Origin of the sequence: Cloacibacterium sp. TD35 (genome assembly GCF_028864635.1) — a bacterium.
Taxonomy (GTDB): domain Bacteria; phylum Bacteroidota; class Bacteroidia; order Flavobacteriales; family Weeksellaceae; genus Cloacibacterium.
Map to the genome: position 1 here is coordinate 2227819 of NZ_CP104850.1, position 115343 is coordinate 2343161.

The 115343-nt window shown below is 33.3% G+C and carries 94 protein-coding genes and 4 tRNA genes (1 of these 98 running past the window's edge); 54 read left to right on the forward strand and 44 right to left on the reverse strand.

Annotated elements, in window-relative coordinates; genetic code table 11:
* Window positions 1-40: 40 nt before the first annotated feature.
* The 4 genes from N7277_RS10360 to N7277_RS10375 form a co-directional block, all read right to left on the reverse strand.
* The gene (locus N7277_RS10360; RefSeq protein ID WP_274779472.1) at window positions 41-1237 is read right to left on the reverse strand and encodes an ABC transporter permease; all 1197 of its coding nucleotides are present in this window, start codon (window positions 1235-1237) and stop codon (window positions 41-43) included.
* 23 nt (window positions 1238-1260) lie between these two features.
* Window positions 1261-2220: an HlyD family secretion protein gene (locus N7277_RS10365; protein WP_274779473.1), complete on the reverse strand. Its 960-nt coding sequence runs from the start codon at window positions 2218-2220 to the stop codon at window positions 1261-1263.
* Between the two features lie 36 nt (window positions 2221-2256).
* Window positions 2257-3663: a TolC family protein gene (locus N7277_RS10370; protein WP_274779474.1), complete on the reverse strand. Its 1407-nt coding sequence runs from the start codon at window positions 3661-3663 to the stop codon at window positions 2257-2259.
* A gap of 124 nt (window positions 3664-3787) precedes the next feature.
* The gene (locus tag N7277_RS10375) at window positions 3788-9673 is read right to left on the reverse strand and encodes an alpha-2-macroglobulin family protein (RefSeq protein ID WP_274779475.1); all 5886 of its coding nucleotides are present in this window, start codon (window positions 9671-9673) and stop codon (window positions 3788-3790) included.
* 57 nt (window positions 9674-9730) lie between these two features.
* Between N7277_RS10375 and N7277_RS10380 the strand changes: the two genes are divergently transcribed.
* From N7277_RS10380 to N7277_RS10390, 3 genes are read left to right on the forward strand one after another with little or no spacing between them, the layout of a single operon-like run.
* Window positions 9731-10471, forward strand: a complete 741-nt coding sequence (locus N7277_RS10380; protein ID WP_274779476.1) for a hypothetical protein — start codon at window positions 9731-9733, stop codon at window positions 10469-10471.
* A 9-nt stretch (window positions 10472-10480) separates the two neighbouring features.
* Window positions 10481-11560, forward strand: coding sequence for a DNA replication/repair protein RecF (recF, locus tag N7277_RS10385; protein ID WP_274779477.1), 1080 nt, complete (start codon window positions 10481-10483; stop codon window positions 11558-11560).
* 14 nt (window positions 11561-11574) lie between these two features.
* The gene (locus N7277_RS10390) at window positions 11575-11865 is read left to right on the forward strand and encodes a hypothetical protein (RefSeq protein WP_274779478.1); all 291 of its coding nucleotides are present in this window, start codon (window positions 11575-11577) and stop codon (window positions 11863-11865) included.
* Here the strand turns inward: N7277_RS10390 and N7277_RS10395 are convergent.
* Genes N7277_RS10395 through N7277_RS10405 form a run of 3 tightly spaced genes read right to left on the reverse strand, consistent with a single transcriptional unit; the run spans window position 11843 to window position 15620 of the window.
* A complete protein-coding gene (locus N7277_RS10395) occupies window positions 11843-13870 on the reverse strand; it encodes a recombinase (RefSeq protein ID WP_274779479.1) in 2028 nt (675 codons plus the stop codon). The genes N7277_RS10390 and N7277_RS10395 overlap by 23 nt on opposite strands.
* A 13-nt stretch (window positions 13871-13883) precedes the next feature.
* Window positions 13884-14528 (reverse strand): monofunctional biosynthetic peptidoglycan transglycosylase, encoded by a 645-nt coding sequence (gene mtgA, locus N7277_RS10400; protein WP_274779480.1) that lies wholly within the window; start codon window positions 14526-14528, stop codon window positions 13884-13886.
* 45 nt (window positions 14529-14573) lie between these two features.
* The gene (locus N7277_RS10405; RefSeq protein ID WP_274779481.1) at window positions 14574-15620 is read right to left on the reverse strand and encodes an ABC transporter substrate-binding protein; all 1047 of its coding nucleotides are present in this window, start codon (window positions 15618-15620) and stop codon (window positions 14574-14576) included.
* A 45-nt stretch (window positions 15621-15665) separates the two neighbouring features.
* Here N7277_RS10405 and N7277_RS10410 point away from each other — a divergent pair.
* Both N7277_RS10410 and N7277_RS10415 read left to right on the forward strand, forming a co-directional pair.
* A tRNA-Arg gene (locus tag N7277_RS10410) sits at window positions 15666-15739 on the forward strand.
* Window positions 15740-15886: 147 nt separating this feature from the next.
* Entirely contained in the window at window positions 15887-16597 is a 711-nt protein-coding gene (locus N7277_RS10415; protein WP_274779482.1) for an ABC transporter ATP-binding protein, read from the forward strand.
* Here N7277_RS10415 and N7277_RS10420 read toward each other — a convergent pair.
* The 8 genes from N7277_RS10420 to dnaE form a co-directional block, all read right to left on the reverse strand.
* The gene (locus N7277_RS10420; protein WP_274779483.1) at window positions 16594-17106 is read right to left on the reverse strand and encodes a threonine/serine exporter family protein; all 513 of its coding nucleotides are present in this window, start codon (window positions 17104-17106) and stop codon (window positions 16594-16596) included. The two genes, N7277_RS10415 and N7277_RS10420, sit on opposite strands and share 4 nt — an antisense overlap.
* Before the next feature lies 1 nt (window position 17107).
* A complete protein-coding gene (locus N7277_RS10425; RefSeq protein ID WP_274779484.1) occupies window positions 17108-17902 on the reverse strand; it encodes a threonine/serine ThrE exporter family protein in 795 nt (264 codons plus the stop codon).
* 159 nt (window positions 17903-18061) lie between these two features.
* Complete coding sequence (locus N7277_RS10430) at window positions 18062-18940, reverse strand: hypothetical protein (protein ID WP_274779485.1); 879 nt, start codon at window positions 18938-18940, stop codon at window positions 18062-18064.
* A gap of 156 nt (window positions 18941-19096) precedes the next feature.
* The gene (locus N7277_RS10435; RefSeq protein ID WP_274779486.1) at window positions 19097-22582 is read right to left on the reverse strand and encodes an efflux RND transporter permease subunit; all 3486 of its coding nucleotides are present in this window, start codon (window positions 22580-22582) and stop codon (window positions 19097-19099) included.
* Between the two features lie 73 nt (window positions 22583-22655).
* Window positions 22656-23897 carry an efflux RND transporter periplasmic adaptor subunit gene (locus N7277_RS10440; RefSeq protein WP_274779487.1) on the reverse strand — a complete coding sequence of 414 codons (1242 nt, stop codon included), beginning with the start codon at window positions 23895-23897 and terminating at the stop codon, window positions 22656-22658.
* Window positions 23898-23939: 42 nt separating this feature from the next.
* Complete coding sequence (locus tag N7277_RS10445) at window positions 23940-25241, reverse strand: TolC family protein (protein ID WP_274779488.1); 1302 nt, start codon at window positions 25239-25241, stop codon at window positions 23940-23942.
* Window positions 25225-25839 (reverse strand): TetR/AcrR family transcriptional regulator, encoded by a 615-nt coding sequence (locus tag N7277_RS10450; protein WP_274779489.1) that lies wholly within the window; start codon window positions 25837-25839, stop codon window positions 25225-25227. Before N7277_RS10450 ends, N7277_RS10445 begins: the two co-directional genes overlap by 17 nt.
* A 122-nt stretch (window positions 25840-25961) precedes the next feature.
* Window positions 25962-30560, reverse strand: a complete 4599-nt coding sequence (dnaE, locus tag N7277_RS10455; RefSeq protein WP_274779490.1) for a DNA polymerase III subunit alpha — start codon at window positions 30558-30560, stop codon at window positions 25962-25964.
* Between the two features lie 103 nt (window positions 30561-30663).
* Here dnaE and N7277_RS10460 point away from each other — a divergent pair, with 103 nt between their 5' ends.
* Together N7277_RS10460 and N7277_RS10465 are read left to right on the forward strand one after the other, a co-directional pair.
* Window positions 30664-32742, forward strand: a complete 2079-nt coding sequence (locus tag N7277_RS10460) for an alpha-ketoacid dehydrogenase subunit alpha/beta (protein WP_274779491.1) — start codon at window positions 30664-30666, stop codon at window positions 32740-32742.
* A gap of 4 nt (window positions 32743-32746) precedes the next feature.
* Complete coding sequence (locus N7277_RS10465) at window positions 32747-33322, forward strand: Crp/Fnr family transcriptional regulator (protein WP_274779492.1); 576 nt, start codon at window positions 32747-32749, stop codon at window positions 33320-33322.
* A 119-nt stretch (window positions 33323-33441) separates the two neighbouring features.
* On the opposite strand, the gene N7277_RS10470 is transcribed toward N7277_RS10465, so the two are convergent.
* Window positions 33442-34782 carry an ammonium transporter gene (locus N7277_RS10470; protein WP_274780831.1) on the reverse strand — a complete coding sequence of 447 codons (1341 nt, stop codon included), beginning with the start codon at window positions 34780-34782 and terminating at the stop codon, window positions 33442-33444.
* A 708-nt stretch (window positions 34783-35490) separates the two neighbouring features.
* Complete coding sequence (locus N7277_RS10475) at window positions 35491-35673, reverse strand: hypothetical protein (protein WP_124878694.1); 183 nt, start codon at window positions 35671-35673, stop codon at window positions 35491-35493.
* A gap of 1239 nt (window positions 35674-36912) precedes the next feature.
* Between N7277_RS10475 and N7277_RS10480 the strand changes: the two genes are divergently transcribed.
* A complete protein-coding gene (locus tag N7277_RS10480; RefSeq protein ID WP_069796752.1) occupies window positions 36913-37662 on the forward strand; it encodes a hypothetical protein in 750 nt (249 codons plus the stop codon).
* A 635-nt stretch (window positions 37663-38297) separates the two neighbouring features.
* Here the strand turns inward: N7277_RS10480 and N7277_RS10485 are convergent.
* Window positions 38298-41087: a type ISP restriction/modification enzyme gene (locus tag N7277_RS10485; protein WP_274779493.1), complete on the reverse strand. Its 2790-nt coding sequence runs from the start codon at window positions 41085-41087 to the stop codon at window positions 38298-38300.
* A gap of 198 nt (window positions 41088-41285) precedes the next feature.
* Window positions 41286-42068, reverse strand: coding sequence for a T9SS type A sorting domain-containing protein (locus N7277_RS10490; RefSeq protein ID WP_274779494.1), 783 nt, complete (start codon window positions 42066-42068; stop codon window positions 41286-41288).
* A 587-nt stretch (window positions 42069-42655) separates the two neighbouring features.
* Between N7277_RS10490 and ligA the strand changes: the two genes are divergently transcribed.
* Window positions 42656-44662 (forward strand): NAD-dependent DNA ligase LigA, encoded by a 2007-nt coding sequence (ligA, locus tag N7277_RS10495; RefSeq protein WP_274779495.1) that lies wholly within the window; start codon window positions 42656-42658, stop codon window positions 44660-44662.
* A gap of 55 nt (window positions 44663-44717) precedes the next feature.
* Window positions 44718-45164, forward strand: a complete 447-nt coding sequence (locus N7277_RS10500; protein ID WP_274779496.1) for a hypothetical protein — start codon at window positions 44718-44720, stop codon at window positions 45162-45164.
* 56 nt (window positions 45165-45220) lie between these two features.
* Here N7277_RS10500 and N7277_RS10505 read toward each other — a convergent pair whose 3' ends face one another.
* On the reverse strand, window positions 45221-45649 hold the full coding sequence (locus N7277_RS10505) for a hypothetical protein (RefSeq protein WP_274779497.1): 429 nt from the start codon (window positions 45647-45649) through the stop codon (window positions 45221-45223).
* Between the two features lie 231 nt (window positions 45650-45880).
* On the opposite strand from N7277_RS10505, the gene N7277_RS10510 reads away from it, so the two are divergent.
* Window positions 45881-47446, forward strand: coding sequence for a SulP family inorganic anion transporter (locus tag N7277_RS10510; RefSeq protein WP_274779498.1), 1566 nt, complete (start codon window positions 45881-45883; stop codon window positions 47444-47446).
* Window positions 47447-47521: 75 nt separating this feature from the next.
* Here the strand turns inward: N7277_RS10510 and N7277_RS10515 are convergent, their stop codons facing one another.
* Window positions 47522-47998 (reverse strand): hypothetical protein, encoded by a 477-nt coding sequence (locus N7277_RS10515; RefSeq protein WP_274779499.1) that lies wholly within the window; start codon window positions 47996-47998, stop codon window positions 47522-47524.
* 145 nt (window positions 47999-48143) lie between these two features.
* Between N7277_RS10515 and N7277_RS10520 the strand changes: the two genes are divergently transcribed.
* Window positions 48144-50282, forward strand: a complete 2139-nt coding sequence (locus tag N7277_RS10520; RefSeq protein ID WP_274779500.1) for a S46 family peptidase — start codon at window positions 48144-48146, stop codon at window positions 50280-50282.
* A 206-nt stretch (window positions 50283-50488) separates the two neighbouring features.
* On the opposite strand, the gene N7277_RS10525 is transcribed toward N7277_RS10520, so the two are convergent.
* Together N7277_RS10525 and N7277_RS10530 are read right to left on the reverse strand one after the other, a co-directional pair.
* The gene (locus tag N7277_RS10525) at window positions 50489-53359 is read right to left on the reverse strand and encodes a M16 family metallopeptidase (RefSeq protein ID WP_274779501.1); all 2871 of its coding nucleotides are present in this window, start codon (window positions 53357-53359) and stop codon (window positions 50489-50491) included.
* Between the two features lie 17 nt (window positions 53360-53376).
* Window positions 53377-54378, reverse strand: a complete 1002-nt coding sequence (locus N7277_RS10530; protein ID WP_274779502.1) for an N-acetylmuramoyl-L-alanine amidase — start codon at window positions 54376-54378, stop codon at window positions 53377-53379.
* Between the two features lie 133 nt (window positions 54379-54511).
* On the opposite strand from N7277_RS10530, the gene N7277_RS10535 reads away from it, so the two are divergent.
* From N7277_RS10535 to N7277_RS10600, 14 genes are all read left to right on the forward strand, one after another.
* Window positions 54512-54596 (forward strand) — tRNA-Ser (locus N7277_RS10535).
* Window positions 54597-54609: 13 nt separating this feature from the next.
* Window positions 54610-54684: transfer RNA gene (locus N7277_RS10540), tRNA-Pro, on the forward strand.
* 30 nt (window positions 54685-54714) lie between these two features.
* Window positions 54715-54788, forward strand: a tRNA-Arg gene (locus N7277_RS10545).
* 53 nt (window positions 54789-54841) lie between these two features.
* Window positions 54842-56056, forward strand: a complete 1215-nt coding sequence (locus N7277_RS10550) for a glycosyltransferase (RefSeq protein WP_274779503.1) — start codon at window positions 54842-54844, stop codon at window positions 56054-56056.
* Window positions 56057-56097: 41 nt separating this feature from the next.
* Window positions 56098-57444, forward strand: a complete 1347-nt coding sequence (locus tag N7277_RS10555; protein ID WP_274779504.1) for an AAA family ATPase — start codon at window positions 56098-56100, stop codon at window positions 57442-57444.
* A gap of 1 nt (window position 57445) precedes the next feature.
* Window positions 57446-58606, forward strand: coding sequence for a THUMP domain-containing class I SAM-dependent RNA methyltransferase (locus N7277_RS10560; protein WP_274779505.1), 1161 nt, complete (start codon window positions 57446-57448; stop codon window positions 58604-58606).
* Between the two features lie 78 nt (window positions 58607-58684).
* Window positions 58685-59230, forward strand: a complete 546-nt coding sequence (locus tag N7277_RS10565; protein WP_274779506.1) for a DUF1599 domain-containing protein — start codon at window positions 58685-58687, stop codon at window positions 59228-59230.
* Between the two features lie 16 nt (window positions 59231-59246).
* The gene (locus N7277_RS10570; protein ID WP_274779507.1) at window positions 59247-60341 is read left to right on the forward strand and encodes a BT_3928 family protein; all 1095 of its coding nucleotides are present in this window, start codon (window positions 59247-59249) and stop codon (window positions 60339-60341) included.
* A 67-nt stretch (window positions 60342-60408) separates the two neighbouring features.
* Entirely contained in the window at window positions 60409-60756 is a 348-nt protein-coding gene (locus tag N7277_RS10575) for a TerB family tellurite resistance protein (RefSeq protein WP_274779508.1), read from the forward strand.
* A gap of 114 nt (window positions 60757-60870) precedes the next feature.
* Window positions 60871-61629, forward strand: coding sequence for a triose-phosphate isomerase (gene tpiA / locus N7277_RS10580; protein ID WP_274779509.1), 759 nt, complete (start codon window positions 60871-60873; stop codon window positions 61627-61629).
* Between the two features lie 153 nt (window positions 61630-61782).
* On the forward strand, window positions 61783-62610 hold the full coding sequence (gene prmA / locus N7277_RS10585) for a 50S ribosomal protein L11 methyltransferase (protein ID WP_274779510.1): 828 nt from the start codon (window positions 61783-61785) through the stop codon (window positions 62608-62610).
* Window positions 62611-62623: 13 nt separating this feature from the next.
* Entirely contained in the window at window positions 62624-63010 is a 387-nt protein-coding gene (locus N7277_RS10590; protein WP_274779511.1) for an RDD family protein, read from the forward strand.
* Window positions 63011-63107: 97 nt separating this feature from the next.
* The gene (gene alaS, locus N7277_RS10595) at window positions 63108-65765 is read left to right on the forward strand and encodes an alanine--tRNA ligase (RefSeq protein ID WP_274779512.1); all 2658 of its coding nucleotides are present in this window, start codon (window positions 63108-63110) and stop codon (window positions 65763-65765) included.
* Between the two features lie 129 nt (window positions 65766-65894).
* Window positions 65895-68348: a DUF5686 family protein gene (locus tag N7277_RS10600; protein WP_274779513.1), complete on the forward strand. Its 2454-nt coding sequence runs from the start codon at window positions 65895-65897 to the stop codon at window positions 68346-68348.
* 14 nt (window positions 68349-68362) lie between these two features.
* Here the strand turns inward: N7277_RS10600 and N7277_RS10605 are convergent, their stop codons facing one another.
* Entirely contained in the window at window positions 68363-68833 is a 471-nt protein-coding gene (locus N7277_RS10605) for a thermonuclease family protein (protein WP_274779514.1), read from the reverse strand.
* A gap of 86 nt (window positions 68834-68919) precedes the next feature.
* On the opposite strand from N7277_RS10605, the gene prfB reads away from it, so the two are divergent.
* A complete protein-coding gene (prfB, locus tag N7277_RS10610) occupies window positions 68920-70032 on the forward strand; it encodes a peptide chain release factor 2 (protein ID WP_274779515.1) in 1113 nt (370 codons plus the stop codon).
* 26 nt (window positions 70033-70058) lie between these two features.
* Here the strand turns inward: prfB and N7277_RS10615 are convergent, their stop codons facing one another.
* Together N7277_RS10615 and N7277_RS10620 are read right to left on the reverse strand one after the other, a co-directional pair.
* Window positions 70059-70718, reverse strand: coding sequence for a DedA family protein (locus tag N7277_RS10615; protein ID WP_274779516.1), 660 nt, complete (start codon window positions 70716-70718; stop codon window positions 70059-70061).
* Complete coding sequence (locus tag N7277_RS10620) at window positions 70719-71354, reverse strand: VTT domain-containing protein (protein WP_274779517.1); 636 nt, start codon at window positions 71352-71354, stop codon at window positions 70719-70721. It lies immediately after the preceding gene.
* 119 nt (window positions 71355-71473) lie between these two features.
* On the opposite strand from N7277_RS10620, the gene dnaG reads away from it, so the two are divergent.
* The 4 genes from dnaG (at window position 71474) to N7277_RS10640 (ending at window position 76121) form a co-directional block, all read left to right on the forward strand.
* Window positions 71474-73390, forward strand: a complete 1917-nt coding sequence (gene dnaG / locus N7277_RS10625) for a DNA primase (protein ID WP_274779518.1) — start codon at window positions 71474-71476, stop codon at window positions 73388-73390.
* 71 nt (window positions 73391-73461) lie between these two features.
* Window positions 73462-74139 carry an ATP-dependent Clp endopeptidase proteolytic subunit ClpP gene (gene clpP, locus N7277_RS10630; protein WP_274779519.1) on the forward strand — a complete coding sequence of 226 codons (678 nt, stop codon included), beginning with the start codon at window positions 73462-73464 and terminating at the stop codon, window positions 74137-74139.
* A gap of 263 nt (window positions 74140-74402) precedes the next feature.
* Entirely contained in the window at window positions 74403-74639 is a 237-nt protein-coding gene (locus N7277_RS10635; RefSeq protein ID WP_274779520.1) for a hypothetical protein, read from the forward strand.
* 18 nt (window positions 74640-74657) lie between these two features.
* Window positions 74658-76121, forward strand: a complete 1464-nt coding sequence (locus N7277_RS10640; RefSeq protein ID WP_274779521.1) for a M28 family metallopeptidase — start codon at window positions 74658-74660, stop codon at window positions 76119-76121.
* Window positions 76122-76151: 30 nt separating this feature from the next.
* Here N7277_RS10640 and folP read toward each other — a convergent pair whose 3' ends face one another.
* Window positions 76152-77000 carry a dihydropteroate synthase gene (gene folP / locus N7277_RS10645; protein ID WP_446715107.1) on the reverse strand — a complete coding sequence of 283 codons (849 nt, stop codon included), beginning with the start codon at window positions 76998-77000 and terminating at the stop codon, window positions 76152-76154.
* 68 nt (window positions 77001-77068) lie between these two features.
* Here folP and N7277_RS10650 point away from each other — a divergent pair, with 68 nt between their 5' ends.
* The 3 genes from N7277_RS10650 to N7277_RS10660 are packed head-to-tail and all read left to right on the forward strand — an operon-like array spanning window position 77069 to window position 79617.
* A complete protein-coding gene (locus N7277_RS10650; RefSeq protein WP_274779522.1) occupies window positions 77069-78073 on the forward strand; it encodes a glycosyltransferase in 1005 nt (334 codons plus the stop codon).
* 55 nt (window positions 78074-78128) lie between these two features.
* Window positions 78129-78878, forward strand: a complete 750-nt coding sequence (locus N7277_RS10655) for a class I SAM-dependent DNA methyltransferase (protein ID WP_274779523.1) — start codon at window positions 78129-78131, stop codon at window positions 78876-78878.
* Window positions 78879-78924: 46 nt separating this feature from the next.
* Window positions 78925-79617, forward strand: a complete 693-nt coding sequence (locus N7277_RS10660) for a ZIP family metal transporter (RefSeq protein WP_274779524.1) — start codon at window positions 78925-78927, stop codon at window positions 79615-79617.
* A gap of 75 nt (window positions 79618-79692) precedes the next feature.
* On the opposite strand, the gene N7277_RS10665 is transcribed toward N7277_RS10660, so the two are convergent.
* Window positions 79693-81084 (reverse strand): OmpP1/FadL family transporter, encoded by a 1392-nt coding sequence (locus N7277_RS10665; protein WP_274779525.1) that lies wholly within the window; start codon window positions 81082-81084, stop codon window positions 79693-79695.
* Between the two features lie 28 nt (window positions 81085-81112).
* Window positions 81113-82066 carry a prolyl-tRNA synthetase gene (locus tag N7277_RS10670; protein WP_274779526.1) on the reverse strand — a complete coding sequence of 318 codons (954 nt, stop codon included), beginning with the start codon at window positions 82064-82066 and terminating at the stop codon, window positions 81113-81115.
* A 142-nt stretch (window positions 82067-82208) separates the two neighbouring features.
* On the opposite strand from N7277_RS10670, the gene proS reads away from it, so the two are divergent.
* The 10 genes from proS to N7277_RS10720 all read left to right on the forward strand — a co-directional run bounded on the left by proS (window position 82209) and on the right by N7277_RS10720 (window position 92980).
* Window positions 82209-83684, forward strand: coding sequence for a proline--tRNA ligase (gene proS / locus N7277_RS10675; protein ID WP_274779527.1), 1476 nt, complete (start codon window positions 82209-82211; stop codon window positions 83682-83684).
* A gap of 103 nt (window positions 83685-83787) precedes the next feature.
* The gene (locus N7277_RS10680; RefSeq protein WP_274779528.1) at window positions 83788-85020 is read left to right on the forward strand and encodes an OmpA family protein; all 1233 of its coding nucleotides are present in this window, start codon (window positions 83788-83790) and stop codon (window positions 85018-85020) included.
* 116 nt (window positions 85021-85136) lie between these two features.
* Window positions 85137-86459: an Nramp family divalent metal transporter gene (locus N7277_RS10685; protein WP_274779529.1), complete on the forward strand. Its 1323-nt coding sequence runs from the start codon at window positions 85137-85139 to the stop codon at window positions 86457-86459.
* 211 nt (window positions 86460-86670) lie between these two features.
* A complete protein-coding gene (locus N7277_RS10690) occupies window positions 86671-87210 on the forward strand; it encodes a nucleotide exchange factor GrpE (RefSeq protein WP_274779530.1) in 540 nt (179 codons plus the stop codon).
* A 97-nt stretch (window positions 87211-87307) separates the two neighbouring features.
* Entirely contained in the window at window positions 87308-88435 is a 1128-nt protein-coding gene (gene dnaJ, locus N7277_RS10695) for a molecular chaperone DnaJ (protein ID WP_274779531.1), read from the forward strand.
* Window positions 88436-88522: 87 nt separating this feature from the next.
* Window positions 88523-89125 (forward strand): hypothetical protein, encoded by a 603-nt coding sequence (locus N7277_RS10700; RefSeq protein ID WP_274779532.1) that lies wholly within the window; start codon window positions 88523-88525, stop codon window positions 89123-89125.
* Between the two features lie 54 nt (window positions 89126-89179).
* Window positions 89180-90178, forward strand: a complete 999-nt coding sequence (locus N7277_RS10705) for an isoaspartyl peptidase/L-asparaginase family protein (protein ID WP_274779533.1) — start codon at window positions 89180-89182, stop codon at window positions 90176-90178.
* Window positions 90179-90273: 95 nt separating this feature from the next.
* The gene (locus tag N7277_RS10710; RefSeq protein WP_274779534.1) at window positions 90274-91191 is read left to right on the forward strand and encodes an ABC transporter ATP-binding protein; all 918 of its coding nucleotides are present in this window, start codon (window positions 90274-90276) and stop codon (window positions 91189-91191) included.
* A 22-nt stretch (window positions 91192-91213) separates the two neighbouring features.
* Entirely contained in the window at window positions 91214-92530 is a 1317-nt protein-coding gene (locus N7277_RS10715) for an ABC transporter permease (protein WP_274779535.1), read from the forward strand.
* A gap of 84 nt (window positions 92531-92614) precedes the next feature.
* Complete coding sequence (locus N7277_RS10720) at window positions 92615-92980, forward strand: DUF1304 domain-containing protein (protein ID WP_274779536.1); 366 nt, start codon at window positions 92615-92617, stop codon at window positions 92978-92980.
* A gap of 54 nt (window positions 92981-93034) precedes the next feature.
* Here N7277_RS10720 and N7277_RS10725 read toward each other — a convergent pair whose 3' ends face one another.
* The 8 genes from N7277_RS10725 to N7277_RS10760 all read right to left on the reverse strand — a co-directional run bounded on the left by N7277_RS10725 (window position 93035) and on the right by N7277_RS10760 (window position 100740).
* Complete coding sequence (locus tag N7277_RS10725) at window positions 93035-93679, reverse strand: porin family protein (protein WP_274779537.1); 645 nt, start codon at window positions 93677-93679, stop codon at window positions 93035-93037.
* A 77-nt stretch (window positions 93680-93756) separates the two neighbouring features.
* Window positions 93757-94629, reverse strand: coding sequence for a succinate--CoA ligase subunit alpha (sucD, locus tag N7277_RS10730; protein ID WP_069798080.1), 873 nt, complete (start codon window positions 94627-94629; stop codon window positions 93757-93759).
* Between the two features lie 59 nt (window positions 94630-94688).
* Window positions 94689-95591, reverse strand: coding sequence for a UDP-3-O-(3-hydroxymyristoyl)glucosamine N-acyltransferase (locus N7277_RS10735; protein ID WP_274779538.1), 903 nt, complete (start codon window positions 95589-95591; stop codon window positions 94689-94691).
* 73 nt (window positions 95592-95664) lie between these two features.
* Window positions 95665-96228: an elongation factor P gene (efp, locus tag N7277_RS10740; protein WP_274779539.1), complete on the reverse strand. Its 564-nt coding sequence runs from the start codon at window positions 96226-96228 to the stop codon at window positions 95665-95667.
* A 26-nt stretch (window positions 96229-96254) separates the two neighbouring features.
* Window positions 96255-97043, reverse strand: a complete 789-nt coding sequence (gene lpxA / locus N7277_RS10745; RefSeq protein ID WP_069798086.1) for an acyl-ACP--UDP-N-acetylglucosamine O-acyltransferase — start codon at window positions 97041-97043, stop codon at window positions 96255-96257.
* Window positions 97040-98440 (reverse strand): bifunctional UDP-3-O-[3-hydroxymyristoyl] N-acetylglucosamine deacetylase/3-hydroxyacyl-ACP dehydratase, encoded by a 1401-nt coding sequence (locus N7277_RS10750; protein ID WP_274779540.1) that lies wholly within the window; start codon window positions 98438-98440, stop codon window positions 97040-97042. Before N7277_RS10750 ends, lpxA begins: the two co-directional genes overlap by 4 nt.
* A complete protein-coding gene (gene lpxD, locus N7277_RS10755; RefSeq protein WP_274779541.1) occupies window positions 98433-99467 on the reverse strand; it encodes a UDP-3-O-(3-hydroxymyristoyl)glucosamine N-acyltransferase in 1035 nt (344 codons plus the stop codon). Before lpxD ends, N7277_RS10750 begins: the two co-directional genes overlap by 8 nt.
* Before the next feature lie 58 nt (window positions 99468-99525).
* The gene (locus N7277_RS10760) at window positions 99526-100740 is read right to left on the reverse strand and encodes an HD domain-containing protein (protein WP_274779542.1); all 1215 of its coding nucleotides are present in this window, start codon (window positions 100738-100740) and stop codon (window positions 99526-99528) included.
* 186 nt (window positions 100741-100926) lie between these two features.
* Here N7277_RS10760 and porX point away from each other — a divergent pair, with 186 nt between their 5' ends.
* The 8 genes from porX to N7277_RS10800 all read left to right on the forward strand — a co-directional run bounded on the left by porX (window position 100927) and on the right by N7277_RS10800 (window position 107827).
* Window positions 100927-102468, forward strand: a complete 1542-nt coding sequence (gene porX / locus N7277_RS10765) for a T9SS response regulator signal transducer PorX (RefSeq protein ID WP_274779543.1) — start codon at window positions 100927-100929, stop codon at window positions 102466-102468.
* 95 nt (window positions 102469-102563) lie between these two features.
* On the forward strand, window positions 102564-103694 hold the full coding sequence (locus N7277_RS10770) for a hypothetical protein (RefSeq protein WP_274779544.1): 1131 nt from the start codon (window positions 102564-102566) through the stop codon (window positions 103692-103694).
* Window positions 103695-103806: 112 nt separating this feature from the next.
* Entirely contained in the window at window positions 103807-104220 is a 414-nt protein-coding gene (gene tsaE, locus N7277_RS10775; RefSeq protein ID WP_274779545.1) for a tRNA (adenosine(37)-N6)-threonylcarbamoyltransferase complex ATPase subunit type 1 TsaE, read from the forward strand.
* An 83-nt stretch (window positions 104221-104303) separates the two neighbouring features.
* On the forward strand, window positions 104304-105494 hold the full coding sequence (locus tag N7277_RS10780; protein WP_274779546.1) for an alanine dehydrogenase: 1191 nt from the start codon (window positions 104304-104306) through the stop codon (window positions 105492-105494).
* 30 nt (window positions 105495-105524) lie between these two features.
* A complete protein-coding gene (locus N7277_RS10785; RefSeq protein WP_274779547.1) occupies window positions 105525-105896 on the forward strand; it encodes a hypothetical protein in 372 nt (123 codons plus the stop codon).
* Window positions 105897-105902: 6 nt separating this feature from the next.
* Window positions 105903-106139 (forward strand): hypothetical protein, encoded by a 237-nt coding sequence (locus N7277_RS10790; protein ID WP_274779548.1) that lies wholly within the window; start codon window positions 105903-105905, stop codon window positions 106137-106139.
* Between the two features lie 14 nt (window positions 106140-106153).
* The gene (locus tag N7277_RS10795) at window positions 106154-106996 is read left to right on the forward strand and encodes a prephenate dehydrogenase (RefSeq protein WP_274779549.1); all 843 of its coding nucleotides are present in this window, start codon (window positions 106154-106156) and stop codon (window positions 106994-106996) included.
* 6 nt (window positions 106997-107002) lie between these two features.
* Window positions 107003-107827: an alpha/beta hydrolase gene (locus tag N7277_RS10800; protein WP_274779550.1), complete on the forward strand. Its 825-nt coding sequence runs from the start codon at window positions 107003-107005 to the stop codon at window positions 107825-107827.
* 144 nt (window positions 107828-107971) lie between these two features.
* On the opposite strand, the gene purE is transcribed toward N7277_RS10800, so the two are convergent.
* A complete protein-coding gene (gene purE / locus N7277_RS10805; protein ID WP_213189599.1) occupies window positions 107972-108472 on the reverse strand; it encodes a 5-(carboxyamino)imidazole ribonucleotide mutase in 501 nt (166 codons plus the stop codon).
* A 90-nt stretch (window positions 108473-108562) separates the two neighbouring features.
* Here purE and N7277_RS10810 point away from each other — a divergent pair, with 90 nt between their 5' ends.
* A complete protein-coding gene (locus N7277_RS10810) occupies window positions 108563-109468 on the forward strand; it encodes a DMT family transporter (RefSeq protein WP_274779551.1) in 906 nt (301 codons plus the stop codon).
* 8 nt (window positions 109469-109476) lie between these two features.
* Here N7277_RS10810 and N7277_RS10815 read toward each other — a convergent pair whose 3' ends face one another.
* The 6 genes from N7277_RS10815 to N7277_RS10840 form a co-directional block, all read right to left on the reverse strand.
* Window positions 109477-110583: a 5-(carboxyamino)imidazole ribonucleotide synthase gene (locus N7277_RS10815; protein WP_274779552.1), complete on the reverse strand. Its 1107-nt coding sequence runs from the start codon at window positions 110581-110583 to the stop codon at window positions 109477-109479.
* A 92-nt stretch (window positions 110584-110675) separates the two neighbouring features.
* Window positions 110676-111110: a nuclear transport factor 2 family protein gene (locus N7277_RS10820; protein WP_274779553.1), complete on the reverse strand. Its 435-nt coding sequence runs from the start codon at window positions 111108-111110 to the stop codon at window positions 110676-110678.
* 39 nt (window positions 111111-111149) lie between these two features.
* On the reverse strand, window positions 111150-111527 hold the full coding sequence (gene gloA2 / locus N7277_RS10825) for an SMU1112c/YaeR family gloxylase I-like metalloprotein (RefSeq protein WP_274779554.1): 378 nt from the start codon (window positions 111525-111527) through the stop codon (window positions 111150-111152).
* 7 nt (window positions 111528-111534) lie between these two features.
* Window positions 111535-112563 (reverse strand): LLM class flavin-dependent oxidoreductase, encoded by a 1029-nt coding sequence (locus N7277_RS10830; RefSeq protein WP_274779555.1) that lies wholly within the window; start codon window positions 112561-112563, stop codon window positions 111535-111537.
* A 144-nt stretch (window positions 112564-112707) separates the two neighbouring features.
* Window positions 112708-113754 (reverse strand): diphosphomevalonate/mevalonate 3,5-bisphosphate decarboxylase family protein, encoded by a 1047-nt coding sequence (locus N7277_RS10835; protein ID WP_274779556.1) that lies wholly within the window; start codon window positions 113752-113754, stop codon window positions 112708-112710.
* 88 nt (window positions 113755-113842) lie between these two features.
* Window positions 113843-114847: an NAD-dependent epimerase/dehydratase family protein gene (locus N7277_RS10840; RefSeq protein WP_274779557.1), complete on the reverse strand. Its 1005-nt coding sequence runs from the start codon at window positions 114845-114847 to the stop codon at window positions 113843-113845.
* Between the two features lie 85 nt (window positions 114848-114932).
* Between N7277_RS10840 and N7277_RS10845 the strand changes: the two genes are divergently transcribed.
* Window positions 114933-115343, forward strand: the 5' end (the start) of a protein-coding gene (locus tag N7277_RS10845) for an ArnT family glycosyltransferase (RefSeq protein ID WP_274779558.1). The gene runs 1260 nt beyond the window's last position; only the first 411 of its 1671 coding nucleotides appear in the window; it begins with the start codon at window positions 114933-114935; its stop codon lies beyond the right edge, outside the window.

Consider the following 115343-nt stretch of genomic DNA (forward strand, 5'->3'; position numbering starts at 1 on the left):
AAAACGCCTTCGAATAAACATTAATAAAAAACTATATGGATTAAACGAACCTCTGGTCGTCATAATCTTCAGAGAGATGATAGGCTTTAAATAGCATTTTGATTTTGATTTTCAATGCAATCCAGCCTAAAAGGAAATAAACCCAACCTAGAATAAATAAGTGCCAGAAATATTTTTTGGTTAAAAAATCTGAACCTTTTTCTACCACCATAATTTTCAATGCTTCTAAATATGGGGTTAAAGGAATAATTTTAGTGAAATAAGTAATGAAATCTGGCATGGCATAACTTGGCCAAGTAAATCCACTGATAATAAACGCTGGAGACGCAATCACCATTAAAATCTGAGTCGCTTTGAGCGCATCTGGAACCAAAATACTCACCAAAACTCCTAAATTGGTTGCCGCTACTACAAAAATTGCTGTTATCAAGAAGAAATTCATGGCGTTTTCTGGAAGTGGAATTTTAAAATACAAACTGCATAAGTAAAAAACCAAAATATTTAAATTGGAGAAAATCCAAACGGGTAAACATTTAATCGCCATTACCAAAATCGCATATTTGTGTTTCCCTGCAAAGTCTTTTATGAAAGAATCTCTTTTAAATTCCTCGGAAAAAGTAACTGCCATTGCCAAAAGAATGACTTGCTGTAAAACCACCGCCATCATTGCTGGCCACATGAAAATTAAGTAATTACTCGTGGTGTTAAAAAGCGTAATGTAATTGGCTTTGTAAGGTTCTATATTGGCTTTTGCTTGGTCTGCATTCATTCCTTTTTTCTGCAAAGCTTTCATTTCGGCACCTGCTGAAAAAGTACCCAAGGTTAATTGAATCGCTTTTGAAGCAAAATTAGCGGTCAACACATTCGAAGTATTGAGATAAACGTTAATTTCTGGATATTTCTTTTGCAGCATATTCGCCTCGAAACGTTCAGGAATAATCACTACTGCTCCTGCTTCTGTTTTGATGACCTCATCTTTCAAAATCGCTGGTTCTTCTACATAATTCAGTACTTTAAGCGTTTGATTATCATCTAACATGTCAACAATTTGGTTAGACAAAGGAGTTTGATCATGATTAATTACAATTACTGGAATGTCTGTCACTTTTCCCTTTTCGTAGGTAAAACCTAATAAAAGCGCATAAAAAATGGGTGCGATAAAAAATACAGAAAGCATGGTTTTATTCGTGAAGAACAAATGAAACTCTCTCTTTAAAAGGTATCTTAACTGTTTCATTTTTGTAAATTTTTGAGTTAAGATTATTTTAAAGTTACGCTAGAATTCACCAAAATATTATTCACTTTTGCTCTATCTGCAGGAATTACTTTAATTTCGTAAACCGCATCTTCTGGTTGATAATCGGGGAAAGCAGTGGTAATATCTGCGTATTTTGTCAATTGCTTGATTGAAACTATTTTCCCTGAAAACTCTTGATTTCCGTAAGTAGATTTCATATTCACGGTCATTCCTTTTTGATATTTAGAAATTTTACTTTCTGGAATGGTAAAACGGAAATAAGTAGAGTTCGGAATGTAGCCGTTAAATAACGCATAACCTGCAGTTGCCAATTCGCCTACATTTAGAGAAATGGTTTCAATTTCCATATCATTGGTTGCGATAATATATCTTTCAGAATAGGCTACATTAGCTTCCTGGAGAACACCTCTCGCTTGATTTTCTTGACCAATTGCCATTTCTATTTTTTCTAATCTTGTACCGATTTCTACATCGTGCAACTCTGCATTTACTGCGTCATATTGAGCTTTTGCGCCTTGTAATTTTGCGAAAGCCTCATCATAATTTTGTGGAGAAAGCAAACTGTCTTTGTACATGTTTTGTGCTCTTTTAAAAGATTTTTGAGCATATTCATATTGTTCTGCTAAACCTTTTTGTTTGGCTTTTAACTGACGAAGTTGGTCTGCAGTTGCGCCGTTTTTCGCCAATTGTGCTTGTGCAGTTGCTGCAGCAGTTGCTCCTTTTGCTTGAGCAATTTTCGCTGAAACTTCTGGAACGTCTAACATTGCGAGGGTATCTCCTGCTTTTACGGTTTGTCCTTCTTCTACATAAATTTTTAAAATTCTACCTGTAACTTTTGGTGCGAAAGAAACAATTTCTTTTTTGGTTTTTCCTTCAGTTAATTGTTGTGGAGTTTCATTTTTACAAGCTCCGAGAGAAAGTAAGGTTACTAAAAATAAAGATTTTACAATATAGTTTTTCATTGGATTAAAATATTTAATTGATTAATGTTTATCGTTTTATAGTTTTTCTAAGTTTAAATTTTGAGTAGATTTCATAAGTTCTACCGCTGCTCTTCTTTGATTGAAAATAGCAGTTTGATATTCTAATTCTGCGTTTTCTAAATCGTTTTCTGCTTCTATCAATTGAGTAGATTTAATCAACCCATATCTGAATTCTTTTTCGGCTTGTGTCATTGCATTTTTAGCAATTTGTTTCGCTTTTGCTTTTAAATCTACTTGAGCATTTGCAATGTTGTAATTGGTTTGATTATTGGCTAAATTGAGTTGTAATTTTCTTTCTGCATCAGATTTTTTACTTTCTAAAATCTCTCTTTCTATTTTTGCTTTTTCTACTTCGTGTTTTCCTTCATTTCCATCAAAAACATCCCATTTAAAACCAATTCCCGCTTGAAAAATCGGCAATAAATTAAGATTGGTTAAATCGTAATCTAACTTTGCGCCAGTTCCCGGCATTAATTCTTTAGATGAAGAAAGATTGGTATTATAAAATCCCATGTATGAAAGTGAAGTCATGGCTTGCACTTTCGGAATCCACCAGGTTTTTTCGGCTTTTATTTTGGCATCAATGGCTTTAATCCCGAAATCCAAAGCTTTTAATTCTGCTCTATTTTCGATGGTTTTATCGGTTACCAAATAATCTATTTTTTCTAAATCAGGATTGATGAGAGCAATTCTCTCTTTGTCAATTCCCGTTAAAACATTTAATTGCGTAATCAGCAACTCTTTTTTGCCTTCGTATTCTACCATTTTAGAATCCAAAGTAGCTTGTGCCAATTCTATTTTTTTGTAATCATAAGGAGTAATCAAACCATAACCTAAGGCTTTTTCTGCTGTTTTTTTATTGGCATCGAGACGTTTTTTACTTTCATCTAAAACTTTTTTAGATTCTATCACGAGCGCAAATTGATCATAAGCTTTAGAAATTTGAGTAATGACTTCATCTTGATTTTTGACTTGCAAAGCTTGAGTGGCATTATTTTTCTCGGTCAAAGCCTGTTTCAGATATTTTACTTTTCCGCCAGAATAAAGAAGCGCTTTTGCTTCAACTTTTGCGGCTGCATCAAAACCCGACAAAGTAAAATTATTGTCAAAAGTTCCTTCTGGAAAAACAGCCCCCGGAAAAATAGGCTTAATCGCAGGAATGGCAATTTCTGGTGAAAGGAATTTAGCCGTAGCATTTAAATATTCACCTTTTCCTGAAATTTCAATTTTGGGTAAGAAAATGTCTTTTAATTTTTGTTGGTCTAATCCATTTGCTTTAGACTCTAAGTTTTGTTGTTCTATGGTAGCATCTTTACTCATCGCTGCCTCTACCAATTCCTTGAATGAAGGAACAGTTTGCGCAGAGAAGGACAAAGGAAAGCCTATCATTGCTGTAAAAATTAATGTTTTATAGTTTTTCATTTTTAATGTTTGTTTACGTTGCAAAGTTGCGACGATTGAAAAACTATTCCTTTGACATTTGTCAAAAAGTAAAATCGCCCACAAAAAATTTGTGGGCGATTTCATTTTCAATTTCAACTTTCAATTATTCTTGAATCGAAACTTTCGTTCCTTGTGTATGGGCGTTCATTTGCGGAGCATAATAGTTCTGCATCGTAGTAATTCCGTTGCTGAATGTTCCTGCTGCATTACAAATATAATCATACTCAAAAACGTATTTTCCTTTCGGCATGTATTCTATGTAGAAATTGGTAGAAGCATCTTTGGTAACCTGATAATAACCCAAATTATTCTTCCACTGATACCCAGAAAGTACATCTACTGGTTCAAAACCTGCTGCTCTCATATCTTTCAGATGAATGAATTCCATTTTTCTATCAGTGTTCAGAATCATTCTTACCGTTACTTTATCCCCGATTTTAAGAGGAGTATTTTCTGTAATTTTCTGCAATTCTTCACCATTTACCGTTTTCACTTTTTTGTACAATTCTTTGGTAATAGAAATATAACTTTCAGAAGATTTAATTTTGTCTAAATCCTCATAATACTGCCAGAATAAACCACCTTGTACAATTCCAGCACCCGATTTTGTAATGGTTACACTTGCTAAATTTTTATCTATTTTATCTGATTTCACCGCTGATTTTACGTAACCAGTTGCTTTTGTATCAGGATTGGTAAGTTCTTTTCCTGCCCAAATTATATTAGCTTTATCGCTTTCGGCTGAAGTCCAAGATTTTCCAGAATTTAAAATCGTGTAAATCACATCGGCAGTACTTCTGGAAGTATCCCAATTGGAAACTTCTTTCTGCGTAATCAACCAAATTTTCATTTCTTCCACAAAATTTACATCGCTTGTCAATTTATTGAAAGCTTCTAAAGCTCCAGCGTGATTTACCGTTTTAGAAGAATACCAACCCCAATCGTTGAGATTTTGTTTCCAATAAACGCCTTGCGTTTCACTTTGCACAGAAGTTTCTTTAAGATAAGTCATTAATTTTTTAGAAACGTCTTTTAAATTATACGCATCAAAAAGCAATGCGGCTCTGTGTAATCCAAAGAAAGTAAAGTCTGTAATCTCTGCTTTTTTCGCTTTTGCAATGACCAAATCTTTCATTTTCTTGCCTTCGCCTTTTAGCGGATATTCTTTCTCCCAATAATGACGAGAGTCTAAATAATCTAATACATAATTGCTCCAAACATTTTCTTTCTTCACCTCGAAATATCTGTTCACTTCATTGTCCAAATATTTCACCAAATTCGTCACCATTTCTTTTTGTTCCGAAGATTGATAATCTTCCAAATTTCCTTTCAACCATTCATTAATTCTGCCTAAATTTTTCAAAATATACAATGAATTGTAGTAAGAACTTGGGTAACCTGCGTACCAAGAGAAACCGCCATCAGGATTTTGCAATTTTTTCAGTTCGCTCCAATCTTGCTGAATCGAATTACGCATATTATTTGTATCAAATAAAAGCGAAAGTTTCGCCATTTGTTCAGTTTCATTTTTAGAATCTAAAATCCAAGGTGTTTCTTCCAATAACAATTGTTTCAATTCTTGATTTTTCTCAAGATTAGAGTTGAGTAAACCTTTAGATTGATATTCATCAAAAACAGTTTTCAGTTTCGGATTGGCTTTGAAAATTTCAGACGCCAAAACATCTGCAAACCATTTATTGAAAACCACATCCGCAGAAAGATTATTGTCATTTTTAAGACTTGGTAAAGCAAAAATCACTTCCCAAATCGGGTTGGTGGTCAATTCTAAAGTATTAGAAACATTAGTTGCCGTTTTAGAAGTATTATTTTTAAGATTTTCTAAAACAAAAGTCTTGGTTTGACCTTCTTTTACAAAAACCGGAACGGCATCGGTAACCAACATTCTATTTGGAAGAACCGCAATTGCTTTTTGTTCACCATCAGAAAGTTGACCTGCTTTTGCTACGTTTTTAATGATGATAGAAGAAACGCCATTCGGAACTTTTACATTCCATTGAATGGTTGTACTTCCGTTTGCATCTAAATTGAAAGATTTTTGAATATCGTTCAAATTAAATTTTGAAGAAATATCTTCATTTGTAAAAGCGTCTAAAATTTGTAATTGTGCTGTACCATTTAAATTTTTAGATGACAAATTTGCCAATTTTGATTTGAAAACCAATTCATCACCTTCTCTCAAAAATCTAGGATAATTAGGTGTTACCGAAAATTCTTTTTGTGTAACTACCGTTTTTTCTAAAGTTGCTGCTTGCGCATCTTTGGTATGTGCTAAAAACATCAGCTTCCATTGAGTAAGAGCTTCTGGAGAAGTAAATTCAAAAGATACATTTCCGTTTTTATCCGTCATGAGATTAGGATAGAAAAATGCCGTTTCGTTAAGATTCTGGCGAACTTTTATATTTTCTAAATCATTTTTAACAACTTTTTTACCATACCCAACCACAACAACTTGGTCAATTTCCTTAGATTGTGCAGCTTCTGCTTTCATTGAAGCCATCCCTCTAATTTTTATTTCTTTATTTACGGAAGAAACCTGAAGTCCAGGAGTTCTCCCTTGCAATTTATCAGTTATTGAACCATCAAACCAATCAAAATCAGGTCTATTAACACCGAAATTATTAAAATATTTCAGTCTTTTACTGTAATATTTTTGGTCTAAATTTTCATTAATTCCGTATTGAGAAATCCAATACGGTTTTTGATAAAGACTATGCCAAGAATAAGCATTTACAGCAAATTGGTCTAAAGATTTATCGTACATATTCGCCAAAACTTCAGCAGTTACTTTTTCTTTGGCATCACCAGAAATTTTCACACTCCATTTTTCGTTGTAATTCGGTTGTAATTTATCTCTAAACGTCACCAATTCTATTTTCAAAGGTTTTTTATCCGAAGAAATTTTCACATCTTGCGAAACAGTTTGCACATCATTGAAAGCAATCATTTGAAACTGAACATTCAGATTTTCTATGCTAATATCTTTCGGAAGTGAAACTTCGTAAACTAAAATTCTGTTTTTAATCGGCAATTGCTCAAATTGAGTTTTTCCATCGCCATTTTGAACATATATATTGACCAAAGCATCTGGAATTGCTGAATAAATATAGAATTTTGCTTTTTCGCTTCTGTTGTATTCAGTTTTTTCAGGAATTACTTTTAAAAACGGCTTTTGATGTTCAGAAAGTTTAGCTTTATCAAAAACTTCAAAAATTTTCTCCGTTTTGATGGTATCTTTTCCTTCGATGTTAAAGAGTTCGAATTTGTATTTTCCTGCTGATAAAGAGCCAAGAACCAAGATACTAGAGTCAAGATTTTTTGATTCTGATGCATCAGTTTTCGGTTCTTGATTTTTTTCAAAAATTACTTTCTCTACTCTATTTTCTTTCTCCGATTTATCAAAATAATCATGAGGAAATTTCTGTACAAAAACTTCTTTGCTAAAGAAAGGCGCATTCTGAATTTCACTCTCAAAATTGGTTCTAAAAACTCTTTCTTGAGGCACTAATTTTGACAGTTTTGCGGTGTAACTTTTCTTTAAAATTTGGTCATTGTAATTTTTGGTTTCTACTTTTACATTAATATTTTCATCCGTAAAATAATTTTCTTTCGCATCTGAAAGTGAGATGTAATGCGAAACAGAAGCTACTTTTAGATTGGTTTGGTCAGATTGCGTTTCTCCGTTAATATCGGTAACCGAAGCATTGATTTGATAATTATCAATCTGTATTCCTTCTAAAGTTTCATCTTTTTTAAGGTCAATTTTTATGGTGAATTCACCTTTTTCATTGGTTTTTACTTCGCCAAGAATTGAGTTTTCATTGTCATTTCCACGAGGATACCACCAGAAATATCTCCAACGGATATTCTGTTTTTTGATTTCGTAATTCACAGTGGCATTACTGAGCGGAACACCAGAAAACATCATGGCTTTTCCTTGCAGTTCTATGGTTTGTCCGTACTGATATTCTTGTTTTACCGGTTCAAAACTTACTTCAAATTTCGGACGTTTATATTCCTCTACTCGGAAACTTTTATAACCATCAATTACATAATCCGTCACATTATCGTCGTCATTATCTACTTGTATTGTAAATTGTCCGTTTAGTTTTCCTTGCGGAAGCGTAAAACTTCCATTCACAGAACCGAATTCATTGGTCGTTAAAGTTTGCGTAGAAATTTCTTCGCCATTTGTATCTTTCAAAGTGATATTCAGCTTCACTTTTGGCGTTACTTTTTCTTTATTGGTTTCACTGCTAAAAGCGGTACCAATTACTTTAAAATAAACAGTCTGTCCAGGTCTGTAAATCGCTCTGTCTAAGAAAATTTGCGCTTGTTCTACTTCATTTCTAGTGTTAAAAGAGGTATCGTACTGATTACCATAGACTTGCAAAAGATTCACATCATTGGTAGATGGTTGACGCACCAAAACATAGCGATAATATTGTTTTTTATCGTTTTCTGGAATTTTAAAACCAGCCTTGGCATCAGTAATTCCTGTTGATTTTTCTAGATTTTTATTAGAAACATATTCATAAAATTCTAAGTTTTCTTTTAGCAAAATTTTCCCGTTATTTCTGAACACCAATTGCAATTCGTTTTCGAAAATTTGTTGGTCTGATTTATTCTTAAAAATAATTCTAGAATTGGTGGAAATAAAGTAAAAATGGTCTTGAACATTGCCATCTACAAAATATTCTCCCACATAAATTCCCGAAGGAAGTGGCGCAATTTCCAGCGAAGTTTTATGAGAAGTGTAATCTTTGAAATTTTTCAAATGAAAAGTTTCTTTTTTTATCAAAGTTTTCTTGAGTTGAGAAAAATTATCTTTATCCCAAGAATTATAAATATATTTCAAAAAGCCTTGATAATCAGATTTCACTTCATAAATATTGAGCGAAAACTGTGAAGTATTTTTGTATTCTGCAACCAAATGAATCGGTTGGTTTGGCAAAATAGAAGTTTCAAATTTTATATTAACAAAAGGCTGTTTGATTTGATTATCCTGGTTTTTGATATTTTCTAAAAATTTAGATTTATGATAGGCTCTTTTCACCTTTTCAATCCAAGAAAGCGCTTCTTCAAATTTTTGTTTGCCTTGAAGATTGGAAATGATTTCTTGAGCAATTAAAACCTTATAATCGCCTTCATTAGCTGAATTATAAATAGAAATTAATTGTTCTTGTTTGTTTTTACAATTGGTAAAAGCACATTCATCATTCAGTTTTTGATGTTTGAAATAAAATTGCGCATTTTCTGAATTTTTAGCAATTAACGCATCATAAATTCCTAAAATTTTAGGCTGATTATCTTTCAGTTCATTTTTGGTGAAATAATTACTATCTTGAAGATAATCAATATATTGCATTGATTTATAATCAAAAAAACTAGGAAAATAAGCGATATCTTCTACTCCATCAAAAATCTCTACATATTTTGAAATTGCAATTTTTTGTAACGCTGCATCTTGCTTAGAAATTTCAGAAAAATGTTGGGCAAAATAATTTTTAAAATCCAATTTGCTCCAAGTTTCGATTTGAGAAAAATCTTGCTTTTCGCCAGTATTTACATTCGTTCTTTGGTTAATTTTCCATTGATTTTCATCATAATAATCTTGAAAAAAGTCTCCCAATAAAACTTTAAAGACTAATTTTTGTTCGCCTTTTAATTTTTGGTCAAAAGATTCTAATTTTTTAAAAAATTGAGAAGCGATATCATTTTGAGTATCATCTTCTGTAAGGTGAATCACGCTTAATTCTGCTTTCAAGGATTTAACCAATTGAATCGCATTATCTTCTGAAATCGCACGTTTTTGAATGTCTAGAATAATTGGAAGGTTAGATTTATATGTTCCTTTTTTATAATTTTCAGAAATTTTCTTCCATTGTTGGTCATAGTATTTTTGAGCTTTCATAGGAGTGATATTCCAAATAAGGAATAGCAAAATGAAGATTTTGGTTATGTTTTTCATACTTTTGGTTTTTAAACAAAGGGCATTTTCCAAAAAATGAAAAATGCTCCTCATATAATGAACGTTATAAATTTACTAAAAAATATTCTACTCAAGTCACAGGTATATGTTTCTCTGTGCGCAACGCTATTAGGCGTTTTCATCTTACAAGAGCAAGAATCTTACCAAAACCAATTGGCATTTCTTCTTTTCCTCACGTTTTGGAACGGATATTTTTTCACGGTCTATCACAAAAGAAAATTTGCAAAAATTTGGAATATTTTAGGATTTGTTCTTATCAGTTCAATTCTTTTGAAATATTTTGATCTCAATTTTTACTTGAAATGGCTTATCGTTTTGGTTCTTGGTTTTATTTACAATGCAGATTTTTTGAGCATTAATCTTAGAAAATTTTCTTTGGTCAAAACCTTTTACGTAGGATTTATTTGGGCGCTGAGTTTGGTTTGGTTTCCTTTAAAAGAGATGAATTGGGCGTGGTTTTTTATTATTTTCTTTTATACTTCAGCCATTACTTTTCCGTTTGAAATTAGAGATTTAAAACGAGATGATTTCACAACTTTGCCTATGAAAATTGGAATTCAAAACACCAAATATTTAAGTTATCTCTTTCTTTTTATCAGTTCAGCTCTGGCAATAAATTTTTTAAAATTTAATTATGCTTTAGCATTTTCTATCAATACAATCTTGGCTGCTATTTTGGTTTATTTATCACATCAAAAACGTGCAGATTGGTATTATTCTTTTTTAATGGAAAGCTTGAGCTTAATGCCGTTTTTAATTCTCATTTTATTGAAGTAATTTTGCTACATGATCATCAAAAATCTGAAAATATTCAATTTCAAAAATCATAGTGAAAAATCATTCGATTTTTCGCCAGAAATCAATTGTTTCGTGGGAAATAACGGCGCAGGAAAAACCAATATTCTGGATGCGCTTCATTATCTTTCGATGGCAAAAAGTTTTCTAGGAAATCTTGATGCTCAAAACATCTTATATGACAGTGATTTTTTTGCGTTAGAAGCAGAAATTCAAGGAGAAGAAAAAAATGACATCATCAAAGTGCAATTGCCCAAAGAAGGTAAAAAAATCATTAAAAAAAATGAAAAAACCTACGAAAGAATTGCAGACCACATTGGTTTTTTGCCAAGTGTTATGATTTCTCCATATGATGCGAATCTCATTTCTGATGGCAGCGAAAGCAGAAGAAAGTTTCTAGATGCCATGATTTCTCAGACCGATTCTGATTATCTTTTTGCCCTTATTCAGTACCAAAAAACGCTTCAGCAAAGAAATGCACTGCTCAAATATTTTGCTAAAAACAGAACTTTCGACCTCGATTCTCTAGAAATATACAATGACCCTTTAACCAAATTTGGAACTCAAATTTTTGAAAAAAGACAACGATTTGTAGCGTCTATTTTGCCAACAATCCAGCATTTCTATGAGATTATTTCAAAAGGAAACGAGAAAGTTACCGTGATTTACGAAAGTAATTTGAATGAACAAAATTTCGAAGAAATTTTAAGCGAAAACCTTGAAAAAGACAGAGTTCTCACTTATACTTCACGAGGAATTCATAAAGATGATTTGCGCTTCGAAATGAACGGAAATTTGATAAAAAAATTCGGAAGTCAAGGTCAACAAAAATCTTTTCTCATTGCTTTGAAATTGGCTCAAATAAAAAGGATTAAAGATATCACGAATAAAAATCCTATTCTTCTTTTGGATGATATTTTTGATAAATTAGATGACAATAGAGTTTCTCAGTTGATAGAATTGGTAAACCAACAGAATTTCGGACAGATTTTCATTACAGATACACACAGAGAACGTACAGAATCTGTGGTGAAAAGGATTAATGAAGAAAGTAAGATTTTTCAGATTTAAGAAGTAACTCAAACATGAAAAAGAAAAGAGAATATCAAAGTTCTGAATTGGTGAAAAGTTTTGCCAAGTTGTATGGTTTTGAAGATAAATTGATGGCTTTACAAGTCAAGGATTTTTTGAAAAGTTATTTAGACGAAGCCTTTTTCAAAGAAATAGAAAGTGTAAATCTGAATGAAAAAATTCTAGAAATCAGGATAAAATCTCCACTTTTCAGAAATGATTTTAGAATGAAAAAATCATTTTTCTTAAAGAAATTTCAAGAAGAATTTGGCGCAGACCAATTTATGGATGTGTATGTTTTGTAGTATCCAAAATTAATTTTTTGGCTCTTTCGTCTAACACAGAACGAATTGGGAAAAAGAAAATCAGCGGATTTTTGAAGAAATATTTAATGATGCTTCGGTTAAGGTTTCTTACCTCACCAAAGTTCACTTTTCTAGAACGGAATGCTAGAAACATTGACAATCCAAAACTTACAATAAAGTTTAAGAACCCAATTACAAATACCGTTACAAAAGCAATAATAAACGTTTGGGTATCAATTGAAAATTCTTTTCCATATAATCCTAAGGCAAAATTTCCGGCCGCGAAGGTAATGTGACGAATATCTAAATCCAGTCCAAAAAACTTACCGATAGTAGCTGTAGAACCTAAGAAAATCCCTAACCAAAGGTTAGACATTATTCCCGCCCAGTTTTTAGAATAATACTGTGAAAGACTTTCAGCAAAATTTCTTCCGAAAAGGTAATGGATATAAGGATTTTTGGCAATTCTCTCTGGTATTTTATAAAAAACAGAGGTGTTGCCTACATTTCCTGCAATAATTCCCGAAATGAATAGATAAAATCCCGCTAAAGCTGCATGGAATAAAGCTTTAGAGTGAAATGGGTCTAAATCTTTGAGCAATGTGGAAGATTTTTCGATGGCAAAATTCTGTCCGAAAAGAATTTCTAAACCATAAATAATGGCCAAAGCAATCGGGAAACTCAGCAATACATTTCCTACAAACGCAATGAACTGACTCCTGAATAATTTGGAAACCAAATGAGCAAAATCTAGATAATTTTTAGAAGTATTTTTACCGTCAGAAAGCACTTTTGCCATCGTTGCAGCAGTCATGGCTGGTTGTTTTGTAGCAAGTGTGAAATTCATTAAGTAAATCATAATGAAACCCATCGCATAATTAAAAGAGTATAAAAATGCATGGTAAAATTCACTACCTGGAACATAAGCATATAGCATTTTTATGACACAAAGCGCACCTACAATAATTCCACCACCACTTGCTTTTTTGAACATTTTAAGATATTCTTTTGGTGAAGTCGTGATATAACCAGTTCCTGTTTCTGCAGTGTGTGTAGTAATGAGATGCGAAAGCAATGTGGTACTGTCATTAAATAAATCTCGGATGTTATTACGGTGAGATTTATAATCTAAAATATTGATAACCAAATTTTTAGACTTTTTTATCACATCTTTTTCATCATCAATGACTAGAAGCTCTAAAATTTCTGAAATACGCTGTAATTGTTGACGAATTTTGAGTAATGACTGGTTGGTTTTACCAGAAATACCGTATTTAGAAGCATTTTTGAACGCTTTATTCGTGAAAGCAAAACACTGCTGAAGATAAATTTTAATTTGCTTATAATGGCTGTCTTTAGAAGTAAGAACGATGGCTTGATTCTTTTTGAAATCGCTGATAAGAATATCTAGCTCATCTTGTAATGCTAAAAATGGATTATCGAAATTTTTATATTCTGGAGCCATTTTCAGCACATCTACATCTAAAGCGTTACCTATAACTCGCCAAGCCAAAATATTCATAGAAAAAAGAAGTTCTTTTTTCACTTTTGGCTGTAAAATCATGCGCTCAATTTCTAAAATTCTGAAAAGTTCATCAGATTCTTGCCTAGAAATCTTTTTGATGAATTTAAAATCAGCTTTATCTCTGAAAAAAACGTTTGAAATAACGTTAGATATATTATTATCATCTTCTACTGGGGGTAGAAACTTTGACAAAATTCTTTTTCTTAGTTCAGGAAAAAAAGCATCTTCTGACAAAATATTTGCCTCTGTGAGAGAAAGATTAAAAGCTCTTCCCATAAAGACGGTATTGATGTAATACACCAAATTTTGTCTTATTTCTTCGTGCTCTTTAAGAAAAGTTAAAAATTCAGAGAAATTTTCTTTTTGTAAAGAATGAAAAAGCTCTGAAAGAGGTTTTAAATCACGCGTTTCGTTCTTGATAGAAAAATATTTATCAAGAATCTCTGCTGAACTTTGCGATGTATTGAATTTAAACCTCATTAATAATCTTTATTTACTCCAAACTTACATAATTCATTTGTCTCATCACCCAAGCATGTTTTCTAGAAAGGTAAACGCTCGGATTTTTTGGATCATATTTCTTAGGATTTGGAAGGCACACGGCAATCCAAGCTGCTTCTGATTTGGTTAAATCTGCTGAAGATTTCCCAAAATAATAGTGACTTGCTGCTTCTACACCGAATACGCCTTGTCCCATCTCAATGGAGTTAAGATAACGTTCCAAGATGATATCTTTGCTCCAAACTTTTTCTATGATAAAGGTAAAAATAGCTTCTAGACCTTTTCTCACATAACTTCTACCGTTCCAAAGGAAGACATTTTTAGCGGTCTGTTGAGAAATTGTACTACCTCCTTTCAGTTTTTTTCCTTTTTGATTATCTGAAAATGCTTTTTGGATGGCTTGAAAATCAAAACCATTGTGTCTGTAAAAATTCTGGTCTTCGCTAGCAATAACCGCTTTTTTTACGTTTCTACCCATTTCATCAAAACTAATGTAATCTCTATCTAGTTTTTGGTATTTTACCAGACCTTCTATTTGGGTAATGGTAATGATAGGATTAAAGAATCTTCCCCAAATAATAGAAAAAATGCTGATGATGACAATGGTATAAAATAGTTTCTTAATAAATTTCCACATAAAAATGTAATCTATAATAGTTTATTTAAGTTGCAAAAATAACGACTAATTCAGTTTTTTCATATATTTTAATGAATCTTTTGGAAAAATCTCTGGATGAAAAATTTTAATATAGTCTTTCAGCACCCAATCTGCTCTCACTACTCCACTTTCGAAATAATCATTAGCAGAACCTTTTTCTCTACCAGAAATCGTGTAAATATAGCCTTTTTGATAGACTTTCATCTTCTCGTAATTCGGATTGATATTGAGTAGATCTTTCTTGTTTTTATGATTTCCTACATTCACCCAAAATTCTGCATTTTCGGCTTTAGAAAATACTTCTTCAAAGCTTTTCGGGGTAGATTTAGCCTCTGAATTATCCCCAAAAATATAATGGGCATTTGCATCTTTTATAAAATGTGCGATTTGAGAGTTTCCACCTGCTACATACCACTGACTTCCGTAAATTTCATTGGTCAAAACCTGCGGTTTTTGATTAGAATTTGTAGCTGAATTTTTATACGAATTATAATTTTTTTCAATTTCTGAATATTTTTCTATAGCTTCCTTTTCTTTACCGAGAAGTTTACCAAAAACCTCTATTATTTTTGCTTTTTCGAGGGGTTTCTCTTCTAAATATTCATCAATAAAGATAATTTCTATTCCGTTTTTCTTTAGAATTTCATAGGTATTCTCAAAACTGGCAACGTAATTGGTGAAAATAGCATCTGGTTGATACGCAATGATTTTTTCTACGTTGTATTTCTGTTCGTTTCCAATGTTTTGAATTTTATTTTCTTGGATTCTTTTCTGTATTTTTTCTGAAAAAATGTATTCTGGACTAGAAACCCCAATGATTTTTTCTTCTGCACCTAATTCTGTAATATATCCTACCAAACTTGCGTTGAGCAACATAATTTTTTGGTACGGCAATTTAGAATGCGGAATTTTATATTGATGTTTTCCTGATTTTAAGAGTAAAAACTCGCCATTTTCTTTGAACTGAATGCTTTTAGAAATAACAATCCAATCTGTGGTTGATTGATAAGTTTCTTTTTTACAAGAAATTACCATTAATAACGCTAAAAAAGCAAAAAAATACGATTTCATTCTTCAAAGAAAGCAAAAAAGCATTATATTTGCAAACCGAATTTCGGCCTCGTGGCGCAACTGAATAGCGCATCTGATTACGGCTCAGAAGGTTACAGGTTTGAATCCTGTCGAGGTCACAAAAATCCCAAGAAATTTCTTGGGATTTTCTTTTTGGAATAAATTCCAATTTTATAAAACCAATCGTTCCTAAGGAACGCTTTATTTTCAAAATATTATCTCTATTTTTGCGTTAACAAATTACTATTTCTTATTACGGATTACTTATGTCTTTAGAAATCAAAAATCTTACAAAAAAATTTGGCGAACAAACAGCGCTTCACAACATCAATTTAGAAATTGACAAAAATGAAATCATAGGATTGCTTGGACCGAATGGTGCTGGAAAATCTACCTTGATGAAATCTATTGTTGGTGCTCTAAAAATAGAAGAGGGAGAAATTATTTTTGATGGAAAAAACATTACCGAAAACGAAACAGAAGTAAAGAAAAACATCGGTTTTTTGCCAGAAAATAATCCACTTTATTTGGAAATGTATGTGAAAGAATATTTGCAATTCGTGGCAGATATTCATCAGATTTCTAAAGAAAAAGTAGATGAAATCATAGATTTAGTAGGAATTTCTCCTGAAAAATCAAAGAAAATTTCTCAGTTATCAAAAGGTTACAAACAACGTGTTGGCTTGGCTCAAGCCATTCTTCACGCTCCAGATTTATTAATTCTAGATGAACCAACGAATGGTCTTGACCCTAATCAAATTCTAGAGATTAGAAATGTCATTAAAGAAATTGGCAAGGAAAAAACCGTAATCCTCTCTACTCACATTATGCAAGAAGTAGAAGCACTCTGTACTAGAGTGATTTTGATTCACCAAGGAAACATCGTACAAGATGCTGATATTGCAGATTTCAAAGGGAAATTCAATAATTTAGAAGAAGCTTTTGCTCATTATACCAGCGTAAAAATAGAAGACTAATCGTTTTCTATTTTTCTTTTGTGGGCGAATTTCAGCATTTTCACACTCGATTGTCTGAAAAGCAATACACTGATGGAAATTCCTACTGCCAAACAAAACAATAAAGAAGCGGTAAGAACCAAATTATGAAAAGTATTGTCTAAATCTTGAGGGTTTCTGGCTAATCCGCTTTCGTCTGTCAATCGAATAAAGCCCAACATGGTTTTATAGGCGTACATTCCGGGAATCATGGTAATACAAGCTGGCATGGTGAAAACAATAGGCGGAGTGTGAACTCTATGCGCCAAAATAATTCCCAATAAACCAATAAGCACTGTTCCTGAAAGTGTAGAAGTAATTAATCCCAAACCGACTCCTTCGTACAAAGTAAAACGCAAAGCGTGACCTAAACCACCAAGCAACCCTGCGATTAATAGAACTCTGTTTGGAGTGTTAAATAAACTTCCAAAACCTACTGCAACACAAAATGCGAAGCTAAAATCCTTTATGATTAATAGAAAAAAATCCATTTTAGTAAAAATTATTAATTCCAAAAATAAGAATACTCAAAGCCATTCCCGCAGCAATACACAATAAAAGAAATCCCGAGTAAAAACCTCTTGCGATAGCTGTTGCTACATATCCTTCGATTAAATCTATGACGGCATTCACCAATTGAACACCTGGAACCAAATACAGAACTGATGTAGCCAAGGCTTTTTCGGGGAGTGCACCTATTCCATAAAAAACATTAATAGAAGCAATAAAACTAGTGACAAATGCTCCACCACTAATCGCCAACATCACATTAAATTTTCGTTTTGAAATTTCTTGTCTAGCAAGTAATCCCAGCATAGAAGCAAAAAACGCAAAAGTGGCATCTATGAAATCTCCTTTGGCTAAGATACAAAGAGATGCACACGCAACCCCTACCCCTAGCACAATTTGAATTCGCTTATGATGAGAAAGTTTTTTAATTTTATCAAACTCTCTTTTAACATGTTGATAGCTTAAATTATCACTCACTACCTTCCATGAGAGTAAACTTATTTCATTAAGAATCCCGAAATGTACACCATGACTTGGTAATCTTTTATAATGAGTGGCGGTTTCTGAAGGGTTATTTCTCATTTTAGTAGTGAGAATAATACCATTGAAAGAGTAAAAAATTTCTATATCAACCCCAAAAACATCTGCAATGCGTTTTATATTTCTATCTATTCTACCGCAATGCGCTCCTGCAACCATCAATGTAGAGCCTATATCTAAGAGTAAATCATTATAAATTTCGATTAGAGGCTTATCTTGTTGCAATTCAGATTTCATCTTTACATTTTTATTTTACAAAGTTAGGGATTACAAAAATGCTATGATTAATAATTATAACTATTTTATATCATAAAAAAACAGTTGCAATTTTCATTGCAACTATTTTGCTAAATCAATAGCGTATTCAAAGAGTTGTTTTTTTATTATAATTATAAGTTATAATGTAATATTTACTACACCATAATCTATGGTGAGAACAGGCTCATAAAAGAATATTGGAGAGTTATCACCACTACCTAAATAGAGAACAATTCCATTGTTAATAATTTCTTGTGTAACTACTATTGGAGAAAGTACCAATTCATCTCTTACATACGGGAAACTACTTGTTTTGGTTTGTCTAAACATTAAATCTTTAATTTTTCTACCACCTACATAAGTACCATTAGTAGTGTTAACTACTGCATTACCAGTATATGCAACAAAACGAGAAGCATTAGCATTAGAGGTTACTTCAGGATATTTTAATGCAATATTAATTGTAATGGAATATCCCAATAATTGCTGTGGCACATTAATTTTTTTGTTGACATTATCCCATATCACAAAATTATTAGGTGCACCTGCAAGAGGATTATTGATAATAATATCATCTCCTGGAGCATTATAGTCACAGTCAAAAAGTTTTAATCCTGGTGAAGCTGGAGCAATTAAAGGAATTGGAACAGGGGCAAATGGATAGGTATCAGAGTCATTTAATACCGCATTTAGCGGTTTAATAACGCTGTTGTAAATATTGGTAAAATTTACTTGTCCTAATCCAGACCATTTGGTTCCATCCCAATAATAAATTCCTTTTCCTGTAGTTGTATTGGTATTATAGGCTAATAATCCTTCAGCAATAGTGGATGTAACAACTGGTAGCTTAGAATTTAAATCAGAAATACTAAAATAAGGTAAAAGAAAACCTTTATTACTAGAATTTAAGTGTAACACGGCAGATTCTTGAGGTTCAGCAGTATTAATTCCTACTTGGGAGAATGTTAAAATAATGGAAAACACTCCCATTATAAACATGTAGAGTTTTGTTTTCATTTCTGTGTTTTTTGTTCCCTAAAGTTACCCACATTAACTAACAATTCAAATACTACATTTTACGTATTTTTAAAAAAAAATTCCCACCAAGTGAATTGGTGGGAACTTTCAAAATAAACTATTAAAACAAAACTATGAATAGTGTAATTAAAGCAACTAGGCGTTACTAAAATTTTCTTTAAATTTCAATTTTTCTAATTTTTTAGCTCTTCTTCTTATTTTTAGCTTACTCACCAAGTAGAACATTACTGGCACCATAAGCAATGTTAAAAACGTTGCAAAAGTTAGACCAAAAATAATCGTCCAAGCGAGTGGTCCCCAGAATGCTACGTTATCACCACCGATAGAAAGGTGAGGATTAAGCGTAGTAAGGAAACTCCAAATATCAAAATTAAGTCCTACTGCTAGTGGAATAAGTCCTAATACTGCTGTAGTTGCGGTTAATAATACTGGTCTTAATCTCGCTTTACCAGATTCTATAATCACTTCTTTTACCTCGTCTATAGATAAGTCATCATGTGTTTCTACACCTTTTTCAGCAATTTTTTCGTCTAATCTCAGCACAAAGAAATCCATCAATACAATACCATTCTTCACTACTACACCTGCAAGAGAGATAATTCCCATCATGGTCATTAAGATAACAAAATCCATCTTGAAGATTGTTAATCCTAAGAACACCCCACTAAAACTCAATAAAATAGTCGTCATAATAATGAACGTTTTAGATAATGAGTTAAACTGGAATACAATAATACCGGTTACCAAACTCATCGCCAAGAAAAGTGCTAAGAATAAGAAACTTTGGTTCTTGCCTTGTTCTTCTTGCTCTCCAGCAAATTTGAAGGTTACCCCTTCTGGTAATTGGTAATTCTTCATATCTTTTTTCAACTTTTGCACAATTTCATTGGCATTAGCATCTTTAATGATATTAGAATAGACCATAATGGTTCTGGTATTATCTTTTCTTTTGATTTTACTGAAGGTTTTTTCTTCATTAAATCTTGCAAAAGTAGAGATTGGGATTTGCAACAACTGTCCTTTATTATTTTGGAAAGTAATCGGTTGGTTAAATAACGCACTCTGATTTTTACGTTGATCTTCCTGTAATCTTACTGCGATTTGATAATCATCTTTAATATCTTTAAAAGTAGAAATCTCTTGACCAAACATGGCTCTTCTCAGCGTAATACCTGTATAAGCAGTAGATACACCCATATTACCAGCAACTTCTCTATCAATGTCAATAATAAGCTCTGGAGAGTCTTTATTTACATCTGCTTGAAGTTTTTCAATTCCTGAAATGTTTTTAGAATTAATGAAGGCAATTAATCTTTGAGATTCATCAATTAATTGGTTATAATCATCTCCTTTTAATTCGATGGAAATAGGATAACCTACCGGCGGTCCAGATGCTTGTTTTTCTACTGTAATATTAGCACCTGCAATCTGAGGAATGGTTGTTCTAATTTCTTCTAAAACCTCTTTGGTATCTACACCTCTTCTGTCAGCAAATTCCACAAAATTGATGGTAATTTTAGATTTATGAGGGGTTTCTGCTTGTGAGCCAGCTTCTACCTGCGGATTTACAGCACCTTTCCCTACTTGAGTTACCATACTTTCTACCAAGAAATTTTCTCCAGTTTTTTTATCTTTAAACTTAGAAAGCGTATTTAAGATACTTTTTTCAATCACTTTGGTAGCTTGATTGGTTTTGCCGATGTCTGTTCCTTGTGGGAAATCCATATAAACATACATTTGCTTAGGCATAGAATCTGGGAAGAATAGTACTTTTGTCCATTTCGTAGCAAAAGAAACTCCCATAATAACAAATGACGCTACCAGTAAACCGACTACATACATTAACGCTTTTTTTGGTTTACCATCTAAAAGTTTTCTTAAGAAATCTTGATATTTCACTTCTAGTTGAGGGAAGAATGTCTCTTGGAAATGAACAATTTTTCCAAAGAAATAGTTTTTGTACAACCAAATTGCCGCAATGGCAAATACTGAAAGTGTAGCCAAAGCAAAATAAGCTTTTCCTACAAAAATTCCTAAAATAAGTCCTAATAAACCTATTCCTCCGAAAATTATTGTGAGTTTTTTATTGGTTTCTGTGGTTAAATTTTCGTCTTTAAGCGTCATACTTCCACCAGTCATCGATGCGTTAATAATCATCGCTACAAATAATGATGCTGATAAGGTTACAGAAATCGTAATTGGGAAATATTTCATAAAATTACCCATAATTCCTGGCCAGAATAACATCGGGAAGAATGCTGCTAATGTAGTAAGTGTAGAAGAAATTACTGGGAAAGCAATTTCACCAATACCATATTTAGATGCTAAACTTCTGGAAAGTCCTTTCTCCATATTGGCATAAACATTATCTACCACCACAATTCCGTCATCTACCAACATTCCTAATCCCATTACCATTGCAAAAAGCACCATGGTATTCAAAGTAATTCCCATAGCATGAAGAATCGCAAACGCAATCAACATAGAAAGTGGAATTGCAGTTCCTACGAAAAGTGAATTCTTCATTCCCATCGAGAAACTTAAAACTCCCATTACCAAAAGAATACCGATAATAATGTGATTGGCTAATTCATTTACCTGATGCTCTACTTGTGTAGATTGGTCTGAAGTAGTGGTGATTTTTACATCTTTCGGAATATAGGTTTCTTTCGCTTTTTCTATTTTTTCGTTGGCTTGCTCGATGGCATCAATCATGTTAGAACCCGAACGTTTTTTCAGGTTAATCATCACTACATCTTGCCCCATTTCTCTGGCGTAAGTCGTCTTTTCTTTTTCTTTAAAAGAAACCTTAGCAATGTCTGAAATTTTCACGCCTTCTTTCACCACAAAATCATTGATTTCACTTGGCGAAACAACTTGACCTTTAATCCTAACATTATTTCTATAACCATCTGTAGTAAGGTTTCCTCCAGAAATGGTAATATTTTCGTTTTTAATCGCTCCGATAACATTGTCAAAACTTACTTGGGCAGCATTCATTTTATATAAATCAAGTGCTACTTCTACTTCGTTTTCGTCTACTCCTAAAATAACAGCATCTTTGATTTCTGGAATATCTTCCATGTCATCTTCTAACTGTTCTGCGTATTTTTTGAGCGTTTGTTTCGGGTAATTTCCTTTTACATTAATATTTAGAATAGGAAATTCTTCTGCAATATTTAAGTCAAAAACGGAAGGCTCTACCTTAGAACCACTGTCTAGATTTGGCCAGTCTTGACTTCCTTTGGTTTCGTCTACCTTATCTTTTATTCTAATTTTCGCTTCTTGAATTGGTGTTTTATCGTCAAATTCTACGATAATTAAACAGTAATCCTGAAATGAATTAGAAGTTACCTTAATTACGCCAGAAACGTTCTTAAATTTATCTTCTAATTTTTTGGTAATCAGTTTCTCTACATCTTCAGCCGAGTTCCCTGGATAAACAGATGAAATGTAAACTTTATTTTCTACTACTTCTGGAAAAGATTCTCTTGGCATAGAAAAATAAGCTACTATACCTAGAACTACGATGATAAATGTAAGCAAATAAACGGTTACTCTATTATCTACAGCCCAGCTTGAGAAGAAAAATTCTTTTTTATGATTATTATTTGAACTCATATATTTATTTGTTTCAAGTTTTCAGAATTCAAGTTTTACACTTGATTCTTTTTACTTTTTACTTGGCTCTTTATTACTGAATTTTAATTTTTTGTCCGTCTACTAAAGTTTTAGAACCATCGGTAATTAAGATATCACCTTTATTTAATCCGCTCTTAATTTCTATAGAGTTTTCAGATTTTTCACCTTTGGTTATGAATACTTTTTTAGCCACTCCTTGGTTTCCGTTTACATTTTTCGCTACGAAAACGAAAGCTTTATAAGCAGCATCTTCATAAATATACTGAGACGGTACTACAATCGCATTTGGATTAAAATAATCTTCAATTTTTACTTTAGCCAAAAGGTTTGGTTTAATGATTCCACCTTGGTTAGCAATCGGAACTTGAATGGTAAAAGTTCTATTCGCTGGGTTAATAAAATTAGAAGTTAATCTTACTCTAGAATTTATCGTTTTCTTCAACATTGGGAAATCTACAATTACAGAAGTTCCCGCTTTTACGTTTGAAAGGTAAGTTTCTGGAACTTTGGCTTCTACTCTCATCGCAGTAAGGTTAATCAACTTCACAATTGGCATTCCTGGAGAAACCACCTGTCCTGTTTGTTGCATTACTTCGTCTATCACACCAGAAAATGGTGCTCTAATTGCTGTTTTGCTGAGTGTAGCTGCTACTGCGTCTGCTGCTTTTTGAGTGGCTGCCACTTGGCTTTGTACTGCCGAAACTTGTTTTACGCTTGATTCATAATTAGTTTTAGCTTGTAAAAACTGAATTTCTGAACCGATTTTTTGTTTCCAAAGAGAAGCTTGTTTTTCGTAAGTGATTTTTGCCAATTCAGAAGCAGATTTTACTTGTTGTAATTGAGCATTAACTGCAGAAACTTGAATTTGTGCTTGTTTTAATTGGTCTGCTAAACCACCATCTGCTACTCTACCAATCACTTGACCAGCACCTACATATTGACCTTGACGAACATAAAGTGTTAAAGTTCCTGGCATTTGTGGCTGAACTGCTACATCTTGGTCTGTAGTAACATTTCCTTGAAGTTCTATATAGTGAGCAAAATTAGTTAATTCTAATGGCAAGATAGAAACAAAACCCTGAGTTTGGTTTACGCCAAAAGTTGACAAATTCTGGTCTACATTTTCAATTAAAGCATTAATGCTATCTACTCTTTTTTGCTGTTGATCACGGTAAGCTTGCAAACCTTTTACGTCTTTTTTAGCGATAAGATCAGCTAAAGTGTCATCTGTATTTTCTTTTTTACAAGAAATTACTGCTAAAGATAATAAGATGGGTAAAAATATTTTTTTCATAATAGTAGTTTTCAAATTTTTTGAAAAATAATTTAATAAAGATTATAGAATTCCTTTTGCTTTGTCTAGTTGAACTTTTGCTTGAATTAATTCTATCGCGGCTTGATAATATTTAGTTTGAGCCTCATACAATTGGTTTTCTGCTTGCGAAAGCTCGAAACTTGTACCCAGACCTTCTTTAAATTTCACATTTTGTTTTCTATAGATTTCAGAAGAAAGTTTTACCAAATCTTCTGCTGTATTATAAGAAGCTAGAGCATTTTCGTAGTCTGTTGCTTTTTGATAATATTCGCTTTGTAGCTGTTTTTCGGTATCTTCTTCATCTAGTTTTGCTTTTACTAAATTTAGTTTTGCCTGTTCTGTTCTCCAATGTCTTTGTAAACCACTGAAAATAGGAACATCTAACTGAACACCCCAAAGTGTAGGATAATTCCATCTTAAATCATCTAAACTACTTCCTAATGCGTTGGCATTTGTAGAAAAGAAGGTTGACAAACTTGGTAAAGCTTTAGATTTTTCTAATTTTAATAACAATTGATTTACTCTTACTTGATTTTGTTTTAGTTTTAAGTCAATGTGATTGCTAAAATCAAAATTATCTCTTCCTATCAATTGCTTATTTCTGTCTAAAATCTCATCAAATGTAGAAGTAAGTTCTAATTTTTCTTCTAAAGGAAATCCAATCAAATATTTTAAACCATTGTTCAGTTTATTTTTAGTTCTTTTAAGATTTTCAATTACTGTAGAAAGGTTTTTATAAGAATATTCTAACTGCTCTACACTTTGTAGTTCTGTAAGACCCGTTTTATAAACTTGTCTTGTATCATTAAGATTTTTCTCTAGAACTCTTTTATTTTCTTCTAAAGTCTTAATATTTTCTTCAGTCGCTAAAACTCCAGCATAAGTCATCATCACTGCTTCTTTGATAGAAATTTCTGTTTTTTCTTCAATTAAAGAAGCGGTTTCCTTATACGTTTTGGCACTTTCTAACCCTACGATGTAAGAACCATTGAAAAGTAGCTGAGAAACTGTAATTCCTGTATTAATATTTTGTTTTTGAGCCATAGGAAACTCGGTAACCTCAGTGCTACCAGGAAAGGTAACAAACATTACAGGAATTTTTATGTAATTGGTATATTTTGCCTGTCCACTTACTTGAGGAAGACCAATACCTACCGTTTCTTTTACTTTTTGCTGAGCAATGGTTTGATCAATTTTTGCTTTTTTTACGTTTACATTATTTTCTAGCGCATAAGAAACTGCCTCGTCTATGGTGAGGTTTTTCTGAGCATACATTTGCGTAGAAAATGCTGTGAGCGCGAAGATTTTAATCCAATTCTTCATACTTTGTTTTTAATTCTTTTAGTCGTTGTTGTCCTTTTTCTGTTACGATGGCGTTTAAATAAAAAAACTTAATTCCTGTGGAAATGTATTTTTTATCATGAATATCTTCAAATAAAGGCGAAACATCTACAGAAAATAATAATGTGGTCAAAAATTTAATAAATAAATCAGTAGGAATATCTGTTCTATAATATCCTAATTCTACTCCTCTTTTGAAATTTTGTTTTAAAATTTCTTCAATTTTGATTGATATCGATTTCTGATGCTGATGAAACACCTCTGGATAATATTTTATCAATTGTAATACAAACGCATTTTTCTCCTGACTTGTTGCATCGTCTATTCTAGTTCCCGAAACAAACATGATTTCTATAGGGCACTGATATTGTTTTCTTACAATTTCTACTTCATCAATCGCCTTGTTAGAAAAATGTTCTAGAACTTCAGTCAGTAATTCTTCTTTGTTTCTATACTTTTGATAAAGGGTTTTCTTTGAAATACAAAACTCTCTTGCAATATCATCCATTGTAAGTGTTTTCGCACCGTGAATGCGAAACATATCAAACAATTTGTCTAATGTAGATCTTGTATCTTTCATAATTTGAGGATGCAAATATACAAACCCGGAAACTAAAAAACAAAAAAAGTTTCCAAGTTTTTATCTATATCGTTTTAGATAAAATCAATCATAAAAAAACCGAGACTAAATCTCGGTTTATATTAATTTAAATAAATTTCAAATTTTCCAAATTCATGAATTTTTTCAAGCAATTGATTATTAATATTAATACTCTGTTGCATCGCTCTAGCTTCTACAAACGTATTGTCTAATGGATTCTGAAGAAAAACATTCAATTTATGTTCTCCTTTTTCAGCCAACAATTGCGTTTTGAAAAATTCTATATCTGTTTTATTTAGTTCATTTACAGGAATAATCAGTGACAGCGATTTTGCATACTTTTCGAAAGCGTCTTTCAAATCCATAATATCTGTAACATTGGTAAAAACTCTTCCTTCGCTTCCTTGTGTGAACTTCATTTTTACAATCACAAATCGGTCTTTTGCAATTTTTTCTCGCAGTTTCATATAATCTCTATCGCCTAATCTGAAACTGTAACTTCCTGTATAATCTTCTAAAGTCAAGAAACAAATCTTTTCTCCAGAATTTTTTCCATCTCGCAAAATCATTTCGGTAATCAAGCCAGAAACCGTGTATTCTCTAGCATTTTCGAACTGTTTTTGTCTTTCTTTCCAATCTTTTGCTGGTTCAAATAGACTTCCTGCAGGAAATAATTGCTCTTTGAACGCATCAATTTCGTCTAAATTCAAGAAATTGAAATTTCCTTTTGGTTCAGCTTTTTTCGCAGAAGATTCTTCTACTAATTCTTCATCTTCTGAAACTTCTAAACTTAAATCCATCACTTCATCTGTCTCTTCATCTAAAATCTTGGCAGACAAATCATTAGGAGCAATTTCTTCTTTTTTATTATCTTCTAAAACGAAATTTTTAGAAAACTCTCCGTTGATAAACTTGTACTGGAACCTATATTCATCTAAAGGATGCGCCGAAAGATAGAACCCGATGATTTCCTTCTCACGATTGAGTTTATGCATATTTTGCCATTCTGCACAAGGCAAAAGTTTTGGTCTTTCTATCTGAACTTCATCTGCAAAATCTGCAAAAAGTGAATTTTCCACTGAGTTTTTATTATCTTGGAAAGATTGTCCGTAACGCAAAAGCTTTTCTATATTGGTTCTTCCTGCATTGTCCACATCGAAATATTGCGCTCTGTGATAAGAATCTAATTCGTCAAAAGCTCCCGCAATCACCAAACTTTCTACCACTCTTTTATTGACTTGCGATGAAGGCATTCTTTCAAAAAAATCATAAATATCTTTGAATCTACCGTTTTGTCTTTCCATATAAATCGCTTCAGAAGGCGCTTCTCCCATTCCTTTAATCGCTCCCAAACCAAATCTGATTTGACCTTTTTCGTTCACCGCAAACTGAAACTGAGATTCATTAACATCTGGCCCTAAAACATCTACCCCAATCGTTCTACAATCTTCCATAAAAAGGGTAATCTGCTTGGTGTTGTTAATGTTATTACTCATCACACTCGCCATATATTCCGCAGGATAATTGGCTTTTAGATAAGCAGTGTGGTACGCAATTAAGGCATAACAAGTGGAGTGAGATTTATTAAAAGCATATTCTGCAAACGCTTCCCAGTCTTTCCAGATTTTATTGAGTTTTACCTCATCCAGATTATTTTTCTTACCGCCTTCTATAAATTTTGGGTACATTTTATCAAGAACATCTTTCTGTTTTTTCCCCATTGCTTTTCTCAACGTATCGGCTTCACCTTTGGTGAAATTCGCCAATTTCTGAGAAAGCAACATTACCTGCTCCTGATAAACCGTAATTCCGTAGGTTTCTTTTAAGTATTCTTCGGTTTCTGGTAAGTCATAAACAATTTCTTCTAATCCGTGTTTTCTGTTGATGAAATTTGGGATGTATTTTATTGGTCCCGGTCTGTACAAAGCGTTCATGGCAATTAAATCTGCAAAAACCGTTGGTTTCAGTTCGCGCATGTATTTTTGCATTCCCGCACTTTCATACTGGAAAATCCCAATGGTTCTTCCTTCTTTAAAAAGTTCGTATGTTTTTTTATCATCTAACGGAATTTCATCAGTATTGATTTCAATTCCGTGACGTTGTTTGATGAGCTTTATCGCATCTTTAATGATGGTTAAAGTTCTTAAACCCAAAAAGTCCATTTTCAACAAACCTGCACTTTCTGCAACAGAGTTATCAAACTGAGAAACCAAAATTCCTGCATCTTTTGCAGCGATAGAAATCGGAACTAAATTCGAAATATCTTCTGGTGTAATAATCACTCCACAAGCGTGAATTCCTGTATTTCTGATACAACCTTCCATTTTTTGCGCCGAAGCCAAAACTTGATGTCTAGAATCATTAGGATTGGCCAAAATAGCCTTCATTTCTTCAGCTAAAGGTTTATCTTCTGGTTTTAACTTTTCTGGTTTGTTTAATGCTTTTGCAATGTTCATTCCCGGAGTTTCAGGAATCAATTTGGCAATCGCATTGGTATCAGGAATCGAAACATCCAGAACTCTTCCTGCATCTTTAATCGCAGATTTTCCTCCCAAAACGGAATAAGTAATAATCTGCGCTACGTTCATTTGTCCATATTTTTCGATCACCCATTTGATAATCGCATCTCTACCTTCATCATCAAAATCGATATCAATATCGGGCATCGAAACACGCTCTGGATTCAAGAAACGCTCAAAGAGCAAATCGTATTTTATGGGGTCTACATTGGTAATTCCGATACAATATGCAACGGCAGATCCTGCCGCAGAACCACGACCAGGCCCAACTGAAACGCCCATTTTACGGGCTTCGTTACAGAAATCCTGAACAATCAAGAAATAACCTGGATAACCTGTATTGGCAATTACTTCTAGCTCAAAATCTAAACGTTCAGCAATTTCTGGCGTGATTTCATCATATTTTTTCTTTGCACCTTCGTAAGTCAGATGTCTTAAATAGGCATTTTCGCCACGTTTTCCGCCGTCTTTTTCGTCTTCTTCACTTTGAAATTCTTCTGGAATATCAAATTTCGGAAGCAAAACATCACGCTTTAAAGTATAAGGTTCAAATTTTTGTAAAAAGTCTGTGTATGCTTCGAAAGCATCAGGAAACTGACGAAAAGTTTGTTTCAATTCTTCTGCATTTTGCACAAAATAATGGTCATTAGCTAAACCTTTTCGTTTCCCAAAACCTTTACCAATTGGCGTAGAAACTCTTTCTCCGTCTTTGATACAGGTAATAATATCTTGAATTTTAGCATCTTCTTTTTTGGTATAAAAAGTTTCATTCTGTGCTAAAATTTTCACATCATGTTTATCGGCTAGTTCTAATAAAACTTCGTTTAAGTGCTCTTCTTCTTCAATGTCATGATTCTGAATTTGCACATAGAAATCGTCTCCAAACTGCTCTTTCCACCAAAGAAAAACTTCCTCTCCTTTTTGTTCCCCGAAATTTAAAATCGCATTTGGAACATCTCCGTAAATACCTGCTGTAACAGCAATAAGATTTTCTTTATATTCGGCAATTTGTTTCTTAGAAATCCTTGGTACACCAGCATAATAACCGTTGGTATAACCTAAACTCGATAGTTTTGCGAGATTTTTATATCCTTGAAAATTTTTCGCCAAAAGAACCATGTTTGTTCTTCTATCTGGATCATCTTTGGTAAATTGTTTTTGCTCTGGTCTTTCTGAAAGATAAAATTCACATCCCAAAACTGGAACCAAAGGTGTTTTAGTAAACTCTTCGCCTTTTTCTTCAGCTTCGGCTTTTTTCTTCTTAATATCTCCATTGTATTTTTCAACTTCGGAAACAAACTTGAAAGCGCCCATCAAATTCCCTAAATCTACCATTCCGACTGCCTTAAAATCGTTTTCGACAGCTACTTTTATCAATTCATTAAAATGAGAAGTAGCGGCAAGTGTAGAATAGATGGTATGATTATGAAAATGGAAATAATCGCCAATTTCTACTTCTTTGGTATCGCCAAAATCTACGGTAGATTTCTTTTTCTTAGAATCTGCAACTTGCCTTCTGATGACAATATCAAAAGGTTTAATCGGCTCACTCCAAATTTTCTGAAAATTTTGGAATTGCTCATCACTCCAAAGCATTTTTTCTGCCGGAATGATGCGCTGTCTCGCCATTTCGAAGAAAATCTGAGCCGTTGCATTTACGTCCGCCGCTGCATTGTGCGCTTCATCAAATTGGTAACCGTATAATTTTTCAAAAAGCTCGCCTAGTTTTGGAGATTTAAATCTTCCTCCTCTTCCTCCTGGCAAAGCACAGAAATCAGTTCCCAACTCCATGGTATCAGCTTTGGGAATTTCTTGAAGATTATTTTCGATTTCTTTTCTAAAAAATTCTGCACCTACAATTTTATAATCAAAATCAATGTTGTGACCAACACCAACTTTTGTTTTCTCTAATGCTTTTTTAAATTCTTCTAAAACCCATGCCAAATCCTTTCCTTCTTCTTTGGCCATTTTGGTAGAAATGCCGTGAATTCTGGTCGCGTTAAAAGGAATATCATAGCCTTCAGGCTTAATGATATAATCCTGATTTTCAATTAATTTTCCTTCGTCATCATGCAATTGCCACGCAATCTGCACCATTCTAGGCCAATTATCTGAATCTGAGATGGGTGCGTTAAAATTTTGGGGTAAACCAGTAGTTTCCGTATCAAAAATCAAGTACATTCTTTAGAAAATTTGCTCAAATTTAATCGAAAAAAAATAAAAATCTATTGAATTTTTTAGAATAATTTCTAGACCAAAGAGAGAATGCTTATATTTGTTTTCTATGGAATCTGACTTTACAACAAAAGAAATTATTTCAAAAGAGATTTTGCTCAAAGCTTATAATCAAATGATGCTGGCAAAATCAATGGCCGATATTTACGAAGAAAACAGAAATATTTGTAAATATGTACATAGTACTTCTAGAGGCCACGAAGCCATACAATTGGCTACTGCTTATCAATTATCCAAAGTAGATTGGGTATCTCCTTATTACAGAGACGAATCTTTATTATTAGGGATAGGCTTCACTCCTTATCAATTAATGCTTCAGTTATTAGCAAAAGCTGAAGACCCTTTTTCAGGAGGTCGTTCTTATTATTCGCATCCATCTAGTAAATTAGAAGGACTTCCAAAAATCATTCACCAGAGTTCTGCTACAGGAATGCAAGCTATTCCAACCACTGGTGTTGCTCAAGGAATCAAATATATTGAAGATTTCAAACTTCAAAATTTTGAAAAAAACCCTGTTGTCATTTGTAGTTTAGGCGATAATTCTGTTACAGAAGGAGAAGTAGCAGAAGCTTTTCAATTTGCAGCACTCCATCAACTCCCCATTATCTTTTTAGTTCAAGATAATGAATGGGGAATCAGCGTAACCAAGGAAGAAGCCAGAACTTCTGATGCTTATGATTATGCAGCTGGATTCGTAGGGCTGAATAGAATGAGAATAGATGGAACTGATTTTGTAGAAAGTTTCATTCAGATGCAAAAAGCGGTAAATTTTGTAAGAGAAGAAAGAAAACCTGTTCTTGTTTGTGCAAAAACGGTATTGATTGGGCATCACACTTCTGGCGTTAGAAGAGAATTTTATCGAGACGAAGCAGATTTAGCCAAACATAGAGCAAAAGACCCAGGAATTATTCTCAAAAAATATTTAAGGGAAGAAGGTTTTAGTGAAGACACCTTATCTCAAATAGAAATTGAGGCCAGAAAACAAATAGAAAAAGACTTTAACAAAGCGATTCTGGCTCCAGATCCAAAACCAGAAACCGTAAAAGAGCATGTATACGCTCCTACTCCTATCACTGAGGAAAAAGGAACCAGAGTTCCTGAAAATGGAGAAAAAATCCCAATGGTAGATGCAGGAATTCATGCTATACAAGAATTGATGCACAAACATCCTGAGGCATTACTTTATGGTCAAGATGTAGGCGGAAGAATCGGGGGTGTTTTCAGGGAAGCGGTAACGCTTCAACAAAAATTTGGGAACAAAAGAGTTTTCAACACAGCAATTCAAGAGGCATACATCATTGGTTCTACTGTAGGAATGAGTGCGGTAGGTCTCAAACCTATTGTAGAAGTACAATTTGCAGATTATATTTATCCGGGAATCAATCAATTGGTAACAGAAGTCTCTAAATCTTGTTACCTTAGTAACGGAAAATACCCTGTTTCTAACATCATTAGAGTCCCTATTGGAGCTTATGGTGGTGGCGGTCCTTATCACAGCGGAAGCGTAGAAACCATGTTGGCTCAAATCAAAGGAATTAAAATCGCTTATCCAAGCAATGCTGCGGATTTCAAAGGTTTGTTTAAAGCTGCTTTTTATGACCCAAATCCTGTCATTTTTTTGGAACACAAAGGTCTTTACTGGAGTAAAGTTCCGGGAACAGAAGACGCTAAAACCGTAGAACCTGCAGAAGATTACATTTTACCTTTCGGGAAAGCCAATATTTTAAAAAATGCCAATGAAGAAGAAATACATAAAGGTAGAACTCTAGTAGTTGTTACTTACGGAATGGGTGTTTATTGGGCTAAAGAAGCCGCTAAAAATTTTGAGGGAAGAGTAGAAATCATAGATTTGAGAACCATTAAACCTATAGATGAAGAATTGGTTTTCGAAAGGGTAAAACTTCACGGGAAATGTATTCTTTTAACAGAAGAAGCATTAAATAATTCAATGATGGAAGCCTTCGGTGCAAGAATTTCTAAAAATTGCTTTAAATATCTTGACGCAGCGGTAGAAATTATGGGTTCGCTAGATTTATCAGCGGTTCCAATCAATTTGATTTTAGAGAAAGAAATGCTTCCAAATGCAGAAAAATTAAGCAATAAAATTAATGAACTTCTCCAAAACTAGTATTATGGATGTACCTGATAATTTTTTAATCGATTTTTTTAAAGACATTCCTAAAACAGACCTTATCAGTCTTTTCGGATTGGTCAATAGAAAGAAAATAAAAAAGAATGAAGTATTTATAGAACAAGGCACATTTTATAATAAGTTTTTCTTTATAAAAAAAGGCTTAGTAAGAGGCTACTACATTAATGATGACGGAGAAGAAAAGACCATTTTCTTTCGTTGGGAAAAAGAATTTGGTGCAGACCCCGAAAGTTTCTTTAATCATAAACCTTCTAAACTAATTTGGTGTGCCACAGAAGAAACAGAAATTTTCGAAATAAATTTTGAAAAATTTGAAGAATTAAGCAAAAGAAACGTTGGCCTATTGAAACTCAGAATAATGGCCAACAAAAGATTACTCAACAGAATGTATGATAGATTAGAAAGCTTCATTTTATACACTCCAGAAGAAAGATTTCAACATTTATTGGAAACCCATCCTGATTTATGCGAAAGAATTCCTGATAAACATTTAGCATCATTTTTGGGGATTACCCCAGTTTCTCTTAGCAGAATTAAAAAAAGATTAGAAAATTAACAAATGTTAATTTTTATTTTAAAATAAAGATATAATTTTGCAGAAAGGAGAAACACAAATGACTGAAAAAACAATCCTTTACAAGAAAGCCTTCTGTTATAGCAGAAGGCTTTCTTATTTTATATAGATTCATTGTGTTGAGAAATATCCAAGCCTAATTCTTCCGATTTTTCATCTACTCGAAGCGGAATAATATAATCTGTGATTTTATAAATAACCAAGGCTCCAAAAAAGGTAAAAGCAGAAACCAAAAGCAATGCCGCCATATGATGAGCAAAAACACCTATTCCACCATGTAACAAGCTAGCGCTTTCTCCGTGAGCAAAAACTGCAGTAAGTATCATCCCCATAATTCCACCAATACCATGACATGCAAAAACATCTAAAGTGTCATCTACGCTTTTCAGCTTTTTCCAATTCACAAAAACATTAGAAACAATTGCAGAAATGAAACCGATAAATACACTTTCTGCAATACTTACATAACCACAACCTGGCGTAATCGCTACCAATCCTACCACCGCTCCAATACAAGCTCCCAATGCTGAAATCTTTCTTCCATTTATTCTATCGAAAAATATCCAAGTCATCATCGCTGAAGCAGAAGCAATAGTTGTAGTTCCAAAAGCCATCGCTGCAGTTGCATTGGCAGCTAAAGCTGAACCCGAATTAAACCCGAACCAACCAAACCATAACATTCCTGTTCCTAAAATAACATACGTAATATTGGAAGGTTCATGGTGGTCATTTTTTCTTTTCCCAATCATCAAAGCACCTGCTAAAGCTGCAAAACCAGCACTCATATGTACAACAGTACCACCTGCAAAATCTTTAATCCCGAAGAATTTCACTAGAAAACCGTCTCCGCTCCATACCATATGAGCTAAAGGTGCATAAATGAACAGTGAAAACAGTACGATAAATAAAAGGTAACTTACAAATCTTACTCTCTCTGCAAAACTTCCTGTGATAATGGCAGGAGTAATCACTGCAAATTTCATTTGGAACAATGCAAAAAGGATAAAAGGAACTGTAGGAGCCATTTTAGAATGTGGCAAAACACCTACTTGGTTAAAAAAAGTATAACTAAAAGGATTGCCTATGATTCCGTAATGTTCTTTGCCAATATAAAATCCGAGAGAATCTCCGAAAGAGAGCGAAAAACCAACCACTACCCAAACCAAACTAATAACTCCCAGTGCAATAAAACTCTGCAACATGGTAGAAATTACATTTTTTTTGCCCACCATTCCGCCATAGAAGAAAGATAAACCCGGCGTCATGAGAAGTACTAAACCCGATGAAGCCAATAACCATGCAATATCTGCTCCTACTAAATTATTTTCTTCTAAAAAAACTCCCGAACTAGCATCTGGCAACTGAGTTGGCCAGAATAAACTTACCATTGCTACTATCGCTGTAATGATAAAAGCAATAACCCAACGTTTTTCTACTTTCAATAACATATTTTTCTGTTTTAACCCCTACAAATGTAAACATTTTATTTAAAAAAAATATGTTTTTTGAATAACAACCCCTATATTTTTATATAAATTTTTAATAATTATACATTTATAATTCAATACACCCCTATAATAATATCACAAGAAAAATATTTTTCTTTATAAAAAGATTCTTGGCTTCGCTTCGTTCAGAATGACAGGGGTCTATGAAACGGATTATTTTTATCACAAAGTTCACAAAGTATTGGTGAAATAATTTCGTTTTTAAGTTCTCAAAGGAACATCATAGATGTTCTATGAAGTACACAGGTTTTTCTATTTACACTTTTAGAAAATCTTTTTCTTTATAAAAAGATTCTTGGCTTTTCTGCGCTTCGTTCAGAACGACAGAGGTCTATGAAGCGGCTTATTTTTATCACAAAATTCACTAAGTATTGGTGAAATAATTTCGTTTTTAAGTTCTCTAAGGAACATCATAAATGTTCTATGAAGTACACAGGTTTTTCTATTTACACTTTTAGAAAATCTTTCTCTTCATAAAGAGATTCTTCACTATGCTGCGCTTCGTTCAGAATGACAAGGTTATGTTTTGTAATTATGGATTATAAATCTATGAGTATAGAATAATGTCTGCATAAAAAAGCCACAGCACTTCCTGTAAAGAAAGCGTTGTGGCTTTGTGAATAGCATCTAATAGAAAGAAGGTTAATGGTCTTTAGAAAAAATCTTTCTAATATCATCGGCGTTTATGCCAAGATATGCACCTACTTCTTCTACGGTTACTTTCTGATGCTTGAGTTTTCTCTTGGATTTTCTTATTTCCCTCAAGATTCTTCTGCAATGCCCGATACTGTAATCAGTAATTGCTTGAACGTCATTAGCGTTCATAATCAATTTTACTTTCATTGTGCTCTACATGGTTATTAAGCTCTATTATTAAGATAATACAGCAGTTGATATTCCGTGAAAACAGATAAGAAAATAAAATAGTCTAAATGCTAAGGAGTAAGCAAGAAATAAAACGAAATAGTAGAGAGGGATTTATAGTTAGTGTTTTTCATAATTAAATTTTTCATTTATAATATATGTCTGTAGACATAAAAGGTTTTAAGGATTATGTATCACCTGCTCTTTGTTGTACACATTTTTCTACAACGGGTAGTATAAATTATTAAGTTTTATAAAAATAAATTAGTGCATAATCTTTTCCGTGCATAGGTATTTTAGAATACTTGCACGATTTATTAAAAATCTACAATTTGTTTTATTTCCGTTACCTCAAAGAACTTATACTACAGTACATTCTCTACTGTTCTTTCAAAGGTAAAAAGAAAAATCTAAAATATGGCGATGTATTTTTCCACAATTACATAGAAGCCTCATGAATAAAGGGTTTTATAAAAAAACACATAAAACACATCCCTGCATGTCTCGTTGAAAATCTCTGAAAACGCCCATAAACACTGGACTAAACAACAAAATAACCTCTAATTCCGTTTATTAAACCACTGTTTAAACTACCATTTAAACCCTCATGGATAAAGGGTTTTATTAAAATAAGCCATCCTCTACCCTTAAACAAATAAAAATCATTTTGTTGCTTCCATTTTTATCAGTAAATACGTCTTCTCTGTCTTAACTAAGAATGCTTACTTCTGCATTGTTTTAGACTTAGAAAACCTTCATTCTACAAAAAAGCTCTTCTCCTAATAAGCAAAATATAAAACTTTCCTTTTTAACCGATATAGAAACTAACTCTATCACTCTATGAAAATCATATTATTTTTTTAAACATCTGACACGAGATTGACACGGGATTGACACGGGACTGACACGGGACTGACACGAGACTAGAATAAGGAAGAATTGAAGTGTTTTTTAAATAGCCTATTGTCTTGTTAGGTTATGAGACAAAACAGACTTAAACGAACATTTTGAAACAAAACGAACTATAAGTTTTTATCTGCACAAAATGCACTCATTAGAATAAAAAGAATCAAAAAAAACAAAGACGAACCAAACGAAACATGGCATTTGGAGAGGGTTTATTGCTTATCTATCTTTGTGGAGTAATGCATTGGCCAATGGTTACCCAAATCATTTATTAACACCCAAAAAACAAGTATTATGGCAAGAGAAATGTCCATTTTAAAACTTCGAGGGAAACTCGATGGAATGAGTTTCTACAAGAACTCAGAAGGCCACTTTGTAAGAGCGAAAGGTGGCGTAGAACGCAACAGAATCATGAATGACCCTAACTATGAAAGAACGAGGGAAAACATGAGTGAATTTGGCACTATTGCCAGTAGTGGTAAATTACTAAGAAACAGTATTTCTATACTGATGAATCGTGCAAAAGATACCAGAACCAGCAATAGAATTGTAAGTCTGATGTCTACTATAAAAAATTTAGACAACCAATCTCTAAGAGGACAACGCAAAGTTGCTGAGGGGATAAAAAGCGTAGAAGGAAAAAGAGTTTTAGAAGGTTTTGATTTTAATAAAAACTCACCTCTTGGCATTTTATTTAAAGCTCCCTACACGCTAGACGTAGAGGCTGGCAGTGTAAATATAGCCCTTTTTAATCCTAAAGAGCATTTATTACTCCCTGAGTATGCAACACATGTTTCCTTGAGCATCGCTTGTGCGAGTTTAGATTTTGAACTGCAACAATCTGAAGTAGCGTATAGTGAAGTGCATACCATAGCGATAGATGCAGATGCCGCCCCTCTGGAAATAGGATTAGAAAATCTTCCTACCCTAGAAGGAACTTTATTTTACCTATTATTGGTAGAACTGATGCAGGAAATAAATGGGCAATTGTATCCTTTGAAAAATGGTACTTACAATGCGCTGAATCTTATTAAGGTAGTATAACCTATCTGTAAGATTTTTCATAACGAATTAAATAAAATGAATTAAGCAGACCTATGGTCTGCTTTTTTTGTGAGATCACAACTTTATTTTCCCTGCGTTCTACAAGCTCAGGAACTGGGCTTCGTGAACTACGTTCGCAGACCTTTGGTCTGTGCTCAGGCAACGAGTTGGAAATAAAAAATCTTTTTCCCCGACCCTAAAGGGAGAGATTTTTTATAATGATCTAAATGATGAGGGGTTTCTTTTGCAAACCTAGAAAACCTTTTTCCCTGCCTATAAATAAAAAATCTTTTTCCCCGACCCTAAAGGGAGAGATTTTTTATTAAGATTTAAAGGATGAGGGGTTTCTTTTGCAAACCTAGAAAACCTTTTTCCCTGCCTATAAATAAAAAATCTTTTTCCCCGACCCTAAAGGGAGAGATTTTTTATTAAGATTTAAAGGATGAGGGGTTTCTTTTGGAAACCTAAAAAACCTTTTTCCCTGCCTATAAATAAAAAATCTTTTTCCCCGACCCTAAAGGGAGAGATTTTTTATAATGATCTAAATGATGAGGGGTTTCTTTTGCGAACCTAGAAAACCTTTTTTTCCAATCCTAAAGAGAAAGATTTTTCTTGGTATTTTTGGGTGGAAATTATTAACCATAAAAAAGCACGGGGTTCGTGCTTTTTAATTTTTTATGGGGTGTTTTTTTTGGCGTGAGCTCACGGATTACAAATCCGGGAGATCGGGAAAGTTTGGAACTTTCAACTTCGGCAAAGTTTAAAACTTTGCCGAAGTTTTCTTTGCCGAAGTTCTCTTTGCCGAAGTTTTCTTTGCTGAAGTTCTCATCATCTACGCATTTCATGCCGAGTTTTGCTTCTATCTCTGCCAGAATTTTAGGATTGAAATTAGGGATTCTTTCTCGCTCATCAAATGCAGTGGATTCTTGATAAAGGTAAAGCGGAAAATTATATGATTGAAATCCATAAAAATTTATATCTGTTAATGATTTATTTAAAAAAATTGTTTGAAAATTAACTGTATTAACTTGAGTTCTCATCAAACTTAAACCATAGTTATCTTTAAAATAATTAGCAAGAACGCTTGAGAAAGATCTCTTTAAAAGTTTTTCATCATAGTAAATAAATTTTTTCTCAAATGGTTTATATTCAATTATTCTTAATTTATCTTCATTAAAATTAGCACTTTTTATTCTATCTATTAAATTATAACTAGAAGAATCTTTAATATTAAATTCATTTACAAATTTAGAATCAACATCTTGTTCCAATAAGAATTTCATTCTTTTTAAGAGTGTATCTTTATTATCATCAATAAACAATTTATCTCTACCAGTCTGAATCCCAGATATAAATTTCAAAAATAATTCATCAATTTTAAATCCTTTATCATAGCTTTCGGCTCCTTCAAAATCTTTATTTGCAAAAAATAAATTAGGTTCTAAATTTTTTAATAAATTCCAATCAATACTTTTTATTGAATTATTATTTAAAAAATCATATTTAAAACTTCTCTTTCCTTGTAAATCATATTGGTATAATTTACCCAAATCTCCTTTCTTTTTTTGATTGGTTTTTACAAATAGATTAATGGAAACGCCTTGCATAATGTCAAACACATTTTGGTCTGCACTTCCATCTGGCGCAGTTTCTTTCTTTTTAGAATTTCCGTGTAAATCTAAAATGTAGATTTTATCAAAGCTTTCAAGCAAACTTCTACGCATTTGGCGGTGTATAATTCCGTCAACAAAAGAATTATTAGAAATGTAGGCTAAAATCCCTTCTCCGTTTTTATCTACAAAATACTGTCCAAATCTTATGAATTTTATGTAATCATCAGAAAGTGGTTGTATATTTCTTTCGTTAAGATTTTTCTTATAATCTTTCAATAAATTTTCAATCCATTCACTTTTATTAGAAGAACTTACAGAATACGGTGGATTTCCAATGACGCACATTACAGGGGTGTCTCGCTTAATTTGGTTTGCCAAAGTAGATTCATCAGAAAGCCAACTGGCAAAGAGTGTACCTGTATCTTTGTGGTGTTCTTCCAGAGAATTGGTGAGGAAAATATTAAAACGCTGGTCTTGGTTGGTTTCGTAACCTGTTTCAGAAAGCAACATATCTAGTTTAAGATGTGCCATAGAATAACTCGCCATCAAGAGCTCAAAACCATTAATTCTTGGAATGAGGTCTTTTTCTACATATTGAGGCCAAATTCCCTCGTTAATATTTTTAAAATTTTCTTCGTAAATGTGTTTGATGGTTTCGGCTAAAAAGGTTCCGGTTCCTGTTGCAGGGTCTAGAACTTGCACTCTATGGAATTCTTTATCTACTTTTTTGCCGTGAAAATCTACTTTGCTTTTGATTTTAGAAGTATCTGCCAAACCTTGAGATAATCCAAATTCAGATTTCAGCAAATCATCTACTGCACGTACAATAAATTGTACCACAGGTTGCGGCGTGTACCAAACGCCACGAGATTTACGGAGTTTTGGGTTGTATTTTCCCAAGAACGTTTCGTAGAAATAAATAACGGGGTCTTCTTGTCTGGTAGATTTCCCAAAGTTTTTCATAATGTCCTTCACATCAGAAGCGAGGAAAATCTGCACCAATTCTTCTACAATCCATTTGAGACGTATATCTAAATCAAAACCTGCAATATGTTGGAATAATTTTCTGAGGAAAGGATTAGATTTCGGGATAAGATTGGCAGCTTCTATTCTATCAAACGTAGGCAAAGTAGGGTCGTGATAGCGTGCCACGAAAAGTCCGTAAGCAATGGTTTGAGAATAGAGGTCTGAAAACAACTGATTGTCTATATCATGAATCAGCATATCTTTAAACGCTGTTCTCTGCTGTACCAATTCTGTATTTTTTTCCGCCAAATCGTCTTCGTCTAAAGCATTGTGAATCACATCTGCCATTAACAAAGCTTTGTTTGCCATCATTTCTGCTAGTTTTTCAGAATTTTTGATGGTTTGCGAAACTTCTTGCCCAAAATCTTTGATGAGATGAATGAAAGATTCAAAGTTTTTCTCATGCGGAACGATTTCGTTCATCAAGATTTCGCCAAGAGCGATTTTGGTTTTCAGTTCGCCATTTTTATAAAATTCAAAATGTAGATAATCTGTAATAATCAGATTTTCGAGTGCGTTTCTATAACGGTCGAACTGTGGTTTATTTTTCTTATGGTCTATTCCCAATTTTAAGTCTTTGGCTTCTATGTAACCAATGGGCACCTCTTTTTTGGAAACAATATAATCTGGAGCGCCACATTTTTGGCGTGTTGGCTCATTAATTACGGCAAATTCTTTGCCTAGAATCTCCTGAAGCAGAATTTGTAAATCTCCACGATAAGAATGTTCGGTTGCATTTCCTGCAAAATATAATTGAGAAAGTTTAGAAAGGTATTGATTAATCATAGTTATTATTGAAGTGCATAAAATTAATGAAAAGTTTTGGAAAAATGTTATTGGAACAAGAAAAAGCACAGCGTAGAATGCTGTGCTTGTATTATTTTTTTTATGATGTAAACTCATGGATTATAAATCCTTGAGGCCTTTGGTCTGAAACTTTAGATAAAAAAACACTCTAAAAGAGTAATTCTTATTAAAGAAAATTTACTTTTTAATAAATTTAAGTTTGGTTTGGTTTTCTAGGACAACATAATAAATACCAATAGGCAAACTATCAATATTAATGCTGTTAGAATTATCTATTTTACCACTTGTAACTATTTGTCCGTTTGCATTGATAATGCTATAATTGGTTTCCTTTTTTAAACCCTTTACAAAAATTGTTTTGCTACTTGGATTAGGGAATAATGAGATTGTATTCATATTATTTTCAGGAACAGATAAACTAGTACAATTGAAATTAAGTCCTAAAGGGACATCAAAATCAGCAAAATCAACAAAATATTGTCCGAAATTAGGAAGCAGTAAAGTTTGCCCTTCGTTTAAAGACGAAACAAATCTTTTAGACCCATCATTTAAATCTTTTTTTGGATAGGCAGTTGCATTTGCTAACAACTCTAAAACCACCCAATAATTACCTGGTTGTATTGAAACATTTGAAGTAAGAGGGGTATATTTAATGATTGATCCATCTGCACTGGTAAGACTTTTCATTTCTGTTTTCACAATAAGATCTCCCATTTTCCCATTATTATCCTTAAATAATGCCATTTGGCTTTGGTCTGATTGTGCAACATTTAGTGCCTCTAAACTAGCAAGTGTTCCCTGATTAGCTACTGTTACTTTTAGTCCAAAAGTATAGTAACCAAGATCAATTGTACTATTATATTGCTTGGCAGGATCAATATTTAGGTTACTACAATTTTGCGAAAATAAATTACTTACATTAAAAAGAAATAAAGTAATAAAAAAGATAGTTTTTTTCATATAATTTTTTTTAGGTTGTAAAAATACTTTATTTTAGCAGAATTTACAAATAATATTATATACAGCCAGAAATTTAATAAAAATTACAGCTTTTAGGTGTGTACTTATAAATTTCTAGAATTAAGATTTGACCGCTGTGCATAGTTTGTTACTTTGACCAATGATAAATGATAAAATAAAGTTGGAAATAGAGAATTGATGATGATGGCTAAAAGTTGTAATTTTTTCGAGAAGAGAGGAATGACAGGGTTTTATGATGTGGCTTATTTTTATCATTAAGTTCACTAAGTATTGGTGAAATAATTGCGTTTTTAAGTTCTCAAAGGAACATCATAGATGTTCTATGATGTTCACAGGTTTTTCTATTTACACTTTTAGAAAATCTTTTTTTTCATAAAGAGATTCTTTACTTTGCTGCGCTTCATTCAGAACGACAGGGTTATGTTTTCAACATTCGGATTATAAATCCTAGACATTAGGTAAGACACTTGCTAGATACTTACAGGATAAAGACAGGACACTTGCTCTTTTCCTTAACCTAGTTTCCAACTATTTTATTTATTTTTGCTAAAATCTTTCTACAGAAAATGCCTGAACATATCCTACAAAGAATAGAAGAATTAAGAGAAGAACTGCATCAGCATAATTACAATTATTATGTGTTAGATGAGCCTACGATTTCGGATTTTGAATTTGATGCCAAACTTAAGGAATTGCAAGAACTGGAAGCAGCGCACCCAGAGTTTTATGACCCGCACTCTCCTACCTTGAGAGTTGGTGGAGAAATCACCAAAAATTTCCCTACCATTCAGCATCAGTTCAGAATGTATTCTTTGGATAACTCTTATGATTTCAATGATTTACAGGATTGGCACACCAGAATTTCTAGAATTTTAGAAACAGAAGACATAGAATTTGTCGCCGAACTGAAATATGACGGCGCTTCTATTTCCATTTTATTTGAAAACGGAAAGCTTTCTCAAGCGGTAACCAGAGGTGATGGTTTCCAAGGCGATGAAATCACTGCCAATGTGAAGACCATTAAAGACATTCCGCTTCAGTTGCAGGGAAATTTTCCAGAAAGATTTTTTATGCGTGGCGAAATTTATCTTACACACAACAACTTCAACAAAATTAATGAAGAACGATTGGCAGAAGGTTATGACGCTTTTATGAATCCAAGAAATACCGCTTCTGGAAGTCTGAAACTGCAAGATTCTGGCGAAGTGAGAAAGAGAAATCTTTCGGCGGTACTCTATCAATTTGTGAGCGAAAACAGTCCTGCGGAAACGCATTTCGAACTGCTTCAACAGGCAAAAACTTGGGGTTTCAAAATTTCTGAAAACGCCCAACTCTGTAAAAACTTACAAGAAGTACAAGATTTCATCAATTTCTGGGACGAGAAACGCAAGAAACTGAATTTCGAAATTGACGGAATTGTTATTAAAGTAAATTCCCTAAAACAACAGCAATTATTGGGTTACACCGCAAAATCTCCACGTTTTGCAATGGCTTATAAATTTAAAGCCGAAAAAGTAGAAACAGAATTACTCAGCATCGATTATCAAGTGGGAAGAACTGGCGCAGTAACCCCTGTTGCGAATTTGGCTCCCGTTCTCTTGGCTGGAACCATTGTAAAACGCGCTTCTCTGCACAACGAAGATATTATCAAAAAACTGGATTTGCATGTAGGAGATTTCGTCTATGTAGAAAAAGGCGGAGAAATTATTCCGAAAATTGTAGGTGTAAATCTTGGAAAACGAAATGTTTTTGCTACAGAAGTTCAGTATGCTACGCATTGTCCAGAATGTGGAAGTGAGCTGATTCGTTTAGAAGATCAGGCTGCTCATTTTTGCCCTAATGAAACGCATTGTCCACCACAAGTTGTGGGGAAAATGATTCATTACGTTTCCAGAAAAGCTTTGAATATAGAAAATTTAGGCAGTGAAACTATAGAACAACTCTACCGTGAAGGTTTACTGACCAACATTGCAGATTTTTACACTTTGCGCAAAGAACAATTACTTCCATTGGAAAGAATGGCGGAAAAATCTGCCCAAAATATCATTGACGGCGTAGAAAAATCTAAACAAATTCCTTACGAAAAAGTATTGTACGGAATTGGCATCAAACACGTAGGAGAAACGGTTGCGAAGAAACTAGCGAAGAATTTCCCAAGCATTGATGATTTAAAAAATGCCACAGAAGAAGAACTTTGCCAAGTAGAAGATATTGGTTCTAAAATTGCGGAAAGCATTGTTTCTTATCTTCAAAATCCCGAAAATTGGGAGATGATAGAACGATTGAGAAGTTATGGCGTTCAACTGGAAAAAGGCGAAAACACCACAGAAGTTTTGAGTACTGTTTTAGAAGGCAAAACCTTTCTTTTCACAGGGAAACTTTCGCTTTTCACGCGTGAACAAGCCGAAGAAATGGTAGAAAAGCATGGCGGAAAAAACATTTCGGCAGTGTCTAAAAACCTCAACTATTTGGTAGTTGGAGAAAAGGCAGGAAGCAAACTCAAAAAAGCGCAAGACATCGGTACAATTACGATTTTAGATGAACAACAGTTTTTGGATTTGATTGAAAGTTAATAATAGTAAATTTATGAAATCAAAATTCACCTTTAAATCATATTTTGTTTTGATTATGTCAATCATCCTTGCTTGTTTAATAATTTTTATTATTCCAGCATTTTTCGATAAGCCATATTATGATGATAAAATTTTTCCAAAACTTTTCCTCCCTTCAATCCTCACATTCACACTTATATATTTAGTAATTGGTGAGATTAGAACAAAATGTATTATCGTTGAAATAAACATAAATAAAATTAAAGTCAAGCGTTTTTTGGGAATTATAAATAATGAATATAATCCTTCTGAAATTACTGGATGGAAATATTCTCATCTGTCCTCAAGAGGTGGAACATATGAATATCTATACTTGTACTCTAACAATAGAAAGGTAATAAAAATTTCAGAATTTTATCACAAAAATTATTTAGACTTAAAAAATAAAATTGAAAAAGACTTTAAATTTTTAGGATACGAAGAATTTTCTTTAAAAGATGAGTTTATTGAAATTTTTAAGTAAATATAAATTTATCATTTAATAAAAAAGCTCAAGAAAATTCTTGAGCTTTTGCATTTTTAAAGAGATACTTTTACAGCTAATTCGTAGAAATGAGAATTGGCTAACCTTTTCAATTTTTCTTTTAAACATGGAGAGTTATGATAATCTCCACTAAAAATAATCACGTTTTGAGCATTGAGTGTATTCTGATTTTCGCACTCATAATTTTGTTCATGTTCGGCTGGTGTATATTTTTCAAAAAACTCATCATTAGAATAAAAAACCGTGTAATCCTTTGAAAGTTCTACATTGAACGGCATTTTCTTTTCTACTAATTTGGCTTTATCTGAAAATTCTGGCTCTATTTTTCCGTCATGATATACAATCTCTGTGAGTTCGCCATTGTTTTTTTGAGCAAATTCTTCTGCTTGTTTGTAGTTTCCAAAACCCGTGTAGATTTTGAAATTACCCACCATAAATTCTAATATTTTTTTCCCGTAATGCATTTAATTTTTATTTTTTTTCGTTATGCTCTATACTTTTTATTTTTTCTATTTTTAAAGTGTTTTCGGCTTTTTCTCAATATACCACTCAACGTCATTTTACGATACAAAACTAGATGAAACAAGTGCTTTACCCCTTACAATATTTTCTTGATTTGATACAGAATTAACATTTTATAACATTCATGAACCAACGTTTTAAATTTTCTTAAATTTGTAGTAAAATTTAGAACAATGGATTTGCATCTTGATAGAACGTTTAAGTATTATTGGTTAATGTTTAAGAGACACGATTTATCAGCAGGTCTCACGGTTTTTCTAGTTGCACTTCCCTTGTGTCTGGGTGTAGCATTAGCTTCTGGAGCACCACTTTATTCAGGAATTTTATCAGGTATTATCGGTGGAATTGTAGTAGGTGTTTTGAGCGGTTCAGATTTAGCCGTTTCTGGTCCTGCTGCAGGTTTAACCACGGTTGTAGCAGCATCTATCATTAGTTTAGGTGATTTTCAAACCTTTTTATTAACCGTTATTATAGCTGGCGTATTCCAAATTTTGTTAGGCGTTTTAAAACTGGGTGTTTTTGCCAGTTATTTTCCTAGTTCTGTGATTAAAGGAATGATGGCTGCTATAGGAATTATATTGATTTCTAAACAAATTCCATTGGCATTAGGTTATAATCAACCCGATTTTTGGACCAGTGGTTTTGTACAAATCTTTACCTCTAAAAATTTCTTAGGAAACCTGGTAGAGTTTAATTCTCATATTACCAGAGGTGCGGTTTTTATTTCTGTGATTTCCTTAGCGATTTTAGTTCTGATGAAGAAACCCCAGTTTCAAAAATACAATATGATTCCTGCTCCACTTTTGGTGGTTGCTTTTGGAATTTTAATCAATTTTTTAATGAATCAATTCGGTTCTTCTTATGCTTTAAAGCCAAATCAATTGGTTAGTATTCCAGAAAATATGTTCGCAGAAATTAAGTTTCCTGAATTTTCTAAAATCTTGAATAATCAAGAAATTTGGAAAGACGGGATTCTCATAGGAATTTTGGCAACGCTAGAGACTTTGCTATGTATAGAAGCAATGGACAAACTAGACCGTCACAACAGAATAACCCCTGTAAATCGTGAATTGATTGCACAGGGAATTGGTAATTTTCTATGCGGACTTTTAGGTGCTGTTCCACTCACCGCTGTAGTTGTAAGAGGTTCTGCCAATATAGAAGCTGGCGCAAAGACTAAAGTCTCAGCCTTCATGCATGGAATATTTTTATTACTCTCTGTACTACTGATTCCGTTTTTGATTAACATGATTCCGTATGCTTCTTTATCTGCTATTTTGATTATTACAGGTTTTGGACTCACGAGAGTTGAGATTTATAAACATCTTTTCAAACTCGGTTTAAAACAATTTATTCCTTTTATTGCAACCATTATCATTATCCTTGTAACAGACTTATTAATAGGTGTTTCTATCGGTTTATTGATTTCTATTTATTACATCATCAAAGAAAATTTCAAAGAAAACTACGAAATAGAAAAAACACATTTTCAAGGTATTGACCAATATAAATTGAAACTTCACAGCAATGTAACCTTTATTAATAAAGTAAAAATTAAAAATGCTTTGGATAAAGTTCCCGCTTATTCTGTATTAACTATTGACGGCTCCGAAATCCATTTTATAGACTATGATGTTTTAGAAATTATCTCAGATTTCAAAAATAAAGCACATGACAGACACATTCAGCTTCAAATGATTAATATAGAAACCGTAGAAACTGCAGCGATTTCTCATTAGAAAAAAGCCCTCATAAAAGTATGAAGGCTTTCGGTCTAAAAATCAAATACTGAAAATATGAAGTAAAATTGTTTTTTATGAATGATTTGTTTTTACGGCAAGTTCGTATACATTTCCTCGCATTAAAAACTTTATTCTTTCTCTAGTAGTTACGGTATTTACACCGCTTTCATCTGTGATAATGATTCTATCTCCTAATGCAATATTTTGGTCAGAAAAAACATCTTCTGGCAGCATGTCATTTTCTGCTTTTTTCATGTCAAAAAGAATTTGATCTGCCATTTCTTGAAATCCTTCAGCATCAGAATAAAGCACTCTGTAGTTTGGGTGGTCTGGTAATTCTACCTTAAAAGGCTTTCTACTTTCTAATAATTTCGCCGAATCATTTGGCATAGGGTTATCAGAACCATCTGTAAAACCTACTTCTACCAATTCACCTTCATGCTTGTTAGCATAATCTAACGCATCTTCAAAAGTTGCAAAATTGGTTGTCACCGTATATTGGTCAAATTCATAATGCTGTAATCTATCTTCGGTGTGATGTGTAGTCATTTTGTAAAAATTTTGTGATTTGGTAAAGCAAAGATAGATGGCCATGTTTTCAATTATCTTACACAATTATGTTAAATACTTTCAAAATTGTGAGATGATGATTTTTTTGATTAATTTTAGGCACTCATTTTAAAATTATGAATTAATGCTTAAGAAAACGTTTATTATAGCGACATTATTTCAGGCTGCTGCTTTTTTTGGTCAGCAATACGGCGGAATGTGGATTCCTACTGAAATTAATGAAAAAGAGATGAAATCTCTGGGAATGAAAATCAAAGCCCAAGACATTTGGAACACTGAAAAACCGAGTATTAAAGACGCTGTGGTTCAGTTTGACGGAGGTTGTACTGCAGAAATTATTTCACCAAAAGGTTTATTATTAACCAATCACCACTGCGGTTATGATAACATCCAAAGCCATTCTACCGTAGAAAATGATTTATTGACCAATGGATTTTGGGCAAAAAACATGGGCGAAGAATTGCCAAACCCTGGCGTTACCGTAGATTTTGTTACGGATATTAAAGAAATTACTCAAGATATTTTAGGCAATACCTCTTCATTAAGCGGAGCAGATTTGACTAAAAAAATCAATGAAAATATAGACACTTACAAGAAATCTCAAAAAATAGAATCTTACCAAAGTATTATTGTAAGACCTATGTTTGCAGGGAATAAATATTATGCATTTGTAGTAGAAACCTATGAAGACATTAGATTAGTAGGAGCACCACCACAAAGCATTGGTAAATTCGGTTCTGATACGGATAACTGGGTATGGCCAAGACATACTGGCGATTTTTCTATGTTTAGAATTTATGCTGACAAAAACAACAAACCAGCGGAATATTCTAAAGATAATATTCCTTTTACTCCAAAACATTTCTTACCGATTTCTGTAAAAGACATTAAAGAAAATGATTTCACTTTTGTTTTCGGATTTCCAGGCAGAACCAATGAATATTTGCCAAGCGTAGCGATTGAAAAAATCATCACAGATACCAATCCTGCGAGAATTGAAGTAAGAGACATCGCACTTAAAACGCTAGACGAAAAAATGCGTGCTGATGATGCCACCAGAATTAAATATTCATCTAAATACGCTTCTGTAGCCAACTATTGGAAAAAATGGATTGGCGAAACAAAAGGTCTTAAAAAATCAAATGCTGTTGCCAAAAAACAAGCTTATGAAAGTTCTCTAGTGGCTAAAAATTCAGAAATTAAAACGTCTCTTGATGAATTTAAAAAACTGTATGACCAACAAGCGCCTTACGCTTTAAACAATGCTTATTACAATGAAATTCTAAGAAATGCCGAAACATTAACGCTTGCTAATCTGTATTATACTTTTGTACAAAATTATGAAGCAGGGAAAGTAGATAACAAAACTGTTCAAGGATTCAAAAACAGACTTTCTGGCATTTATAAAGATTATGATGGCGAATTAGATGCTAAAGTAACCGCTAAACTTTTGGCTTTATACGCCAATAAAACAGCACCAGAATTTTTACCAGAAGGTTTTGCTCAATTTAAAGATGTGAACCAAAATCTTCAAATCCTTGAAAACTGGAGCAGAAATTCTGTGATTTCAGGAAGAAATGCGGTAAACGGAGCTACGGTTTATTCTAATGTAGACCAAGTTTTTTCTAATCTTCTAGAATTGGTAAAAACTTTAAAAGCTGACCCTATTTATCAGACTTTAACCAAAATGAGAGAAACTTATGTAGCTAAAGCAGATGCTCAATATGTAGGTTTACAAAGTAAAATAGACGCTTTACAAAAAAAATATTTAGCGCAAATGATGGCTACAGATACCGAAAGAAAATTCTTCCCAGATGCCAACTCTACGTTGAGAGTAACATACGGAAAAGTAAAAGGTTCTAATCCTGCAGATGCGATTTCTTACCACTATGAAACCACTCTAGACGGTGTAATGGAAAAATATGTTCCAGGAGATTATGAATTTGATGTTCCACAAAAATTGATTCAGTTGTACAACACCAAAGGTTATGGCGATTATAAAAATGCTGCAGGAAAAATCCCATTAGCATTTACTGCTACCAATCACACTACAGGTGGAAACTCAGGAAGCCCAGCTCTTGACAAAAAAGGAAATCTTATCGGTTTAAATTTTGACAGACAATGGGAAGGTACCATGAGCGACATTAATTTCGATCCTAGATTCAGCAGAAATATTATGGTTCAGACCAAGTATATTTTATTTATCATTGATAAATTTGCTGGAGCAAGATGGTTATTAGACGAAATGAAAATTGTGAAATAATTTTTGATAAATATCATTAAAGAAACGCGCCAAAAGGCGCGTTTCTTTTTGTATAATCTAAACATGAAAAAAGCCTCAGAATAAATTCTGAGGCCAAACACAAATGATGAAATTTACTCTTACCTCTGTAGAGTGATACAAAGGTAGATCAAATGAAAATTCTTATTCTTACAATTTTACGAATGAATTTTATAGAATTTTCAGTTTTAATATCCAAAAATTTCTTCTAAACCCACTTCGTAAAAATCTCCTAAGTTCTTAATCGCAGAATGGTCTAAATTTTCTTTTTTACCCATGACAGCTACATTATAAGAAATGGGTTTTAATTCTTGATTGTAGAATTGGGTTAAATCTTCCAACTGTAGATTTTCTATTTCGTGGTAAATTTTTTCTCTAATATCATAATCTATTCCTATTTTTTTAAGATTTAAAAAATTAAAGAAAATGTTGGTTCTGGTTATTCGGGTAGAAGCAATTTGTTTCAGTGCAGAATTTTTAGCATTATTAAATTGCGTAGGAATTTGAGGTAAATCTTTCATTAAATCATCCATCGCATCTACTGCTAAATGTAATTTATTAGCTTGTGTACCAATGTAACTTACCACGTAATTATGTCTATCAAGATAAGTTGCGGTAGAGTAATTTACATACGCAGAATACGCTAAACTCTTACTTTCTCTGAGCTCCTGAAAAACAATAGATGATAAACCTCTGCCAAAATATTCATTAAAAACATTTATTTTCCCGTAGTTTTCGGTATTCAGTTGAGAAGCCCTACCAATCTTACTCATTTCCATCTGAACCATGTCATAATTGGTAAAGAAAACTTTTCCTTGAGTTTCAAGTTCTTGATAAATTTTCGGCTTTGGAATGGTGAGCGTTGCTTTTTCTAACAACGGTTGAATTTTTTCCTTGAACCCATCAAAATCTTTACCGTAGAAGAAAATTTCATAAGGTAATTTGGTCAAATTCTTCACTTTTTCAGTAAGGTACTCAACTTTCGTTTCTCTCAATTTTTCTTCAGAAATCACATCTCTGAATCTGGAATTTTCACCAAATTTTGCATAATGACTTAATGCCGTCATGATTCTTGACTTGTCTTTTTTAGCGACATTTCTGCTTTCTAAAATCAATTCTATCGTACTTTCATAGACTTCATTATCAGGTTTTACTTCGGTAATCCAATGTTTTAAAAGTTCAAAACCTTTGATTAGATTTTCCTCAAAACCAGTAAGCGAAATAATCATTTGGTCGTCATACGTTTTGAAATCATTACTAATTCCTAATTTAAAAAACTCTTGACTTAATTGGTCAGCCGAAAAACGAGAAGTTCCCAAATATTGTAAAACTTGCACTGCTAAGAAAAGCTCTTTATCATGGTCTGTTCCTATCTTGTAAATCAAATGCAACTGCGCAATTTGATTGTATTTATTTTTGACAAAACTGATTTTTTTATCTCCTATTTGGGTTTCTTCGATGATGCTTTTATAATCAATAAATTTCGGAGTAATTTCTGAAGATTTTTCCTCAAGAATTTTGGTCAAAAACTCAGATTGTGCTTCTCTATTGATTTTAACTGGAGTAATTCCCGGATTTTCTACTCGGATAAGATTTTCATTTTCGCCACGCAATTTTTTGACGATTACATAATTTTTTTGGAAGAATTTTTGTGCAAAATCTACCACTTCTTGCTTGGTAATTTTCTCAAATTTTTCAATTTCCGAAAGTTCTTCTTCCCAAGTTCTGTCATTGATATAAATTCCGTAAAGTGCTGTTGCTAAACCATCTGCAGTTTCTAAATTTCTGATTTTCTGCAATTTCATATCATTGATAATCGCAGGAATTAACCAATCTGGGAAATCACCATTTTTTACCTTTTCTATCTCTGCCAAAAGCAATTGTTCTGCCTCTTCTAAAGATTGATTTTCCTTCGGAACAATCATGAGCGAGAACAATCCGTATTGCTTAAAACCCAATTCATAAGCATAACTTCTGAGTGCTTTATGCTTTTGGTTAATGTTTAAATCTAGCAAACCTGCTTCACCAGAATTGGAGAGAATCTGTGCCACCATTTCTGCCAAATGCTCTTCTTTGGTTCCATAAGAATCTGTTCGCCAAGCAATATTTAACCTTGGCGCAGAAGGACTTTTTACAATTCTTTCTACAATTTCAGTTTGAGGTTCTTCTATAATTTTTTCTTTCTTCGGAAGTTCTTTGTACTCAAATTTTCCAAAATATTGATCGACTAAAAGAATGGTTTCCTCGAAATCTAAATCTCCCACCAAAACCATCGCCATGTTATTAGGCACATAAAAATCATTGAAATACTGATGAATAGCCTTCATAGAAGGATTTTTCAAATGCTCAGATTTCCCCAAAGTGGTTTGTTGGCCGTTAGGATGTTTCGGAAAAAGTGCTTCCATAAGCGCATAATTCACCAGCCTCACATCATTATCTTGTGCACGATTAAACTCTTCATAAACTGATTCTAACTCAGTATGAAAAAGCCTTAAAACCAGTCCAGAAAAACGCTCTTTTTCTATTTTTAACCATTTTTCCAATTCATTATTCGGAATGTTATTTTTGTATACGGTTTCGTCTAACCAAGTATGGGCATTGGTTCCTGTAGCACCAAGAGAAGAAATGGCTTTATCATATTCATTGGCAATAGCATATTGACTGGCTTCTTGAGAAATTTCGTCTATTTTTCTATAAATTTCCTTCTTTTTTTCTGGATTTTGCTCAGATTTGTGTTGTTCGTACAAATCAGAAATTTGGTCTAATAACACTTTTTCTTTTTTCCAATCCAGAGTTCCTAATCTGCTCGTTCCTTTGAACATCATGTGTTCTAAATAATGCGCCAATCCTGTATTATCTGATGGATCATTATTGCTTCCTGTTCTTACTGGAATATACGTTTGGATTCTGGGAGCATCATCATTCTGAGCCAAATAAACCGTTAATCCATTGTTTAATTTGTAGATTCTTACCCCCGTTTCATCTCCTTCTACTTGTTGGTAATTGTACCCGTTTTTATCTGTGTAATTTTTAGTTGTTAATGATAATTTCGTCTGCATTAATTTCTTATTTCTAATTATTTATTCGGATATTTCTGAATGAGAGCCTGTAAAATCGCCCATGTTTCCATATCTATTACACCGTCATAATTTTGTGGTCTAAAATGATATTGGAAGGCCTCAATAGTTTTCTTCGTAGCATCATCCCAAACTCCTGTTTCTGTAATTCCATAGCCAAATTGTTTTAGGGCAATCTGTACTTTCATCACAAAAGCCATGTCATTGATTTTAGTATTAAAATCTTCTGGAAGCATCTGAGACTGAATGCTCTGCACAACGGTATCATCATACCACATTCCTATTCCGTATTCGTCATATAATTTTTTCCAAGGAAATAATGGACCTGGGTCTTGTTTACGAGTTGGTGCAATATCAGAATGTGCTAAAACATTCGTAGGTGGAATTTGATAACGCGTCACAACATCTTGTACCAAAGCTGCCACTTTTTTCACTTGATGCTCTGGAAACGGAACGAAAACTCTTTTCCCGTCTACTACTTTAAAACCTTCATTCACGATTTCTATACCGATAGAAGTATCATTAAGCGTTGCATCTTTTCTCCATGAACTGATTCCTGCGTGATAAGACCTTTTGTTTTCGTCTACCAACTGATAAATTTCTATATCGGTAGAATCATTTACCAAATAGTGAGAACTTACGGCTTGAGTGGTTAAAACCCTCACAGATTTATCATGATCCAAAGCTGTGTAATGTAAAATCACATATTTCTGCCTAAAATTTTGTGCAATGGCAGGAAAATGATTTCTGGTCACTTTATAACCTTCTGGTTTTGCACCTACCAAAGATCCATAGCTGATGGTATTATCATTTTTAGCAGGATCAGCTATATTTACTGTAAAATAATCACCATGCACATCATGTTTTATCTCTGATTTGGGAGGTTTTGGTATCGTGGTATTAGTTGGTTGAGGTAAATGATTAGGTTTTGCAATTTCTTTTTGCGATCCGCAAGAAATAATTAAAGATGCTAAACCTATGAAATATAATGAATTACGCATTTTATTGATTTTTTAAAAGATTATTTATTCAAAAATACGAAAATTTTTAGCAATTTTTTTTTGGTTATTAAGGAAAACTGTCCTATATTTGCACTCGCAATTACGGAAGAGAAGTTCTTAAAAGAATTTGCAAGGAGGGTTGCCGGAGTGGTTAACGGAGCAGTTTGCTAAACTGTCGACTCGCAAGGGTCGCAAGGGTTCGAATCCCTTACCCTCCGCAACCAAGAAATTCGGGGTGTAGCGTAGTCCGGTCATCGCGCCTGGTTTGGGACCAGGAGGTCGCAGGTTCGAATCCTGCCACCCCGACAAAAAAAATCGAAAATTTTAAGAAAATTAGGGTGCGTAGCTCAGCTGGATAGAGCATCTGCCTTCTAAGCAGACGGTCTCAGGTTCGAATCCTGACGCGCTCACGAAAACCTCGCTTTTAGCGAGGTTTTTCTTTTTTTTAATTATATTTTAATGAATGAAAAATTTGGTAATTATTGGCAAAGTTTTCCCAGAACCTAATTCTACAGCTGCTGGTTCTAGAATGATTCAATTGATGGATTTATTCTTAACTCAAAATTATCAAATTACATTTCTTTCCACCGCTACTATTTCAGAAAATAGCTTTGACTTAAGCTCTAAAAACATTCAGTTTCAGAACATTTCACTCAATGACAGCAGTTTTGATGAACTCATCAAAAATCTAAACCCAGATATAGTTGTTTTTGACAGATTCACCACTGAAGAACAATTCGGGTGGAAAGTTTCAGAGCAAGTTCCGAATGCCGTTAAAATTCTCGACACCGAGGATTTACATTTCCTAAGAAACGCCAGAGAAAAAGCTTTTAGACAAAATAAATTTTTAGAAAATTCAGATTTAATCAATGACGTTTTCAAACGTGAAATAGCTTCCATTTTAAGATGCGACTTATCCCTCATTATTTCTGAATTCGAAATGAATTTACTCATTGAAAAGTTTAAAATGGACGAGAATATTCTCTTTTATCTTCCACTTTTTGGAGAGGTTAAAAACCCTGAAACTTCTTTTTCCGAAAGAAAAAACTTTGTCAGCATCGGTAATTTTTTACACGAACCGAATTGGCAAACCGTTCTCCAACTGAAGAAAATTTGGAAAGACATCAAAAAACAACTTCCAGAAGCCGAAATTCACATTTATGGTGCTTACGCAAGTGAAAAAGTCTTTCAATTGCACAACGAAAAAGAAGGTTTCATTATCAAAGGAAGAGCCGAAAGCGTAGAAACTGTTTTTAACACTGCTAAAGTTTTACTTGCACCCATTCCTTTTGGAGCTGGAATTAAAGGTAAATTGCTCGAAAGTATGCAATTTGGATTACCCAATGTTACTTCCGCAGTTGGTGCAGAAGCGATGCATGGAAACCTTGACTGGAATGGATTTATTACAGATGATGAAAACGAATTCATAGAAAAAGCAGTTCTACTCTATCAAGATGAAAATCTTTGGCAAAAATCCCAAGAAAATGGCTTCAACATTATAGAAAACAGATTCAAAAAAGAACTTTTTGAGCCCAATTTCATTCATAAAATTCAAGAAATTTCTGAGAATTTAGAATCATATAGAAACCAAAATATCTTAGGTCAAATTCTACAACATCACACGTTACAAAGCACTAAGTACCTGAGTAAGTGGATTGAAGAAAAGAACAAAAAATAATCCCACAAAATTTCCGTATTTTTACGCATTAAAGTGTAGATATGCCGCAAAAAATCACAGAATTAGCTCAAGAATTGGGAGTTACCACAGAATCTCTTAAAAACTTCATCGAAGATTTTGATTTAGACCTTTCAGAATGTCTTTTTCCAAACCTTGAAGTAAAGGATGATTTTGCCAAATTCGCTAGAGAAAACGTTAAGTTTTTGCAGAAATACGAAAAAGACTTAGTAGAGGAAAAATCTTCTACTCAAATTGCTTCAGAAATCCAACAGCCCGTAGAAAAAGTAGAGGCAATTATCAAAAAAAATAAACCTAATTTATTCGAAAACGGCTTGTATAAATCCTCGGTTTCTAGTTTCGGCATAGATAATAAACTCGGCGGAAATTACAGTTTCGTTTATGATTATTTTGGGCATTTAACCTCATTAACTCAGCGAGATTTCATCGGCTATAGAGATTTATATTTCTACATTACAGAAATGCTGAATCCTTTTATAGATGAGACCCAGACGAAAGATTGGGGCATCCAAAAACCTGCTGGAATTATTTTATACGGCCCACAAGGAAGTGGAAAAATTTTCTGGGCAAGAAAAATTGCTGAAATCATCAATTATGAGTTCAAAGAAGTGATGAATTCTTATTTGAGAACCAGTTTTATCAACGGAAAAAGAAGTGATTTTAATGATTTTTTAACTGCAATGATGAAGGAAGATAAAGTATTGCTATTTTTAGAAAACTTCCACGAAATTGCTCAAGAAAAACCAATTGACTACAGCATTTTTTCAGAAAACAAATCTACCAAAGATATTATTCTCCATTCGATTCATAAATTTGTGAACGAAGAGTTATTGATGGTGGTAGCTGCTACAAATTTGACTGGAATAGACAATGAGGTTTTTGCACCAGGAAGATTCGACATAAAAATTCCGATTTTCCCACCCAATGAAGATGAAAGAGCACAGATGATTATGCAATACATCACGCTTAACTTATCTGAAGACGCTATTCTGATGAAAATATTAAAACACAATGGTGCGGACAAAAAACCATATTGGAGTGAATATGCAAAACGCATGAATCTCTTCAGTAATACCATGATGATTGATTTCACCCAAAGTGTAAAAAAACGTCTTAGAAATGTGTATTTGCGCAAAAAAACACACGAATGCAAAATTGAAAAATCAATTCTAGAAGCCAGTTTCATAGAGTGTGCCAGTAAATTGACTGATGAATATTTAAACGAAGTTCAGCAGTTCATCAGAGAAGTTTCTGCCAATGATTATGATGTTTTTGCAGCGAGAATTGAAGCCATGAAGAAAGAATTTCAAGCTTATATTATTAAAGAAAAACCACAAAGAAAAATAGGTTTTAACGTAGAAGAAGATTAAAATGGATACAGAAAATTTAAAAATTCAGATAAAAACATTTTTTGGTTTAGAAGAAGTTCTTGCCGAAGAAATTAAAAAGTTAGGCGGAAGAAAAGTAGAGATTAAAAACCGCGCTGTAAACTGCGAAGGCGACCTTGGTTTTCTATACAAAATCAATTATTCTGCCAGAACAGCGGTTAAAATTTTGGTTCCTATTGCGACTTTTAAAGCATGGAACGAAAATAAATTTTATGACAAAGTTTTCGATTTTCCTTGGGAAACCGTGATGAGTGTAGACCAAAGTTTTGCCATAGATTCTACGGTTTATTCTGAAACGTTCACACATTCACAATTTGTCGCCTTGAAAATGAAAGATGCAATTTGTGATTATTTCGTGATGAAAGAAAGACGCAGACCAAATGTAGACCCGAAAAATCCTGATATTAAATTCCACCTTCATATTGACAGAGAATTGGTAACAATTTCTTTAGATTCTTCTGGAGACCCTTTATTTAAACGTAGTTACCGAAAAGAACAAGGTGAAGCGCCGATTAATGAAGTTCTCGCTTCGGGAATGTTGCAACTGGCAGGCTGGGACGGAAAAGGCAATTTTCTTGACCCTATGTGCGGAAGTGGAACGCTTTTAATCGAAGCAGCTATGCTAGCGATGGATTTACCTGCGCAGATTTTCAGAAAGAAATTTGCATTCCAAAATTGGAAAAACTATGACGCTGAGTTGTTTGCAAAAATTAAAGAATTCAGAATTAATAGGATTAAAGAATTTACGGGGAAAATTGTAGGTTACGACATTGATGCAAGAATGCTGAATGCTGCTAGAATCAACATAGAAGCGGCAGAAATGGAAGATGTAATCGAGGTAAAAAAACAGAATTTCTTTGAATCTGAAAAAGATATGTTTCCGTTGTTAATGGTTTTCAATCCGCCTTATGATGAGAGAATTGCGATTAACCAACCCGATTTTTACAAGAAAATTGGCGATACTTTTAAACAAAAATACCCGAATACATTGGCTTGGATGATTTCATCAGATTTAGAAGGCGTGAAAAATGTAGGTTTAAGACCTTCTAGAAAAATAAATTTGTTCAACGGAAAATTAGAATGCCGTTTCTTGCAATACGAAATGTATGAAGGAACGAAGAAGATTCATAAACTGGAGAAATAATAGAGATTCTTTCAATTTTTAAATTCTTTAATTTTTAATTATTTAATATCTTTACACATCAATTTTTCAAAAAATTACATGCAAAATACAGCTCAACAATTTAGCGAAGTTATCAATCAATGTCGTGATTTATTTTCTAAAAAATTACAAGATTACGGTGCAGCTTGGCGTGTTCTGAGACCGAGTTCTATTACTGACCAAATTTATATAAAAGTCAATAGAATCCGTACTTTACAGATGACTGACGTAAAAATGGTAGATGAACACGAAGAAAATGAATTTATAGCGATTGTGAACTACTCTATCATTGGTTTAATTCAGTTGGAAAAAGGTTTTTCTGAAAATTTAGACGAAGACAGAACCGAAATTCTGAAATTATATGATGATTACGCTCAAAAAGCAAAAGATTTAATGCTTCGTAAAAACCACGATTATGGTGAAGCTTGGCGCGAAATGAGAATTTCATCCATCACCGATTTAATTTATCAAAAAGTTCTTCGCACGAAACAAATTGAAGACAATCAGGGAAAAACGGTTGCATCCGAAGGAATTGACGCTAATTATTATGATATGCTGAATTACGCAGCGTTTTGTTTGATTAAGTTTTCGGAAACTAATTCCTAAACCCTAATTCCTAAAAATGAAAAGAATTTTAAGATACATTATTGCCGTTATTTTCATTGCATCTGGTTTTGTGAAAGCGATAGATGTAAAAGGTTTTTCTTTTAAACTCGAAGAATATTTTTCGCCAGACGTTTTTAATTTGACTTTTTTACAGAATTTCACTTTAGAAATTGCAATTTTTGTAGTCACATTAGAGTTGATTTTAGGATTAATGCTTTTGTTGAAAATGAAGCTAAAATGCACGCTCATTTCGTTAATTGCATTGTGCGTTTTCTTTGCATTTCTCACATTTTATTCAGCGTATTATAACAAAGTTACAGACTGCGGTTGTTTTGGAGATGCCATCAAATTCACACCTTGGCAGAGTTTCTGGAAAGACATGGCGCTGCTTTTTGGTTTAATTATTCTTTGGTTTTTAAATAAAAAATCAGACACATTAAATAATGAAAAAGGATTTCTAAAAATGCCATTTCTTGGAATTGGAATTTTAATTTCTGCGTACGTTATTTATTACGGAATTGTACACGAACCTTTGATTGATTTCAGAGATTATAAATTTGGAACTGACTTAAATGTAGAAAAACAAAAAATATCGGCCAATCCTTCGGAATACAAAACTTCTTACACGCTGAAAAACGCCAAAACTAGCGAGGAAAAAGTGGTAGGACAAGATGATTTCATCAATCAAAAAGAATATTGGGAAGAAGGAACACCATGGCAAATTCAGAAAGGTAAAGAAGTTTCTGTTTTAGTAAAACAAGGTTATCAGTCTTCTATTGATAAATTTAAATTAGAAGACGAAAACGGAAATGATATCACTGACCAAATTATACGTTCACCGAAAGTGTATTTGATTTTCTCTTATAAACCAAAGGAAATTTCTTACGGAGCACATCCATCAGAAGAAATTCAAGAAAAACTAGAATTGGTGGCTGGAAAATCTCCAATTTATGAAATCTCAACAGAAAAATCAGATTTATTAGGTTTTCAACATTTAACAATGGACGGAACTGCTATCAAAACTATTGCAAGAAGCAATCCTTTTGTTTTGGTCTTAGAAAACGGTAAAATTGTAGAAAAGAAAAGTCTGGAAGATTTTTTAAAACATTAAAATAAAAAAACTTTGCGCTCATTGCGAAAAACTTTGCGACTTTGCGTGAAAAATAAACAAAAATAAAATGAGAAAAACCAACAAATCCATCGCAGGATATCATTTATTGATGATTCTTTCGGCTGTAGATTATAAATTTCATGTAGGCGAAGAAAAAGTCATCAGAGAATACTTAGAAGAAGAATTTCCGTTCCATGTGAATTTGGATAACGAGTTAGAAGTGATTTCTGCACTTCAACCTAGCGATTGGAAAGACCATTTTGAGTTTCAGGCACATTGTTTCCTTGACGATTCTACCGAAAAAGAACGCGAAGAATTTAAACAATTTGCAAAAAGACTCATCAAAGCAGATACCAACGTTTCAGACAGAGAGCATGACTTCTACTCTTTGATGAAAACCATTTGGAAAATGTAATTTTATATGAAAATTTAAAATAACTGATTCAATTCATACCATAATATTTCTGTTAATCTTTAAAAATTCAGAAATTTGCAAAAATTTAAAATTTAACCTCAATACTTTATAGAAATGAGAAAAAACATTGTAGCAGGAAACTGGAAAATGAACAAAAATGTAATTGATGCTCAGCAATTAATGGCTCAATTATTAGATTATAAAAAAGCTAATGCCACCAATTGCGAAGTGTGGATTGCGCCGCCTTCATTGTATTTAATGATGGCAAGAGATATTTTCGAAAATAACGAAGTTGGTGTTTTTTCACAAGACATGAGCGAATACGAAAGTGGCGCTTACACAGGTGAAATTTCTGCAGATATGTTACAATCTATCGAAGCAGACGGTTCTATCATTGGTCACAGCGAAAGAAGACAATACCATGGTGAAACCGATTCTCACTGCAACAGAAAAGTGAAATTGGCTTTAGATAAAGGTTTAACTCCTATTTATTGCAACGGAGAAACTTTGGAACAAAGAAAAGCTGGTCAACATCTTGAAGTGGTGAAAAACCAAACAGAAACTGCTCTTTTCACTCTTTCTGCTGAAGAAATTAAAAAAGTGGTAATCGCTTACGAACCAGTTTGGGCAATCGGAACTGGTGAAACTGCTTCTCCAGAACAAGCGCAAGAAATTCACGCGCACATAAGAAGTCTTATCGCTGCTAAATACGGACAAGAAGTAGCTGATGAAATCTCTATTCTTTACGGAGGTTCTGTAAAACCAGACAATGCTAAGGAAATTTTCTCTCAACCAGATATTGACGGTGGTTTAATTGGTGGAGCTGCTTTAAAATTAGAAGATTTTTCTAAAATTATTGAAGGATTTAACTAGAAGGAAGATTCAAGAATCAAGATATAAGACTGAGCCGAAAGAAATTTTCGGCTTTTTTCTTTTACAATTCGGAAACTTAGCCGCTCGCTTCGCTCGCGCCATAAAATTTCACTAAATTTGCACGGAATTTAAAAAACATCTAACACGCAACACATGCAAAACTATACAGAATTCAACTTCAAAATACAACCACTTGAACCTTGGAACGAAATCTTAATGGCAGAACTTATTGAAATAGGTTTTGACAGTTTCACGGAAGAACTAGAAGGAATTTTAGCATACATTCCAACGGATTTGGTGAATGAAGAGAATTTCAAAACCCTAGAAATTTTCAATAATGAAAATGTAAAAATTTCTTACACTTTCCAAGAAATGCCGAACATCAACTGGAACGAAGAATGGGAAAAAAACTTCTCTCCGATTAATGTAGAGGATAAGGTTTTAATTCGTGCAGAATTTCACGAACCAAATCCTGCGATGGAAGAAATCATTATTCAGCCGAAAATGTCTTTCGGAACGGGACATCACCCAACTACGCATCTCATGATTCAGCAAATGCTGGAAATGGATTTCAAAGACAAAAAAGTTTTGGATATGGGTTGTGGAACTTCCGTTCTTGCAATTTATGCCAAAATGAAAGGCGCAAAAGATGTTCTGGCGATTGATATTGATGAATGGTCAGTTGAAAATTCTAAAGAAAACGCTGAGAGAAACAACGTAGAACTCAGAATAGAACTGGGAACTGCCGAAAATTTAGGAAAAGAAAAATTTGACATTATCTTAGCAAATATCAACAGAAATATCTTGATTTCAGACATCCCAACTTACGTAAAAGACCTGAACGAAGGCAGCGAACTATTGCTTTCTGGCTTATGTTTCTTTGATGTAGATGATATTCTAGAAGTTTGTACAGAACAAGGTCTTAAACTCAAAAACAAACAACAGCGCGAAGAATGGTGCAGCTTGCTTTTGGAAAAATAAATTTTTAGAATTGATGTTTACAGAATTAATCAAAAAAAGAATCTTTGCTTACTTAATTGACGGTGTGGTCATTTCTACTCCGCTTTATATTGTAGGAATTATTTATTGGGATTATATTTTGACGGCTCATCCAAGTCAATTGTCTAAGTTAACTTTATATTTACAATTTATTCCTTTCTTTTTATATTTTTTTATTTCAGAGATGTTTTTTGATAAAACATTGGGCAAAAAATTAATGAAATTAAAGGTCATTCAAACAGAGAACAAAAATAAATTCACAACTATTTTCATTAGAACAATATCACGATTAATTCCTCTAGATTTAGCAACTTTTTTAATTTTTGAAAACGAACTTTTACATGATAAAATTTCAAAAACAAAAGTTGTAGAAAATATTTAACGTTCAAATTCATTTGAGCGTTTTTTTATTTCCACATCATGTTCAAAATCATTAAATTTGCGTCTTTACAAAAACATATATAGAAAGCATTATCAATATGACTTCACAAGAAATACGCCAACAGTTTTTAGATTTTTTCAAAAGCAAAGGACACTTAATTGTTCCTTCTGCTCCAATTGTGCTGAAAGATGACCCTACTCTGATGTTTTCCAACTCTGGAATGACTCAGTTTAAGGACTATTTCCTTGGCTACAAAGAACCAAAAGCACCTAGAATTGCCGATACTCAAAAATGTTTGAGAGTTTCTGGAAAACACAATGATTTGGACGATGTAGGTCGTGATACGTATCACCACACCATGTTCGAAATGTTGGGAAACTGGAGTTTTGGAGATTATTTCAAAAAAGAAGCCATCGATTTTGCTTGGGAATTATTGACAGAAGTTTATAAAATTCCAAAAGAAAACCTATATGTAACCATTTTTGAAGGAGACGCTTCAGAAAATTTAGAGCGCGACCAAGCTGCTTACGATTTTTGGAAGGCACACATTTCAGAAGACAGAATTATCAATGGAAACAAGAAAGATAATTTCTGGGAAATGGGTGAATCTGGACCTTGCGGACCTTGTTCAGAAATTCACGTAGACCTACGTTCTGAAGAAGAAAAAGCAAAAACTCTGGGTGTTCAGTTGATTAACCAAGATCATCCTCAAGTTGTAGAAATTTGGAATAACGTATTCATGGAGTTCAACAGAAAAGCTGATGGAACTCTAGAAAAACTTCCTGCGCAACATGTAGATACAGGAATGGGATTTGAGAGACTTTGTATGGCGTTGCAAGGTAAAAAATCTAATTATGACACCGATGTTTTCACTCCGCTGATTGCAAAAGTAGAAGAACTTTCTGGCAAAAAATATGAAGGAATTTTAGAAAACGAAAAAGATATTGCGATTAGAGTTGTTGTAGACCATATTCGTGCGGTTGCTTTTGCAATTGCAGACGGTCAGTTGCCTTCTAATGGTGGTGCTGGTTACGTAATTCGTAGAATTTTGAGACGTGCCATTTCATATTCTTACAGATTTTTAGACATGAAAGAGCCTTTCTTATATGAATTGGTGGCTGTGCTAAAAAATCAAATGGGAGCTTTCTTCCCAGAAATTGTGAAGCAAGAAAAATTGGTGACCGAAGTGATTAAAGAAGAAGAAAATTCTTTCTTGAAAACCATCGAACACGGTTTGGTGCGTCTAGATCACATCATAAAAGATACCATTGCTAAAAACGAAAAAGTATTACCAGGAGCTGAAGTTTTTGAACTGTATGATACTTATGGTTTCCCAGCTGATTTATCTAGAATTATTGCCGAAGAAAAGCAATTAACTGTAGATGAAAAAGGCTTCGATGAAGAAATGGAGAAACAAAAACAACGTTCTAAAAAATCATCGGCGCAAAAAGTTTATGACTGGGTAATTTTAGAAGAAAAACCAGAAACTTTCGTAGGTTATGACCAAACTTCTTCTGAGACTTACATTACAAGATATAGAAAAGTAGAAAATAAAGACGGAGAATTCTTCCAAATTGTACTGAATAAAACACCTTTCTATCCTGAAGGTGGTGGTCAGGTTGGTGACAAAGGAATTCTTATTCCAAGTTATGCAGAAGGTTTTGACCTTGCTAATCCTGCTGCTTTTGACAGAAAAAATGCTACTGAAATTTTAGAAGTTTTAGAAACTAAAAAAGAAAATAACCTCATCATTTCTTTGGTGAAAGAATTACCAAAAGATGCAGGAGCACTTTTCTACGCAGAAGTAAACACCGCAGACAGAAAAAACTCACAAGCAAATCACTCTGTAACACACTTGTTGCACGAAGCTTTGAGAGACGTTTTAGGAACGCACGTAGAACAAAAAGGTTCTTATGTAGGGCCAGAATATTTGCGTTTTGACTTCTCTCATTTTTCAAAAATGAACGAAGAAGAATTGGCTTTGGTGGAGGAAAAAGTAAATGCTAAAATCAAGGAAAATATCCCGTTACAGGAATTCAGAAATATCCCGATTCAAGAAGCGCTATACAAAGGAGCAATGGCACTTTTCGGGGAAAAATATGGTGACAATGTAAGAATGATTCAATTCGGAAGTTCTAGAGAATTATGTGGTGGAACACACGTAAAATCTACTGGCGAAATTGGCCATTTCAAATTGGTTGCAGAAAGTTCTACAGCTGCTGGAATTAGAAGAATAGAAGCGATTTCTGGTGATAAAGCATCGGAATATTTCAAAAATTTAGAAAACCAACTGAAAGAAGTTTCTGCGTTATTAAAATCTAAAGATTTAGTAAAATCTATCGAAAAATTGCTTGAAGAAAACGCAACTCTAAAATCTGAAGTTGAAGCTTTGAAAAAAGAAAAAGCAAAAGACGAAATTAACGATTGGAAAAACGCTTTCGTACAAAAAGGCGACAAGCAATTATTGGTAAAACGAACTTCTCTAGACGCTGGTTCGGTAAAAGACATTGTCTTCCAATTGAAAAAAGAAATTCCAAATTCTGTAACGATTGTAATTTCTGACGCAGGCGAAAAACCAATGATTACCGTTGGCGTTTCTGCAGATTTAGAAGCAAATTATCATGCTGGAAACATCGTAAAAGAACTCGCAAAAGAAATCCAAGGTGGTGGAGGTGGAAACCCAGGTTTTGCAACTGCTGGTGGAAAAAACCTTGCAGGAATTGAAAATGCTTTAAATAAAGCGATGGAAATTTAATTTTACAAAAATTTAAAATATTTTAACCCTTTCAAGAAAATTGAGAGGGTTTTTTAATAAAATTTTGTGATTTTATGAGCGTTTGTGTAACATTTTAATCTATAGTTTTGTCTTATTAGAAAAAACCAAATGAAACAAACTTTATCGGCGCTATTTCTCCTTTTTTTTACTTTATATTTTTCTCAAAATCAACTCCAAGTTATCAATGCTAAAAATCAAAAAGCCGTTTACAATGCCGCCGTATACTGTGATGATGATTTGCTTGGAAAAACAGATGCAAATGGAAAATTAACTTTCAAAACTAAATGTAAAAAAGTAGAAATTTTTGCCAATAATTTTGAAGACAAAGAAATCAGTGTGCAAAAAGAAATGAAAGTTTATTTAACCCCAAGTAAAGAAAAAACTGGAAATATAGACAAAGTTATTCTCACCGATAAAAGCGACGCAAAAGCCCTAAAAATTCTAGACGAATTCAATAAAAATTACAAAAAAAACAGTCCACAAGCATTAGATTCTTATCAATTCAAATCATACAGTAAAATTTCGATTGATGTAGACCAAGATTCTATCGCAGATTATCAAAATTTTCTCGCCAAAAGAACAGATTCTTTAGCAAAAATTGAAAAGAGAAAGTTCAAACAAAAAGACAAAGAAAAGAAAGATTCACTTCTGGGTGAAGATTTCGTAAATGCAACCAAGGAAAGTCAGTTTTTTCTTTGGGAAAAAGCTACAGAACATCAATTTTCTCAGAAATACGGAGACAAAACCAATATTTTAGACAGCAGAATGTCTGGTTTTCCTAATCCAATTTATGAAGCTTTGGCATTGAATATTTCTTATCTCAATCGTATTCCGAGACAGTTGAGCCCGGAAAATCGCAACATTTATCGTTATTATCTTTCAGACACAATTGAAATTGACAATAGAAAAACATACGTGATTAAATTCAAAGAAATCACCAATAAATTGAAGCAAAACCCAAGAAAATACAATGGTAAAATTTACATTGATACAGAAAATTTTGCTTTAAAAAAACTGGAAACCAGCAGTAAAAAACGAAACGAAGGAAGCGGAACCATCATTTGGAAACCTATTAACAATAAATGGTTTTTGGTTTCTGAAAACCTGAAAGTAAAAATGGGCGACACTCGTTTTGAAACCACCAAAAAAGACAGTGTAAAAAAAGACGAAAAGCAAAAATTCAAAACCAAAAAATTCGGCAATTTTCTTTATGTAAAAAACCAATATTTTGATTTCGAAACCAATATTGCTCAACAAAAAAGTGATTTTTCTGGCTATTCTTTAGAGGTAAAAAATGCTGATGGAAGATTGCTTTCTCAATACAGAACAGATTCTTTATCGGCTAGAGAAAGCGCAACGTATCAAAAAATAGACACCATAGTCAAAAAAGCAGATGTTGAAAAAAGAGTGAGCCTCATCACCAATTTATTGAAAGGAAATATCCGTTATAAAATGCTAGATTTTGATGTTTTAAAATTCTTTGAACTCAATAAATATGAATCGTTAAGATTGGGAATCGGCGTAAAACTCAATGAGAAATTTTCTAAAACTTTTTCACCAGGTTTTTATGTTGGTTATGGCTTCAAAGACCATCGTTGGAAATACGGAGTGGGTTTAGACACCAAACTTTCTAGCAAAAGAACTTCTGTTTTTAGAGTTCACTATTCCGATGATATTTTTGCTGCTGGAAGAATCAACAAAACTTTTTGGGACAGCCCAATGAAATTCAATGAATTTAACCTGAATATTTACAATGATCATTTTTACAGAAATCAGCAATTTGGAGCATCGTTTTTGTATGATGTGAGCAATTCTTTGAATGCAAAATTGTCTTTAACCCGAGAAAAACAAAATGCACTGTTTGATTATCAATACCAAAACTTCGCCAATGATTTTCAGAATTTCAGCACTACTCTATCACTAAAATATGCGCCAAAAGATAAAAATCTGATGACTCCTTCAGGAAAACTCACCTATCAAAAAGGTTATCCTCAGTTTTATGTGAATTTTGAAAAAGGATTTGAAATTTTGGGCGGAAAATTAGATTATCACCGTTTAGATGCTTTTGTCATTCATCAATTCAAGTCTAAAATAGGAACTTCTCAAATTAAAATCTCTGGAGGTATTTCTTCTGGAAATTCTCCTATTTGGAAGAATTTTGAAATCGTAGGAGATCTAAATGCAGGTTCCAGCAGTTTATATTCTAAAATAAATACGCCTTCTACTTTTAGTTTTGTAACGATGCCATCAGGAATTTTTTATGTAGACCAGTTTGCGGCGCTTCATTTCTCTCAAGAATTACCTTTTCAGTTTAAAACCTTCGGAAGTAGAGTTTCAAAGATAAAACTGGCGTATCATTCAGTGATTGGAAGCTTTAAAAATCCTGAAAATCATCAATTTGATTTTAAAGTTTTAGACCATCCTTATCAAGAAGTAGGTGCAGTTTGGAACAGATTTTTAGGAAGAGGATTTGATGTAGGATTTTTCTACCGATTAGGATATTACCAAACCTCAAATTTCAATGATAATTACGGAATTCAGATTAAATTAAGTGGTTTTTAAATAGAATTCGATAATCATTTCCACATTCCGAGTTTTAGTTTTCGGGCGTTTCGTTCTGCTTGAGTAAATTTTTCTACGAATTTCACATTCGGCGGAAAAGTAGAAACTACGGCGTAACCTTTTTCAACCAAATATTGGTTCAAAAAGATGCCATTTTCGAGGTAAACATAAGCTAAAACTCTTCCGTATCTGTCAATTTTTTGAACATCAAAAGTCAATTTCACCTTTTTGTTTCTCAAAAGCTGAGTAACGAAAATTTTAGCTTCAGTTCCGAAGTATTCTTTACGAACTTTTGTGCCTACATTTCGAGTTTCAGGCGCATCAATGCCAATTAATCTGATTTTATATTTTTCTGATGATGAAGTAGTGACGTAAAAAGTATCACCATCTGTAATTTTAGAAACTTTGTACCAAGTATTTTCTTGTAATTGAGCTTTAGCAAAGAAAAACAGAAAAGTAAAAAGGAAAATGAGTTGGGTTCTCATTCCACAAAACTAGAAATTTTAAAAATAAAAACAGTGGCATACAATCTAAATAAAACCTTATTTTTGCACATCTAAAGATTTTAGTTTTGATTACAACAGACCAACTTAAAGATACACAAAAACGCATCGAAGATTTGCATAAATTTCTTCAAATTGAAAAGAAGAAACTAGAAATAATCAACGATGACGAAAAAACAGCTGCTCCAGAATTTTGGGACAACCCTAAAGAAGCTGAAGGCTTCCTAAAACAATTGCGTTCTAAGAAAAAATGGGTAGAAGATTATGAAGAGATTCATACGCAGTTTGAAGATTTGCAAGTTTTGGTAGAATTTGCCAAAGAAGATGCTGATTCTGAAAAAGAATTAGACGAACAATTTCCTCAATTAGTTGAAAAAATAGAAAATCTAGAGTTCAAAAACATGCTTTCTAATGAAGGTGATGAACTTTCTGCTGTACTGCAAATTACCGCAGGAGCTGGTGGTACAGAATCTTGTGATTGGGCTTCTATGCTCATGAGAATGTACCAAATGTGGAGCGAAAAGCAAGGCTATAAAATTCGTGAACTGAATTACCAAGAAGGCGATGTCGCTGGTGTAAAAACCGTAACCTTAGAAATAGACGGAGAATATGCTTTTGGTTATTTGAAAGGAGAAAATGGAGTTCACCGTTTGGTAAGAATTTCGCCGTTTGACAGCAATGCAAAGCGTCATACCAGCTTTGTTTCGGTGTATGTTTATCCTTTGGTAGATGATTCTATAGAAATTAATATTAATCCAGCAGATATTACTTTTGAAACCATGCGAGCTTCTGGAGCTGGTGGACAAAACGTGAACAAGGTAGAAACCGCAGTACGTCTTCGTCATGCTCCTACAGGAATTATCATCGAAAACTCAGAATCTCGTTCTCAGCTTCAAAATAAAGAAAAAGCGATGCAACTCTTAAAATCTCGTCTCTACGAAATGGAGCTTGAAGAAAGAATGAAAGCTAGAAATGAAATTGAAGCCAATAAAATGAAAATTGAATGGGGAAGCCAAATTAGAAACTACGTTATGCACCCGTATAAATTGGTGAAAGATGTACGTTCTGGCTACGAAACTTCTGATGTAGACGGCGTAATGAACGGAAATATCACTCCTTTCCTCAAAGCGTTTTTAATGAACGAAGGAACAGCGGTTACTGATGATGATTTTGATTTATAAATGATAAAAAAAGGAAGTTTAAAATTTTAAACTTCCTTTTTCTTTGAAAATAATATTTGTTTGATGAGCGGAATATTTGCCAAAACAATAATTCCCCAAATCATATAATCTAAATTATCTTTTACCCATTGTATTCTTCCTAAATTGTAGCCTAACAAGCCTATTACACCTACCCAAAGAACTGCTCCAATCATACTGAAACTTAAAAAAGTAGAATATTTCACTTTAGTAGAGCCACATAAAAATGGAACTATCGTTCTAATTACAGGAACAAAACGAGCAATGATGATAGAATTCTTACCGTTTTTATCAAAAAAATCTTTGGCTTTTTCTAGATGTTTTTTCTTAATAAAAAAATCTTTTTCGCTATTCATTATGTAATCACCAAAACGTTTTCCCACGTAGTAGTTTACATTATCTCCTAAAATAGCCGCTAAAATAAGCAAAGGGATTACCAAATAAATATTAAGAGAACCTTCTTGAGCTAACAAACCGATGGTAAAAATCAATGCATCACCAGGTAAAAATGGCATAAGAAAAGAGGCTACAATAAGACCGGTTTCTGCAAAAACGATTAAAAACAAGAAAACATAAACCCAATTATGATACTTTTCTATAATCGCTAAAAGTACCTGATCAGGCTTGGAAACAAAGTCTAAGAGGAAACTCCAAATGCTTTCTAACATTTACTTTTTTCTTTTAATTGCTTTAAAGATAATAGGTAAAACTGAAATAAACACAATTCCTAAAACAAATTTTTCAAAATTTAATTTTACCCACTCTATGTTTCCTAGAAAATATCCTAGCAAGGTAATAGAGGTAACCCAAATGAAAGCACCTGTAATACAGTATAATAAATAGATTCTATATTTCATTTCTCCTGCTCCTGCTACAAAAGGGGCAATGGTTCTCACAATTGGGATAAATCTTGCTAGAATTACTGTTTTTCCACCATTTTCTGCAAAATATTTTTCAGTGTCTTCTATGTGAGATTTCTTTAAAAATAAAATTCTTTCTTTAGACTGAATAAAATCTCCGAATTTTTTCCCGATAAAGTAATTTACATTATCTCCTAAAAGTGCTGCTAAAACCAACAATGGTATAATGGTATAAATGTCTATTTGACCTGTTGTAGAAGCAATTAAACCTACTGCAAAAAGTAGAGAATCTCCTGGTAAAAATGGCATTACGACCACACCAGTTTCTACAAAAATCACTAAAAATAAAAATAAGTAAATGTAAATGCCATAGTCTCTAATAATCTCGGTAAGTACTAATAAGGGATTTCCTAAAAAATCAAGGATAAATTGTATTAATTCCATTAAGTTAATATATATGAAGCAAAGATAATATTTAAAAACAAAAACATCTGTTAAAGAATTCTAAAAAAATCAATGAAAAGCCATTAAAAAAGCTTAACTTATTTTTGTAATTTTACAAAATGATTTCTCAAAAGACCATAGATAAAATTTTCTCTACGATTCGAGTAGAAGAAATTATCGGTGAATATGTTCAGTTAAAACGTGCAGGCTCTAATTTTAAGGGCTTGAGTCCGTTTCATGAAGAAAAAACACCGAGTTTTGTGGTTTCTCCTAGCAAACAAATTTGGAAGGACTTCTCCTCTGGAAAAGGTGGAACAGCCATTACTTTCCTCATGGAAATCGAAGGATTTACCTATCCAGAAGCGCTGAGACATGCTGCCAAAAAGTACGGCATAGAAATAGAAGAAGACCAAGTAGAATATTCTGAAGAGCAGAAAAAAGCCCAATCTGAAAGAGAAATTCTCTACAAAATTCATGAAGTTGCCAATACTTTTTTCCAAGAAAACCTTTGGGAAACCGAAGAAGGAAAAACCATTGCGCTCTCCTATTTCAAGGAGCGTGAACTGCATGATGACATCATCAAAAAATTTCAATTAGGCTATTCTCCAGAAAAGAAAAATGCTTTTACAGAATATGCTTTAGAAAAAGGATATGAAAAAGAAATTTTAGAAAAATCTGGAATTTCTATTTTCCCAGAAAATTCGCCCAATGGAATTGACCGATTCCGCGAACGCGTGATTTTCCCAATACACAGTTTTTCGGGAAGAGTTTTAGGTTTCGGAGCGAGAATTCTGAAATCAAATGTAAAAACTGCTAAATATCTCAATTCGCCAGAAACCGAAATTTACCATAAATCTAATGTTCTCTATGGCTTAAACCAAAGTAAACAAGCCATTTCCAGAGAAAATTTATGTTTATTGGTTGAAGGTTATATGGACGTGATTTCGCTTCACCAAAGCGGAATAGAAAACGTAGTAGCAAGTTCAGGAACTGCGCTTACAACGGAACAAATTAAACTCATTAAACGCCTCACCGAAAACGTAACCATACTTTTTGACGGAGATGCAGCAGGAATTAAAGCCAGTTTCAGAAGTATAGACATGTTGCTTTCTGAGGGAATGAATATTCGCGTGGTATTATTTCCTGACGGCGATGACCCAGATAGTTTTGCCAGAAAAAATCCTAGAGATTTTGTAGAAGATTTCATTAAAAATCAAGCGAAAGATTTCATTGATTTCAAAGCTGAAATTCTTTTAAAAGAAGCCAATAACGATCCTATTAAGAAAGCAGAAGCGATTAGAGATATTGTAAAATCTATTGGTTTCGTTTCTAATGCTTTAAAACAAGAGGTTTACCTAAAACAAGTTTCTACCCAATTTGGACTTTCGGAACAATCGCTTTTTAATGAACTTGGCGTTCAGAAACAGGTGGTTCAACAGCAAAAACCTGCCGAAAAAAGAGAAACAAACGTTGTAAAACTTGAAAAAGTTCAAGAATTTACAGAAACCGTTAACCCTCTTTTAGTTTTAGAAGAAAAACTGGTAGAACTCATGTTGAAATTTGGTCAATTTAAGCTGTATGGAAAAACGCTCCAAAATGAAAAATATGAAACTACTGTCATTGAAGAAATAATCAATCATTTAGATGAAGACCAATATCAACCGATTTCTCCTTTAAATCAAAGAATCATTGAAGAAATAAAATCAGGGATTCAACAAAATGAACTTCGTTCCAGTGATTTCTTCAAAACTTTTATGGATGAAGAAGTCGTTACAAAAACTGCAGATGCATTAATTAACGCACATGAAACCAGCAATTGGGAAAAACACAACATCTACTTCAGTAAAGAAGAAGAATTGGTAGACAAAATTGTAAAAGATGTCATCATCAGACATAAAAGAGAATTAGTGGTAAAAATCATAAACGATTTAAAACATCAAATTTCAGAAGAAAATTCAGCGGAAACCTATCAAAAAATCATCACCCTCACTAAACTCAAAAATAAAATAGACGAAAATTTATTTAGAATTTTGTGACACTTTGGCTAAATTTGTAAAAAGGAACAGACTTTGCCTATAACTCATCATAATGAATCAAAACATTACACATGGATATTAAAAAAGAATTCAGAGATTTCTCTGTAAAACATTTAGGAAATAGCGGATTAGCAACTGACCAATACATGGGGATTTTTAACCCTACCAACCTTACACCTTACATTATGGAAGAACGTAGAATGAACGTAGCTCAAATGGACGTTTTCTCTCGTCTCATGATGGATAGAATTATCTTCTTGGGAACTGGGATTGATGACCAAGTTGCCAATATTGTAACCGCTCAATTGTTATTTTTAGAAAGTTCAGACCCTTCTAAAGACATTCAGATTTACATCAATTCTCCAGGCGGAAGCGTTTACGCAGGATTAGGAATTTATGACACCATGCAAATCATCAAACCAGATGTAGCCACTATTTGTACTGGTATGGCTGCAAGTATGGGAGCTGTTTTATTAGTTGCTGGTGAAAAAGGAAAACGTTCTGCACTTAAACATTCTAGAGTGATGATTCACCAGCCAAGTGGTGGCGCTCAAGGTGTGGCAAGTGATATGGAAATCAACCTAAGAGAGATGCTAAAACTTAAAAAAGAGTTGTATGACATTATTTCTGCACACTCTGGTCAGACTTACGAATGGGTAGAAAAAGCGTCAGACCGTGATTATTGGATGACTTCTACCGAAGCAAAAGAATTCGGAATGGTAGACGAAGTTTTAGAGAAAAAATCTTAAAATTTTAGAAAACATCATATTAAAGAACGTGCATTTAGTGCGTTCTTTTTTATTTTTTATGGCAATTTTTGCAAATTTTCCATCGCAAAATCATTTTCAAAAATTTGCAAAACCAGGCTGTCTGTTGCAATTCCTCACGCCAAAGCTTACAAAAATACCACTTAATTTGCCCACGCTTGTTGCGGGATTTACACTTCCATCCTTATTGCAAAACTTCGTTACAAATTCACTATTTTTACCAAAAATTTAAGATTTTACCCAAAATGAAAGTTATCCAAATAAAAGCAAAAGATTTTTTTGAATTTATAAAACTGAAAGACACTTCTATGTGGGAAATCTTCTCCCAAATGATAGACGGAGAAGAAAAAGAAATCATCTTTTTAGACGAAGAAGAAAAAATACTTTTCAATTATATTCTTCCTCAAAATTTAGAAAAATTAGAAGAAGACCGAAAAACTTTTGCCAAACAATACACAGATAAAATCTCTAATTTGAATTAAAAATTACCCAATTATAATATGAAAAAACTGTTTACTTTATTAGCAATAGGAACTTTAATGTTCAGTAATGCTCAATCTTACAAAAAACCTTTGGTTTCTGCTATTACAGAAAAAGACTTAAAAACTGATATGTACCAAATGGCAGCAGACCAATTTTGGGGAAGAGAAGCAGGAACTTTAGATGAACTAAAAGTTTCGATGTGGTTTGCAGATAAAATGAAAGCTGCAGGAATGAAACCTGCAGGTGACAACGGAACTTTTTTCCAGTTTTTTGACATGTATCGTCATCAGGTTTCACCACAAAGTTCTGTAAAAATTGGTGATAAAACCCTAAAAATATGGAAAGACATATTGGTGCAAGATGTTACCGATAATAATTTTACCGCTCCAGTTTTATATTTAGGCAAAATAGAACCTCAAGATTTGGCCTCTAAAAATATCGCAGGGAAAGTAGTCGCTCTGAAAGCTTCAGACCTTAACGTTTCTAAAGAAATGACGCTGTTTGAAAGAAGATATCCTGGATTTATTAGAACTAAATATTACAAAACCATTTCTCAACTTGGCGCAAAAGGAATTATCTTTATTACAGATGATATTTCAGATAAAAGCTGGGTAGAAGTTTTACCACAAATGACCAGAGGAACTTACGGTGTAGAAGGTCTTAGAGAAAAAGTAGATGTAGGAATTCCCGTTTTTTGGATTAAACAAGAAAACGAAAATTGGGTAAAAAACAATCCTGAAATTTCTTTGAACATTCAGACCGAAACGTATAAATATCCATCCGTAAACATCATCGGAAAAATAGAAGGAACAGACCCTCAATTGAAAAAAGAATATGTTCTTTTGAGCGGACACCAAGACCATGATGGCATTCGTCATCCTGTAAAAAATGATACAATTTACAATGGTGCAGATGATAATGCAAGTACTTGTGTAGCGATGTTGGCAATGGCAAGAGCATACAGCAAACAGCCATCTAAACGCAGTATCTTATTCGTTATTCACGGTGCTGAAGAAAGAGGATTACTCGGGTCTCGTTGGCACGCTGCGCATCCTGTTGTCCCAAAAGAAAGCATTGTTGCAGTGCTAAACGGTGATATGATTGGTAGAAATGATAATAATGAAGCGGCACTTCTTGGTGGTGATGCACCTCACAAAAATTCTGAAGAATTGGTAAAAATGGCTCTTGATGCTAATAATGAAAGTACGAAATTCAAATTTCTAAAAGCTTGGGATTTGCCAGAACATCCAGAATATTTTTATTTCAGAAGTGACCATCTTCCTTATGCTAAAGCAGGAATTCCTGCATTATTTTTCACCAGCGTTCTCCATTATCAATACCACACTCCACAAGATGAATCAGAAAATATTAATTTCAAAAAATTATATAAAATGACGGAATGGATGTACAGAACTTCTTGGAAAGTAGCCAATGAACCAGAAAGACCAAAATTAATTCCAGATTTTAAACTAGAAAGATAAAATTAAAGAGCAGAAATTTCTGCTCTTTTTTTATTTCATTTCCTCAATTGTTTTTCTTGTTTCAGCTACATCATGAACTCTCAAAATTTTTGCTCCTTTTTCTAGAACTTTTCGGTGAAGTTTTTGAGTTTCTTCTCCAATTTCAAGCGGTTTTTTATTCAGAGGTTTATAGATGAAAGATTTTCTGGAAATCCCTATCAAAAGAGGAAATCTCCCGAAACCTAAATGCTCTACTTCTTCAATCATTTTATACTGATCTTCCACCGTTTTTCCAAAACCAAAACCTGGGTCTAAAATAATATCATGAATTCCCAATTTTTGCAATTGATTTATTTTTTCTGAAAAATAATAATTCACACTCATGGTAATATCATCGTAATGAATTTTTTCGTGCATGTTAGAATATGTGGTATTACTATGCATCAAAATATACGAAAGTCTAGTCACGGCAACTGTTGATAATAAATTTTCATCAAAATAGCCTCCCGAAATATCATTCACCACATCCATTCCTTCATTATAACCAAATTTTACTACGTCTGCATAAAAAGTGTCAATAGAAATTAATGCTTCTGGAAATTCTTTTTTGATTAAAGAAATCATATTTCCTATTCTTCTAATTTCTTCTTCTGCAGAGAGATATTCCGCATTCGGACGAGTAGATTGTGCTCCAATGTCTATGAAATCTGCTCCATCTTTAAGCAATTTTTCAGCATGAAGAAGTGCTGATTTTTCGTTATTAAACTTTCCTCCATCCGAAAAAGAATCTGGAGTAAGATTAAGAATCCCCATAATTTTGGGAGTATTTAAATCTACTAATCTACCATTGCAATTGATAGAAAAATCATTACATTGAATGCTTGATGCAGGAATATTCATTTTGCAAATTTATAGAATTTCTTGGTCTAAATTTATTCAAATACGTTTGAAACCACTATTTTTGTTGAATGCAAAAAACCATTTCCATTGTAGTCGCGATTTTCAACAGAAAAGACGAATTATTCGAGCTTTTGAACTCTCTTATTGCTCAAACCGATAAAGATTTTGAAATCATCATCGTAGATGATGGTTCGTTCGTAGATTTATTGCCTACTGTGGAAACCTTTAAGGAAATGTTGAACATTCAATATTTCAAAAAACCGAATTCTGGACCTGGTTTATCTAGAAATTACGGAGCAAATAGAGCCAAAAATGATTGGTTGGTTTTTGTAGATTCTGATGTAATTGTAGAAAAAGATTACATAGAAAACATCAAAAAAAATCTAGAAAAAACAGATTGCGCTGCTTTTGGTGGTGCAGATAAAGCCCATAAAGGTTTCAATATTTTACAAAAAGCCATCTCCTATTCTATGACTTCGGTTTTTACTACTGGCGGAGTTAGAGGAAGTAAAAAAGCAGTGACCAGATTTCAGCCAAGAAGCTTTAACATGGGGGTAAACAAAGAAATTTTCTTAAAAATTGGCGGTTTTTCTGAAATGCGAATTGGCGAAGATCCAGATTTATCAATGACGATTTGGGAAAACGGTTACCAAACTGCTTTTTTTGACGATATTGGAGTTTATCATAAACGCAGAACAGATTTGGGAAAATTTTCAAAACAAGTATATCAATTTGGTTGCGCAAGACCTATTCTAAACCAAAGACATCCTGATTATGTAAAACCAACTTTTTGGTTCCCTACATTATTTTTATTGGGTTATGTAGCTGGGATTTTAGAATATTTCTTTTTGTACAAAGGTTTTGTATTAGCATGTTATGGTTTTTATACTTTAGTTATTTTTCTACATGCTTTGTATTTGACTAAAAATGTTGCAATTGCTGCACAAGCAATCATTACCACATATATTCAGATGTTTTCTTACGGTTATGGTTTTTTAGAATCTTGGGTTAAACTCAACCTTCTGAAAATGAAACCAGAAGATGCTTTTCCGAAACATTTTCATCAAAAATAATTATTCTGTTTTTAATTAATAATTTTCTTTATCTAAAAATACCTAATTTTGCATAATGAGCTGGTTCGAAGATTGGTTTAATACACCATACTATCATATTTTATACAAAGACAGAGATTTTATAGAAGCTGAAAATTTTATTACAAATCTCACCAAAGAAATACAACTTTCTAAAGATTCCAAAATCATAGATTTAGCATGTGGCAAAGGCAGACATTCTGTTTTTTTACAAAAGTTAGGCTATGAAGTTTTAGGAGTAGATTTATCCGAAGAAAGCATAGAACACAATAAACAGTTTGAGACTTCGGCTCCGCTAAGTCTTAGCTTTAAAGTTCACGACATGAGAAATGAACTTTACCCCAATATTTCTTCTGAAAAAGTAAGTGCTGTTTTCAATTTATTCACCAGTTTTGGATATTTTGATAATGATGAAGATGACAGAAAAGTTTTTTCTTCGGTAAAAAATGTTTTACAGAACGATGGAATTTTCGTTTTGGATTTTCTCAATGAAAAATTTGTGAAAAACACTTTGGTGGAAGAAACAACTGTTACCAAAGGCGGAATAGATTTTCTCATCAAAAAAAGGATAGAAGAAAATCATGTCATAAAAGATATTTTCTTTGAAGATAAGGGAGAGCAATTTCATTATTTCGAAAAAGTAAAACTTCACACTTTAGAAGAAATAAAAAACATAGCCGAAGGCTTCGGGTTTGAAGCTGTAAAAATTTGGGGAAACTATCAATTAGAAGATTTTGAAAGAGAAACTTCACCGAGATGTATTTTCCAGTTCAGAGTTAAAAATTAAAATAAAAAAGCTAAAAGCATTTTGCTGAAAGCCAAAAGCAAAGAAAATGATTATCATTCTATTGATCTTAAGCGTTATAATTGGTGTTCTTTTGGGAAAATATTTCGGGAAGAGCAATACTTTTGCTAAAAATTTACTTATTCTAAGTGCAGGCTTTTTGATTACGGTTTGTGTAAGCGAAGTATTTCCAGAAGTGTATGAAGCCGAAGACCACAATATTGGAATTTGGATTATTGGTGGCGTTTTGCTTCAAATGATTTTAGAAAGCCTTACCAAAGGTTTCGAACATGGGCATTTTCATCATCACCACGAAGAAAAAAACATTTTGCCTATTGCTCTGATGGCAGGAATGTTTGTTCACGCATTTTTAGAAGGAATTCCTTTAGCCAATATTACAGATGTAACTTCTCCTTATTTATTAGGAATTGTGTTCCATAATTTACCGATTTCATTCATTCTAGGAACTTTTTTATTAAGAGAAAAAAATAATATTTTTTCTTGGTTTATTATCGTCTTATTTGCAATGGCATCTCCACTGGGAATGGTTTTTGGAGATTATTTCAACCCTAAATGGCAACCTTATTTCTTGGCATTAGTTGGTGGAATTTTCTTACATATTTCATCTGTGATTATTTTTGAAAGCAATAAAAATCACAAAATGGATTGGCAAAAGCTTTTTTTAGTGATTGCTGGAGTTGTACTAGCTTTGGTAAATCATTTATTTCATGCTCATCATTAAAAAATAGATTTTAAATAAAAAGAAAAACTCCCGAAAATTCAGGAGTTTTTTTTATGTTTTATAAGGAAAGTTTTTTTAAAATTTCCATCCTAAAGTAAGGGTTACATTGTCCTTAATGTTTTCTAATTTAGAAGTGAAAGTATTAGGATTATAAGTAAAGAATTCTACATCTCCATTATTGGCTGTACTGTAATAATTTCCATCTCCGTATACATTGGTAGAGTTGGTAGTAATCTTATTATAAGCTGCATCAATATAGAATGATTTAAAATCAAATCCGAATCCTACACCTAATGTTTCTCTTTTGCCTACATACAAATCATCAAAATTTGCTCTCTTTTCGAATGGTGAATTAGAAATTCCGTAACCACCTCTTAATCTGAAATTGTTATAACGGTATTCACCTCCTACTCTAAGTTCTGATAAATTTTTGTATTCAGATTTAAAGAAATTGTTGAGCTGAGTCTCTGCAGGACCTTGAACTTTATATTTTGGCTTGGTTAATCCTAATGAATAATCTACGTTTAGTGCGAAATTTTTATTCAACACAAAAGCTCCACTTAATGTAGCTTTCATAGGTGAAGTGAATTTTCTGTCTTCGTCATAATAATCAAAGAAATACCCTAAATTATCTTCGTTTACTTCGCTGTAAGTTCTGTACATTGTCCACCAAGTTGGTGATTCAATAGAAGCTCCTAGTCTTAGGTTATTATTAATTTTTCCAATGATACCCGCAGAAAAAGAGAAACCATTAGAATCTTCAGAATAAGGAGTTCCTTGTTTGTTTAAAACATAGCTGTTATTATTATCTACATCTAGTGATAATCTAGAAGAATCATATTGTTCTATTGCAGCACCTTTGAAATTAAGGGAACCTCCCACATAGAATTTATTGTCATAATTACCACCAAAAGCGATGTTCATGTTGGTAAGATTTCCCGTTCTGTCATAAGCGTGACCTAGAGAAGTAAAAGTTCCTGTAACAGGGTTTCCATTCGTATCTACCAGATTACTGTCTTGAAATTTATAGCTAGAATTGGCTGGTGTTTCTATGTATTCTTCTAAATTTTGATTGGTGTAATTAACCCCAAAATTCACAAATTTCCAAGGTGTGTTTCCGCTTGTTGCAAAAACAGCTACCCCACCTAATTGACCTAAATCTGCATTATTTAATTTATAAGAATTGGCTGTATTAGAAAAAGACGATGTGCTTTTAGAATTATTAACTGCTATGGTTCCACTAATATTTCCTGTAATAAAAACTCCCACACTTGCAGGATTGGTATTAATTGCAGAAAGATCTCCTCCTAAAGCTCCCATAGAACCTGCCATTGCATTAAATTTAGCAGAGCCAGTCAATGGATTTGCGGAATAAACATCTACAGAATTTCTGATAATCGAAACATCTTGCGCTTGAAGATAAAATGCAGATGCAATACTTAATATTGTTAAAGATTTTTTAAACATTTTCTCAAAATTATAGTTTTATTATTTCTTATCTAAATCCACCTGATCTGAAACCACCGCCAGAACTTGAGCTTCCGCTAGAACTAGATGAGCCACCTGATCTGAAACCTCCTCCAGAATTAGAACTTCCTCCCCAGTCATTTCTTCTTGGCTCTACTCTTGGTGCTTCATATTGTCTTGGTTCTTGTCTTGGAACACTTCTAAATCTTGAAGGATTAGAATTTTGTGGTGGCTGAGTCATATTAGGGTTAGTGTTTCTAGGTGGTGCAGTTCTGAATCCAGAATTATTAGTATTATTAGAATTCATCCTATTATTTAAACTTCTGTTATTAGAATTTTGGAAACCATTTCCTCTAGTAATGGCATCAGCCCCGCTTCTCTTATAATTATTTCTTGGATAGTAATATCCTCCATAATAATATGGATTATATCCATAGTAACCACCGTAATAATATGGAGAATAATGGCCATACCAAGGGTTATAGTAACCATAGCCTCCATAACCAAAGTAAGGATCCCAATAAGGATTCCAGTCCCAGCTATTCCAACCGAAACCAATTCCTATATTCCAACCATTTCCCCAACCGTAATAAGGAGAATAATATCCGTAAGGATTCCAGCCCCAAGTATTATAATTGTTATAATAGATGTTTTGTTCTGTTCCTGCGTAAGTTCCCCAGTCAGATTCTGTTCCACTCCATGTTTTGTATTTATTTTTTTGAGCCGCTTGATTTTGTTGATTTTGCTCTATAATACTAGTAGAATCAGACTCATATGCATATACTTCATCCACTTGATAAGGTTCAGGCATCACAATACCTTCTGGTATCACATCTTTATTAGGGTCATAATACACCCCATCAGTTTCTGTGTAACCTCCCATTTGAGAACCACATGAAACCAAAAGCAAACCAGCTGCAACCCCTAGAACACCTTTTGTTCTAAGAATTTCTGATAAGTTTTTATAAGTAGAATTTTTCATGATAGATGTAATTAAGTTTATTTATCTTTGCAAAATATTAATACCAAAATTATACCAATATACTCGGTATTTATATTTTTCATCAAAAATACAATATAACATTAGATATTCTCAAAATTAAAAAGTTAAATTTTAATAAAAAATGGCAAAATTAACAACAAGGAGTGAAGATTATAGCAAATGGTATAACGAACTTGTAGTAAAAGCAGACCTAGCTGAAAACTCAGGTGTAAGAGGAAGCATGGTGATAAAACCCTACGGTTATGCTATCTGGGAAAAAATTCAAGCAGAACTAGACAAAAAATTCAAAGAAACTGGTCACCAAAACGCTTACTTCCCACTCTTTGTCCCGAAAAGCTTATTTGAAGCTGAAGAAAAAAATGCAGAAGGATTTGCCAAAGAATGCGCTGTAGTAACCCACTACAGACTAAAAACAGACCCTAATAATCCTCATAAATTAATTGTAGACCCAGAAGCAAAATTAGAAGAAGAACTAATTGTTCGTCCAACTTCTGAAGCGATTATTTGGAACACTTATAAATCTTGGATTCAATCATATAGAGATTTACCAATTCTCATCAATCAATGGGCAAATGTTGTTCGCTGGGAAATGAGAACCCGACTTTTCTTAAGAACTTCGGAGTTCCTTTGGCAAGAAGGTCATACCGCTCATGCCACTAAAGATGAAGCTATAGAAGAGACTGAGAAAATGCTAGAAGTGTATGCTGATGTAGTAGAAAATTTCATGGCAATTCCTGTAATCAAAGGTTTTAAAACTCCTACTGAAAGATTTGCTGGCGCAGATGAAACCTATTGTATCGAAGCGATGATGCAAGACGGAAAAGCACTTCAAGCTGGAACTTCTCACTTCTTAGGACAAAATTTTGCTAAAGCTTTTGATGTAAAATTCACCAATAGAGAAGGAAAACAAGAATTTGCTTGGGCTACTTCTTGGGGCGTTTCTACCAGATTGATGGGTGCATTAATCATGACACATTCTGATGATTTTGGTTTGGTACTTCCACCGAAATTGGCTCCAATTCAAGTGGTAATAGTTCCTATTTTCAAAGGAGAAGAGCAACTGGCAGAAATCTCTGTGGTAGCCAATGAAATTTATGACAAATTAAAAGCAAAAGGAATTTCTGTAAAATATGACGACAGAACCGAGTATAAACCAGGCTGGAAATTTGCAGAATATGAATTAAAAGGAGTTCCATTAAGAATTGCAATGGGCGCTAGAGATTTAGAAAATAAAACAGTAGAAATTGCAAGAAGAGATAACTTAACCAAAGAAGTTCGTTCGTTAGAAAACATCGAAGATTACATTGAAGAACTATTGGTTAACGTTCAAAATGATATCTACAAAAAAGCTGAAACATATAGAAACGAACATATTACTAAAGTAGATTCTTACGAAGAATTCAAAAAAGTGTTAGAAGAAAAAGGAGGTTTCATTGCTGCACATTGGGACGGAACTGCTGAAGAAGAAGAGCAAATTAAAGAAGAAACCAAAGCTACCATAAGATGTATCCCACTAGATGCAGAAGACGAGAATGGCGTTTCCTTAATTTCAGGAAAACCTTCTACCAAAAGAGTTCTTTTTGCAAAGGCGTATTAAGATTTCAAGGAGAAGATTAATTTCTCATCATATTTTTCAAGAATTAACGAAGTAAAGGAAAAAATTTTTAACTTTAACTTCGTTAATTTTTTATACCAACACCATGTCACTCATTGACCTCATAAAACCTCAATTAAACCCAGAATTAATTTCCGAAGCAGCCATTCAGTTAGGAGAAAGCGAATCAAACATTTCAAAAGCTTTAGGAAGTCTTTTTCCTGCAGTTTTAGGAGTTTTTGCCCAACATTCTAAACAAAAAGATGTGATTAATGCACTTCTTGAAACTTCGTCTCTCGATTTTTCTGAAAACTTACTTGAAAAAGCAATCAACAGTACAGAAATTCAGAATATTATTTTAAATACTTTGGGAGAACAGGGCGAACATATTATTTCTCACGTCTCTGAGTACTCTAACGTAAATAAAACCTCAGCCGAAACACTTCTAAAAATTGCAACTGCTGCTACACTCGAAGGAATAAAAAAATGTGCCCATAAACACGGATTAGATGACCAAGGAATTCTTTCAAAATTAGCTGAACACAGATGCTTAATCCCAGCTTTATTGCCAGCTGGAATGTCTTTAGAACATTTAGGCTTAGAAAATTTACTCGAAAAAAACACAGAAACTCCGGTTGAAATTTCCAATACTACTTCTCATAAAACCAAAGAAGAAGTTAAAATCATAAAACAAGAGACAGAAGAAAAAAGTTCTTTTTGGAAATGGCTTCTTCCCTTACTCATTCTTGGCATAGTTGCTTGGTTTTTGTGGAACCAATTGATACAAAAGGAAATTCTTAAAACTGAAACTTCAACAGAAAATATCACTAAAATCCCTGAACCTATTCCGGCTGATTCTTTATCAGATGCTCAGAAAAAAATTGAGTTCAAAGGAATTTTTCTACAAGTGGTTTCTGATGGTTTAGAAGACAGAATGATTACATTTTTAAAAGCAGACAACTATAAAAATGCTAAAGATGACGATGCTCTAAAATCAACTTGGTATGAATTTGACCAAGTCAGTTTTGCTTCAGGAAAATCAGACCAATTAGCATCTGGAACAGAACAAATAGCAAATCTTATTAAAATTTTAAAAGCGTATCCCGAAGTCAAAATTAAAATAGGTGCTTATACCGACAAATCCGGAACCGAAACTGAAAATATAGCCCTTTCTCAAGCGAGAGCAGACTTCATAAAAAATGAATTGACTAAAGCTGGAGTAGGAACTCAAATCGCAAATGCAGAAGGTTATGGTAGTAAGTTTGCGACTTTACCTGCCACAGCAACCGAAGAAGAAAGATCAATTGACAGAAAAATAGCATTGAGATTTACCAAATAATTTTAAAATAATCTTCATTATAATAGACGCTTAGAAAATTTTTTAAGCGTTTTTTTTCATATTTATTTTCCAAATAAGAAATATTTAACTAATTTTGTTAGACTAACCTAACATTTATGAAGAAACCTTGGAGAAGAAATAATGACCAAAACTCATTATCAGAATCATTTGCTTCTGTTTCTATACCCACAAATGGTAGTTTTTGGAAAAAACTTTTTGCATTTGCAGGTCCAGGTTTGATGGTAGCTGTAGGTTATATGGATCCTGGAAATTGGGCAACAGATATTGCAGGTGGTTCACAATTTGGCTATACATTATTATCCGTAATTCTTTTATCAAATATTTTTGCCATTATCCTTCAACATTTATCTTTAAAACTAGGAATTGCAGCCGAAAGAGACTTGGCACAAGCTTGTAGAGACCATTTTTCGCCAAAGGTGAATTTCATATTATGGGTTCTATGCGAAATTGCAATTATTGCATGTGATTTAGCAGAAGTTATCGGTTCGGCAATTGCCTTAAACTTATTATTTGGAATTCCATTACCTATTGGAATTTTGATTACAGGAATAGATGTTTTACTTATTCTGATGCTTCAATCTAAAGGTTTCAGATGGCTCGAAAGTTTTGTTGCAGGGCTTATTTTCGTCATTTTTGCGTGCTTCTTATACGAAATCTTGGTAAGTCAACCAGAAATAATGCCTATTTTAAGCAGTTTAATTCCTCAGAAAGAAATTGTTTTTAATCCATCAATGCTGTACATCGCCATTGGTATTTTAGGAGCAACTGTGATGCCGCATAATTTATATTTACATAGCAGCATCGTACAAACTAGAGCTTACCCCAGAACTTCAGAAGGGAAAAAAATGGCGATTAAATTCGCGACTATAGACAGTACTGTTTCTTTGCTTTTTGCTTTTTTTATCAATGCGGCAATTTTAATTGTTTCGGCGGCAACTTTCCACAATTCTGGGTACAAAGATGTAGCAGATATTCATGATGCTTACAAATTACTTTCACCTATTTTAGGAACCAGTTTAGCCAGTATTTTATTTGCGGTAGCCTTATTAGCTTCAGGACAAAACTCTACACTCACAGGAACATTAGCGGGGCAAATCGTGATGGAAGGCTTCTTAAACCTTAAACTAAAACCTTGGCTCAGAAGATTAATTACCAGACTTTTAGCAATAGTACCTGCATTTATTATCTCGCTCATTTATGGTGAAAAAGGAACTACCGATTTATTGGTTTTAAGCCAAGTTATTCTTTCTATGCAACTCAGTTTTGCGGTAATTCCATTAGTCATGTTTACAAATGACAAACTAAAAATGGGAGAATTTGTGAATAAACCTGCTTTGAAAATTCTTGCTTGGGTTATTTCCATCATCATCGTAATTCTAAATCTTTACTTACTGTATCAAACATTCACAGGAAAATAATTTATAATTTTTAGAAGCCGAGAACCTGCTTTCCGCTTTTACTCCTCGTTCCATTTCTACTCCCCAAACATACTGCGGGGTAACCGCTTCAATCAGGGCTAAAAAAGAACTCTAATTAAAACTTATTTAAAATTGAAATTTTTCTGCCAATTTTTCCTAAACTGCTCTTTGGCAAAATCTTTGAAATATTGCAGTAGAAAATTCTAATGAAATGAGCGAAAACAAAGAACTACACGAAGAAAATTTAAATAAAGAAGGTCAAGAAAATCTACAAAACGAACAAAAAACTACAGAAAGTGTGACAGAACAACCTACTGCAGAAGAACTTTTGGCAGAAGAAAAAGACCGTTACATTCGTTTGTATGCAGAGTTCGAAAATTATAAAAAGAGAACCTTGAAAGAAAAAATGGAGTTTGCACAATATGCAAATACCGAAATGATGATTGCTATGCTTTCTATCTTAGATGATTTTGAAAGAGCCATCAAAGAAATTGCAAAAAGCGGCAACGAATCAGACTTGAAAGGCGTAGAACTCATTTATCAAAAATTCAAAAACACATTATCAGACAAAGGTTTAAAAAATGTAGAAGTAAATGCTGGTGATGAGTTTAACGTAGATTTCCATGAAGCAATTACTTCTATTCCTGCTCCATCTGAAGATTTAAAAGGAAAAATTGTAGATGTAGTAGAAACGGGTTATCAGTTACACGATAGAGTAATTAGATTTGCAAAAGTAGTTACAGGAAATTAATTTTTAGTCTGGATCTTGGAAGTAAGAAGTTGGATGAAATAATTCCACACAAAAATAACTTCAAATACCCATCATCCATCATCTAACAACATAAGAAATGTCAAAAAGAGATTATTACGAAATATTAGGCGTATCAAAATCAGCCAGCGCAGACGAAATCAAAAAGGCTTACCGTAAATTGGCCATCAAATATCACCCAGATAAAAATCCGGGAGACAAATCTGCAGAAGAAAAATTTAAAGAAGCTGCAGAAGCTTACGAAATATTAAGCGATGCCGATAAAAAAGCTCGTTATGACCAATTCGGTCATGCAGGAGTTGGAGGAGCTGCAGGTGGTGGTTACGGTGGTGGCTTCGGCGGTGGCGGAATGAACATGGAAGATATTTTTTCACAATTTGGAGATATTTTCGGTGGACATTTCGGTGGTGGCGGCTTTGGTGGTGGTGGAAGAAGCCATCAAATCAAAGGTTCTAACTTGAGAGTTAGAATTAGATTAAATCTCGACGAAATGGTGAATGGCACCACTAAAACCATAAAAGTAAAACGAATGAAAGTAGCGGAAGGTGCTACTTCTAAAACATGTACCACTTGTAACGGAAGCGGAGTTCAGATTAAAGTGATGAATACCATGTTTGGACAAATGCAAACACAGACTACTTGTGGAACGTGTAACGGTTTAGGTAAAATTGCTGATAAAATCCCTGCAGGAGCTAATGCTGAAGGACTCATCAAGTCAGAAGAAGAAGTTTCTATCAAAATTCCAGCGGGAGCTAGAGACGGAATTCAATTAAACGTTCGCGGAAAAGGTAATGACGCTCCTTTTGGTGGAATTCCTGGAGATTTATTAGTTGTTATCGAAGAAGAACAAGATGCTACTATAAAACGCGAAGGCGATAATCTACACCAAGAACTCTATATTTCTTTTGCAGAAGCAGCTTTGGGAACTTCTAAAGAAATTAATACCGTAGGTGGAAAAGTTAAAATTAAAATTGATGCAGGAACTCAATCTGGTAAAATTTTAAGATTAGCAGGAAAAGGATTACCAAGCATAGATTCTTACGGAAAAGGTGACATGTTTGTGCATATAAACGTTTGGACGCCTCAAAAACTCACTCCAGAACAAAAAGAGTTCTTCGAAACGCAGATGAAAACTGGTCAAATGCAAGCAGAACCTTCTGGAAAAGAAAAATCTTTTTTTGACAAGGTAAGAGACATGTTTTCATAAAATTTAAAGATAAATTTAAAAATCCAACTGAATCATCAGTTGGATTTTTTCATACTATTTTGGCAAAAAAATTGTTTAATAAACAGTATGAAAAACCGAATCCTCAAAAATATATTTTTTTTCCTTGGCTCTATTTCGCTTATGAGTTTTGCTTTTGTAAAAGATGATTTAATTCTTTGGCAAGAAAATAAAAAATTAAAAATTCAAGATTTTAAGGCTTACAATAAAGACACGATAAAAGTAAATCAACAGCAATTTTTAGGTGCAATAAGCGCCATTAGAATAGAATATTCTTCATTTCAAAGAAATAAAAATTTGGTTCCAGAATTTAATATTAAAACTTATTTTGACCCCAATGAATCTTGGATGCTTATCAAAAACGATTACGTTTTACAACACGAGCAGATTCATTTTGACCTCACCGAATTATATGCCCGAAAAATGAGAAAATCCGTAGAAAGTCTCAGACAAAAAAACGTAACTGATATTTCTATTTACCGAAAGAAAATTCATCATTGGAATGTGATGAAAGAAAAAGCTTCCAACCAATTTGACGCAGATAATCAGGATTATTATATTAAAATTGGGCAAAAAATACTATTCAAAAAAAATCCAAAACAAGATGCTTGGAAGAAAAAAGTGGAACAAGAATTATTTCAATACAGCCTATTTAAAAATGCTCATTTATAGGAAAAAATGCTATATTTTTTCTAAATTTGAGCCACACGAAATTATACTCTTATCATGAAAAAATTAGCCCTAATCTTCGGATTGTTCTTTTCCCTATTTTTAGTTGCTCAAAAAAAATACGTAGTCGTTATTCACGGGGGAGCAGGAACTATTCTCAAAAAAAATATGACTCCAGAGTTAGAGAAAGAATATTTAGAAAAACTCTCCGAAGCTCTCCGAAAAGCATATGCAGAAGTTAAAAACGGTAAAACTTCAGTTGAAGCGGTAGAAGCTGCCATTGTTGTGATGGAAGATTCTCCATTGTTTAACGCTGGAAAAGGAGCTGTTTTCACTCATGACGGAAAAAATGAACTAGACGCTGCCATTATGAATGGAAAAGATAAAAAAGCAGGTTCCATCGCAGGAGTTCACACCATCAAAAACCCTATAAAAGCTGCAATTGCGGTAATGGAAAAATCAGAACACGTGATGCTTTCTGGTAATGGTGCTGAAGAATTTGCTAAATCACAAGGTTTAGAAATCGTAAATCCTAAATATTTCTGGACAGAAAGCCGTTGGAAATCCCTTCAAAAAGCAAAAGATTTAGAGAAATTAAAAAATCCAAAAGCAGATAATTCAAAACCTGATTATTTCATCATTGACCAGAAATTTGGAACCGTAGGTTGTGTTGCTCTAGACCAATTTGGGAATTTGGCAGCTGGAACTTCTACTGGCGGAATGACCAACAAAAAATATGGAAGAATTGGCGATGCGCCGATTATTGGTGCGGGAACTTACGCTGATGAAAATGTAGGAATTTCTGCAACAGGATGGGGAGAATTTTTCATTCGTTCTACTGCAGCCAGAACCATAGCAGCAAAAATTCAATACTTGAATAAAGATGTGAAAACAGCAGCACAAGAAACCATTGACGAAATCGAAAAAATGGGTGGTGATGGCGGTTTAATCGCTTTAGATAAAAACGGAAATATCGCCATGCCATTTAACACTTCAGGAATGTACAGAGGTGCAATTACAGAAGATGGAGAAATAGAAGTGGAGATTTATAAATAATTGAAGTATTCTATTTTTTATAACTTATATCAATAAACTATAAATTAGTAACAATTCCGTAATTTCACAACTAATTCTTTAGAATTTAAACTATAATGCTACAAGCAAATCACGTTACCAAAACATATAGTGCTGGAAAAAAAATTGCATTGCAAGATTTCAGTATACACGTTCCTAAATCTACTGTTTATGGACTTCTTGGTCCAAACGGAGCTGGAAAAACCACTTTCATCAGAATTATTAACCAAATTACACAGGCAGATTCTGGCGAAGTCTTCATCAATGGAGAAAAACTAAATCCTCATCATATTAAAGACATCGGTTATATGCCGGAAGAAAGAGGATTGTACAAAAACATGACGGTTGGCGACCAAATTCTCTATTTCGGAGCGCTCAAAGGAATGAAAAAGCAAGATGCGCTATCTCAAGCGAAATATTGGTTTGACCGTTTAGAAATAGACCACTGGTGGAACAAAAAACTCTCAGAACTTTCTAAAGGAATGGCGCAGAAAATTCAGTTTGTGGTGACTGTTTTGCATCAACCCAAATTATTGATTCTCGATGAACCATTTTCTGGATTTGACCCTGTAAATGCGAATTTAGTAAAAGACCAAATTCTTCAATTAAAAGAGCAAGGAACCACCATAATTCTTTCTACTCACCGTATGGAAAGTGTAGAAGAACTCTGTGATAGTGTGGCTCTCATCAATAAATCTAGAAAAATTCTTGACGGAAAAGTCTTTGAAGTAAGAGAAAAATTCAAGCAGAATCTATTTAACGTGGTTTTGTCTGATGTAAATTCCGAAAATTTAGAAACGCTGAAAAATCAGTATAAACTTGTCAATATTCATGACCAACATGGTTTAATTTCTTTTGACTTAAATTACAATGAAGACCAGAATCTTCTGCTCAATGATTTAATGAAAGCTGGAAAAATCAGAAGTTTTGACGAAAAAATTCCGAGCATGAATGAAGTTTTTATCACTGCGGTAACTTCTATGAACGGACAATAATTTCATCCCACAGTAAACAAAAATGAAAAATATATTCATCATTACCAAAAGAGAATTTTTAACTCAGGTTAAAAAGAAATCTTTTATCATTCTAACGCTTTTAGCCCCAATTCTATTGATAGGATTTGGTGCTTTAATTGCTTTTATGCTGAAAGCGAATGAAACTGAATACACTTTTAATGTCATCGATAAAAGTGGCGTGTTTCAACAAAACATGAAAACACCAAAAGATGTGAAGTTTATTTATCTGCCAGAATCTACAGAACAGGCTTTGACGAGTACACTTCCAGAAATGGTAGACAATGTAGATGGACTACTCATTATCCCCAAATTGCAAGACCAAAATTTTGAAAATTTACAAAAACAGACCCAACTTTTGGTCAATAAAAATATTGGTTTTGATGTGAAGCAAAACATCGCTTTTTCGATGTCTGAGGTAATTAAAAAAGAAAAAATAAAAAATCTGGGACTTACAGAAACTCAAATCGAGAATATTGATAAAAACTTCGAAATCAACACCAAAAATGTAGTGGACAATAACAAACAAGACAGCACACTTGCTTTTGGTGTAAAATCTGGTTTGAGTATGGGATTAATGTACGTGACTTTTATGTTCATCATTATCTACGGAGTTCGTGTAATGCGTAGTGTTTTAGAGGAAAAAAACAACAGAGTGGTAGAAATAATAATCTCCTCTGTAAAACCATTTGAGCTCATGATGGGCAAAATTTTAGGAGTTACATTGGTCGCTTTAACCCAATTTACCATTTGGATTACCATGACCATTTTAGGTGCTGTTTTCTTTAACCAAGGTTTTTCAAAAATTTCTGGAAATCTTCCTCAGCAAGAAGAAATTCCGCTTGATAAATTAGATTTGCAGGGTGTTTTCACAGAAATTTCACATTCTCTTTTGGATATGAATTTTGGAATGATAATTTTCGTCTTCATCGTTTTCTTCTTACTAGGCTACATTTTTTACAGTTCTATGTACGCTGCGATTGGTTCTGCCGTAGACAATGAAACCGAAACCCAACAATTTACCATGATTGGTATTTTACCATTGATGCTAGGAATGTATGGAAGCTTTGGTTTAATCAATAATCCAGAAGGACCGATGGCGTTTTGGTTATCTATTATTCCGCTTACTTCACCAGTGGCAATGATTGCGAGAATTCCTTTTGGTGTACCAGTTTGGCAAATTGCACTTTCTATTTTCTTATTGGTGATTTCTACGCTAGGAATGGTATATTTGGCAGCCAAAATTTACAGAGTAGGAATCTTAATGTACGGTAACAAAGCTACGTTTAAAGAACTCTGGAAATGGATTAGAACAAGTTAAACTCAGTTATGAGTTATAAATTATAAAATCGTTGCAATGATGTGACGATTTTTTTGTTAACTTGGCTAAATAAAATTTCAATTCATGCAAGCACTCTCCAATATTTTAGTAGCATTAGTAGCCCTAGAACATCTTTACATTTTATATATGGAGATGTTTGCTTGGGAAACTTTAGGGAAGAAAACCTTCAAAGGTTCTTTGCCAAATGAACTCTTTAAACCCACCAAAAAATTAGCCGCCAATCAAGGTTTGTATAATGGTTTTTTGGCATCAGGTTTAATTTGGAGCTTTTTTATAGAAAATGCAGAATGGCAGAAAAATATTCAACTGTTCTTTTTGGGTTGTGTAGTAGTTGCAGGAATTTATGGTGCACTTTCTGCTTCTAGAAAAATATTTTTTGTGCAAGCATTACCAGCGATTTTAGCATTGATTTTTGTAGTATTAAGATAAAAAAAACTCAAGAAAAGTTTCTGAGTTTTTTTTAATATTCTAAATCTTTTATTATTAATCAAAAATATAGGTAATTCCTGCACTTAAAACGTGTTGTCTTTTCGTAGAATTGGTCGTGCCATCTTGAGGCTCTTTCCCAGTTAAATCAGGCAAACTATTGCTTACCCCAAAATCAAATCTTCCTACGATTTCTAATTTTCTTTTGTAGCTAAATCCCAATCCTGCTGAAATTGCCAAATCAAAAGTTGCAGATTTTCCGTATTGTTCTACGCTGTAGATAGGTTTAGAAGGATTCTCTACTTTTTGACTCAATAAAAAACCAAATCTAGGCCCTAATTGCCCAAAAAATTCTGACTCTGCTTCAGAGAAATAGGCTTTAAAATAAACAGGAACACTCAAATAATTATTAGCGTAAACCGTTTCTCCAGCACCCTTTTCACCAGCACTTAAATATTCTACTTGTGGCTGTAAATAAAACATATCATCACCACCAATCGGAATTAAAGCTAATGCACCACCATAAAAAGAAAACCTTTCAGAAGAAGGATTATGTGCATTTTGAACTCTAGAATAAGTAGGACCCGCAAGAATACCAAATCTGGTAGAAGAAAAATCTATCTGCGAGAAAATAGGAGTAAAAATAAAGCCTGCAGAAATAATAAATAATTTCTGAAGCCAAAGATTTGCATTTGTTTTCATTGTGTTTTTATTTAAATAAAAACTTCATAATAAAAGTTATTATGAAGTTTTAATATTTGTAATATCAAAGATAATAATTATCCTAATACTTTAGCAATAGTTTTACCGATATCAGCTGGAGAAGCTACTACGTTGATTCCGCATTCTTCCATGATTTGCATTTTCGCTTGAGCTGTATCTTCTGCACCACCTACGATTGCACCTGCGTGACCCATAGTTCTGCCTTTAGGAGCCGTTTGACCAGCGATGAAACCTACTACTGGTTTTTTAGAACCAGAATCTCTATACCATCTTGCAGCTTCAGCTTCTAGAGAACCACCAATTTCGCCAATCATTACTACTGCATCAGTTTCTGGGTCATTGATAAACAATTCTAAAGCTTCTTTGGTAGTAGTTCCGATGATTGGGTCACCACCAATACCAATTGCTGTAGAAACCCCGAAACCTGCTCTTACTACTTGGTCTGCAGCTTCGTAAGTTAATGTACCAGATTTAGAAACAATACCTACTCTACCTTTTTTGAAAACGAAACCTGGCATAATACCGATTTTAGCTTCGTCTGAAGTAATGATTCCTGGGCAGTTAGGACCGATTAATCTAGCACCTTTGTCTTTAATATATTCTTTTACTTTTACCATATCAGCTACTGGAATGCCTTCTGTAATACAAACGATTACTTTAATTCCAGCTTCTGCAGCTTCCATTACAGCATCTGCAGCAAATGCAGGTGGTACAAAAATAATAGAAACATTAGCTCCTGCTTTAGCAACTGCGTCTGCAACGGTATTAAAAACTGGCTTACCAAGATGTTCTGTTCCTCCTTTTCCTGGGGTTACACCACCAACTACGTTGGTTCCGTATTCAATCATTTGAGTTGCGTGGAAAGTTCCTTCGTTTCCTGTAAATCCTTGTACGATTACCTTTGAATCTTTATTTACTAATACTGACATGATTTATTTTTTAATTTTTGTAAAAATACTATTTTTATGATTTCACACAAAGTAAAGACTTATAAATTTTTTAATTTAACCTCTTTTTTTAGATATTCTCTAAATTCTTCGGCTAAGCTACCGAAATAAGTTTTGCCTCCTTCTAAATCTCTGTTCACTCCAGTTTTACCTAGAAGTACCGCTCCTTTTCCTACTCTTTTGCCGGAAGCCATACCTACTTGCCCCCAAACTTGTACATCATCTTCTATGATGCAACAACCTGCAATCATAGCTCCAGAAGCTACTAAAGTTCTTTCGCCAAGTACAGTATCGTGACCTATTTGGATTAAATTATCGAGCTTAGAGCCTTTTTTAATAATGGTAGAATCCGTTACACCACGGTCTATACAGCAATTTGCCCCAATTTCTACTTCATCTTCTAAAATCACATTTCCTACGGAAAGCATTTTTCTATAACCTTCAGCATTTTTGTTGTAATAGAAAGCATCGCCGCCTAAAACTGTTCCTGCCTGAATAATACAATTATTGCCAATGACAGTTCTGTCACCAATAACGACATTTGGGAAAATCATACAATTATCCCCTATCTTGACATCATTCCCGATAATTACAGAAGGATGAATTTTACAATTTTCACCAATGGAAACATTGTTTCCTGTGGTTTCAAAAGTTTGAATGCCGGTAAAGTGGTCGTTGATTATATTAAAGTCTCTGAAGGGATCATTAGAAACCAAAAGTGCTTTTCCTTCTGGACAAGCTACTTCTTTGTCTATCAAAATAATGGTGGCTTTGGAATGAAGCGCTTTGTCATAATATTTAGGATGATTGACAAAGACAATTTCTCCTTTTTTTACGCGATGAATTTCATTGGTTCCAAAAATTTGAAAATTTTCGTCACCTACATATTTCGCACCGATGAGTTCGGCTATGGTTTTAAGAGTCTGTGGAGATTTGAAAGTCATATTTTTGTAGGATGTAGGATGATGGATGCTGGAAGAATAACATCAAACATCCAGCTTCCGACATCCATCTAATTTATTTTACTCTTTCTAGGTAAGAACCGTCTTCTGTGTTTACTTTAATTTTATCACCAGCTTCTATGAAAAGTGGAACTAAAACTCTAGCACCTGTTTCTACAACTGCGTTTTTTAGTGCGTTTGTAGCTGTGTTTCCTTTTACACCTGGATCTGCTTCTACTACTTCTAAGTAAACAGTTGGTGGGATTTCAGCAGAAAGTGGCGTTTCATCTGCTTCTTTCATGATGATGGTTACTTCTTCACCAGCTTTCATGAATTGAGCGTTTTCAATCATTTCTTTGTTCAAATACATTTGAGAAAAATCTTCGTTATTCATGAAATGGAAACCATTTTCGTCATCATATAAGTATTGAAATTTACGAGTAATTACTTTTACTTCGTCTATTTTATGACCTGCAGAAAAAGTATTATCAATTACTTTCCCATTGGTTACAGATTTAAGTTTAGTTCTTACGAAAGCAGGACCTTTTCCTGGTTTTACGTGTAAAAATTCGATTACTTTATAAATGTCATTGCTGAATTCTATACAAAGACCTTTTTTAATATCATTACTTGTTGCCATTAATATTTATTATTTAAAATATGTTTTTATTCTTTTCCTGTTCCGTAACCTTTTACAATTCCACGAGGTGAATTTTTGATAAATTCTAAAATCTCGTCTCTTTCTTCCGTAGGTGGCATTTCGTTTTCGATGAATCTTGTAGCCTGAGAAACATTCATTTTAGATTGAAAAAGATATTTGTAGATTTTTTGAATTTCGAAAATTCTATCATTACTGAAACCTCTTCTTCTTAATCCTACAGAATTAATTCCTGCATAAGACATAGGTTCTCTAGCCACTTTTACATAAGGTGGAATATCTTTTCTTACGAGTGTTCCTCCAGAAATCATCACATGTTTACCGATTTTACCAAACTGATGCACCGCAGAAAGCCCTCCCATTACGGTGAAATCTCCTATTTCTACGTGTCCTGCAATTCCGCAACCGTTTACAATGATTACATGATTTCCTAAAACACAGTCGTGAGCAATGTGAGAAGTAGCCATAATAAGGCAATCATTCCCTACTTTGGTATAGCCTAATGCTTTAGTTCCTCTGTTGACGGTTACACATTCTCTGATGGTAGTATTGTCTCCAATAATGGTCAATGTTTGTTCCCCATCAAATTTTAAATCTTGAGGAATCGCAGAAATTACCGTACCTGGAAAAATTCTACAATTTTTACCAATTCTTGCACCATCCATAATGGTAACATTCGGTCCAATCCAAGTTCCTTCTCCTATTTCTACATCTGCAGCAATGGTGGTAAAAGGTTCTATGGTAACATCTTTGCCAATTTTGGCACGTCTGTCTACAGCGGCTAATTGATGAATCATGAGTCTAATTTAGTTTTAGCAACTTGAGCCATCAATTCTGCTTCTACTACTACGCTGTCTCCTACGTAGCCGTAACCTTGCATATGAACAATGCCTCTTCTTATAGGTTCTATTAGTTCTATTTTAAAGATAAGAGTGTCTCCTGGAATTACTTTTTTCTTGAACTTTACCTTATCTATTTTCACAAAATAAGTGGAATAATTTTCTGGGTCTGGAACATTTGCCAATACTAAAATACCCCCAGCTTGAGCCATAGCTTCAATTTGTAAAACACCAGGCATCACTGGTTCTTTAGGGAAATGACCTACAAAGAAAGGTTCATTCATCGAAACATTTTTAAGACCTACTACATGAGAATCTGATAACTCTAAAATCTTATCAATCAACAAAAAAGGTGGTCTATGTGGTAAAAGTCGCATAATCCCATTAATATCAAAAACAGGTTCTGCTTTTAAATCAAAATCTGGCACGTTTTTCTTTTTTTGTAATTTCCACTGTCTGTTTAGTTTTTTCGCAAATTGTGTATTCACGAAATGCCCAGGTTTAGTAGCAATTACTTTTCCTTTAATTTTTACACCTGTTAAAGCTAAATCACCGATTACATCTAGCAATTTATGACGTGCAGCTTCATTAGGATAATTAAGGGTAAGGTTATCTAAAATACCATTTGGTCTTATAGTTACTTCCTCTTTTCCGAAAGCTTTTTTAAGCTTTTCTGCAGTTTCTGGAGTTAATTCTTTGTCTACATAAACGATGGCGTTAGAAATATCACCACCTTTAATAAGACCACTATCTAAAAGCATTTCTAATTCGTGCAAGAAACTGAAAGTTCTCGCCGAAGAAATTTCTTTTTTGAAATCTGTAATATTTTTAAGAGAAGCATTCTGAGTTCCTAAAATTTTAGTCCCGAAATCTACCATTGTAGTAATTTCGTAATTTTCAGAAGGAATGATGGTAATTTCTGAACCTGTATTAGGGTCTACATAATTCATCACTTCTTTGATGACTAGATATTCTCTGTTTTGCTCTTGTTCTATCACTCCAGCTTCTTCTATTGCTTCTACGAAAAATTTAGAAGAACCATCCATAATTGGTGGTTCTGCACTGTTCATTTCTAAGATAGCATTATCAATATCCATTCCTACTAGAGCAGCTAGTAAATGCTCACAAGTATGGATTTTAACACCTAATTTTTCTAACGTAGTACCTCTTTCTGTAGTCGTTACATAATTTACATCTGCTTCTACTTGAGGATTACCTTCTAAATCTGTTCTTACAAATACAAAACCTGTATTTTCTTTAGCAGGTTTCATAGTAAGGTTTACTTGTCTTCCTGTATGAAGTCCAATCCCAGAAAGTGATACTTCTTTACCTAAAGTCTTCTGTTTTTCACTCATTAGTATTTTCTTTTGAGTTTTTTTCTAGATTATTTATTCGTTCAACAATTTCAGGGAATTTTCTGAAAAGCACATAGCTTCTTCTGTAATCACCAGCGTTGAAAGCAGGTGTTCCGAAGAGTGTTTCGCCGTCTTGTACATCTCTATTTATTCCGCTCTGAGCTTGTACTCTAATCTGGTTACCTATTTTGAGATGACCGGCTACACCAGTTTGGCCGCCAATCATATTCCAATCTCCAATAACGGTAGAACCAGCAATACCAGCTTGTGCTGCGATAACGTTATTTTTACCAATTTTCACGTTATGAGCAATCTGAATCAGATTATCTATTTTAGTTCCTTCGCCAATAACAGTAGAACCAATAGTTCCTCTGTCTATACTACAATTAGAACCTATTTCTACATTATTTTCTATGACTACATTCCCTAATTGTGGAATTTTTTGATAGCCATCTTTCGTAGGCTGAAAACCGAAACCGTCACTTCCTACCACTGTATTAGAATGAATAATGCAATTATCACCAACCACACAGTAATCATAAATCCTAGCACCGCTGTAAATAATAGAGTTTTCGCCAATTTTTACATTTTTTCCGATGTAAACTTGAGGGAAAATCTGTGTTCCGTTACCGATTTTTGATTTATCTGAGATATAAGAATGTGCTCCGATGTAGACATTCTCGCCTATGGTAGCGCTGTCTGCAATGGTAGAAGGCTGTTCAATTCCTGATTTTTTTTCTTCTCTCATCTGTTGATAGAGATTCATTAAAACCTGAAAAGCCAAATAAGCGTCTTCTACTATAATGAGCGTAGGTTTATAGTTTTCTTCTTTAACAAATTTTTCAGAAACAATAATAACAGAGGCTTCTGAAAGTGAAATAAATTCTGCAAATTTTTCTTGAGAAACAAAAGAGAGTTGACCATTTTGCGCATTCTCTATGGGCGAAACACCTGTAATTGAGGCATTTTCGTCTCCCAAGATTCTTCCATTGATAAAACTTGCAATTTGAGCTGCAGTAAATTCCATATCGTGCAAAGATACGAAAATCTTATTACACTCATACAATTTTTAGTATTTTGAAAACTTAAATTTCTCTCGGGAAAAACAGAATGTTTTTGGTGGTTGGCTGATTGATATGCGCCGATAGAATTTGAGTTTCTGCGTCTTCCAACTTTATCTTTCTTCCGTCTCTTTTTAGCAAAAAAATCGGTTGTTTTTGGTTATCATAAGGCAGCAAAGTTCTGCTGATTTGTTCCACCAATTGATCCCCATTTTCGATGCCAAATTTCTGATTAGCTCTTTCTATTTTTTCTAAAATTTCTGATTCTTCAAATTTTTGAGAAGAAAAAACAGTTTTTGGGAATTTTCTCTGAACCACCGCTTTACAAAAATAACTCAACACGAAATCATCAGCATTTTGCCAAGTTTTTATAGCGCTCAGCACATCCGTATCATCCAATTGTGTAAAACGATTCACATCTTCTTCTGTCGCTTTTTCGAAATCAGTTTTGTACAAGAAATATTTCAAATTTCCGTAAGCTTCCACTGGTTTTCCTTCGGAAATAAGCTGTTTTGCTCTGCTCAAAATTTTAACTAATAGATGTTCCGCCAAAGCCGAAGTTTTATGATAATAGACTTGCCAATACATAAACATTCTTGCCGTAAGGAAATTTTCAATAGAATAAACACCTTTTTCATCAATCAGAAGTTCATCATCTTTTACATTCATCATCGAAATAATTCTCTGCGTATTCACACTTCCTTCTGAAACTCCCGTAAAGAAACTGTCACGCTTCAAATAATCTAACCTATCGACATCTAACTGTGAAGTAATCAATTGGTTAAAGAATTTTCGATGGTATTTTCCTTGGAACATTTCCAGCGCCAAGCCTAACTCTCCATTAAACTCATCATTCAATTTTTTCATCAATAAAATCGAGAGTTTCTCGTGATGCCAATCTTCCATCAAGAGACTTTCTAAAGCATGAGAATACGGACCATGACCTACATCGTGTAATAAAATGGCTAGAAGCGCCGCTTTTTCTTCTTCGTCTGAAATTTTTACACCTTTCAGTTTCAATGTTTCAAGCGCTGTAAACATCAAGTGCATTGCGCCTAAAGCATGATGAAATCTGGTATGAGTCGCTCCCGGAAAAACCAAACTCAACAATCCTGTCTGAGAAATTCTGCGCAATCTCTGAAAATAACGATGCTCTAACACATCATACAAAATTTCGTAAGGAATTTTTATAAAACCATGAACTGGGTCATTGATAATTTTGAGTTTATTGGTGCTCATTTGAATAGATAAATGATAATTGATAAATGATTTTTCAAATTTACGGAAATTTAGTTTAACAGATTTTTAACCATTTTCAAATTATTTTATACAATATTTAAGACAGTTTTGGCGTATTTTTGGGAGAGATAATTTTAAAGCTAGAAGTTACAACCTCTATCTTTACCTTAACCTAAAAAATAATTTATGTCAAAAATAATATGGATTGATGATGAAGTAGATTTACTCAAACCTCATATCGTTTTTCTAGAAAACAAAGGCTATACCGTAACTCCTGTAAATAACGTGAACGAAGCACTAGAATTGATAGAAAACGAAAAATTTCAATTGGCGCTTTTAGACGAAAACATGCCCGGAATTTCTGGTCTGGAAGCCATTCCTATGCTCAAAAATATAGATTCTTCTATAAAAATAGTGATGGTGACCAAAAACGAAGAAGAACACATCATGGAACAAGCCATCGGTTCTCAGATTTCTGATTATATTCTAAAACCGGTAAATCCTAATCAGGTTTTGCTTTCGCTGAAGAAAAATCTTCAAGAAGACGATTTGGTAGAACAAAAAACCAAATTAGAGTACCAGCAAGGTTTTCGTAATCTTTCGATGGAACTCAGCTATGTAAACACTTATCAAGAATGGGCAGAATATTATAAGAAAATATTGAATTGGGAAATCAAATTCGATAAAGTTTTTGACAATGAGTTTGCAGATTTATTACAATCTCAAAAAGAAGAAGCCAACATTCAGTTTTCTAAATTTATAGAAAAAAATTACGAAGAATGGCTTCACAGCAACGAAAAACCGATTATGTCTCACACCGCTTTTAAGGAAAAAGTAAAACCCATTTTAGAAAAAGACAAAATTTTACTTCTGATGGTTGATAATTTGAGATATGACCAATGGAAAGTGATAGAACCGCTTTTCGCAAGGTTTTACAACAAGGTTTCAGAAGACGAATATTTCAGCATTTTACCTACTGCAACTCAATACGCCAGAAATTCATTTTTCGCAGGTTTAATGCCTTCGGAAATTGAAAAGCGTTTTCCAGACAAATGGTTTAATGATAATGAAGAAGGCAATAAAAATGAGCACGAACGCGAATTTTTAGAAGACCAAATGAAAAGAATTGGACTACAAAACAAGTCCATGAAATATTTGAAAGTTCTGAATGCAGATTTTGAACGCAAGATTTTAGATGATTTTAACCAACATAAAAACAATGATTTATTGGTGATTGTCTATAATTTTATCGATATTCTTTCGCATGCTAAAACAGACAATCATATTGTAGACCAATTAATTAGAGATGATAAAACCTTCAGAAGTCTCACTGTAAATTGGTTTGAAAATTCTTCTATCTTAAAAATTATTAAACTCGCAGCGGAACAAGGTTTCAAACTCGTAATTACCACAGACCACGGAATGGTTTATGTAAAAAAACCTTCTCAGGTAGTTGGCGATAGAGAAACCAGCACCAATATCCGTTATAAAACAGGAAAATCTCTCACTTATGACGAAAAAGATGTTTGGGCAATTACTAATCCAGAGAAATTATTTTTACCCAAAGGAAATCTCAGCAGTAAATATATTTTCGCGAAAAACAACATCTTTTTAGCGTACCCAAAAAATTACAACCACTTTGTCAATTACTACAAAGACACCTATCAACATGGCGGAATTTCACTAGAAGAAATCATTATACCTATCAGTATTTTAGAACCTAAGTAGTTTTTCATAGTTTATTTATACTTAGGCATGGAGCGGAAAAAATCAATTGATTTTTTCCGCTTTTTATTTATATTTGCCCTCGAAAAAAACTAATCATGAGAACAATTTTATTTACTTTATTTATTTTATTACCGCTATCTATTTTTGGTCAATCATTCAAGCCTGGAAAAATCACCTACACCAATGGTAAAACAATTTCTGGACTAATAGAATATAACACTCCTCTTTACACTCCTCAATCTTTTAATTTTAAGGAATCAAAAGATGGAAAACTGATTAAAATTTATACAAATGATATAGATAGCATAGTTATTCCAGAATATGCAAAATTTATAAAAAAGGAAATTCAAATTTCTTATCATTCTAATAATTTAGACCAATTAGATACTTTTAAAAAATTCAACCTTATTACGGAAATTAAATTCATAGAAGTATTAACGGAAGGAAAGTACACTCTTTATAAATATGAAGATGATAAAACAGAAATGTTTTATTATTCAGAAGGAGATCAACCAATTAAGCCCCTTCTCTACAAGAAATATTACACAGACGAAATAAATAACTTAGCGGCCGAAGAGAAACTTTATCTTAATGAATTACAAAAAATAAACTGTGCAAATGTTAACTTAAATTTCGTTAAATACACCGTTTCTTCCCTTGAAAACTTCTTTAAAAAGACTAATAATTGTGAAGGGAAAAATAACAACTTTGTGAATGTATTAAAATCTAAAAACAAAAGTTTTCAAAAAAATAAAATCACGGCTTCATATTCATTTTTGAGTGATGAAAACAATGCGAAAGCCTATGAAATAGGATATGAATGGGAAAAATTCTTACCTTTCTACAACTACACTTTCACATTAGGGTTTTCTCCATATTATAGACACTATCAAAATTCAAAAGAGGACACAAACAAAACTAATTACTCTTTAGAATTTCCATTTTTAGTAAAAGTGTATCCATTAAAATCAAAATTTGTTCAGTTTTATGTAGGATATAGTATTTTCAATTTTAGATATTCTCAATTTTCTTACTTAAATTATAACAACAAAGAAACTAAAGACACTAGTTTTACCAGTTTTCAAAACACTTTCTTTGAATCAGGAATAACATTCAACAATTTTGAAGTTTATTCTAAATATTATTTTAATGTAGTATCTCAATATGATTCCAAAAGTTTTTCATTAGGTCTTAAATATAATTTCAAAACCAATAAGAAAAATTAATAAACTAAAATCTCTCAAAATCGAGAGATTTTTCTTTTTTATTAAAAACAACAATCCTTAATTCAAATAATTTTCTACACATTCCGTATTTTTGAAAAAATTTTCAAAAAACATGTATCAAACATTCCACATAGAAAAAATTGAAGACTGGCAACAAGTTGTAGACCAAATCCTACCCCAGTTGAAACACAATATTCTTTTGCTCAAAGGAAACTTAGGTGCGGGCAAAACCACATTTTCTCAATTCTTGATGAAAAATTTAGGAAGCACAGACGAAGTTTCTTCGCCCACTTATGCTATTGTAAACGAATATCATTCACCAAAAGGAAAAGTTTTTCATTTTGACCTTTATCGACTCAAAAAAATAGAAGAAGCCTATGATTTCGGCATTGAAGAATATCTAGACAATGCTTTTCTCTGCATTATAGAATGGCCAGAAATCTACGAAGAAGAATTGGCAGATTTACCTCACCACGAAATGATAATTACCAATCACGGAGATTATAGAGAAATTGTTTTCAACTAAAATTTTCCTTAGAAAGAATCCATGATTTCTAAGGTTTTACCTATCCCATTTTTCGCTATCTTTGTAGATTAAAATTTAAAACAATGAGTTCTACCATATTTACACCTTTTACAGAAGAACAACTCATTCCTAAAGAGGAAAAATTAGAAGTTCTCAAAAAAGGGAAAAAATTTAGCATTGGTATCCCAAAAGAAACCTGTTTACACGAAAAGAGACTGTGTGTTACTCCAGATGCAGTACAAGTTTTGGTAGAACATGGTCATGATATAATTTTAGAAACTGGCGCTGGTGAAGGTTCTTTTTTCACCGATTTACAATTTTCTGAAGCTGGAGCTCAGATTACAACCAGCAAAGCTGAAGTGTACGGACAAGATTTAGTTCTTAAAATCAATCCGCCAACGGAAGAAGAAATGGAATTTTTAAAACCAAATGCTTATTTGGTTTCTGCACTTCAAATCAACTTAAGAGACAAAGATTATTTTAAAAAATTAGCAGAAAAAAAGGTAAACGCCATCGCTTTTGAATTCATTATGGATGAATATCGCCAGTTGTCACTTATCAGATTGATTGGTGAAATAGCAGGTGGAATTTCTATTTTGTACGCTTCAGAATTATTGGCGAAATCAAATGGTTTAATGCTCGGTGGAATTACTGGAGTTCGCCCTACAGAAGTAGTAGTATTAGGAGCTGGAATTGTAGGAGAATTCGCTACCAAAGCTGCCATAGGTCTAGGAGCAAGTGTAAGAGTTTTTGATAATTCTTTATCTAAATTAAGAAGATTACATACGCTTATAGACAGTAGAGTTCCTACTTCAATCATAGACCCAAAAGAATTAAAAAAAGCACTAAGAAGAGCTGATGTAGTGATTGGCGCATTACCTAGACTCAATATGCCTTATGTAGTAACAGAAGACATGGTAAAAGCCATGAAAAAAGGCTCTGTAATTATAGACCTTACAATAGATTACGGTGGCTGTATAGAAACTTCAGAAGTAACCACTCACGAAAACCCAGTGATTAAGAAACACGATATTCTTCACTGTGGATTACCTAATTTATCATCTAGAATGCCTAGAACCACTACGAAAGCTATTTCTAATTTCTTCCTTAGTTACCTCCTGAATTATGACGAAGAAGGTGGTTTCGAGAATATGCTTTTGAAAAGAAACGAAATGAAACAATCACTCTACATGTATAAAGGCAGACATACCAAAAAGGTGATTTGCGACAAATTCGACCTTACTTATCATGACATCAACCTTTTAATTTTTTAAATTTTCAACTTACTTTTTACATCATATTAAATGAGAAAACTGAAATTCTTTTTCATCGGGTTAATTCCAGGATTACTAATTGTATTCTTTATTTTGAACAAAAAAGGGGTAAGTTGTAGCGGCTATCTTCCCAATTCTAGAGTAATTGTCGAAACTTTATCGAAAGATTTCACCTATTCTGAAGCTTTTCAAGCAGAAATGAAAACCTTGAAAATCGACGAAAAATTTCTAAAAGACAGCATTATTACCAAAGGAGAAATTAACTTTGATAAAAGTGATGCACAGAAAAAACCTTGCCCGAGTTATTTACTTACCGCTCCAGAAGAAAATCCTAAGTATGAAATTACTTTTGTAAAATGTAAAGAAAATGCCCATTTCATTAGTCTTAAAAAACTAAAATAACAAAATATGCAAAAGAAAAAATACACAGACTTGAGTGTTCCCCAATTAAAAAAACTACAAAAAGTTTTCTTCGGAATCTTTTTAGGATTAATTATTCTTTGGATTATTGTACTCAGCATGATGTATTACAGCGGAAAATCTTTTGCTACCTTTATAGCTGTAGCAGTGGCTACATTAATTCCCAATTTTATTAATATTCTGAATATTTCTAATCAAATCAAACAAAAGGAAAAAGAACTCTAAAAATTAATTTCAAAATGAAGATTGCTATTATTGGTGTAGGTTTAATTGGTGGTTCTATCGCCCTAAAACTCCGGGAAAAAAATTTCGGAGCAGAATTTATAGGAATTGACAAATCAGAAATTCACCTTCAAGAAGCCCAAGAATTAGGAATTATAGACCGTTTCGAAGATTTTGAAAACGGTATTAAAAACGCAGACCTCATCATTACCGCTATTCCTGTAGATGCTACTGTTAAAATTTTACCACAAGTTCTAGATTTAATTACCGATAAACAAACGGTGATGGATACTGGTTCTACCAAATCTGGAATTGTAGAAGCCATCAAAAATCATCCGAACCGAAAAAGATTTGTAGCATTTCACCCAATGTGGGGAACCGAAAATTCTGGACCTAGAGCCGCTCAGAAAGAAAGTTTCGCGGGAAGAGCAGCCGTAATTTGCGACCGTGAAGATTCTGACCAAGATGCATTAGCATTGGTAGAAAATATTGCCAAAAATCTAGAGATGCACCTGATTTACATGAATGCAGACGCGCATGACATTCACACCGCATATATTTCTCACATTTCACACATCACTTCTTACGCTTTGGCAAACACGGTTTTAGAAAAAGAACGCGAAGAAGATACCATTTTCCAATTGGCGAGTTCTGGTTTTTCAAGTACGGTTCGTTTGGCGAAATCTCATCCAGAAATGTGGGTTCCTATTTTCAAACAAAACAAAGAAAACGTGTTAGACGTTCTTAATGAACACATTACACAGCTCAGAAAATTCAAGTCTGCTCTAGAAAAAGAGAATTTTGAACTTCTGGAAGAACTGATTAAAAACGCCAATAAAATCCGAGGCATCTTAAAATAATTCGTCATGAAAAATTTCTTTCGCTTTCTGTTTATCATCAGTTGTAATTTTTTATGGAGTCAAGAAAGGAAAAGCACTGCGACAGAAAACGTGAAGATTATTTCTGAAAATTTCGACGTTCCTCAACTTAAAACCACACGAAGAATTTGGATTTATTTGCCTAAAGATTACGAAACTTCTCGTAAAAAATATGAAGTAATGTATCTTCAAGATGCCCAAAATCTTTTTGACGATGCTACTTCTTACGCTGGTGAATGGCAAGCAGATGAAATACTGAACAAAATTTTTGAAAAAACCGGAAAATCTGTAATTGTTGTAGGAATAGATAACGGTGGCGAAAAACGAATTGAAGAACTCTCTCCTTTCAAAAATGCAAAATACGGCGGTGGAAATGGCGAAAACTATGTAAAATTTATCGTGGAGACACTGAAACCTTACATTGATAAAAATTACAGAACAAAAACGAACAAAAAACACACTACGATTGGTGGAAGTTCACTCGGAGCGCTGATTTCTGTTTATGCCGCGGTGAAATATCCTGAAACTTTCGGGAAAGTGTTGGCTTTTTCTTCTGCTTTTTGGTTTAATGCTGAAGATTTGAATGCATTTATTACCCATTCTAAAGTCAATTTAAAACATCAGAAATATTACTTTGTCCAAGGAAAACACGAAGATGAAGACATGGAAGCGCAAACCCAACGTGTCATTGAAAACCTGAAATCTAAAAACGTAAAATCTAAAAATATTTTCCTAAAAATAGACGAAGACGGAAAACACAACGAACTCTATTGGCGCAGAGAATTTGAAGGAGCAGTTTTGTGGTTGAAATAATTTATACAATTAAAAAAACTAAATGAAAATGCTAGTCCTGATTGAGCAATTTGTTTGAGCTCTTTTTGTTTTTTCTAAAAAAACAAAAAAGCGAGTTGCAAAAGCAGGTCTGAACGTGAAAAGAAGCAAGAAAACGTCTTGCTCCTAATCGTATGAATTTGGGTGTTCTTTTTTGATTTCTTCGATGGTAGAAAGTACCTTTTCTTTTAAACTTAATTGGTAAATTTCCAATTTTGTAGAAATTTCTTCGTCTGAACTTCCTAAAATTTTAGCGGCTAAAATCCCAGCATTGGTAGCTCCGTTCAAAGCAACAGTCGCTACAGGAATTCCTGAAGGCATCTGCAAAATAGACAATACAGAATCCCAACCATCTATAGAATTAGACGACAAAATAGGTACGCCAATCACGGGCAAAGTAGTACAACTCGCCACCATTCCTGGTAAATGTGCAGCACCTCCTGCTCCTGCAATAATGACTTTCACGCCTCTGTTTTTGGCAGATTTTGCAAAATCAAACATGCGTTCTGGTGTTCTGTGTGCAGAAACCACGGTAAGTTCGTAAGGAATTTCTAAAGATTTTAAAAAATCAGCGGCTTGTTGCATAATTGGCAAATCGCTCTGGCTGCCCATGATAATTGAAACCATTTTACTTTTTTATTAAGATTTCTCAAAGATAAAAATTTTAGGAAAGAAAACCGAGAAAATAGGTATCTTTGCCATATAAATTCTTCTTTTTTGAACTCAAAACTTTTACTAGCTATTTTCACGGTTGCCTTTTTTTGGGGCACTACCTTTTTGGCCATCAAAATTGGGGTAGAAACCGTACCTTCTTGGTTTGTGGCAGGAATTAGACAATTTTTGGCTGCTGTCATCTTATTTCCTGTTCTATTATTCACCAAAAACTTAAAGTGGATTGGTTTTAAAAATTTCAGAATTCAGATTACCCTTTCTGCTTTAATGCTTGTAGGTGCAAACGGACTTACTACTGCTGCAGAAGAACATCTTACCAGTAGTTTAACCTCGTTGATTTCTGCTTTGTCACCTGTTCTCATTTTTATAGCGAGTTTAATTATAGGACTTGAAAAATTCACTAATAAAGCTTTTACAGGTTTATTATTAGGATTTTCTGGGGTAGTTTTTATCTTTTGGGATGGCTTGAAAGATTTAGCCAATCCTAGTTATGTTTTCGGAATTCTGATTTTACTTTTGGGAGTCACCAGTTGGACAATTGGAACCATTTACACTAAAAAATTACAAATAAAAACCGAAAATCTGTTTCTGAATTTATTTTATCAGTTTGCATTTGCTGGTATTGTACAAATTATTTTCGGGTTTGCTTTTTCTAAGGATTATCACTTCAGCGAATGGAGTACCAAAAGTATAATCGCAATAATTTACCTAGCGATTTTTGGTTCTGTAATTACATTTTACGCCTATCATTATTTACTGAAAAATCTATTGGCAACTCAAGTTTCAATGCTTTCTTACGTGAATACCATTATCGGGATTTTCTTAAGCTGGCTGGTTTTGGATGAAAAAATTTCAGCAAAATTTATTATTGCCACTATTTTAATTATCAGTGGGGTTTTCATCATCAATTATCGACCAGATATTTTTAGGAGAAAGAAAAGTCTGAAGTAATTTTTTACTTAAGCAATTACTCTTACCAAAGTTTTAATATGATTCAGTTTTTCTAGTAATTCTTCTCTGGAATTGGCTAAAACATTGATGTGTCCCATTTTTCTACCAGGTTTGGTTTCTGTTTTTCCGTAGAGATGAACATAGGTTTTGGGAAGTTTCAGAACCTCTTCTAAACCTTCATATATTACTTTTCCGCTGTAATTTTGTTCTCCAACTAAATTCAGCATTCCTGAAAACCCAAAAGCATCTGTATCTGCCAAAGGAAGATTTTTCAGAGTTCTGTAAAATTGCTCGAACTGAGAATTAGCGTTTCCTTCTTGCGTTTGATGACCAGAATTGTGCAATCTTGGTGCTGTTTCATTCACCCAAACTTTTCCGTTTTTATCGAGGAATAATTCGATGGCAAAAAGCCCTGCAGAATTAGCTGCATTGATAAATTTTTCGGCAATAGCATCAATTTGAGATTGAACATCTTTTGAAATATCGGCAGGACAAATATTGAAATCCAAAAGGTTCAGTTTTTCATCAGCCACCATTTCTGTTACAGGAAACGTTTTCGTTTCGCCGTTTTCGTTTTTAGCAATGATGATGGAAAGTTCTTTGTCTATATCTACCAAAGACTCTAAAACAGAAGGAGCATCCCAAAGATTTTTCAAATCATTTTCGGCTTTGATGACTTGCACTCCTTTTCCATCGTAACCACCAGTATTCAATTTTTGAACAAAAGGTAAAGCAAATGTAGCTTCTGAAACATTTGAAATTATCTGAAAATCAGGACTTGGAATGTTGTGTTTTTTATAAAACTCTTTTTGTAGAATTTTCTGTTGAATAGTTTTGATGATTTCAGCACTTGGAATCACTTTTTTGCCTTGTTTTTCCAGTTCAAAAAGTGCGTCTACATTCACATGCTCTATTTCTATGGAAATCACGTCTTTATCTTGACCGAAAGCTAAAACATCTTCATAATCATTAAAATTCCCTTGAGAAAAATGTGAAATATAAGCGCAAGAACAATCAGAGTTTGGGTCTAAAACGTGAAATTCATCGTCGTAGTTTAATGCATTTTGTATGAACATTCTTCCTAATTGTCCACCTCCGAGAATACCGATTTTCATTTTTATTGATTTATTTCCCTGCAAAAATATAAATAAGTTTTACACCTAGCAATTTATCATCAAAATAAAAAAAATCGAACTTTCGTCCGATTTTACTTTGTACAATTATCTTTTCTTCTGGTATCAATGATATATTGAATTTTCCATTCGTTATTGATTTTCGCCAGTTGGAAACTGTTTACACCGCAATGCGAAAAATTACCTTTATAATAAAACTGATACGGAACCCAAACCGAAGCCATATTTCCATCAACCAAAATTTTAGAAATGGTGAATCTTTCGTCTAAATCACCTGCTTTAGAAGCGCCAACTTGTTTGGCAAAATCTTCTAACTTATCGGTTCTAATTTCTTGATTTTTCCCAAAAGTCTGCATAATGGCAGAATTAGAAAAAGCGTTTTTCACTCCAAGAGAATCTGCAGATTTCATTGCTTGAAAAAGATTTTCAATAGGTTTTATGATTTCTTTTTCTGATGTATTTTGAGCAAAAGAAAAACTGGAAATCAATAAAAAGAAGATTTTTTTCATATCAAAATTTATAGATAAGTGTTTGAACAATTTAAAAAGTTACATTTCGTAAAATTCTAAAGGCAAATCATCTGGATCGGCAATGAAAAAGAATTTTTTCTCGGTAAATTCATCTATTCTGATTTCTTCACAATTCACTCCTTTTTGCAATAGTTCTGTTCGTTTTTCTTCTACATTTTCTACTGCAAAAGCCAAATGTCTCAACCCACAACTTTCTGGCCTAGAAGGTCTTTTCGGTGGGTTAGAAAAAGAAAATAATTCAATGACATAATCATTACCAATCGCCAAATCTAGCTTGTAAGATTGTCTTTCTTCTCGGTAAATTTCTCTGATGATATTCAACCCTAAAATTTCCGTGTAAAACCTTTTAGAAACCTGATAATCAGAGCAAATAATAGCGATATGATGTATTTTCATGACTTTATTATCTTACTTTTTCCGCAACTTTCGTTCCGAATAATTCTATACTTTTCATCATCACATCGTGATTGGGTGCGCCTACATCCATGTGCGCGATGTATCTGGTTAAACCAAACATTTCTTTCACAGTATTGATTTTTTCGGCTACCTCATCAGAATTCCCAATAAATAGAGCGCCTTCTTTACTTCTGCCTCCTTCATATTGCATTTTGGTGTAAGCAGACCAACCTCTAGAACTGCCGATTCTGCTCATTTGAGCGGCATAGTTTTCAAAATACCCATCAATTACTTTAGAATCTTCGCTGACTAAAGTGTGAGAGTGAATCCCGATTTGCATTTCCTCTGGATTATGACCGTGTCTCAGATATTCTTTTTTGTAAAAATCAATCAAAGGTTTAAACTGTCTTGGCAAACCACCAATAATTGCCACAATTAAAGGCAAACCTAATCTAGCAGCTCTTAACACAGATTCTGGAGTTCCGCCTACTGCAATCCAAACTGGTAATTTTCCGTTGTTCGTCGCTCTAGGATAAACCGTTTGATTTTCCATAGGAGCACGGAGTTTGCCTTTCCAGGTGACATTTTCTTGAGTATTTATTTTAAGTAGTAAATCTAATTTTTCTTCAAAAAGTTCGTGATAATCATCTAAATCATAACCAAAAAGCGGAAAAGATTCAATGAAACTTCCTCTACCTACGCCAATTTCTGCTCTTCCGCCAGAAATTAAATCCAAAGTAGAAAAATCTTGATACACTTTTACGGGTTCTGCTGAACTGAGAACCGTAACGGCGCTCATGAGTTTGATATTTTTAGTGATAGAAGCAGCTGCAGAAAGCACCATTTCTGGAGAAGAAACCACATAATCAGGTCGGTGATGTTCGCCCAAAGCAAATACATCTATTCCTAATTCATCTGCAAGTTTTATTTCCGCTAAAATTTCCTGTAATTTTTGTTGAGGATCAGCAAATTTTCTGGTTTCTTTATCGAAAGCCAAATCGCCAAACATTCCAACTCCTATTTCGAATTTTTTCATTTTCTAAATTTTATTCAAAATTACCATTTCTGAGAAGCGAATGAATTGATGTAAGGTAAGAAATGGCTACTTTTTCTATTGAAAACCGAGTTTATTTTTAAGATTAAAACAAAAAAACGAGCCAAAGCCCGTTTTTATTTTTTTTTAAAATTTCATCACATCTTTTACTACTCCACCTTTTTGAGTATGAGGCAATAATTCTGCAGAGATAAAATCTTTTATAGCTCTTGTACTTTCGTTTTCTGGGAAAAGCAAGTGAACATTTGCACCAGCATCAAGCGTAAAAAATAATGGATGACCTGTTTCTTTGCGGAAATTCCAAAGTTTATTAATGACTTCTAGTGTTCCAGTTTTCATTAAAATAAAAGCCGGTTCGCTCATCATCATCATCGCATGAAGCGTTAATGCTTCGTGTTCTACGAGTGTGATAAATTTTTCAAGATTTCCCGTTTTCAGAATTTCCTTCAGAGGAACAAAATTCTCTCTCGCTTCCTGGAAACGTCTTTCTGCATAAGGATTGGTATTCATCAAACCATGACCAACCGTAGAACTCACCGATTTTTCGCCTTCGTGAATGAGTAAAACCCAATCATTGAAATTCTTAAAAATCGGATGAATTTCCTCATCAGGATATTTCACAGCGTATAAATCAGAACTTCCTTCTACTTCATCCGTTTTCCCCCAAACTACAAGACCGTTATACAAACTTCTGCAAGCACTACCGCTTCCTAATCGCGCTAAAAATGAAGTTTTCTTTACATCAATTTCTGCGTTGGTGAAAACTTTATCCAACTCCATCAAACAACTTGCAATCGCTCCAAAACCAGAAGCAGAGCTTGCAATTCCTGAACTGTGCGGAAATGTATTTTCAGTTTTAATAATGTATTTCCCTTTGAGAATCCAAGGTAAATATTGTTCAATATTTTTGAAATATTTTTCGATTTTTTCCGCAAATTTTAACTCTTCATTTCCTGCTAAAAAAGTTTGCACAGAAAAGGGTTCGTTTGCCAAAAACTCCATTGAAGTTTGAGTGTTGCAATGATTTAAAGTATATGAAATACTAGGATTTGCAGGAATTTGATTGGTGTATTTACCCCAATATTTGATTAAGGCAATGTTTGACGGACAAGTTGCAGAAACAACTTGATTAGATATATTGAAATGTTGATTTCCTAAAAATTGATTTTCCATAATTATTAACGCAATGGCGCAAATTATTTTTTAAATAATGTATTTTTTAACGCGTAAGAAAATCAAAGATTTTCAAACTTCCAGCTTACTACTTCTTTTCTTTTTTATAATTTTCTACATGAAATTTTAAACTTTCTTCCAGTGGAATGAACTGATAATTGAGCTTTTCTTTGATTTTTTTATTTGATATTTTATTGAATTCGGTAACCGATTGCACATTTACTTTATTCGCCATTTTCAGTGGAGAAATAAGCCAACCTAAAATTGAATTTAAGAAAACTCCCGTTTTCAATAAACCATTTGGAATGAGTTTTACTGCTTTTTTTCCTAATTTTTGTTTGATAAAATTGGCAACGTCTTGGTATTTTTTATTTTCAGAAATTAAGATAAATCTTTCTCCAAAAATATTTTTTTCCATCAATTCAATTGAAATCTGAGCCACATCTCGAACATCTACGTAAGAAGTTCCTCCAGAAAATGTATAGGCATTTTCGCCCAATTCCTTGAATAAAGTTCCGCTGCTTTCTTTCCAATTTCCGCTACCGATGATGACTCCCGGATTCACAATCACCGTATTTAAACCTTCTGCTGATGCACGCCAAACTTCCATTTCAGAAAAATGTTTAGAAATAGCATAGGCAGAATGGTCGATTTTCGGATTAAAATCAGAACTTTCGTCTAATTCTCCGTTTTCATTCAATCCATCTAAAACCGCGATGGAACTTACAAAAAGGAATTTCTTCACCGAAGAATTTTGACAAGCAAATAGAAGTTGTTTGGTGCCTTCAATATTAGTTTGATACATTTTTTTTTCATCTTTAGGATGAAAACTCACTTTAGCGGCACAATGATAAACCTCTTCTACTCCATTTAAGGCGTTTTGTAGCGAATGAATATCTTCAAAATCTACTTCTATCCATTCAATTGAATCAAAATATTCATTAGGAGTTTCTGTATAAAATTGAAATGATTTTCTAACCTCCTGCAGATTGCTGGATTTTCTTTTTGTAGCGCGTACTGATTTGCCACGTTTTAGCAGTTCTAAAACGATTACTCTTCCGAGAATTCCTGTTGCACCTGTAACTAATACCATAACTTATGCAAATATAGAAATTTAAAGAATTTTAAGTTTGCAATTTAGATGATAAAGTTTGTTATTTTTGCAAAAAGCAAAAGATATGTCTGAAATTCTAAAAAATCCACATAAAAAATTTTATTCCTTTTTAATTATCATCACTTTGGTAAATCTTTTACAGGCATATTTTACCGAGATCACTTTAGACGAGGCCTATTATTACCAATATGCAAGAGATTTAGACTGGGGATATTATGACCATCCACCGATGGTAGCATTGGTGATTAAGATTTCTCAACTTTTTTTTAATGGAAATCTGGGAGTAAGATTTTTAACCGTTTTATTATTTTCTGGAAATTTATTCCTTATCTGGAAATACCTTTTGCCTCAAGACAAAACCTCTTATATAAATGAATTTATCATTCTATCACTAGGCTTAGTCATGATGAATGCTTATTCCTTCATCACCACACCAGATGTTCCTCTATTATTTTTCGGGACGGTTTTTTTTATT

Coding starts and splice junctions, on each gene's coding strand:
- prmA (WP_274779510.1), top strand. CDS start 61,783: ATGCAAAACTATACAGAATTCAACTTCAAAATACAACCACTTGAACCT.
- N7277_RS10690 (WP_274779530.1), top strand. CDS start 86,671: ATGAGCGAAAACAAAGAACTACACGAAGAAAATTTAAATAAAGAAGGT.
- N7277_RS10450 (WP_274779489.1), bottom strand. CDS start 25,839: ATGAAAGATACAAGATCTACATTAGACAAATTGTTTGATATGTTTCGC.
- N7277_RS10510 (WP_274779498.1), top strand. CDS start 45,881: ATGGATTTGCATCTTGATAGAACGTTTAAGTATTATTGGTTAATGTTT.
- N7277_RS10405 (WP_274779481.1), bottom strand. CDS start 15,620: ATGAAATCGTATTTTTTTGCTTTTTTAGCGTTATTAATGGTAATTTCT.
- mtgA (WP_274779480.1), bottom strand. CDS start 14,528: ATGTGGAAATTTATTAAGAAACTATTTTATACCATTGTCATCATCAGC.
- N7277_RS10520 (WP_274779500.1), top strand. CDS start 48,144: ATGCTTAAGAAAACGTTTATTATAGCGACATTATTTCAGGCTGCTGCT.
- N7277_RS10560 (WP_274779505.1), top strand. CDS start 57,446: ATGGATACAGAAAATTTAAAAATTCAGATAAAAACATTTTTTGGTTTA.
- N7277_RS10705 (WP_274779533.1), top strand. CDS start 89,180: ATGAAAAAATTAGCCCTAATCTTCGGATTGTTCTTTTCCCTATTTTTA.
- N7277_RS10785 (WP_274779547.1), top strand. CDS start 105,525: ATGAGAAAACTGAAATTCTTTTTCATCGGGTTAATTCCAGGATTACTA.
- recF (WP_274779477.1), top strand. CDS start 10,481: ATGATCATCAAAAATCTGAAAATATTCAATTTCAAAAATCATAGTGAA.
- N7277_RS10830 (WP_274779555.1), bottom strand. CDS start 112,563: ATGAAAAAATTCGAAATAGGAGTTGGAATGTTTGGCGATTTGGCTTTC.
- N7277_RS10525 (WP_274779501.1), bottom strand. CDS start 53,359: ATGCAGACGAAATTATCATTAACAACTAAAAATTACACAGATAAAAAC.
- folP (WP_446715107.1), bottom strand. CDS start 77,000: ATGAATATTCCTGCATCAAGCATTCAATGTAATGATTTTTCTATCAAT.
- N7277_RS10500 (WP_274779496.1), top strand. CDS start 44,718: ATGTCAATCATCCTTGCTTGTTTAATAATTTTTATTATTCCAGCATTT.
- N7277_RS10635 (WP_274779520.1), top strand. CDS start 74,403: ATGAAAGTTATCCAAATAAAAGCAAAAGATTTTTTTGAATTTATAAAA.
- N7277_RS10530 (WP_274779502.1), bottom strand. CDS start 54,378: ATGCGTAATTCATTATATTTCATAGGTTTAGCATCTTTAATTATTTCT.
- N7277_RS10800 (WP_274779550.1), top strand. CDS start 107,003: ATGAAAAATTTCTTTCGCTTTCTGTTTATCATCAGTTGTAATTTTTTA.
- clpP (WP_274779519.1), top strand. CDS start 73,462: ATGGATATTAAAAAAGAATTCAGAGATTTCTCTGTAAAACATTTAGGA.
- N7277_RS10415 (WP_274779482.1), top strand. CDS start 15,887: ATGTCTTTAGAAATCAAAAATCTTACAAAAAAATTTGGCGAACAAACA.
- N7277_RS10670 (WP_274779526.1), bottom strand. CDS start 82,066: ATGAAAAATTCTACTTATAAAAACTTATCAGAAATTCTTAGAACAAAA.
- N7277_RS10575 (WP_274779508.1), top strand. CDS start 60,409: ATGAGAAAAACCAACAAATCCATCGCAGGATATCATTTATTGATGATT.
- N7277_RS10640 (WP_274779521.1), top strand. CDS start 74,658: ATGAAAAAACTGTTTACTTTATTAGCAATAGGAACTTTAATGTTCAGT.
- porX (WP_274779543.1), top strand. CDS start 100,927: ATGTCAAAAATAATATGGATTGATGATGAAGTAGATTTACTCAAACCT.
- N7277_RS10770 (WP_274779544.1), top strand. CDS start 102,564: ATGAGAACAATTTTATTTACTTTATTTATTTTATTACCGCTATCTATT.
- N7277_RS10375 (WP_274779475.1), bottom strand. CDS start 9,673: ATGAAAAACATAACCAAAATCTTCATTTTGCTATTCCTTATTTGGAAT.
- N7277_RS10380 (WP_274779476.1), top strand. CDS start 9,731: ATGAACGTTATAAATTTACTAAAAAATATTCTACTCAAGTCACAGGTA.
- N7277_RS10615 (WP_274779516.1), bottom strand. CDS start 70,718: ATGTTAGAAAGCATTTGGAGTTTCCTCTTAGACTTTGTTTCCAAGCCT.
- N7277_RS10425 (WP_274779484.1), bottom strand. CDS start 17,902: ATGAAATCTGAATTGCAACAAGATAAGCCTCTAATCGAAATTTATAAT.
- N7277_RS10750 (WP_274779540.1), bottom strand. CDS start 98,440: ATGAGTGAAAAACAGAAGACTTTAGGTAAAGAAGTATCACTTTCTGGG.
- N7277_RS10795 (WP_274779549.1), top strand. CDS start 106,154: ATGAAGATTGCTATTATTGGTGTAGGTTTAATTGGTGGTTCTATCGCC.
- N7277_RS10480 (WP_069796752.1), top strand. CDS start 36,913: ATGGCAAGAGAAATGTCCATTTTAAAACTTCGAGGGAAACTCGATGGA.
- N7277_RS10720 (WP_274779536.1), top strand. CDS start 92,615: ATGCAAGCACTCTCCAATATTTTAGTAGCATTAGTAGCCCTAGAACAT.
- purE (WP_213189599.1), bottom strand. CDS start 108,472: ATGGTTTCAATTATCATGGGCAGCCAGAGCGATTTGCCAATTATGCAA.
- N7277_RS10685 (WP_274779529.1), top strand. CDS start 85,137: ATGAAGAAACCTTGGAGAAGAAATAATGACCAAAACTCATTATCAGAA.
- N7277_RS10395 (WP_274779479.1), bottom strand. CDS start 13,870: ATGAGGTTTAAATTCAATACATCGCAAAGTTCAGCAGAGATTCTTGAT.
- N7277_RS10430 (WP_274779485.1), bottom strand. CDS start 18,940: ATGAAAACAAAACTCTACATGTTTATAATGGGAGTGTTTTCCATTATT.
- N7277_RS10505 (WP_274779497.1), bottom strand. CDS start 45,649: ATGCATTACGGGAAAAAAATATTAGAATTTATGGTGGGTAATTTCAAA.
- N7277_RS10725 (WP_274779537.1), bottom strand. CDS start 93,679: ATGAAAACAAATGCAAATCTTTGGCTTCAGAAATTATTTATTATTTCT.
- N7277_RS10655 (WP_274779523.1), top strand. CDS start 78,129: ATGAGCTGGTTCGAAGATTGGTTTAATACACCATACTATCATATTTTA.
- dnaG (WP_274779518.1), top strand. CDS start 71,474: ATGATTTCTCAAAAGACCATAGATAAAATTTTCTCTACGATTCGAGTA.
- N7277_RS10660 (WP_274779524.1), top strand. CDS start 78,925: ATGATTATCATTCTATTGATCTTAAGCGTTATAATTGGTGTTCTTTTG.
- N7277_RS10485 (WP_274779493.1), bottom strand. CDS start 41,087: ATGATTAATCAATACCTTTCTAAACTTTCTCAATTATATTTTGCAGGA.
- N7277_RS10620 (WP_274779517.1), bottom strand. CDS start 71,354: ATGGAATTAATACAATTTATCCTTGATTTTTTAGGAAATCCCTTATTA.
- N7277_RS10735 (WP_274779538.1), bottom strand. CDS start 95,591: ATGACTTTCAAATCTCCACAGACTCTTAAAACCATAGCCGAACTCATC.
- N7277_RS10820 (WP_274779553.1), bottom strand. CDS start 111,110: ATGAAAAAAATCTTCTTTTTATTGATTTCCAGTTTTTCTTTTGCTCAA.
- efp (WP_274779539.1), bottom strand. CDS start 96,228: ATGGCAACAAGTAATGATATTAAAAAAGGTCTTTGTATAGAATTCAGC.
- lpxA (WP_069798086.1), bottom strand. CDS start 97,043: ATGATTCATCAATTAGCCGCTGTAGACAGACGTGCCAAAATTGGCAAA.
- N7277_RS10365 (WP_274779473.1), bottom strand. CDS start 2,220: ATGAAAAACTATATTGTAAAATCTTTATTTTTAGTAACCTTACTTTCT.
- N7277_RS10570 (WP_274779507.1), top strand. CDS start 59,247: ATGAAAAGAATTTTAAGATACATTATTGCCGTTATTTTCATTGCATCT.
- sucD (WP_069798080.1), bottom strand. CDS start 94,629: ATGTCAGTATTAGTAAATAAAGATTCAAAGGTAATCGTACAAGGATTT.
- N7277_RS10835 (WP_274779556.1), bottom strand. CDS start 113,754: ATGGAAAATCAATTTTTAGGAAATCAACATTTCAATATATCTAATCAA.
- N7277_RS10815 (WP_274779552.1), bottom strand. CDS start 110,583: ATGAAAATCGGTATTCTCGGAGGTGGACAATTAGGAAGAATGTTCATA.
- N7277_RS10390 (WP_274779478.1), top strand. CDS start 11,575: ATGAAAAAGAAAAGAGAATATCAAAGTTCTGAATTGGTGAAAAGTTTT.
- N7277_RS10370 (WP_274779474.1), bottom strand. CDS start 3,663: ATGAAAAACTATAAAACATTAATTTTTACAGCAATGATAGGCTTTCCT.
- N7277_RS10605 (WP_274779514.1), bottom strand. CDS start 68,833: ATGAGAACCCAACTCATTTTCCTTTTTACTTTTCTGTTTTTCTTTGCT.
- N7277_RS10780 (WP_274779546.1), top strand. CDS start 104,304: ATGAGTTCTACCATATTTACACCTTTTACAGAAGAACAACTCATTCCT.
- N7277_RS10515 (WP_274779499.1), bottom strand. CDS start 47,998: ATGACTACACATCACACCGAAGATAGATTACAGCATTATGAATTTGAC.
- N7277_RS10445 (WP_274779488.1), bottom strand. CDS start 25,241: ATGAAGAATTGGATTAAAATCTTCGCGCTCACAGCATTTTCTACGCAA.
- N7277_RS10435 (WP_274779486.1), bottom strand. CDS start 22,582: ATGAGTTCAAATAATAATCATAAAAAAGAATTTTTCTTCTCAAGCTGG.
- tpiA (WP_274779509.1), top strand. CDS start 60,871: ATGAGAAAAAACATTGTAGCAGGAAACTGGAAAATGAACAAAAATGTA.
- N7277_RS10715 (WP_274779535.1), top strand. CDS start 91,214: ATGAAAAATATATTCATCATTACCAAAAGAGAATTTTTAACTCAGGTT.
- N7277_RS10550 (WP_274779503.1), top strand. CDS start 54,842: ATGAAAAATTTGGTAATTATTGGCAAAGTTTTCCCAGAACCTAATTCT.
- dnaE (WP_274779490.1), bottom strand. CDS start 30,560: ATGTACTTGATTTTTGATACGGAAACTACTGGTTTACCCCAAAATTTT.
- ligA (WP_274779495.1), top strand. CDS start 42,656: ATGCCTGAACATATCCTACAAAGAATAGAAGAATTAAGAGAAGAACTG.
- N7277_RS10420 (WP_274779483.1), bottom strand. CDS start 17,106: ATGGATTTTTTTCTATTAATCATAAAGGATTTTAGCTTCGCATTTTGT.
- N7277_RS10680 (WP_274779528.1), top strand. CDS start 83,788: ATGTCACTCATTGACCTCATAAAACCTCAATTAAACCCAGAATTAATT.
- N7277_RS10360 (WP_274779472.1), bottom strand. CDS start 1,237: ATGAAACAGTTAAGATACCTTTTAAAGAGAGAGTTTCATTTGTTCTTC.
- N7277_RS10460 (WP_274779491.1), top strand. CDS start 30,664: ATGGAATCTGACTTTACAACAAAAGAAATTATTTCAAAAGAGATTTTG.
- N7277_RS10700 (WP_274779532.1), top strand. CDS start 88,523: ATGAAAAACCGAATCCTCAAAAATATATTTTTTTTCCTTGGCTCTATT.
- N7277_RS10465 (WP_274779492.1), top strand. CDS start 32,747: ATGGATGTACCTGATAATTTTTTAATCGATTTTTTTAAAGACATTCCT.
- N7277_RS10710 (WP_274779534.1), top strand. CDS start 90,274: ATGCTACAAGCAAATCACGTTACCAAAACATATAGTGCTGGAAAAAAA.
- N7277_RS10665 (WP_274779525.1), bottom strand. CDS start 81,084: ATGTTTAAAAAATCTTTAACAATATTAAGTATTGCATCTGCATTTTAT.
- alaS (WP_274779512.1), top strand. CDS start 63,108: ATGACTTCACAAGAAATACGCCAACAGTTTTTAGATTTTTTCAAAAGC.
- N7277_RS10790 (WP_274779548.1), top strand. CDS start 105,903: ATGCAAAAGAAAAAATACACAGACTTGAGTGTTCCCCAATTAAAAAAA.
- N7277_RS10650 (WP_274779522.1), top strand. CDS start 77,069: ATGCAAAAAACCATTTCCATTGTAGTCGCGATTTTCAACAGAAAAGAC.
- proS (WP_274779527.1), top strand. CDS start 82,209: ATGGCAAAATTAACAACAAGGAGTGAAGATTATAGCAAATGGTATAAC.
- N7277_RS10475 (WP_124878694.1), bottom strand. CDS start 35,673: ATGAACGCTAATGACGTTCAAGCAATTACTGATTACAGTATCGGGCAT.
- gloA2 (WP_274779554.1), bottom strand. CDS start 111,527: ATGAAAATACATCATATCGCTATTATTTGCTCTGATTATCAGGTTTCT.
- N7277_RS10565 (WP_274779506.1), top strand. CDS start 58,685: ATGCAAAATACAGCTCAACAATTTAGCGAAGTTATCAATCAATGTCGT.
- lpxD (WP_274779541.1), bottom strand. CDS start 99,467: ATGGAATTTACTGCAGCTCAAATTGCAAGTTTTATCAATGGAAGAATC.
- N7277_RS10490 (WP_274779494.1), bottom strand. CDS start 42,068: ATGAAAAAAACTATCTTTTTTATTACTTTATTTCTTTTTAATGTAAGT.
- dnaJ (WP_274779531.1), top strand. CDS start 87,308: ATGTCAAAAAGAGATTATTACGAAATATTAGGCGTATCAAAATCAGCC.
- tsaE (WP_274779545.1), top strand. CDS start 103,807: ATGTATCAAACATTCCACATAGAAAAAATTGAAGACTGGCAACAAGTT.
- N7277_RS10760 (WP_274779542.1), bottom strand. CDS start 100,740: ATGAGCACCAATAAACTCAAAATTATCAATGACCCAGTTCATGGTTTT.
- N7277_RS10440 (WP_274779487.1), bottom strand. CDS start 23,897: ATGAAAAAAATATTTTTACCCATCTTATTATCTTTAGCAGTAATTTCT.
- N7277_RS10555 (WP_274779504.1), top strand. CDS start 56,098: ATGCCGCAAAAAATCACAGAATTAGCTCAAGAATTGGGAGTTACCACA.
- N7277_RS10590 (WP_274779511.1), top strand. CDS start 62,624: ATGTTTACAGAATTAATCAAAAAAAGAATCTTTGCTTACTTAATTGAC.
- N7277_RS10840 (WP_274779557.1), bottom strand. CDS start 114,847: ATGGTATTAGTTACAGGTGCAACAGGAATTCTCGGAAGAGTAATCGTT.
- N7277_RS10600 (WP_274779513.1), top strand. CDS start 65,895: ATGAAACAAACTTTATCGGCGCTATTTCTCCTTTTTTTTACTTTATAT.